The sequence below is a fragment of the Paenibacillus jepli genome (assembly GCF_047238105.1).
Lineage (GTDB): Bacteria > Bacillota > Bacilli > Paenibacillales > Paenibacillaceae > Paenibacillus_D.
Genome location: NZ_JBDFMD010000001.1, coordinates 3,726,030 through 3,841,372, shown reverse-complemented (window position 1 = coordinate 3,841,372; position 115,343 = coordinate 3,726,030). Strand labels below are relative to the sequence as shown.

The window sequence follows — 115,343 nt, the reverse complement described above, 5'->3', positions numbered from 1 at the left end:
ATGGATAATTTTATGGGCCGCAGCATCCGCTGCGGCCCCGCACGGAGCACCAGCCCCGCCGACCTATAGTTTCTTCTCCTCCGTCTGAAAATCGTCCATTTTTTTGTCCGCTTTGTTCTTTACCAGCTTCGGCGCCATGCCGAACCGCTTGCGGAAGAGGCGGTTGAAGTAGAACGGGTCGGGGATGCCGACGGAGATCGCCACCTGCTTGATCAGATATTGGCCAGATGCCAGCATCTCATAGGCCTTGGCCATCCGGATCTCATTCAGTCTGGTGATGATGCTGCTCCCCGTCTCCGCCTTGAACAGCTGGCACAGATACGGCTCCGAGAGCCCGACATGATGGGCAATATCGGATATGGCGATCCGCTCGCCGTAGCGCTCCTCCAGGTAAGCTGCCGCCCGCTTGATCTCCTCGCGGAGGGGTGCGTCGGGAGTACTGGTCTCCAGGACGCCGACCATCTCTTCGGTCATCTCGCGGATCAGCAGCAGCAGCTCCGTGTCCGTGTCCGCCTGCTCCATCCTGTCGATCCAGGGCTTCTCGTTCCACGAGGTCTCGGTATCGACCATCGCCGTGCCCGCCATGCCCCAGACCGTATGGGCAATCGCCCGCTTGAGCACGGCAGGATGCATGCCGATGCCGGCGGCCTTCTCGACCAGCTGCACAGCCCGCTCCATCCACAGCTCGACCGATGTCTCTCCCGAAGTGCGGAGACTCTCGCGCAGCCCTTGCTCGATCTGCCGGAAAGCTTCGTGCGCCTGTACAGCGGTCAAGCTGTTGGGGAAGCATCCGTCCCGGAAGGCTGTATAAAACCGCAGCACCTCCGTCAACCGGCAGCGCCGGATCTGCTCGGCGAGCTCAGGAGCGGAGGGGACCGGCTCCCCGTAGATTGCGCCGATCGCGGTATTGTAGTACATCTGCGCCAGCTTTATGATCCGCCGCGCCAGCTCCTCCGCCTCTCCCGGCCGTGCGTCTGCCGGACAGGCGGCGATCAGCAGGTAACGGCCGTCCGGGCCTGGCAGTAGGAACAAGCCGCGATGCCCAGGGAAGACGCCGTCAGCCAGTTTGTTCAAAGGCTCTGCGAAGTCGGGCATCTGCGTCTGCTCTTCTTCGGCAGGCTGGGTGTAGAACAGGAAGGCATAGCTGCGGAGCGCTTCGAACTCGTCAGGAACCGGCAGCCCGTCCGCCTCCGCTGCCGGCCCTTCCGTATCCACCGCCTGCAGCCACGCACGCATCCGCTCCCTGGCGTCCGCCGCCCCGCCGGTGGCGTACAGCTTGTGCGGCCGGGCCGCTCGCCGCTCATCCAGCTTGTCCGCCACCTCGCGCAGCGTCTCTGCAAACTGCTCCGACTTCAGCGTCAGCTTGAGCACATAATCGTGTGCTCCGCACTTCAGCGCTTCCCGCACCAGCTCGAAATCGTTATAGTTGCTCAGGACGATGACCTCGCCTTCGAAGTCTGCCGCCTTGAGCTCCTTGATCAGCGCCAGGCCGTCCATGCCCGGCATCTTCATATCGGTGATGACGATATCCGCATCGGTCCGCCGCACCAGCTCCAAGGCAGCCCCTCCGCCGGCGGCGGAACCTGCCCATTCGAATGCCTCCCAGTTGATCATCGACTTGACGGCGTGCCTGACGATCATCTCATCATCCACAATGACGATCTTGTACATCGATGTCCTCCTCCTCCCGCTTTACAGGCAGCCGGATCAGCGTCTCCGTGCCTCTCCCGGGCTCGCTGCGCGTCACCATGCCATAAGGATAGCCGACATACAGCCGGATCCGTTCCCTGACATTGCCGATGCCGATCCCGGACAGCTTCTCGTGCGAATGCTTCTTCTCCTCCGCTTCCTTTACATCAAAGCCCCTGCCGTCGTCTGCGATCCGGATCTGCAGGACATCCTCGGCAGCTGTGACCTCCACGGTTATCGTCACCCGGCTGCCATCCTCGCTGCCGCCGTGCAGGATCGAGTTCTCCACGATGGGCTGCAGGATGAAACGCGGCACCAGACACTCATGCAGCTCGTCCGATTGGAATTCGCAGAGCAGCTTGAACGAGTCGCCATAGCGGATCTGCTGGATCACTGCGTAGTGGAACAGGTTGCCGATCTCCTTCTCCAGCGGGATTAGCTCCTCCTGGTCCAGGATCGTCTGCCGCAGCAGCTCGCTGAGCGACTCGATCCCTTTCTCTACCGGGACATTGCCGCTCATCATGGCGCTCCACTTCAAGGAGCCTAGCGTGTTGAAGAGGAAGTGCGGGTTGATCTGCGCCTGCAGCATCTTGAGCTCCGCCTCCCGCTTGCCCTGCTGTTCCTGCTCCACTTGGCCGATCAGCTGCTTGAGCCGCCGGACCATCTGATCGATCGTATCGGTGAGCTTGCCCATCTCATCGGGATAACGGACCGACAGCGGCCGGTCGGCATTGCCCGTCTTCACCCGGGAAGCATATTGCAGCAGCTCGATCATCGGCGTGCTGATGCTGCGGTAGATCCACATCGCCGCACCCGCCGATACGATGACGACCATCACCCAGATGTAAGGCAGATTGCCTCTCACCTCCGCCATCTCGGAGATAATATAGCTGTGCGGGATCAGCCCGATCATGTACCATCCCGCCGTACGGATATAGATACCGGAGACGAGCACGCGCTCCCCGTCAATCCGGGTATAGAAGGACTGGCCGGTCTCGCCGGGCAGGAGCTGCCGGAATATCCCTTCCTGTTTGTACGTGACACCATGCCGGATGTCCGGGGACGCCGAGGAGATGACCAGCCCCTGCTTGTCTGTGATGTAGATGCGCCCGCCGTCGCCCAGACTGACATGATCATACGTGTTGCGAAGGAATACCTTTTCGTCGATCACGATAATGAGATAGCCGATCCGCTCGCTCAGATTGTCCTCGGAGTAGATCACGCGGCTCAAGGCAATTTTGTTGGCGCCGCGATTGGAGAGCAGATAGCTCCACTTCAGATTGCCGGCCGATTCCTCCAGTCCTTGCAGCGACTGTGAGATCCGGTTGTCCTTGTACCACTCGTACCCCAGATCGTAGAACGGCTCGCCCTCCCTGGTCAGGACGATGATGTTGGAGAGATTGCTCAGCCGGAAGGCATGTTCGCCCAGCTCGTTATTAATCGTCTCCGTCAGTGCATTTTTCTCATAATAGGACATGCTGTCCGCCCTGCGCAGCCCGGTCTGGATCGAGCGGTTAATGATGATCGATTCGCTCAGCACCTCGTACTGCTCCAGTTCGCGCGAAGCATTGATAGCCGACTCGGACAGGATCTGCAGGGAGAAGGCGCTGAGCTTGTCCGAGATGGACGCCTCGTAGAAGTGGTTGGCATAATAGGCAACCAGGATTACAGGCAGGATCGAGGTAACGATCAGCGCGGTCACCAGCCGCTGCTTGATCGAGAATCTCCGCAGAAACGAAATATGCCGACGCTCGGCCGAGGATGCGCTGCCCACATGTTGACCTCCTTCATCCAAAAGTAGTCCCATTCTACCATACCGAAGCCAGACCGGCGGGAGCATGGCGCGATTTCGCACTTCTTCCGCTGCAGCTCCGCAGAACCCGCAGAACCTCACAACCGGCACAACGAACATGAACAATTGCATTCATTTTCTATCGCTACGCATGAAGGCTGTTCCCGGGATACCTTCGCTTCCCGGGAACAGCCTGTACGTTGTGTCTGCACTCACTTGTGAGCTTGCTCTGCCGTGCCGCAGCTGCGGCACGTTATCACACGCCTCGCATCGGGCCAACCGCCTGCAACGTCATACATTGCGACGGGTGGCGGCGGGTGGCGACATGCGCTGCGTGCGAGGTCATACTCGCTTATACAGCCCTTCCCCTACAGCTCCAGCAAACGCTGCAGCATGACCGCCGCTTCAGCCCGCGTGATCTGCGCCTGCGGCGCAAGCGTCGTCTGGGTGCGTCCCTGGACGAGACTGCTCCGCAAGCTGTCCGCCACCGCCGGGAGCGCCCAGATTGCGACATCCTCGCGGTCGGTGAAGGCACGCAACAGCGCTTCCGCTTCCGACGGCTCCAGCGGCTCCCGGAGACCGCTCAGTTCCAGTGCCTGGGCGAGCAGCACCATGGCCTCCTGGCGGGTGACCGGCTGCGACGGCCGGAAGGTGCCGTCTCCCATGCCATTCACCAGACCGCTCGCGTGCGCAGCATGGATCACGTCACTGTACCAGGCGGCGGGCGGCACATCGGCAAAGCTGCCGCTGCTCGCACCCCCAGTTTGGAGACCAAGCGCACGTACCAGCATGGCTGTGAATTGTGCCCGGGTCGTCGTCAGCCCCGGATGGAACTGGCCGTCCCCCATGCCGTTGACGATCCCGCGCTCGCGCAGGCTGCGGACGGCCCCCTCCGCCCAATGGCCATCCATATCTGCGAATGCCGGCAGCTCAGGCTCATTCGGGGCCGGCTCTGCCGTGACCGGCGGCGTGCCCTCGGAAGGCTCCTCATCCTCAGTCGCCTCCGGCGTCTCTGACTCCTCAGGTTCCTGCGGCACAGGCGGCTGCGGCGGGTAATAGATCCAGCCATTGCCCGGTGGCCGGATCGCCTCGCGATAACGGTCGATCGCCTGCCGCAGCGCTTGCGCCTGCGTCTGCAGGTCGGTATGCGTCACAGCGTCGTTGCCCGAACCGCTCACCGTACGGTTCGCCAGATCCAGCACCTCCTGTGCGCTGCCGATCGCTTCCGCCAAGGCCGCATAAGCCGAGGTACTGCCCGGCGTGATCGCCCGGGCTTCCGCCAGGACGCCCGCCAGCCCCGTCGAATCGACGATGTGCAGTGCTACCGTCCGCCTGGCCCCCGAGGCAAATTCGAACTGCAGCCCCGACTCCCCAAGCGCCCGCTCCCGCAGGAACGACGGCAGGATGACATAGGCAGCTCCAGCTGTCTCGTAGTCCTCACCCTCGGTCAGACTGGAGAGCACATTGCCCTCGGTGCCGATGTAGCGGATCGAGGTCAGCGTGTCGCCGTCCGGTTCAACCTCGATGCGGACAACGTTGTTCTCATGCTCGGCCATCGCTTCGTTCACATCATAGACGGCTGACGCGATGGACAGGACCGGATCGGTCTCCGTCTCCTCGCCGCCCGAGTAATAGACCTGGATCTCCGTCATCGTCGGCGACCAGTACTCGGTCGCGATCTGCTCCGTGATCAGCAGCCGCAGCTTGCCGGACGTGATCGTGCCGAAGTCGTCCAGCGTGACGTCATGGCCCATCCCGTCATCGACGGCTTTGAACGTATGCCAGACCTCGTCTTCCTCATCATACTGCTGCAGCTCATACGATTGAATCCGAAGATTGGTGCCGCTGTCGGTGTATTCATCCAGATAGATCTCGTCGAAGGTGACCATCTCTTCAAAATCAATCGTAATGATGATCGGATACCCTTCCGTCATATCGTCCGGATCGGCGCTTGCCCAGCGGGTAGCAGTGCTGCCGTCGACGAGCTTGTCCGCCTGCAGATCGGGACGCGGATGCGAGTAGTTGGCGGTAATTGGTTTGCCCAGCGCCAGATTCGGACGCGTCTCCTGGCCCTCTTCCTCGATCGGGTTGGTATCCACCGGGTTGTCTACCCGCTCGCCCGTCGGATATTCATGGATGCCGATATCGATGCTGTCGCCATAGTACAGATGCGTGCCGAAGAAATCCTCGTCGCCCACGCGCGGATTGTAGCGTCCCGCATCGATCAGCGGAGAGTCGCTGACCACTTTATAGTTGGCCGCCGAATCGACGATGTTCAGTACGCCGTTATCGACCTTGTAGTCCATCGGATCCGCCACGAACCCCGGGTCCTCCAGCACGGCATGCGGATCGTGCGGCTGCTGCGGCGACTGGACGCCGCCCGCCTCGTAGAACGCATTGTTGGAGAACACCGCTCTGTCGAGCGCGCCCGGCTTGCGGTACCATTTGGTCGGCGTCGTCTCCGAGACGTTGTAGAACACATTGTTCAGGAAGTACACCGTATCGATGAACACTTCGTCGTGGAACCAGTCCATCTGCTCCGCGTCGTAGACAAACACGTTGTTCAGGAAGTATGTCGGCGAATAATTGGTGGAGAGCATGTTCTTCACCAGGACGCCGTTGTCGTTGACGCTCAGGTTGTATCTGGCAATGGAGTTGGAACTGTTGCCCATGTAAGCCATCCAGCCGGCGGCATTGTCATGGGAGTAATTGTACTGATACGTTACATTGAAATTGGTATACTCCAGATCCCACGGTGTCCCGTCATATTCGCCCCACGGACCGCCATAGACCTCGTTGAACTGCATCACCGTGTCGGCGCCCGCCCACAGGTACAGTCCGCAGGAGACGGCGTCGTAACGCTGCAGATAGCCGTTGATCTCGTTGTATTCGACCAGCATATCCTTCGTATTGGCCAGCTGGATCGCGCCTTGACCGATGTCCTCGGCGTAGTTGTGCCCGATGTAGACGTCGCGGCTGTAGAGATCGCGGTTTCTCACCCACAGCTGTTCCCAGCCTTCGTGGAATTTGCCTGTCTCGTCATATTCACCCGAGGCCTGATCACGGTCGTAGAACCAGTTGAAGGCAAACTGAATCGCATGCAGCTCGGTTTTGTAGAAGTGGTTGTTCTCGATCCGGACATCCTGGAAGTAGTAGGCCCCCTCCTCGTAATCCTTGTAGCTCTTCTCGCCGAACACCTGGAAGATGATGCCGCCGTAATGGATCTTCTGCCAGTCGCTCGGTCCGTCGATGTTATGGATATAGTTGTTGGTGATGCGGAAATAGTTCATGATCTTGTCGTCGCCATCCTCCAGCAGATCGGCGTTGATCGTGATGGAGATCCCATCCCGCACATACGAATTGCCGGTCTGCCGGGCGGAACCGCTGATGTCGGTATCGAAGTCGTCATCGTTGGAGATCTCCATATTGTGAATCTCCCAATACTGCTGGTTGCGCAGCACGATGGCGCCGGTCAGTCCGACCTTCTCCTTGTCCTTGCGGAAGTCGCCGTTCTGCCAGGTCACCGGATTCTCCACATTGCCGTTCAGGGCGATATAAGGCTTGCGCGCCTCGGGATCGCCGTAGCGGTCGATCGTGATCGGCTGACCCGGCGCTCCCGAGCCTTTGGGCCAGAGCTGCTGGTCCTCCCACACCTCGCCGGCCTTCAGCAGGATGCGGTCACCCGGCTCGAACACCTTGGCGTTGGCGTTAGCGAAGCTCTGCCATGCCGTCTCCGGCGATGTGCCGTCCTGCGCATCGTCCCCGCCGCTAGCGTCGATGTAATAGTCGGTACCGTCATACGGATTGGGCAGATTGCCCTGATCCTCCGGCAGGTCAGCCAGAGCTGCCTGCAGCGGCCCGGCAGCCTGTACTGTACCCGGCGGTACGAGCGGGACCAGTGCGAGGAGCATCGCCAGTACGAGGATAAATGCGTTTTTACTGCGTGTTTTCAATGGATTGTCCTCCTTTTATACGGGAAGTCAGACTTCCCGTGAATAAGTTCGCAGTATGGATCGTTCTTCCGGACCGTGCCGGAATTCCAGTCAAATGGCATGCAAGCTATGCGTCATATGCAACTTGCTCCAGTCTATCGGTATGCACCTCCACTACTGCAGACGCCAAGACCTCCCGTATGTACGCCTGCAGCCGTTCCTCCAGCATATGCTCCCGGATCTGCACCCTGTAGGCTTGCAGAGCCTGCTCCTTGTCGAAGATGACCTCGTCCAGCCGATAGACGCTCACGCCTTCCCGCGTCTCTACGGGAGCCGACAATTCGCCGGGAGAGAGCCGGCTGACCCGGGCAGCAGCTTCGTTGCCGTAGGTATTGAGATTGGCGACCTGGCCCGGCTCGATCGTCTCCTCCGTCAGCTCCGTATGCTCGTAGCGCTCGCGGAGCTCCGCCAGACCGGCCTGCCGCTCCACCAGGCTCCCTACAGCGAGCAGTGTATCGGCTTTGTCCTCCTGGGCTGCCGGGATGAGCAGCCGCGACACCTTATAGCTGGTCCCGTTTACCGCCCATTCCGACTGATGCGCATCAAAATACGCTTCCACCTCCTCCCGGTTCAGGTACAAGGGATCGCCCTCGTGTTTGCTGAGCGCCTGCTTCAACCCCGTCTTCAGCGCCGTCAGCAGATGAGGGTAGTACGACTCCGGCGAGAAGCGCTGCAGGCCGTAGACGATATCTCCCCTGGCGACGGCAGCTGCCCGGCTCCGGTTCTCCTGCTCCATCCGCTGCAGGATCGCCGAGAAGTCAGCCGAGTCGATGAGCCGCTGCTCCTGGGCCAGCAGCAGGAGCGCCTTGTCCTCCAGGCTGGCTTCGAGCGCCCGCTGGCGCAGCTGCTGCAGCGGCTGGACGCCGTCATAACTGCGCGTCCAGTCCGCCTTGCCGAGCGACACCTGATGCTTGCTGCGGAACTCGCTGCGCACGGACTGTTCCAGCTGCGACATGTGGAAGGCCAGCTCCGCCTCGGTAATGTCATGGCCGCTCAGCGATGCGACTGCCGGCTCGCTGCGGTCCGGCAGGACAATGGCCAGCAGCAGGGCGCTTGCTGCCAGCAGCAGAACGCCTGCCAGCCAGGCGGGGCTGCGCCGGTTTCTCCAGGCAGGCGCAGCCGACTGGCGCCCAGCCGCATTGGCGTGGCTGCGCCGGGCATCCCCGGCCGGCTTCTGGGAACGCGAGTTGGTTTTTTTAGCGTTGTTCATGTGATCCCTCCGTTCTGTGAGGGTGATCAGTCACGAGGACAGCTCCCCTATTGCTATCATTATAGAATTGGAAAGGGTTACATCAAATGAATAATCGACTTAAGTTCATGGATGATTTTACGAAAAGACCCGCCGTCTGAAGACGGCGGGCCTGGAGGCTGCGCGGCAAAACTATACCATTTTAAACGGAGTGCTTAAGATCGTCCAGCTTGTCTAGACGCTGCTAGTCACGGATTCACATGGGCATCAGGAAACTGGTCGGCTACAAGATTCAAGACCACCCCATGCTCCAGCAGGGCTTTCAAGCCGCATACCACGATCATAAATCCACCCTTGGAGTCGATCGCCTGCTTGACGATCTCCTCCGCCGTGCCTTGAAATCCGGCATGGACGATCGTGACATAGGTTTCGTCGCCCGCCCGTTCGGCAAACGTCCATTCGACCGTCGTCCCGTCGTTAAAACGAACGAAGATTCGTTGATTCTCTACAATGTCGATCACGTCTACGTCGTCGCCTACCCCGTAGCACTCCCAGTCCCAACGTACCCGCTTCCCCTTCTCCAAACGCCCGCTGCTCTTGGTGAACCAGAACTTGGTGGTGACTGCCGGGTCGATGAACGCTTCGAATACCTCGTTTGCCGGTTTGCGGATCAACATCTCTACGCTCGCAACTACTTCTTCCTGCCCCTTCTCTTCCATCATCAATCAACCTCCTAGCTATCATTTGACTTTGAATGCGTTTTCTATGCTTCTATTATATTCGCCCGCCCGGCTGCATGTAAAATCTAACAAACCTCTCAGGATACTCCGGGTTACGGAGGATTCTGAGAGGTTTGCCTGAGATGATCAGATCTTATACGCTCGTGATGGCCGGCCAGGCCAGCTCGACGCCCTCCTGGACAAGCCGCTGCTGGAAAGCAGTCAGCTCCTTCCCGGTGTTGCGGACGTCAGATGGCGTCAGGTCGCGGTCCAGACAGTAGCTCACGCAGTAGCCCGCCGCTTCGCCGATGTTCCATTCCACCGGATGAAGCCGGTAGCAGCCGTTGGTGATGTGAGTGACGCCGAGGTTCTTGCAGCCAGCCATCACATTGGTCACGCGCCTCGGGATCAGGCTGCCGAGCGGGATCTGGAACGGCAGCGAAGAAATATCGATGTAGGTCCGGTTGGCGGTACTCGGATGCAGATCGATCCGGTAGCAGCCGATCCCCACGGTATCGGCGAAGCTCTCCGCCACGCCGCTCGGCCGACAGTCGGTCGCGACATGCTGTTCGAGCACGCGGAACTCCGCCTCGATCCGGCGCGATTCGCGGATATACGGGTACATCGCCAGCCCGTCCTGCGTGCCGACCACGTCGGGACGCAGCCGCAGACCAGGATACCCCCGCTTGCCGTCTGGCCGCGGCGCCTCCGTCTGCAGCCAATAGAGCCAGGACAGACTGAGCTGACGGGCCTGCTCCAGATGACGCCTCCGCTCCTCGTCGCTCACATCGATGATCGAGCCCAGCCAATAGTCGTTTTGCGGCCAGTTGACCAGGGTCAGGGAACTGGCGAAGATCCCCGGCGCAAACTGTCGGTGATCGATCAGTTGCCGGTAAAGGTACAGCGAGAAACGATCGGAATCCGGAAACAGCCCGTACTCGATCGGCTCCAGCGTCATTGGCCGGACACCCGCCATGCTGAGCAGCCGGTCCGGCCAAAAATCAGGCTTGTAATCGCGCCAGAAATCGTACATTGCCGGACGGTCGATCGTATGATCCTCCTCCGCGAGATAATCCATCGCGAAGCAGTGGGTGAAGCCCTGCATCTCCATCGGATCGGCCGGGCCGTCCACAGCGTGAGGCTCGCCCGTATCCTGTACAGACTCTGCCCCTGTCACATACTCGATGCCTGCGAGCGGCAGCAGGTCTCCGCACTCGGTCGCATCGATATAATAAGGCGCCAGCAGCGTCCGCCGTTCCCCCGTCTCCAGGTCTCTGATCCTAACAGCGCTAACTGCATCACCCGCTGTCTCGGCTCCTTCCAGGACATGACGGTAGAGGATCCGCAGGCGGCCGCTATGCACATAGGGGGCCAGCATCTCCTGAAGCACGGCCACGGCGGTGCGGGGCTCGTGGGCGACGCGGCTGACGATGGCGTTGCCGGGATTCAGATGCGGCAGCGCCCGGGCCTCCGCCGTCAGCGGGAAGTGCCGCCGGTAATAATCCCGCACACCTTCCCTGAACTGGCGGTAGCTGCGCGTGCAGCCAAACGACTCGATCCACCGGTGCTCATCCGGCGGTACGGCTTGGCTGGTCAATTGCCCGCCGAGCCAAGTCGTCTCTTCCGTCAGGATGACGGTCTTGCCGCTCTTGGCGGCAGCCAGCGCGGCCGCCGTCCCCCCTGTCCCCCCGCCCAGGATGACGATATCTGCCTTCAGTTCCTGATTCATTGATTCAACTCTCCCTTGCCGTTATGAGTAGCTCATCCCGTGGACGAGCGCAGCGCAAGTCCGTTCTCTCTCATTGTAGACGGCAAGGGCGGGCGGGTGTAGGGTAGAGGGATATCTATTTATGGTAATCTGATGTTCAGTTTCCGGGGGGGTTATACTTCCGTAATATCCACCAGCTTCACCGCCAGCTGCAGCTGCAGCCGGGTCTCCGGGTCGTCCAGTCTTAGACCCAGCTCCGTGCGGATGCGTTCCAGACGGTACGTGACGGTGTTGTAGTGAATGAACAGACGCTCGGCCGTCTCCCGGGCGTTGCCGTTGCACTGAAAATACACCCGCAGCGTGTGCAGCAACGAGCCCTGATGCTTGGCATCGTAGCGGAGCAGCGGCTCCAGATAGGCACGCTTGAACTCCTCGAGCTCCAGCGTGCCCTGCAGCCGGTAGAGCAGCAGGTACACGCCTAGCTGCCCATAATGCACCAGCGGCTCGGTCATACCGCAGACGGCAGCGACCTCCCCGGCCCGCTTCGCCTCGCGACAGCTCACCGGCACCTCGCCCTGTCCGCCGGCCGGACGCCCCAGACATAGCTGCGGCGAGCCGTCAGGAAGCAGCTGCTGGAGCCGCAAGAGCTGGGCGGATGCCAGCTGCCGGAGGCGTCCGGCCTGCGCCGACGAGAGCGAGGCGGATGCTGCAGCGGGCTCCTCATCAGATGCTGAAGCATCTCCGGGCGGTACCTTGCCTTGTGTCTCGCCTTGCGTCTCACCTGGCATCTCGCCGCCCCTTCTCATCGCCACCGTCCTCGAAGAGGATTCATCGCCGTCAGCAGCGCCATGTTCCTCGGAAGAGATCGCGAAGAGCACTGTGAGCTCCTCCTCCAGCACGGTCCATCGTACCGGCGGCTCGCCTGCTAGGCCTGGCGCCTCCCAGTTGAGGCGTCTGGCCAGCTCCTGCAGCTGACCGATGCCGGGCCGATGCGCAATGAACCGCACGATCCCCGCTGCGTAGACCGAATCCGCCGCCAGCGGACTGCCGCAGGCCTCCGCACGCAGGCGCAGATCCACGGGGGAGATGATCCGTCCGGCCAGCCAGTCCTGGACGAACTGGTCGATATATTTGGCCTCGATGCGGCTGCGCGCCTGGGCATTGCTGATCTCGAAGCCGACCAGCTCGCCGGCCCAGTTCATCGTCAGCGTATCGACGATGCTGTACTCCTGCTGTACCTCCAGCATCACCAGCTGGAAGGACTGGCCACGGGCATCCTCGATGCCTGTCGTATGCGTACGCACATAGGTATCCCCGATCCGGATGAAGCCGGTCTCCAGCGTCCTCTCCCGCCTCAGCTTGTCCCATTCATCAGCCTCGACTTGCCTGTACAGCAGCTCTGCCGCCGGGGAGGCTGACCAGCGGCCGCCGGGCTCCAGCAGCAGGACGGGATTGCGCACCAGATGCTCCAGATGCTCCAGAAACGCCGCCAGTCCGCCCCCGTGCAGCAGCACCTGGGACAGGCGCTGGACACGACCCTGCAGCATCGACAGATGACGGGACTCCGCCACCAGCACCCGCTCCATGACACTCCGCACGACATCGGAGAAGGCCATGTCCGCAGGCAGCTCGATCAGCGGCAGCCCGTGGCGGTCCGCCGCCTCGATGGCAGCAGGGGGCATCTCGCCGATGAAGCGCGACGTCTTGACGCCGAGTGCAACCACGCCCCGCTCCGCAAGCTGGGCGATCAGCGGCGGCAGCATCTCCACGCGATTGCGGAACGGATAACCGGTCGTGATCAGGAACTCCCCCGGACGGACCCAATCGATGACATCAGGCACCTCCATAACGTTGATCCTGCTGATCAGCCGCTCCATCCCTTCCCGGCCGCCCAGGATGACCGCTTCTTTGAAATGAGTCATCCTCAGCAGCTCACTTACCGTCAGACCCAGCTCTTCTTCCATGCCGCTCCTCCTCTTCCGTCCGACTTCCGCGTCAATCTCGGATGCACGCATGAAGCAAGCCCAACTTTTCTACTGTTAAGTGTACCAAATCTCAACGAAAATCGCCCCATCGCCCCGTAAAACGGGGTGGGGCGACAGGGCGATGGTTTATGTTGGGAAGGGCCGCCTTGCACCCAGCCCGATGTGTGTACGACTCGCTAACCAACTCGATTTTTCGTGTTCATTTCTACGATTATGCAGGCCGCCTGGTCAAACGAATGCGAAAAATCGCGTTCGATTGGCGTGTAGCATGCTGATTATGCGTATTGAACACGATATTTCATACTCGATGCGCCGATTGCGGGCAATTTCGCCAAACGAATGCGAAAAATCGCGTTCGATTGGCGTGTAGCATGCTGATTATGCGAAACGAACACGATATTTCATACTCGATGCACTGATTGCGGGCAATTAGCGCACACGCGGACCTACACTTCTGCCCCCGCCACTCTGGCACCGCGCTCCAGCGCCGACTGAAACGCAGCCGCTGGCGCCGTCCAGCCGAAGATTCCGCCCTGCTGCCACACCATCCGAACTGCGGCCTCGTGGTCCTGGACATCGAAAGCCGCCGCCGCATCCTCCAGCAGCAGGCATTCGTAGCCCCGGTCATTGGCTTCGCGGATCGTCGTGTGCACACATACATGGGTCGTGACGCCGCAGACGACCAGCGAGGTGATGTCCCGGACCCTCAGCTCCTCCTGCAGCGGCGTCTCATAGAACGCGCCTTTGCCGGGTTTGTCGATGACCAGCTCCCCCGGGAGCGGCGCCAGCTCGGGCACGATCGCATGGCCGCGCTCGCCGCGGATCAGGATGCGCCCCATCGGGCCTTCATCGCCGATCCCCGCTCCTTGCGCCCGGCTGCGGCGCAGCTTGGACGGCGGGCAGTCGGAGAGGTCCGGCAGATGGCCTTCGCGGGTATGGACAACCGTAAGACCGGCTGCCCGCGCGGCCGCCAGCACATCCCCGATCACCGGGATGACAGCGCGGGTCGGCGTGATGTCATTGCCCAGCAGCTCGCCGAAGCCGCCCGGCATGCAGAAGTCGTTCTGCATGTCGATGATGACCAGTGCCGTACGCTCCGGCTGAAATAAAAACGGGTACGGCAGCGCACCCGTTACTTCAAGCTTTTCCATCACCATGATCCCCCCTTGCTCATCGTCACACCCTGACCGGGCAGCGGCCGGGACTGCAACGGCAGCGACAGCAGTACACGGATCAATTGGTCCGAGGTAGTCACTGCACCAAAGACGCCGCCCTGCATCGTCACCATATTCAATGCCGCTACATGATTGCCGATATCGGTAGCGCCCGTGCAATCCTCCAGGATCAGGCACTCGTAGCCCCGGTCGTTGGCCTCCCGCATCGTCGACTGCACGCCGACATCAGTCGTCATGCCGGTCAGGATGAGATGCGTGATGCCGCGCGAGCGGAGGATAAGGTCGAGATCCGTGGCGTAGAAGCTGCCTTTGCCCGGCTTGTCCACGACGATCTCGCCCGGCAGTGGCGTGAGCTGCGGCACGATCTGCCAGCCGGGCTCCCCTCTCACCAGGATGCGTCCCGCCGGACCCTCTGTGCCGATCTCCGCGCCGATCTGCCTGCTGCGCCACCGTTTGTTGGGCGCGAGATCGGACAGGTCGGGCCGATGACCTTCTCTTGTATAGATGACTGTGAAATCCGGGATAGAACGGACGACCTCCAGCAGACGGCGGGTCGGGTCGATCGCCCGCGCTGTCGTGAAGACATCATATCCCATCCGGTCCACATAACCGCTTTTGCCGCAAAAATCCGTCTGCATATCGAGGACAAGCAGCGCTGTGCGGGACGGCTCCAGCCTGCCATCATAAGGCCAGGAGTAAGGGCTCGCCTGTACTTCGCCGTCTCCCGCATGCCGCTGCCGGTTGTTATAGTCGGCCAATACCTTTACCGCCCCCTCTCTTCACCATCGCACTGCATCACTGATCGCAGATGTCCTGCCACCGCCAGCTGCCATTTCCGCTCACACCCCGGCTTTGTACACGCGCTCCGGCTTGGGGTAGCCCTCTCCCGTGCCGTCCTTGACGGCCACTTCATCCTCCCACGGCAGCCTGTACCTGCCCTTCACCATGTCCTGCATGTACGTGTACGGACAATCCGTCGCGCCGCCATCCACGGCGACATAGCCACGGTGTCCGAACTGATAGATATTGTTCTCCACGCCCCAGAGCCGTCTGGCCTCCCGGGCCAGCGCCGGCCTCACCTCACCCGAGACGATCTCGTCCGGCCGTCCGCCGCCCGTCACGAGAGGCACGCCGTCGAAGCCGACGATCATCGCCTCGCCCATCGAGTCGAACGTGCCGTCGCTGCCGCTCATGCAGACCGATACGGTATACATCAGATTGCAGAAGGCGTTGGCCTGGTTGGTGATCTGCCAGGAGTGGCGGATCGGCGCCGTATACCCGGCGGTGCGGATCATGATGTCCGCGCCCAGGTAGGCGCACTCTCTGGCCATCTCGGGGAACATGCCGTCATGGCAGATGATGAGCGCCAGCTTGCTGCCGTTCGGGCCGTCGCAGACCGGGATCCCGAGATCCCCCGGCTCCCAGGGCTCAACAGGCACCCAGGGGTGCAGCTTGCGGTAATTCAACCGGATCTCGCCCTGGTCATCGATGATCAGGCCGGTATTGTAGGGATTGCCATCCGGGTTCGCCTCCATGATGGAGAAGCAGCCCCAGATCCGGTTATCGATACAAGCCTGGCGGAAGGCCCCAACCTCCGGCCCATCCACCTTACACATAATAGCCGGGTCCATATTCATCGATAAGCCATGCAGCGAGTATTCCGGAAATACGATCAGATCCATGGTGCCCAGACCGCGCCGGGCTTTGGCCGTCATTTCGACAATGCGGGCCGTCTGCTCCGCCAGCTGCTGCGGCGTCTCCACCACAGGCAGCTTCATCTGGGCCAGCCCGATGACGACGCCGTCCGGCGATTTGTTCAATCCTCCCAATCCACTCATGTATCGCACCTCCACCAGGTTATTTTGGAATATTGCCGATGACGCCCTTCACCAGGAAATCGGCAGCTTCCAGCTCATCAAGCGACGGCTCCTCGCCTTCCGCGATGCGCACCTCTCCCGCCTGGTCCAGCACCGGTCCGGCGAATGGTTTCACCGTGCCTTCCAGCAGACCTGCCTTCGTCTCTTCCACGTACTGCTTCACCTCATCCGGCACTTCCGCCCCCATCTCGGTCAGGAGCACGACATTGTCGCTGAGGCGTCCGCGGTATTTGCCGTCATACTGGCTGCCTTTGAATTCGCCTTTGAGCGCTGTATCCACCATATCCACGAACAGATCCGGCCAATTCCATACGGAGCCGGTGATCCAGCCCTTCGGAGCCAGTGTCGCTGCATTGGCATGATAGCCGATCGTCATCGCGCCGCGGCGCTCCGACGTCTCGATGATCGTCTTGGTGCAGTCCTGGTGTTGGCTCAGCACATCCACGCCGCTGTCGATCAGGGAGTTGGCGGCGTTCGCCTGCTGCCCCGGGTCACACCAGCTGCCTGTGAAAACGACCGAGGTCGTGGCATCCGGATTCACCGATTGGGCGCCCAGTTGGAACGCGTTGACGTTGAGCAAAACTTGGGGAATCGGCACGGATACGATATAGCCAAGCTTGCCGCTTTCGGACATTTTGCCCGCTGCTACGCCCGCCAGATAGACCGGCTCCCAGATCGTACCGAAGTACGTGCCGAGGTTCTCGGCGGTTTTCAGTCCGCCTTGGTGGAAGAACGCGACGTCAGGGTGACGCTTGGCCACGTTCAGGGCCGGATCAAGGTGACCATAGGAGGTCGGGAAAATAATTTTGGCGCCGTCCTTGATCATCTGCTCCATGACACGCTCCGCTTCCGCCGTCTCCGGCACATTCTCGGAGCGCAGCACCTTCAAATCGGGATACGCCTTCTCGACAGCCATACTGCCCAGATAGGCCGCTTGGTTGTAGCCATAATCGTCTCTTGCGCCAACTAAGATGAAGCCGACCGCGGGACTCTCCGCCCCTGGAGCTGCAGCGGTCTCGCCACCCTCTGACGGGGCCCCCGATGCCGGATTTTGCACGACTCCCGGCTGACTGCAGCCGGTAATGAGCAGGATGAATGCCAGGACGAATCCGAACAGCTTGCTGGATGTTTTCATAGACATGAGATTTCCCTCCACTTTTTTGATATCTGTCTTTGTATGATCAGCCGGACGAATACAGGGACCTTCACGATCCCGTGCCGCGTCCGGCGCGTCAACCTACCGAAGTGCCGGTGAATACTTTGCGCAGCGCCTCCGGCGTCTGGCTTCGTTTCTTGCGCTCTACGAGATACAGCGCCGCCAAGGTCAGGATATACGGCACCATGAACAGGAAGAATGGCGAGATGCCCAGTCCCGTCTGTTGCACGGTCAGCTGCAGTGCTTGTGCTGCGCCGAACAGGTACGCACCCAGCATGGCGCGGAACGGCAGCCAGGAGGCAAAGATGACGAGCGCGACCGCGACGACGCCGCGACCCTGCACCATGTTCTCTACCCAGCTGTGTGTAAAGGCAACGGAAAGCTGTACGCCGCCTACGCCGGCCAGGAATCCTCCGGCTAATACCGCCGCATAGCGGACCAGCTGAGGGTTGATGCCGCTGGCAAACAGCACATCCTCCCGCTCGCCGGTCGCTCTGAGGATCACCCCGAGGCGGGTGCGGAACAGCAGGTACCAGAGCAAGGGCACGAGGATAAAGGACAGGTACGTCAGGGGATCGTGGTTGAACAGCACCTTGCCCAGAAACGGGATCTCCGAGAGCAGCGGGATCGGCACCGGGTTGAAGCCGACGATCTGCTCGCTGACGAATCCGCGGCCGAAGAAGGAAGTGATCCCCATCCCGAAGAACATGATGGTCAGACCGGTTGCCAACTGATTGGCCCCGCAGGTCAACACCAGAAATGCATGAATCATGGAGATCAGCAGACCGCACAAGCCGCCAGCGAGTGTTCCCAGCCAGGGATTGCCGGTCCAGACCGTAACAGCAAAGCCGCCCAGCGCCCCACAGAGCATGGAGCCCTCCGTACCCAGGTTGATAACCCCTGCACGCTCGGAGATGAGCTCGCCCTGACTCGCATACATAACGGATGTGCCGGAGCGGATCGCTCCTGTCAGAATATCTGTAATCATCTGCTAAACCTCCTTCCACTGCCGAGCAAGAAGAACAGGACCAGGCCCATCAGAATGTGAACCGAGGAAGAAGGCAAGCCGGAAGTAATCTCCAGCGAGTTGCCCGCTACCGTGATCATGCCCAGTACAAATGCGGTGAGGACGAGCCGGATCGGATTGTTCCAGGCCATCCAAGCCGCTAGAAACCCTAAGTAGCCATAATTCGCGCCTGTTGATGGTCTTAACCGACCTTCAATGCCTGCAATTTCGATCATGCCAGCCACGCCTGCGAGCGCACCTGCTGCCAGCAAGACGCCGACTTGCATCCAGCTTACCTTGAAGCCCGCACGCTCTGCTGCCAGGCTATTGCTGCCGAGCACCCGGATCCGGAAGCCCAGACGGGTATGCCTCAGGATGTACCAGACTACCGCGACCAGCGCCAGCGCGATCACGATACCGACATGCAGGCGGGTGCCATTGACGATCGGCAGCCGCAGCGTAGCGGCAATCTCCGGCGAGAACGGCCAGTTGAACGATTCGGGATCCTTCAACAACCCGTGGACGAAGAATCCGACCGTGAACACAGCGACATAGTTGAGCAGCAGACTCGATATGGTCTCGTTCAGATTGCCTTTGACTTTCAAAAAGGCTACAATGCCCGCCCACGAGGCGCCGCCGATCGCTCCGGCGATCAGCATCAGCGGGATACCGAGCCAGAACGGCATGCTGTGGAGATAAAAGACGGCGAACCAGGTGGCGAATAAAGCGCCGAGCGCCAGCTGCCCTTCGCCGCCGACATTGATCATGCCGGCTCTGGCCGGCAAGGCCGCCGCCAGTCCGGTGAGGATGATCGGCGTCGCCTTGATGAGCACCTCGCCGAAGCCATAGAGATCGCCAAATGTCGAAGCGATCATCGAGCCGTACAGGCTCATGGGATTGACGTCATAGAACGTCAGGAAGAGGCCGAACAGGAGAAAGGGCGCCGCGACCAAGCCTGCCTGGATGCCCAGGGGCTTCCAACGTTTGCGGCCCAGAGGCCTGGCGGCCAGCGTGGACGATGCTGCTGCTTGCTGCTTCATGCCGATTCTCCTTTCAACATAAGATAGCCGATATCCGATGGCGTCGTCTCTGACGGCCGGTAACCGCCGGACAGCCGTTTGCCGGAGAGGACGACCAGCCGGTCGGACAGCTTGAACAACTCGTCCAGATCCTCGGAGAACAGAAGGACCGCCGTGCCCTGTTCAGCAAGGGTGATCAATTGCTGCTGAATCGTGCGCGTCGTGCCGATGTCCAGGCCTCGGCTGGGATAGCTGATGATGAGAATATCCGGTTTTCGGATCAACGCCCGCGAGAGCACCATTCGCTGCACGTTGCCACCCGAGAGCTCGTCGGCTCTACGGTCGGGATCAGCCAGTGACAATGCCCGCGCATCCTCATTTGCCGCGAGCTCGCTGCGGATCTTCTTCCAATCCATCCCGGTGCCTTTGCTCTGCGCGGGGAGGCCGTCGAGCACCATGTGCTCCAGAATCGTGAAGCCGGGGATGACGGACTCCTTGAGCGGATCCTCCGAGACGAAGCTGACGCCCGCCGCCATGAAATCCGCCGGACCGCCCGAGACCGCCTTTCCTTTGATCGCCAGCGATCCCGCAGCCAGGGGACGCAGGCCGAACATCACTTCGGCCAGCTCCCGCTGCCCGCTGCCGGAGATGCCGGCGACGCCTGTGATCTCGCCAGCGCGCAGCGCCAGTCCCAGCTCCTCAATCACGGTCTCGCCATGATTGCCTGTGATGACGCCGCCCCGCACCTCCATGACCACCTCGCCTGTGGCAGCATCCGCAGCCGTCTGCTTGGTGACGGTCTTCAGCGGCTTGACGCCCATCATGGCTTGGATGAGCGTGTCGCCGTCCAACCCGTCGCTGCGGCTTGCCTGGTACGTGATCTGTCCGGCGCGCAGCACCGTCACCTGATCGGCGCAGGCCAGCACTTCATTAATCTTGTGCGTGATCAGGACGATGCCATAACCGTCCTTACGCAACAGATCGAGCATTTTCAGGAACGATTCGACCTCCTGCGGTACCAACACGCTGGTCGGTTCGTCGAAGATGATGATCCGGGTGCCCGGTACCAGCAGCACCTTGACGATCTCCAGCCGCTGCCGCTGACCGAGGTCAAGCTGCCAGACGTCGGCATCCGGATTGACCGCCAGCCCATACTTGGCCGATACCTCCAGGATCTGCTCGCGCAGCTGCTTGCGCTTCAGCCGCCAGCCCCCGGTCGACACCGCCAGCGCGATGTTGTCCAGTACGGACAGCGCCGGGACCAGACGGAAATCCTGGAACACCATGCCGATCCCCTTCGCCCGGGCCTTAATCGGCGGATGCAGCGCGGTCCGCTCGCCATCCATAACAACCTCTCCGTCATTGGGCTCGTATACGCCGTACAGCATCTTCATCAGCGTGCTCTTGCCCGCTCCATTCTCTCCGAGCACGGCATGGATGGAGCCTGCGTTGATATCCAGATCAATATTATTGTTCGCCACCAGGGAGCCGAATCGTTTCGTCAGACCCCGGGCTTGCAGCAGCGCGCGTCTTTGGTCCGTTCACTACGGAAGCTGGTTTATCCACTGTTCGTTCGCCCCTTTATTTTGGTGTTAGTTTTTCATGTCAGTTTAATTAACGTAAATTGATTATATTACGGATGAGGAAGATTATCTTTGTGATGAAAACATAGTCATTTTCTTTTCAATTTGTAGTTTGTCTATATATATGACATATACATTACGCAAATTAGTCAAAAAAATATTGATTTTCTTGTGCGGAAACGACCTTCCTTACCTCTGTAGCACCGAAGCCCTGCTCACAGGCAGCTGAACTGCAACAGTTCCTTGCGCAGGGGAGGCGCAAGCAAGCGCCATTTCGGCGCTTCGAGCGGCCAGGCGGCGCAGGGCGGGGCTGCGTTCACGTGTTGTCCGTCGCGCCCCTCCTCTCTGAACACGAATTTTCATATTCATTCGACGCAAATGACGCAAATGACGCCAATAAGCTCGAAATATCAAGCTCATTCCGAGATATTTTTGATTTTCCTTGAAATAAGGTTGATATTTCATGTTCATCAGCATGTTACGCCGGTCCAACAAAAAAAACGGAACAAGCGAGCCGGCAGCCGACTCGCTTCTCGTATCGCTATTGTTCCGTGAGGGCCGAGAGCACGAATAGATCTCTTGGCCGAGGCGACCTGGGCGCGGACAGGACCTAGCTCGGCCGCGGCGACCGGGTGGCGGGCAATGCCATTGCCGGCTGCGGCCACCTGGGCGCGGGCCGTGCTCGCCGCCGGCGCTCAGCGCAATCTCCAGCCTGTCAGCTAAGACGCAATGACTCCCTTGCCGACTGCCACGCGACCGGGCTCGGCGTTCTCCCTTTACGGATGTCAAGCGCCGAGCCCGCCTTCAGGATCAGACTCGAGCTTGTTCGCTGGCACCACATCGCGGAAGTCGTCCATGGAATAATGGTGCTGATACACCAGGTCGCGCACATCCAGGATCAGATCCTCATGAACTGTGCGGCTCAATGCTCTCAGTCCCTCATATAGCCGATCGACATGCGCTTGCGGATACGCCTGAGGCTTGAAGTAGGCCAGTGTAATGTGCGGCGTGTAGCGCTTGCCGAGCGGGCAGACCCGCTCGATACGACGGAACAGCTCCACCAACAGGCTCTCATCCGGCGTATCGGCGGGAGCGAGCTTCAGACTGACCACATCGTTGCCTGCGGTGCTTGCGCCGAGCATGCGCAGACGCAGTCGCTTGTCGCCATGCAGCGCCCGGATCTCCCGCAGCTCTGCAATCACCGCTTCCTCGCGTGCTATGATGTCCCGCTGGATAGCCGAGTTGGTGCCGCCCGGCACATTGTAAGGGTTGCTGAGCGCATGGATCGTGAAGTGAAACGTATCCGGACCTACCGGCACCAGCATCCCCGGCACCAGAGCCAGTACCTCCTGCTGCATCGCGCGACAGCGCGCCTTGTCCCGCTCCGACAGCTTGATGACCGTGGTTGCGCCATAGAAGTCATTCATCGTGCCGTCCGGGTTGATCTTCTTGTGCAGCCCTTCCGATATGAGCCACCCCTCCTGCCTGCGGCCCAGTTCCGCTGCATAGTTGGCGGCGCAATCCGCCATGACATTTGTTTGATGCATCCTTGGTCATCCTTTCTAAGATGGGTATCGCTTCTTCAACCTTTGACGGCTCCGTCGGAGAGCCCGGCGACAAAATACTTCTGCAGCAGCAGAAACGCCGCCGTCACCGGCACGACTGCCAGCAGCGCCGCCGCCGACGCCGCATTGATATCGGAGGAGAACTCCGAGAAAAATCGGGCGATCGTCAGCGTCACGGTATGCTTCTCTGTACGCTGCAGGAAATATAATGCGAATTCGTAATCATTCCATACCTTAAGCCCTTTGACGATCAGTACCGCCGCCGTCACCGGCTTGAGCTGCGGCAGGATGATGCGGTAGAACACGCTGTAAATGCTGTAGCCGTCGATCATCGCCGCCTCGTCCAGCTCGCGCGGGATCGTCCGGATAAAGTTGGCGTACAGGAAGATGGCAAGCGGCACGTTGTAGGTGGTCAGCACCAGGATCATGCCCCAATACGTATTGATGGCATCCAGCCCGACCATGACACTGTACAGCGGCACGATAATGCTGAGCGAAGGAATCATCATGACCGCCAGCACCAGGTTGGTGATCCAGCGGCTCGCCCGTGAACGGACGCGCGCCAGCGGATAGGCCGACATGGCGCCGACGATGACGATCAGTGCCGCCGTGCAGGCGGTGAGCAGCAGCGAGTTGCCCGCCGCCCGCAGCAATCCCGACTCGTGCAGCGCTTTGGTGTAATGCTCCAGATGCAGGTATCCCGGCAGCAGCCAGCGCGAGCTGAGGTCGGAGGTCCGCTTGAGCGAGACGGTCAGCGCGATGTAGAGCGGGACCAGCGAGACTGCGGCAGCTCCCCAGCCGAGCAGGGCAAAGACGAGTTTTCTCATAGCTTAGTACTCCACTTCTCTCTTGATGAGGATCCGGTTTACCGCGATGGTGGCTAAGAGGATCAGCAGGAACAGCATGACGCCCAGGGCGGCGCTGTAGCCCGCGTTTTGATTGTCGAAGTACAGGTAGTTGATCATCGTCGAGAGGGAGTGCGAACGATAGCCGGGACCGCCTCCGGTCAGCGCAATGACAACATCGAAAATCTGCAGCCCGCCGATCAGCTTCAGGGTGACATTGGTAATGATCGCCGGCGCCAGCAGCGGCAGCGTCACCCGGCCGAAGGTCTGCATCCGGGAAGCGCCGTCGATCGACGCCGCCTCCGTATACATCCGCGGGATCGACTGCAAGCCGGCAAGATAGATAATCATCGCCTGACCGACGTACTGCAGCGAAGTCACGAACAGGATGATGTAGACCGCGCGGGTGCCGCTGGCCAGCCAGTCGACCGGCTCGCGGCCCATGGCCAGCAGTACATCGTTGAGCGCGCCGCCGTCATACTGCAGCATGAAGTACCACAGGTAGCCCATGATCAATCCTGATATCATGACCGGCAGATAGATGGCAGCCCGTGCCGCGTGGCGGCCGGCAAAGGCTGTGTTCAGCAGCACAGCAAGTCCGAGGCCCCATATATTTTGGAGAATGGTCGACCCCACGCCGTAGATCAGCGTGTTGACGAAGGCGGTATGGATCCGGCCGTCCGTCAAGAGCCGGCCATAATTGCGCCAGCCGACCTCATTGTATTGCTGGGAATAGCCGTTCCAGTCGGTCATCGAGATGCGAACACCCTGTATTAATGGGTAGATGATAAATACCGCGAACAGCAGCAGCACCGGAAGCAGCAGCAGGAAGGGGTGATGCCGCAGCCTTTGTCGCATGCCCGTCACTTAAGCTCCACTCTCCGCCTGGCGCAGCCGGTCGTAATCTTCTTTCATCGCCTGCGAGGCTTGCTGAGGATTCAGATCGCCGGAGAGCAGGCCGGGGCCAACCGCTTTGAGCGTATTCCACATGCCGCCCGGCAGATACTGCCGGTCAAAATGGTTCATCACCCGCGCCGACTCGAACTGAGCGAAAACGTCCTTCAGTTCACCTAATTCTACATCCACATCCTGAATCGCCGCCGGCAGCGAATAGGTCTCGGCTATGGCGCTCACATGCTCGGGGCGCGACAGAAACTCCAGGAACAGCAGTGCTTCTTCCTCATGCTGCGTATCTTTCCAGACGCCCACGGCGTCGCGTTCACCGCTGATCAGGAACGGCTCGCCGCTGCCTTCGCCGACGGGAATCCGCATCATCGATACGCGGGCATCCGGATTCAGCTTCAGTATCTCGTAGATCGACTGGTTGGACTGGAAGGCAAACGCCGCTTTGTTCTCCGCAAAGGCCTGATAGGTCGCTGCCTTGTCAGCTGTGATATAGTCCTTGTTCAGATAGCCGTTATCCCGCAGGTCCAGCAGGAACGAAGAAACCTTGTCAAACGCGCTCCACTCAAACGTGCCGTCGGTCAACTGTCCGGCAAAGCCCGCCTGCTCGTCGGCGATCAGCAGCGAAGCGGACAGCCGCCCCAGCAAGCCTGCCACGTCGGAGGTATCCTTGCCGCCGATATGGATCGGCGTATAGCCCGCTTGCTTGATCGTCTCGGCTGTCTCCAGAAACTGCGGCCAGGTGTGCGGCACGTCCAACTGCAGCTCCTCTAGCAGCGCGGCGTTGTAGATCATCCCGCTCAGATCGACGTCGAGCGGCAGCACGAACAGATTGCCCTGCTCATCGGAGATGATCGGCACGATCTCCTCTACCAGCGAGCCTGTCCAGCTCTGGTCGTTCAGCGGCCGGAGATATTCGCTGTACTTGCGCACCGACCAGCCGTGCGTCGTCCATAGATCAGGCAGATCGCCCGCCGCCATCTTGGCATTCATCAGCGCTTCGAAGTCCTTGGGCACTCCCGTTACTTCAACGGTGATATGCGGATACTCCTGATTGAACTGCTCGGCAATCGATTTGTAAGCTTCATTCGTACTGTCTTTGGCATTGGAAGAGAACGCAAGCTTCACCGGCTCTTGCGCTGCGGCAGGCGTCTCCGGTTGCTCGTCTGCGGTCGGAGCCGCTTCCGTCTGAGCGCTGCTGCTGGCGGGGGAGACAGTCTCCGGCTGCGCGCAGGCGGCAAGCATCGCCATCATGAACATGAGACAAGCAAGGATAGGGCCGACTCTGGTTTTCATTTCCTTTCACCATTCCCTTTTGTTTGTTATGGAGTGCATTCATCTATTTTGACACCGGTGTCAAAATGAACGGGATAAACGCCCTTGCGAACGCTTATCTTTGCCGGTGCTATTGTATGCTTTGGCGTATAATGAGCTCTGGATCGACCTCAATCGAAAGAATCGGCTCGTCCGTGCCTGCGACCAGATGATCGACCACAGTCAGCATCTCTGCGGCGAGCTGTCCGAAGTTCTGCCCCATCGTCGTAAGGGGCGGGTAGTAATAGGCCGAGCTCGGGATGTTGTCGAAGCCGATGACACCGACGTCACCCGGGATCGAGCGGCCGCTGCTGTAGACGGCATGATAGATCGCCAGCGCCTTCTCGTCGCCTGAGACGAAGAACACCTCCGGCAGCCGATCCTCGCGGATCCGCTCCTCCGCATACTGCTTGATGCGCTCGAAGTTGTTCATGCCGTAGACGATCTCCAGTCCTTCCTCCGGAATGCCATGCAGCCGGTAGGCTGCCTTGAGCGCCTCCTCGCGCTCGCGGTTGACCGCAAGCTGCCCGCCGAGCAGCAGACAGATCCGCGTGACGCCCCTCCCGAACAGGAACGCAGCCGCATCCAGCATACCTTTGCGGTTGTTGTTGGATACGGACAAGGGCACCGTCGGATGCTTCTCGAACGATACGAACGGAATCCCGCTCCTGCGTGCCATCTCGATCCGCTTGTCCTCGTCCTGGACGTAGAACAGCACCAGCACGTCGATATAGCCGCCGGACTGCTCCAGCATGGACTGGCTCAGCTCGCTGTCGTCATAGATCACCTCCTGGATGATCGTGTAAGGCCGGCCTTGCGCGGAACCGATCAGCTGCGCCATGAACATGTCGAACCATTGCGTAGTGTTTTGACCGCGGGCTTTGCGGATGGAGACGAGAATGTTGAACAGCTTCTTGCCGTTCAAGTTGCGGGCGTACATATTAGGTTTATAATTCGTCTCTGCGATCGCTTTTTCGATAGCCGCTTTAGTCGCCGGCTTCACATTGGGCTCCTGATTGATGACCCGGGACACCGTCTTGAACGAATACCCTGTCATAGTGGCGATATCGCGAATCGTCGGTTTCTTCTCCATACTGCTCCTTCCCTTATTGCCTGCAATGTTGATCACGCTGCTCCAGTCTGTCTGGCAGGTATGTCATCACACGATGACACCGTTGTCAGCAACTTCATTATAGCCAACCCGCTGAGTAAAGGCACGTGAAGCTTTTGTAAAAAGCATAATGACCCATGATGGCGACCCTGACAGTCAATATTGAAACAAAATAACCCCACAAATTTCATGACCTGGCTTCGATGCGTATTCAGGTACTGGGGGCCCCAGACAAAAACAAGCGAGCCGCTGATCGGCTCGCTCTTCTTATCGCGTATCAACTCACTGACTAACATAGAACAGCTCGACCTCAATATTGTCCCGGGTAGCCCGGGAATACGGACAGATCTCATCGGCTGCGGCGATCAGGTCGCGGGCGGTGCTCTCGTCGACACCGCTCAGGGCAATCTCCAACTTGACCGAGAGCACATAGTTGTCATCCTCGTCCTTGCCGATCGTCACATGGCCCGTGACGCGCGTGGCGTCGTACTTCACCTCGCGTTGCCTGCAGGCGACGTTGAGCGCGCTCTCGAAGCACGCCGCATAGCCCGCCGCGAACAGCTGCTCCGGGTTGGTCGCCTTCCCGCCTTGGCCGCCCAGCTCCTTGGGCATGCTCAGCGGAAGCTCCAGCACGCCGTCGCTGGAAGCCAGCCTGCCGTCGCGGCCGCCTTCTACCGTTACGGTTGCGGTATACATGGGATGCATGAACAGATTCCTCCTGCACTTTCAGGATCGGAGGCTGCAGACGTGCAGCTTCCATAATCAGACACTTCTGATTATGCCACATTCCCCAGCGATTCATACGTCCCTTGCTGCTTAGTCCGGCCGCGGCAGCGAGATGACCTCTCCAAGCCGGGCATAATCCGATCCCGCGAGCCGACTAACCGGATCCAACCGCGCGATATCGATACGCCCCTCATGATAGAGCTCGGCATCGATGTGGAAGCGGACGATCCGGCCGAGCAGCAGATCCGTCGTCGGCGTCTCACCCGCCACGCCGAGTGCAAGCGACTGCTCCAGCACACATTCCATCCGGATGCGCGCCTCGGCCAGCCCGGGTACGGCGACGACCTCGCTCGGGACGCTCGTCAGCCCGGCAAGCTCCACCTCACTGGCCTCCGGAGGCAGATTGGCCGCCGTCTGATTCATCTTCTCCAGATAGGAAGTGTCCGTCACATGGACGACGAATTCGCCGGCTGCCATCGCATGCCGCGCCGTATCCTTCGGCTCGCCCTGCCTGCGCTGGACAGACACGGACAGCATCGGCGGACGGCTGCTGACGATATTGAAATAACTGAACGGCGCCGCATTAAGCACACCTACCGGCGACAGGGTCGTGACCAGGGCGATCGGACGCGGGACGATGCTGCCGATCAGCAGTTTGTAATTGTCCCGGTCGCTCTGCCCGGCAGGATCTATAGATAACATGCGCTTCATAGGGTTGCCTCGCTTTCCGATAATTGGACTTCTTAGCCTCCACTATACCGCTGCGCCGTTCATCCTGCAACGACTCCCGCCGAACCTGCACCGTGCCGCAACATGAGCTGACATCCATCCATATCGCCGCGGCTTTAGCGTCTTGCAATCCATAAGGGAGTCGGCTAGCATCATAACTGTTCGGATATTACGTTAATGGCAAAGGAGTTGACCCATATGATTCGCCTGTTTCAGACCAACCGGATCCGGCAGATCGAAGAACTCGAAGGGTTGTGGGAGTTTGCAACGCTGGGAGAGCACGAAGATCCGGCCTCTGCAGACTACCGCTATCGCCTCCATGTCCCCGGCTGTTGGGAGGTCCATCCTGACCTCCTGACCTGCCAGGGCCGCGGCGTCTACCGCAGGAGGGTCGCCGTCAGCCACGGAGGCCCTGTGCGGTTCCTGTTCAAAGGCGTCAGCCATACGGCTGATGTCTACTGGAACGGACAGCACATCGCCCATCATTATAACGCCTACACTGCTTTCGAGGCGTTGATCGAACACGCTCCGCCCGGAGAGCACGAGCTAACGGTCGTCGCCGATAACAGCTTCCACGAAGACTCCGCCCTGCATATCGCCAATGACTACCACTCGTACGGCGGCATCATCCGGCCCGTGGTGATGGAGCAGCTGCATGATGTGCTGATCGAGCGGATCCACTTCACGCCAGTCGAACGCAACGGCCAGTGGCACGGCGATATCCGCGTAGTCGTCCGCAGTCTCTCTGAGGAGCCGCAGCCGATCCGGCTGGCAGGACAGCTTGCCGGCGAGCAGTTGATTTTTGACCACGCGACGCTCGCTCCACGAGAGATCCGCACCCTGCAGTGCCGCACCCGCTTCCATCAGGTGGACGCCTGGGACTGCGACTCGCCGGCACTCTATCTGCTTGCTGTACAGCTGTACAACGACGGCGACGAACCGACCGATGACCTGATCGAACGGGTCGGCTTCCGCACCGTGACGACAGCGCGCGAGCGCATCCAGGTGAATGGGCGGGATGTCGTGCTCAAGGGCTTCAACCGGCATGAAGACCACCCTATGGTCGGCCCCTCCCTGCCTGTCCCGCTGATGATAAGCGATCTGGAGCTGATCCGCGACATGGGCGGCAATACCGTACGGACAAGCCACTACCCCAACGATGAGCGATTCCTCGATCTGTGCGACGAGCTGGGCTTCTATGTGTGGGAGGAGAATCACGCCCGGGGGCTCACCCTTGCACAGATGCAGCATCCCCGGTTTGACGCCCAGTGCGAGCAGGTCAACCGGGAGATGGTCGAGCAGCATGTCAATCACCCGTCGATCATCATCTGGGGCATCCTTAACGAGTGTGCCAGCGATACGGAGGAAGGCAGAGTGAAATACAAGCAGCAGCTGGAGCAGATTCGCGCTATGGATGCCAGCCGTCCGCTGACCTTCGCGAGCCATCACCGGAGCAGAGAGCTCTGCTTTGATCTGGTGGATATCGTCTCGTTCAATCTCTACCCCGGCTGGTATGGCGACGAGGATCCCGGCGAGCTGTGCGATCAGGCGCGGGGCTGGGCGGATGCCGCAGGGGGCGCGGGCAAGCCGATGATCATGAGCGAATTTGGCGGCGATGGCTACTACGGCCACCGCGACCCCGGACGCGCCCGCGGCACCGAGGAACGGCATGCCGACATCATCGCAGCCAACCTGAAGGCATATACGGAGCGCCCCTATCTCTCCGGCATGCTGATCTGGCAGTTCTGCGACTGCAGAGTGACCGAGTCGACCGGCTGGCTGTTGAACCGGGCGATGACGCAGAACAGCAAGGGCATCGTCGACCGCTACCGGAGACCGAAGCTGGCGTATCACGAGGTCAAGAAATACTTCACCGGGGTAGATCAGACCTGATGCTTCCTGCAGTCGTCCGCTAGATTGTAGCTGGCTTCACCTTCCGCTGCCGGGAGGTGAAGCTTCTTGACGTTCGTCCGGACCGCGAACTCAGCCCAGCCGCCGGCCCGTGGCTGCAGCAACCGCCAGCCGCTGCCACAGGCTGTTCGCATAGGCCGGATAGATCCATCCAGAGGAGCGGATGCTGGCACTCGACTGCAAGAGATGACGGTAGGCCGTCTGCGGCCTGGAGGCCAGCCAGGCGCCCAGCGCCTCCGTTCGGGCTGCCAGCCAGGTGCGCGGCGTCGGCTCGCGCCTACCGATCGCCAGCACCGCGCCTGCGTCATCGGCGTCATAGCTGACCACTGTCCAGCCCAGCAGCCCGGCTGCTGCCCGCAAGGGCACGTACATGGCCCCTTGCCTCATGTGGAGCTCTTCCCACACCCGCATCTCAGTGGTGCCGTCCGGACGTTCCAACGTGACGCTGCGTGTCTCGGGGTTCATCACATAGGTGATCCCTTCGTAATCCAGATAAGCCAGCCGCCGCTTGTCATCCCACCGCACACCCGCTCCCAGCTGCGCGGCCAGGAAGCGCAGCGGCACCGTCACCCGCCCCTGCTCCACAGTGTAATCGCCAGGCTGCAGCACCGCTTGCTGCTCGCCGATCCTTACGGTCAGCGTCTGGGCCGGACGATGGCGCGCTGCCGCCGCTTCCGTCCGGGCCGACTTCACCTGGGCGGCGAATCGCTCCTCCGCGCTGCCAGTCCGGGTGCCGCTCGCCCCTGCCCCCGATCCGCCGTGATCGCCGCCCGCACCCGCCAGCGTCTCGGTCGCCTGCCGCTGCAATGCTCCGCCGATCAGCGCCAGCGCAGCCTGGTGGGAGGTTGCGCTGTAGCTGCGTGCATGGCGAGGCGGGGCCAGCCGATACTGAACCGGCTTCACGGTGCCGTCATAAGCGGCAAAGCGGTAGCCTTTGGCCTTGTAGTAGCCGATGATCTCGGGGAGCGCCTTGACCGTCTCGCCATGCCCGCTACTATCATGCATCAGGACGTGGACCTCATGCTGGAGCGCACTCTCCTTGACGCTGCGTATGATATCGGCCGCCGGCACATTGCGTTTGCGGGAGTCGCCGCTGTCGACATTCCAGTCATGGACGAGATAGCCGGCCCGTTCCAGATAATAATAATAGAAGGCGTCGAAGTGGCCATGCGTCCCGCCAGGCGCACGCAGCAGCTTCGGCTCGCTGCCAGTCAGCGAAGCCAGGATGCTGCCCGTGCGTTCAACTTGCTCCCAGAATCCTTGGAAGCTGCCGTACAACTCCTCATATTTATGATTATAGGTATGATTGCCCAAAGCATGTCCTTCGCGTACGATCCGCTGCACGACCTCTCCCCGCTTCTCGGCCTGAGCGCCAAGCACGAAGAAGGTGGCCGGCACTTGCTCCTGCTGGAGGATATCCAGCACCTGCGGCGTCCACTCGCTGGGCCCATCGTCGAAGGAGAGGTAGACCGTCGGCTGGTCAGGCCGGGCAAAAGCCGAATCCGGAAAAACGGGTACGCGCTCCCCTCGCTGCAAGGCCGCGAACGTCCCTGCCTGCTCGCTCGAAACGGCCTGTCCGGCAGCAGAAGCAGCGGACGCAGCAGCCGCGAGTCCGCACCACAGGACCAGGAGCAGTACGGCGATCATCATGATCATCGCGGCAACGGGAGCGCCAGACAACGGGAGTCCGGCCGAGCCGGGAGCCGCGATGCGCAGCCTGCCTCTTTCCATTGCCTGTCCATCCACAGACCCTTCCACCAGATGCAGGCGATTCCACCTGCTGTTACCGCTAGCTTCTCTCATCCAGGCAGCACGCATCACGAACAACCTCCCATATCGTCTCTAGTATTCATAATTAATAGAGGATATGAGAGGCTGCGAGAAAGTATGACAAGCCACTCTATTATACGTCCGCATGTTTTTTGATATGGTAGAATGATTCCAAGGGGGTGCGCCTCGTGGCATGCAAACTGATCGATGTCCGCAACCGCGGCAAGGCAATATGCGAACCCGGCTGGAACTGGCAGCCCGGAGCGCTGCAGGATTATGATCTGTGGTACGCCATGCAGGGAAGCGGCGTGATGAGGATCAACAGCGACGTCTTCCCTATCCGCAAGGGAGCTTGTTTTCTCGTGCATCCTGGCGACACGCCAACAGCGGAGCAGGATCCGGATGACCGGCTGACGGTCATCTATATCCATTTCCAACTCTCGCCCTGCACCGGAGACTCCGAAGATGACTCGATGGGGAAGCTGATGCGGGAGCGTGTGGTGTATTTCAACGAGGTATACGAACCTGAACGGCTGCTGCACCAGCTCCTGGACACCTCGCAGCATCCCGACGAATGGTCATCGGCGGAGTTTGATTGTATCGGCAAACAACTGCTCATCCACAGACAGCGCTGCCTGGAGCAGCAGCTCGCATCGCCGGGCAGCACGCTTACCACGAAGCAGCGCCAGGCGGTCAGGCAGGTCATGCGCACGATTCAGGAAGAGGGGTGGCATGGCCGGCCCTATGACGAGCTTGCCGATATGGTAGGCCTGTCTCATGCCTATCTGGCCAAGCTGTTCAAGGGGTATACGGGCCGTTCGATGAAAGAGTACATGACCGAGATGCGGCTGGAGCGGGCCAAGCATCTGCTCAGCGAGTCCTCCATGAACGTATCGCAGGTCGCCGATGCGCTGGGCTATTCGTCGGTCTATTTGTTCAGCAAACAATTCAAGCGCTACACCGGAATGCCGCCGTCTGCCTTTCAGATGCATCACGCCAAAGCGCGGCCGCATTAATCTGAGCTTCCGGAATACATTATCCGTTTGAGTATAAATAATCGCGCGTAACGGTCATGTCATCGTCACCCGGCAGGTGGTACGCTGGATACAGATTCATTAACTTCTGATCTGGAGCGTGATGCCGCATGACCGCAGATGACAAGACCTTGTATGCTTACAAAAATGAAGAAGAGCTGAGTCTGGCAAACCGAATCGCAACGGAGCTGTACCGGTATGATCAGATCGAGCAGAACCGGATCGCTAGTCTGAAGGATATTACAGAGGAGCATGTCCAGCAATTCTGGTCGCAGGGATATCTGGTCGTCGAGGAAGCGATCTCCCCCGAAGAAGTAAAGCAGGCGTTGGATGCGATTATGGATATCCTGTCGGGTGTCTCCACAGGCTCCAAGATCCAATTCGTCAAACCGCGAAGCGAGCTCCACACGCTGGAAGAAATCGAATATGCGGCGCGCAAAATTCACGGTTACCTCGATCACGAACCGCGGCTGCGGGCCATCGCCCACCGCCCTTGCGTGCTGCAGACGATGCGCATGCTGTTCGGTGAGGATGCCAAGGTAGCGCAGGACCAGGCGATTTTGAAACCGCCAACAGGCGGCGCCGAGAAGCCGTGGCACCAGGATATGGCCTACGGCCCGCTGGCCTACGACAAAGCGGTGATCGGCATGTGGTTTGCGCTGGATGCCGCCGAGCTCGACAACGGCTGTATGCATATCATCCCTTATTCTCACCGTGAAGGCGGCTCCCCCCACTTCGCCGAGCGGGACTGGCAGTTATGCGACCGATCGGTCCTTGTCGAGCGCGACGTCGCCGTTCCGCTGAAGCCCGGCGGCGTGCTGATCTTCCACGGCCTGCTGCACCACGGGACCCCGCCGAACTTCTCGGCGAAGCGCCGCCGTTCCATCCAGCTCCACTACGCGCCGGAGTCGGCCAGCAAGCTGACGCCGGGGGAGTACAAGCGGATGTTCACGAGCGAGCTGACCAACGCGGAATGCTAAGCAAAAACGACTTCGTCTTGTATTTTGAATGCAAAAGAGGCGTCCCCATCTTCGGTTGATGATGGGGACGCCTCTTCTTTCATGCGGGCCTGCGCTTGCGCAGCAGGAGCAGCAGACCGGTCAGAGCTACCACGATCAGCGCCCCGGCAGCCAGTACGATATTGCGCAGATCAGGCACATGCACCGTCAGCTCGATCGGCGTCGGCCGGTCCAGCGGCAGCTTCCAGATCAAGGTGTTGCCTTCGATCCGGTCGGCGTTATTGTCGCCGTACAGCTTGTACGGGAAGGTCACCCGGATGTCCAGGTCGACCTGGCGGAGCAGCAGCTTGACCATCGGCGCAGGAAGCAGACTGCCTGCCAGCAGCGCAGCATCAGACATCTGACGGTCGAGATCGAGCCGGCCCTGGATATCATACGTCGTGAAGAGCAGCCTGTCCTTGGCCGTCACGTCCAGCATCGGCTCCCGCTGATCCGTATCCAGCCATCCCAGATCCTCGCGCATTGCCTCGAAGGAGGTATAGTGACGGGATATCCGATAGACGGCGGCGGAGTCTGCAGACTCCGCCTCAAGCGCCAGACCGCGCTCGGCCAACGTCTGCTGCAGCCGCTCCAGTGCCCGGTCGCCCAGCAGGCCCTGGACACGCTCGCTGATCGCCATCTCGCCCTGGAGATCGATGCTTCCATCCTTGTGAATGACGATATGGCCCGTCCCCTGGGCACACCCTGCGGTGAAGATCAGCAGCGTGATCAGGCAGCCGAGTCTCAGCCATCTGGCTCTCATCGCTTCGCTCCTCTTCTGCTTTATTGCGGCGTATCCGGCGGCCGCTTGCCCCGTTTGAGCTCCGCAATGCTGTAGCCAAAGTCCATCTGCAGATGCGGATAGTCCTTGAAGCCTTCCCAGTCGCCGCCCCAGGTAAAGCCCAGCTCCTTGGCGATCGCTACGACCTCCATCCAGTCGGACTGACCGTTGCCGTTGCCGTCGTGCTCCAGATCCCAGAGCACGCGGCCATCCTGCGTGCGCAGGGCAAAGTCGATCGCCAGACCGTAGTTATGATAGGAGCCGCCGCCCTGTACATGAGTGACGATCTGCCCTTCCTCGCTGCGGCCCTGACGGTACAGCGCATCCTGTTCCTCTACACTGCGGTGCCCGTCTGTGATGAGGATCTCGATGCCGATCTGCTCCGTGCGGGCGATCAGCTCCTGCTTTTTCTGCTCGACGACCGGATGCAGCCCCGTCACGGGGGGCGGCGGTTCGATATGGACGACCTCCGGCAGCGTCCGCTCCAGCATCTGACTTTCTTCGAGATACAGATAGAGCAGGACAATCGCCAGCAGATAGAATAAAAACCGTCCGAACCGGCTCTTCTTGCGGCGCGGCGCCCGGCTCTGGGGCCGCCGGACCGGCTGTCGGTGCCGGGCAGGGACGGTAGGTTGTCTCATAGACTTGTAGACATCGTTAGTTTCATTCGTATAAGTGCGCATAGTTATATTATAAAGAATCTCGCAGCATCTTGCACTGGCCCCGGGTCGGGGCATCGCCCCGCTACAGGTCGGGCCAGCCTGCTATCAGGCCTCGTCGCCCTGGTAGTCCTCGACGATCACTTCGAGCTCGCCGGTCTCCGGGTGAATGATCAGTCCGTGCACCCGGACATCCTTCGGCATCAGCGGATGATTACGGATCATTCTGACGCTGTGCATCACACCTTCTTCCGGGCTCTTGAAGCCGCGCAGGAACTTGTCCAGACGGATGCCAGAGTTCTCCAGCGTCTGAACGGCCAGCTCCGGGATGCCGCGCTCGGCGAACTTGGACATCAGCCCTTTGGTATCGAGGTTGGTCATGCCGCAGCCGTGGTGGCCGATGACCAGAATATCCTGGATACCCATCTCATAGACAGCCACCAGCAGGGAGCGCATCGCACTGCCGAACGGCTGGGTCAGAATGGCGCCGGCATTTTTAATGATCTTGGCGTCGCCGTTGCGCATGTTGAGCGCCTTGGGCAGCAGCTCGACCAGCCGGGTATCCATACAAGTGAGGATCGCCATCTTTTTTGTGGGCAGCTTATCCGTCAAGTAGGATTCATACTGTTTTTCATCGACAAACGTACGGTTATATTCCATCAAATTATGGATAAGGGACATCGGCTTCTCTCCTTGTATGTGCATAATTTTCTTATCAGTATACCATGTCCGTCACATCTCGTCGTCCTTAGTGAGACGGCACCCGATGCGATGGCGCATCGACGATGACACGGCGGATGAACAGAGCCATAATCAAGCCGCACACCGTTACCGCCAGCGAGAACAACAGCGCATGCTGCGTACCGACTGTTGTCGCTTGCAGCACTGTTGCCGGATCGGTCGGGTCCGCTGCTCCTGCCAGCTGGCGGGCAACCCCGTTGGAGAGGATGCTGACAGCTACCGCTGTACCTATGGCGCCAGCCACCTGCTGCAGGGTGTTCATAACGGCCGTGCCATCCGGATAGAGCTCGGGCGGCAGCTGATTGAGGCCGTTGGTCTGGGACGGCATCCACACCATGGAGATGCCGACCATGATGCTGGAATGGAGCACGATGATGAGTGCGATCGGGGTCTCGGGCGTGATTCCCGAGAGGAACCACATCGCCGCCGAGACGATGATCAGTCCCGGGATCACCAGTCCCCTTGGGCCGAAGCGGTCGAACAGGCGGCCCATCACTGGCGAGAGCAGACCGTTCATCAGACCGCCCGGCAGCAGCATCAGACCGGCGGACAATGCCGAGAGCATCATCGCCCCCTGAAGATACAACGGCAGGATCAGCATCGACGAGAGAATGATCATCATACAGAATAATACCATCATCAATCCGATGACAAACATCGGATAGCGGAATACGCGCAGGTTGATCATCGGCTGAACCGTGCTCAGCTGTCGCAAGGTGAACAGCAGCAGCGCCAGGAAGCCGATAGCCATCGCTCCGATAACGAGCGGACTGCTCCAGCCCCCGCCGCCCTCACCGGCGCTGCTGAAGCCGAAGACGATGCCGCCGAAGCCGATGGAAGAGAGCACGATCGACATGATGTCAATATGCGGCTTGGTAATCGTCGTTACATTCTGCATAAAGCGCATGCCGAAGACCAGGGCGATCAGCAGAAACGGCAGAGACAGCCAGAAGATCCAGTGCCAGTCGAGTTTTTCGATAAGGAGACCGGCCACTGTCGGGCCGATTGCCGGCGCGAACATAATGACCAGACCGATCACGCCCATCGCCGCCCCCCGCTTCTCGATCGGGAAGATGATTAGAATGGTATTGAACATCAGCGGCAGCAGCAGTCCGGTGCCTGCCGCCTGCAGGACACGGGCCACCATCAGTACCGCAAAGCTTGGCGCCAGCGCGGCAATCAGCGTACCCACGATCGAGAACGCAAGGGAAGCCATGAACAGCTGCCTGGTCGTGAACCACTGCAGCAGCAGGCCCGATACAGGGACCAGGATGCCGAGCGTCAGCAGGTACCCCGTAGTCAACCACTGGGCCGTGGCTTTAGTAATATCAAAGACGGTCGTGAGCTCGTGAATGGCAATATTAAGGGCCGTCTCACTGAACAATCCGATGAAACCGCTGATGAGCAGCGAGATCATAATGGGCAGGACGCGAATGTCCTTTTGCTGCGGCGTTGTATAACGGTTAGGCACAGCTGCTTCCATGATTCATATCCTCCAATAACTATCTACTGCTTGTCAGGCAATTAGAAGCGCAGAATGACTTGCAAAGAAGTCAATTATATGGTATGTAAGCGTTTAGTGTCAACGCGAAAAAGTTAACACGGCCGGGCTCGCTCAAGCTGGAGAAATACGCTCGATTAAGATGTCCAGTGTAGCGCCTATTTCGAACCAAAACCTACCCGGAGCAGGCCTAACAGATGCTAACAGCGGCGCACCATTATAAGCTGATCTATATGTGAAACATACGCATATAATCCAAGGTGAAACGGCTATCGCCGTCCTCTGGCGGCGTCGCTAGTTTCATTCCGGAGAAATATAAGCCAAGTAGATGTGTAAAACATATACTTTCTTATATTTTAACAAAGCCCCGGCGCGCGCCAGGGCTTTGTTCTTTGCCTATCATGCATTCAACCGATGCTGTCATTCTCATAGAATGTGATGCGGTTGCCGAACGGATCCAGCACTGTGACCTCCCGGCTGTCCCATGGCGTGCTCTCGATTCCGGGGCGTGAGAACAAATAGTTTTTGCCCAGCAGCTCTGCGTGCAGCCGCTCAATCCCGTCCACCTCGATCCGGACCGCCGCTCCCGGACTGCAGTCCCCGTAATGCTCGGTCAGATGGATCGTGCAGCCCTCCAGCGAGATCTGCATGTACACGGGTTGTCCGTCTGAAGCCCCCTGTTCCCAATCCAGCTTGAAGCCCAGATAATCAAGGTAAAACGACTTGGCCTTGTCGACGTCGAATATGCGGAACAACGGTATGATGCCATGGTATACAGCCATTACAATCATCCTCTCCATGTAATGTGGGGGCGGACTACGTCTGATACTTCTCCTTATAGACGCGATAGGTCTCGGACACCAGTTCGTCCCGGTAGGCTGCCGGACGCTCGGCGATCATCCGGTAGAGCCGCATGAAGCGGTCCCGGGGCAGCTTGTGGGCGTAGCGCATGAGCAGATGCGGGTAGAGCTTGACGTACCGGGAGCGGCGGACAGCCGCCCCGGCGATGAGCGTCAGGATCTCCTCGCCGCCCTCCATCCGGCGGAACTCCGCCTCATAGACCATCACATAACGGAACGTCTTCTCCTTGATCAGCTCGCGTCGCAGCCGGGCAATCTCGCCAATATAGGCGGCCAGGTCGACATTGAAGTGATCCATCAACAGCGGCTCCAGCATCAGATCCATGTCCTTGCGCAGGATAAATGTCTGCAGCAGCAGCACCTGCTCCATCTTGATCGGATCGGTCCGCATCAGGTAGCCGATCTCCCGCAGCATCTCGTAGGTCCGGGGCTTGTCTCCGCTGCGGAACACCTCGATCGCATCCTTCCGGTCCTCCAGCAGCCCGTGCAGGATGCGGTCGGCCTCGCGTTCGAACAGCTGGGACAAGCGCCGCAGCTCCTGCTGCGGCAGCATCCGGCGCTGTACGCGCCACAGCACCGCCAGCGCCAGGATCCCGCCGCCGAGCGACAGCGCCAGCAGCGGCACGTCTTCTCCGGCGAAGTAGACCGCCACCGCGGACAGCACCATCACTACCAGTCGCTCGAACCACATCGACAGCCTCGCGCGAGCCGCCGCTTCCTGCTCTACCGGGACCAGCTTATCCTTGTGGCACGATGGACACTCGTCCTCCTGCAATACTGTGTACGTGCCGCAGCGCCTGCAGCGGCTGAGCTTCTCATAGATGTATTCCGGGCGCTCAAACGGCTTGAGCAGCACCGGCTGTTTGGCCGTCATCGGGGATCCCGCCTATCCTGCTTCAGAATGGCGAACAGCGTCTGCTCCAGCTCGCGAGGCTCGGGCGTTCGCTTGGCGTGCCCATAGTACAACGCAATGCGTATGCTTGCAAAAAGAAACACAATCCCCATACATACGTATGTAACCATAAGCGGGCGCCTCCTTCGCTTGGACTTTGGTCTAGGATTTCCTCTAGGATGTGAAATATCTACAATCATCAGTTATACTCTATAGTATATCACTACTTGGAAGTCTGGTGGAAACTGCCGGAGCGTTCCGCTTAATCTACCCAAAGGAGTAAACCTATGCTATTACGTATACGCGCAACTTCCCTATACATGCTGCTCGCTCTGACCCTGCTGTTCGCCATGGCGTCGCCCGCTTACGCCTCGCCTGCGGGTACGCAGGCGACAGCGAGCGCCAAGATGGATGCCGTGCTGGTGCTCGATGTGAGCAAATCGATGAACAGCAGCGACCCCGACAATCTCGGCAGCGAAGCGATGAAGATGTTTATCGACATGCTGTCGGTCCAGGGCGATCGCGTCGGGATCGTCGCCTTCACCGATCGGATCGAACGGGAGAAAGCGATGCTGTCGATCCAGACGCAAGCCGATAAGGATACACTCAAATCATTCATCGATCAGCTCGACCGGGGCACCTACACGGATACCTCGGTCGGCTTGACCGCAGCCATGCAGCAGCTGCGCGATGGCGCCGACCCGGACCATGAGCCGCTCATCATCCTGTTCACCGACGGCAACAACGACTACGACCCGAGCACCGGACGGACGGCTGCCGACTCCGACCAGGAGAAGGCAGCCGCGCTGCAGCAGGCACAGGACCACGGGATTCCCGTGTATGCGATCGGACTCAACGCCAATGGCGCGCTGAACAGCGATGTGCTTGCCGAGATCTCGGAGCAGACGGGCGGCAAGTCGTTCGCTACCGATACCGCCGATGATCTGCCGCGCATCCTGAGCGAGATCTTCGCCAGTCATCAGGAGCTCAATATCGTACCCGTGGATTCTTTTACGGCTGACGGCAACGTGCGGGACATCCCGATACAAGTTCCCAACGCCAATGTGCTGGAGGCCAACATCTCTGTCATGTCGTCCCAGCCCGTAGAGGCGCGGCTGCTTGATCCGGGAGGCGCCGAGGTGGCCATCCCGTCGGACGAGGTGCTGCTCACCCGCTCCTCCAGCTACTCCCTGATCAAGCTGCTCCGGCCCGCCGAGGGCGAGTGGACGCTGCAGATCAAGGGCGTGCCGCAGGACCGGATCGATATCAACCTGATCTTCACCTATGATCTCGAGCTCGCCATCGACCCGCCGGCGCAGACCAATTACGCGCCCGGGGATGAGGTGACGATCACCGCCTCCCTCGTCAGCGGCGGCCAGCCGCTGCAGGATGCAGGCCAATATAGCAACATGACCGCCGTCATGTACGTCAAAGATATAGACACCGGACAGACCGAAGAGGCAGCGATGACAGCCAGCGGCCCTCATTTCGAGGGCGTGTACACCCTTCCCGAGGCGCATGATTATGAGATTGTCGTGCGTGCCGAGGAAGCAAGCTTCTACCGCGAGAGCCCGCCGGTCACGATCAGCGCCAAGGCAGGGGCTGCCGGGGAGACGCCGCCGCCGCTGGCTGGCGAGGAGGACAAGCCGTTCCCCGTGGTACCGCTCATTTTGGGCATACTCGGGGCAGCGATAGCAGGGGCAGCCATCTTCTTCTTGGCGAGATACCTCAAGCAGGCGAACCGCGGCTTCGTCGGCCAGCTCGTGCTGGAGATCCGCGACGAGAACACCGGCGATAAGTCGCACCCGCAGTACAAGAAGCTGAATCTGTTCAAAGGCAAGTTCCATCTCCACCAGCTGCTGCAGCTGGCGCCGGAGCTCAAGGAAACCGAACGCATCGTCTTCCGTCCGGGCAGCAACGACCGGCTCGTGCTGCAGAACGGCTCAGGCAGCACCATCGAGCGCTCCGGCCGCGCCGTCGACGCCGCCAAAGGCGTCGAGCTCAAGAATGGCGACCGCGTCACGGTCGTTTTAAGCCAGACAGACAAGACAATCAGCATTGAATATATTGTTTGAAGCAAGTAATTTAAATAAGTGTTCAAAAAGATCGGTTTTCAGCACCGAGAAGGTTGGAGGCAGGATGAGATGAGGAGCGGAGCGTAGCCAAAGCTACGTGAGCACCTCAGGGTTTCCAAAGGAAACCGGCATCGGAAGCATACGCTAAGATCATCATGCATTCAAGATTCGATGTCGAATCCGCTTCTCTGAAATGACTTCGTGATCAAAAGCGGACTTTTTGAACCACCACTAGGGGGTAAACCTATGAAACCAGTCGTTAGAGAGCACATCCAGCAATTGGACGTCTCGCTCGGCGGAGGCATCGTCAGTGAGAAGATCCGCGTCGATACGATCGACAATCCCATCCTGATCATCGGTCTGGGCGGGACGGGCATCGATGCCCTGCTCAGACTCAAATACCAGATCAACCGCCGCTTCAAGCTGCCGGAGGACCCGGTGTCCCGCCGCAAGATGGAGAAGCCCGACAACGTCGAGTTTCTCGCATTCGAGACCAATGAGCAGGACCGCAACAAACGCTACAAAGGGATCGGTCTCGACCCGATCAATGAATTCGTGCTGCTCTCCAACGCCGAAGTCGGCGGCCTGCTGCAAAACCGCAGCATCCTCGAGCCCTACATCACCGATTGGCTGTCGCCCGAGCTGAGCATCACTGATGGGATGAACGGTGCCGCCGGCGTGCGTCAGGCCGGACGTCTGCTGCTGTTCACCAAGATCAACCAGGTCGTGCAGAGCATCGACAAGAAGATCAAGACGCTTTCGGTCGGCACCAACAAGAAACTGATGGTGTTCCTGCTGACGGGTCTGTCCGGCGGCACCGGCAGCGGCTGCTTCCTGGACATCTCCTACATCGTGCGCGGCATCATCGAGCGCGATCACGGCTCGGCCGGCATCGACCGGGTCAACACGCTGGGTTATTTGTTCACGCCAGATATCAATCTGTCCAACAAGAGCTTAAGCGAACATACCCGCGAGTACATCAAGAAAAATGGCTACGCCGCGCTCAAGGAGCTCGACTACTGGATGAACGTGGACAGCCGGGGCGATCGTTTCCGTCAACAGTATGGCAACATTCTGACGGTCAACTCCCCGCTGCCGCCTTTTAACCTGTGTCATCTGATCTCGGCGACCAATGCGGAAGGCAAGCTGCTGGAGAACGCCTATGATTACTGCATGAACGTAACGGCCGAGAACATCACCAACTTCATGGCCAGCGAAGAAAAGCAATCCGGCGAAGAGTTCGCCATCCATGACTATATCAGCAACATCCGGACCAATATCGCACAGATGAACAAGCTGTATCCGGCCAACTACGACTACAACATCATCGGCGCCTCGTCCGCCGTTCTGCCGATCGAAGAGATGACGACGTACCTGGCCTATCGTCTGTTCGACAAAATGGACAAGATGTTCGACAAGGCGCCAAGCCAGGAAGAAGTGGAGAAGTTTGCCCGCAAGCTCGGCATCGACCTTGACTCAGTCATCAAAGCATTCGAATCGCGCGTCCCGGACCCGCTGCCCGGATTTGAGAACAGCGAGCGGCTCAGCTACAACAACGTCATCAAGATGCAGTCGGTCAGCATGGACACCGAGCTCGAGATGACCTTCCTGACGCGCGCCCGCGAGGAGTATATCAAGTCCAAGAAACAGATGCCCGGCGAGATCGTCGGTCAATTCACCGATCAGATCCGCCGCAGCTTCCTGCATCCCGAGCAAGGGCCGTTCTACGTCTCCCGCCTGCTCTACACGGAGAAAGGCTTCTGTATCCTGAAAATGCTGCTCTCTTACATTGAGACGCTCAAAGAGAACCTGACGCGTATTCCCCGGGAAATCGAGGAGGCGCAGGATCAGGCGGACGAGCGGATGGGCGACGCCAAGAGCGCTTTTGTATCCAAGGACAAAAAGAAAAACAGCTATATCGAGGCCAAAATTCACGAGTACTGGCTGCGGGCGGATATCGAGCGCAACGAGCAGATGATCGAGTTCTATGAGGACCTCTACCAGCTGCTGAACCAGGAGAATAACCGCATCTATAATGTGTTCACAGAGACGCTCAATGTACTCAACGGCATCTTTTCCAAAAACAGCGAGCTGCTGACCGGCGGCGAGGAACAAGTCGATCACAAGGGCAACAAGACGTACTACTGGAATCTGGTAAGCGTGCCGGATATCTCGGAGATGATCACCCGGATGATGGACAAGCGCGACGGCGACGACTTGATCCGCGATTTCACCCAAGCCTTGCTGGATCACTCCGACCTGTGGCTCAAAGAGCAGGAGATCGACATCATCGGCTCTATCTCGGCTTTCCTGACGGACAAGTTCGGCGATCTGATCACCCAGTCGATGGAAGAGTTCCTCGTACTGAAATACGGCAACGATGAGTCGATCGAGAAATTCGTCGAGCGCCACATCGCCAGCAAGCTGGATGAGGAAGCGATCCCGGTCTTCCATCTGAGCAACAGCTCGGGCAATCTGCATGTGCCGTCCTGGGGCTTCGTCTCCGTGCCGGTGAAGGCGCCGAGCATCCTGAAGGGGATCCGCAACTACCAGAACAATGCGCTGGGCAAATCCCACTTCACGATCAAGGAAAGCGAAGTGAAGAACCGCATCTTCTGGCTCAATACGCGCAACGGCGTGCCGCTGTTCGTCTATACGCCGCTCAAGGTGTACGAGGAAAGCTACGAGCGGACGATCCTGGACAAGGAAGGCATCGGCCGCCATCTCGTGCAGACGGACAAGGTCAATTGGACTTACCTGCCTTCGCCGATTCCCGAGAAATCGTGGGGCGACACGTATGCCAACCCGCGGGTCAAGGCATACAATGCTCGGGTGCGCGACGAGTTCGACAAGGCCATGGGTTACGGCATCATCATCCCCAAGGATGTTGATAACACAACGAGCAGCCGGTATACGGTGCGGATGACCAAGTACTTCGATCTGGCCGCCATGCTGGAGGAGTATCAGCTTCAACTGGGCGCAGCCAAGCCGAATCTCGGCGAAGTGAAACGGGCCTACCGCGAGCTGCGCCGCCTGCAGACCGACGGTCTGGAATCGGAGTCGACCAAGGACATTTTCGGCAGCTACAACGAAGAGCTGGCCAAGGAGAACCTGATCCGCTCGCCGGAGCTGCTGCGCCGGGTGCGCGAGGAGCTGGCCAAGTACGAGTCGATCGAGCGCAAGGCGGCCGAGCTGGAGCAGGTGCTCGCCCAGCATGAGGACGAGGACAAATGGTACGACCAGTATATCGAAGCCCTCTACACCGGCACCATCCATAAGAAAGGCGCGCTCTACGTCTATGACCGCGACCCCGAGGAGGAAGCCTGGAGCCCGTTTGCCAATCTGGTGAAGAGCGGCAGCTATGTGGAGTATGAGATCTTCGACAACTTCCGCAAGCTGGACGACCGCAGCCGCAGCACGCTGCTGCGCAAAAGCTCCCGCCGGGTGAACGATATGACGTCTGCGGAGGATACCACCCCGCTTCTGGAGAAGCTGGATGCACTATTCAACAGCTTCCTGGAAGCCCGCGAACGGCTGGAATACGAGAAGCTGGAGCTCGCCGGCGGCGAGGAGCTCTATCAGTTCTATAAGAATATGACGACCAAGCTCCACGAGATCCGCAGGAAGCTGAAGTAATGACTCGGGAGATGCTACAGTCGTACGCCGCCGAGTATGAGGCCGCGCAGCGCAAGCTGAGCGGCCGGCAGGACGATCAGAGCAGCATTCACTACCCTACCGTCTTCCTGTTCATCGGGGATGCGGCAGAGGATGCTGTCGCCCCGATGATGCAGGCCAACAGCGTCCGCTGGGACAACCATGCGGGCGTCATCTATTATCAGATCGCCAGCCGCGGCGAGGAGACGTCGGTGTTGCCGCCCGCAGACGCCACCGCCCAGGCGCTCCCGGAGTCAGGCGGCTCCCGGGAGACTGCCGCCGGCAGGATGCGCACCGTGCTGGACGGTCTGGCGGATGTCGCTGCAGGCGACAAGAAAAAGGTGCGCCAGGCGATCTGGCAGGCCTTTCGCGAGAACAGCCGCTGTCTGCAGCAGCTGAACCGGGCGCTCCGCCAGATCAGCGACCGGATCGCCGACTACGGCAGACTGTACCACTCCTTTGACCGGCTCCACATGGCAGTTGTCACACGCGTCGACGATCCGATGAATGTGCTGGTGCCGGAGATTACGCTGCTGGCCCGGACGATCTTCCAGCAGCTGTTCAAGTCGGTGCAATTGGATCTGTACACCTTGATCCAGGAGCAGGATCAGGATGACGGCTACGGCTATGCTGGTGCTGCCGGGATCGGCTTCTTGCGCGAGCTGACAGGCATGCAACAGCCCGATTATCGCCTGACCGCGGAGCTGCTGGTGACCGGGGACGGACTGTCGATCCCCGTCTCGCACGGTCCTGCTCCCCTCTTCGATCTCGTCTACGTGCTCTCCGACCGCGATGAGCGCGGACTAAGCATCCCCGGTGGTCTGGAGGACAACGCGGCGCTGATCGGGACGATCCTGCTGCTGAAGAACCGCAAGCGTCGGCAGGACGACGAGGGTGGCGGAGGACCGGCAACCGACGACTACAACAACGCGTCCTTCCGCAGCAGCCTGAAGGCCGACTCCGGCAGGCAGGGTTATGTGTCCGCCGGTCTGGCGGCCGTCCGCCGTCCCAATCACGCCATCGCACTGGCGGTGCTGTATCACAGCACACGCGAGCTGCGCCGCCGGCTGGAGGCCGATCCCGGGCTCAGCGATCAGGAGATCCTCGCAGTGTTCGGGCTGGACGAACCGGCGATGACTGCCCGGATGACAGGCCTGCTGCCCGATCCGGCACGCCTGGAGGATATGAACGGCATGCTGACACATGCCGTCTCGTTCGAGCAGCTGCGCCGCATGACACTGGCCGAAGCCGAGAACGCGCTGCTCGGTGAGGGCGGCGAACGGTTCTTCCGCAGCCAGTTCGCGGACGTGATGCAGGAGCGGCTCGCCGAGCTGCGCGTCGAAGTCGAGCTGCGGCAGGCATTGACCCGGGGTGCGGATCGCTTCCCCGGCGTCAGCTTCCCGCAGCTGGCCGCGTGGACGCAGGAGCAGCCCGAACCCGGCGAGGCGATCCGGCTGCTGCAGGCGCGCAGCCGCGAGCTGACGACCGCGATCCAGGTCGCCGAGCAGGAGCTGGAGCAGACGCTGAGCCTGCGGGTGGACGAGCTCAAGTTCCAGCGGCTGCCGCTGCTCGGCAAGCACAATACCCGGGCGTTCCTGCGGGTCTTCTTCGAGCTGGTCTACGGTCAGAAGTGGGACCTGCTGCAGCTGCACCTCGAACGCGAGCTGTGCCGGCGTTTTGCCGTCGCGCTGGCCCGTCTCCATCCTTCGGCGCAGCGCAAGGCTGCGCGGCTGGCGGAGCTGGAGGAGTCGATCCGCCAGGAAGCGCTGGCCAGCATCAGACGGACCGACGATTATACCGGCCAGAATATCCTGGCCTACTACGAGCGGGTGACAGCGGAGATCTTCCTAGAGCTCGAGGAACGCCGGGGACCGGGCTTCCTCCAGGATCCCAGAGCGATCGGCAATGCAGATGAGCTGCTGGAGGACGGGACCCGCCCGCTTGCGGAGCGGCTGATCGCCTTCTGCCGGGAGCAGATCCTGCCTGCAGAGCCTTTTGCCCTCTCCTTCGAGGAAGAGCTGCTGCGCCGTGCCAACGTTTCTGTCGACTACAGCAACCGCGAGGCGCTCTCGCGCGAGGATCTGTTCCTGCGTCTGTACCGTACGCTTCAGGAGCAGGCGATGATCCGCATCCGGCTGCTCGATTATACGCATGAGCACCGCCATGAAGAGAGCTACCTGTTCGGCGACGGCGAGAGCGCTTTTGTCCGCTATGCGCTGGGCGCAGATGCCTCGTCGCGGCTGCACAAGCTCGGCGTCGTTCACGAGAGGCGCAGCAGCAGCGTCGACAAGCTGAGCCTGATGGGCGGCTTCCATCTGGAGGATCTGATCTACTATCGCAACAACAAAGTGTATTATGAGACGTATCTGCGGAGCGGGTACCTGATCCACGGCCAGGATCCCGAGACGCTCCCGGAGCTGCTCTAGCCCGGACGCGAAAGGAGATTGTCCATGCAAAGAAAAGTAAATCTGCTGCTCCTGGTGCTCGGCTTGGCAGGTGCGGGAGCGGGCTTCGTCCTGGGCGAGCTGCTGCTTGGTGTATTCGGGGAGGAATGGCCGCGCTCCATCCTGATCGGAGCATACTTCGGGGTAGTTGCCTTAACCATCGGGCTCGGCTGTCTGATCGCCGAGCTGATCCAGCCCCAGCTGAGCGGCTCCTCCTGGCGGCAGCGATATACTGACCTGTCCTGGAAGCTGCTGTTGCCAGCGACGCTGGTGCTGCTGTTCCTTGGCGGCAGCCTGTTCCAGCTCCTATATGGACTGCATCTGGGCGGCGAGCGGCAAGTCAAGGACTATGTCCTGATGATCGACAACTCCGGCAGCATGCTGGAGACCGATCCTACGGATGAGCGGTTCGCCGCCGCCCGCGATCTGGTCGAACGGATGCGGGACGACAGCCGGGTCGCCGTCGTCGTCTTCACCGACCAGGCGCAGGTGATCCAGCCGTTTACCCGGGTGGACCGGCAGGTCGAGAAGGATGAGATCTACGCCGCTATCGACGGGCTGCAGACGGCTGACGGCGGCACCGACTTCGCGGCGGCGCTCGATGAGACGCTGCGGCTGATCGATACACGCTCCAATCCGGGGAACGGCACGATGGCGATCCTGCTCTCCGACGGGCAGAGCGACGCGGATATCCAGAGCCAGCTGGACCGTCTCGTGAGCCAGGAGATCGTCCTCCATACGATCGGACTTGGACTCGATGACGACGACGGCGCGGCGGCGCTCGCCTCGATCGCAGAGGTTACCGGCGGCTCCTATCATGATGTGCGGGAAACGGACGAGCTCTCATTGATCTATCAGAGTCTGTATGATGAGTCGGTCGAGGACCGGACGCTCGTCACCGATCGACATGGACCATCGGCAGACAGCGCCTTCTACCAATGGTTCCGCATCCTGGCTATCGCGGCACTCGCGGCGTTGATCGGCGTGGGGATGGGCATCTTTTTCGACAACCGTTACCTGGCCCGCAGCTTCGGCATCGGCGGCGCGGTCGGCGGGCTGATCGCAGGCTGGCTGCTGGAGGCCAACCTCTCCGGCACCGGCTTCACCGACGGCCTGACTCGACTCGCAGCGCTGCTGGTGATCGCCTTCTTCATCGGCCTCTTCCCGCTGGTCGTGCCGGTGCGCGAGAACAATCGCGGCCAGAGCTCCGGCAGCAAGGCCAGACGGGCGGCTTACACCGGTCGCGCACCGGATGACGAGGACCGCCCGGTGCGCGACCGCAGGCACCGGGGATTCTAATTCGTCCCCGTAAAGTAGAGTTTATGTCCGAAGCGTCATCTGATACTTTGCGGAGATCCTAGCAACATGAAATATAACGATGGACGCACCTAAACGGAGGGACGACGCATGCGATTCGAGCAGGCACAGCCGGACTCACCCATCATCACCCAGCTTACCCGCACGATCCAGGACGACCGCTGTACGCTGCGATGGCTATGGCCGACAGGCATAGACGCCGTCTATATCGGCCGCTCCCCGGAGCTGCTGCGCGGCGCGGCGCCTGAGCGCAGCGGACTCAAGCTGTATACACGCTCGGAGTATAAAGCCAACCATGGCTACACTTTCCGCTTAGAGGGCGTCGGCTCCTCCGTCTATACCGTCTATGCCTGTCCGGAGAGCGGCAGCGATCCGCTGCTGCTCCTGCAGCCAGGCGGAGAGAATAGTATCGCCGTCAGCGCCGGACGGGCTAGGATCCGCTATGGGATCCGTTACAAGAACAGCTGGCTGGGCAAGCACAAGACTGTCCAGATTACAGTTGCGCCCGAGGTGCCGATCGGCGAGGATGTATTGTGTTATGTGAAGAAACAGGGCGGCCCCCCAACCAGCATCGAAGACGGCATCCGCTACCCGTTTATCACGCCGTTCGCCGCCGGCAGGAATGTGCTGCCGCCGATCGAGATCGGCAAGCAGGAGCACATCCGGCTCTTCTTCACGGACCGCCAGACGTACGGCACGCTTTACGAGCTGATCGCGGAGTAGGGACCGGCTGTCTACAGCCGCCGCCACCGCGATCGACCATGCCGAGCAGTCACACGGGCTTACTGAACCATTGCCAGCGTCGCCCATCCCCCTCTAACTCTAGTGGATGACGCCGCGGCGTAAATAACTGCCAAACGGCAGTTGTTACGAGCCTCGGTGGGCGTTACTCTACCAGTATGGGGCCCAAGTAACTTTTTGCACCTGGATGCGCTCGTCAGCCCAACTTGGCAGGATTCAAGTAACATTTTGCACCTGGATGGGCTCGCCGACCCGTTTGGGTTCATCGGCCCGGGCCTGATACGGCTCGTGACAACACTTAAAGGAGGAGAGCGACGTGGGATTTTTCGACCTGTTTAAGCGAAAACCGGAGCCTGAGCCGGAACCGCCCTTTTACGATATCGTCTGCCCGTTTTGCTTTGGCAAATTCTCGCCGGACGATGTCGTATTCCGGGCGACCCACTACCGTGAGGATGACGAAGACTACGCCCTGGGCGAGGATGAGGAGTTGAACCGGTACCGCGAGCGGTTCGGTCTGGACTCGGTCCACGATATCGAAGCGGTGCTGCATCCCCATGAGGTGCCGGAGGAGCGCCGTATCTATTCGGATGAGGTGCTGATCGGCCTAAATGACCGCTACGGCGAAGTGACGCGGCGGCGTCTCTGTCCGAAGTGCCACAACGAGCTGCCCGTCACGGCCGGCAAGGTGCCCAGCAACATCATCTCGATCATCGGCGCTTCCCAGGTAGGCAAGTCCGTCTACATGACCTCCCTCATCCATACGCTGCAGCATACGACGGCCGACCACTTCAACGCCGCCTGCATGCCGCTGACGACCGAGATCAGCCGCAAGTTCCGGACGTTCTATGAAGAGCCGCTCTTCGAGCGGGGCGATCTGCTCGCCTCCACGCAGAAGGAGAAGATGCAGGAGCCGTTCATCTTCCAGTTCGTCTTCCGCGACGAGCGCAAGCCGCCGCTGACGCTGGTCTTCTTCGATGTCGCCGGCGAGGGCATGGTGGAGCAGGATTACCTGAGCCTGCATGGCCAGCATATCAAAAACTCCGCCGGCATCCTGCTGCTCGTCGACCCGCTGCAGATCCGCTCGATCCGCGACCGCATCCGCATCCAACTGGGCGATACGCCAGGCGAGATGGCGCCGCAGTACGATGAGCCGCGCGATGTCGTCCTGAGTCTGTTTGGCGACTTTATCGCCTATCAGGACAATAGCAAGACGGACATTCCGACCGCGGTCGTCCTGACCAAGAGCGATATGCTGCATGCACTCAAAGACGAAGAGGGCGAGTATATCAAGTCCAACAGCAACATTTTCAACAATATGGTGCACCGGGACTACTTTAACCTCAATGAATTCGAGAACATCGACGGCGAGATCCGCCGATTCATCGAGAAGGTCGACCGGCCGTTCAAGGGAACCATGGATGTGTATTTTAAGGATACCGCCTATTACGCAGTCTCCGCGCTTGGCAGCAATCCGGTCGACCAGAAGATGCAGACGGTAGTCCAGCCGATCCGGGTCGATGAGCCGTTCATCTGGCTGCTCTACAAGCTGAACTACATCGAGGGGAGACGAGTCTAGTGCCACTACCTACCCCCGCCAGAATCCAGCAGCAGATGTATACCCGGGAACGCCGCGGCGTGTTCCGCTCTACTGAGGGCTATGACACGATCGCGCTATCGGCTGGTCTGGACAGTCAACTGGTCAAAAAACAACTCCATCCGTACTGTGTCTACGATGCTCCAGCTGAGCTGGCGGGACGCGGCGAGAAGGATCAGGCCGCCTATCCCGAGACGATGCACGCCTTGCGTCTGGAGGGCGGCGATCTGCTGCTGGGACGCAGCGTCTACCAACCGACGGATTTTACCGGTCTGCGCAGCACCTTCTTCACGCATAACTACGTCATTCCCGGCGAGCAGTTGGAGGATCACGCGGTGCAGGCGCCGAGCTGGCTGCATGCCGACTTCCAAGACAGCTACGCCATCGAGCAAGGCACCGAACTGCCGGTGCTGGAGCAGCTGCCCTTGCGGGCGCCGGCGCTCCCGGATGCGCCGGGTGCCAGCAAGGCGGCCCTTCAGCAGATGGGCATCGACGAGAAGCGTTTCAAGCAGTTGCTCTTCGCGGTGATGACAGCCGTCGGCGGCGGCAAAAAGAAAGTGTACGCGGCCCTGGATGTGCCCATCCAGGAGCTGCCCCTGCGCGCCCGCCAACTGCTGCAGCTCATCTACGCAGCCCTGCCGGCGGCATTCCAGCGGCAGCTCGGCTTCATCACTTACGCCAAGGAGCCGCAGAGCCGCAAGTCTGTGCATCTGACCTTCGTTGAGAAGGGCAGTCTGCGCCCGGGAGATCGCGCGCTGGAGCGCGAGTTCGTGTTTGACCTGCCGCATGACCGGATCGTCAATGTGAACTACGAAGGCAAGGACCAGGCGTTTCTGGACCTCGCCTGGGAGCATCTCGAGCAGCCGGAGCTGGCGCGAAGCTTCGCCGAATTCTGTGAGCGGATGCTGGCGGATATGGAGCCTGAGCATCATCTGTCGATGGCCGATTACCATCAGCTGGCCCTGCTGTTCAGCGTCAGCGAAGGCGACCAGGCCGTCTACCAGGCCAATCGTCTGGCGGTGCTGCGCAGCGCCCTCAGCTATCTGAAGCCGGCGGAAGCGATGCCGCGAAAGCCGCAGCTGGTCCAGCTCATGGGCGCGCGCTTCCAGGAGGAGCTCAGTGCGCTGCAGGCCGGCCGTCTGCCGGAGCCGGCAGTGGTCCAGGTGTTTGGCGATTTCTATGCAGCGGGCGGCACTGCCATCGAGGCTCAGCTCGTCCGCTACTTCCTGCTCGCCATCCAGGCCTCGTCCAGAGAGAAGAAGCTGGAGGAGGCGGCCGCTTATTATCGGGCGCTCGAGCAGCAACCCAAGCTTGCGGAGGCTTTCTTCCATAAGGTGCTGTCCGATGAACGTCTGGCAGAGCAGCTATTCGAGCCCTATCTGCAGGGCAAGCTCAAGGAAGCGGGGCAGATCCGCGAGATTACCCAGCTTACGCTGCTCTGGCTGACTCGGCACACCCAACTGCTCTCCTCTGCCGTATTCTCAATGCTGGTGCGGACGAGGCTCGCCGAGCTATTGGCCAAAGACCGGCAGCCGCTGACAGCGGCCGCCAAAGCCTTCGAAGCACTGGCCAAGTTTGCCGACGAGGCAAAGGTGTCTCTGCCGCAGGTCGAAGAAGCGGAGCTGTCAGAGCTGGTTCAACAGTTCGAGATGACCGTCTATCGCACGATGCTGACCGAGCTGTCCTGGGAGACCCTGACACGGGAGCAGCTCGCTCAGGCGGAGTTCCTCAAAGATACCGACCGAGTCGAGCGTTGGAACGAGCGGCTGGACAGACGGCAGCAATCGTCTGCTGCCGTTCTGCTAGCCGCACAACGCTGGTTTGTCCGGCCCAAGGCGGATTATCGCGTATTTGACGGACTGGAGCCGGCTGAGATCGACCGTGTCCAACAGCTGGGACGGCGCTGGCTCGCCGGCCAGGTAGAACCTTCGCAGTTCGGCCGGATTACGCTGGCCTTCTGCAACAGCTCCGATGTCGAAGTGATCGACTATCCTGCGCTGATCGAATTCCTGCGTCAGCACGCCAAGAATCCGGAGACCTTATACGAGTTCTTCCAATGGTCCGAGGAGCATCCTGCCTACATGCGCCCGCGCGGCTTCGTGCCTGCTTATGCCGCTGCCGTGCTGGCTTACTTCCGGGCGCATGACCGGGACGCCTTCAAGAGCCGGGCCCGCAGGCGCAGCTATTACGACGGAGCTGGCCCGGCCCTGAAGGCCATCTATGCACAGGCCAGGGCCGAGCAGTCCTCGCCCTTGGGCAAGTTGCTGCGCGGCAAGCGCGGCATGCTGCTGCTCTCCTCGCTCGTGACGATCGGGGCGGTGCTCGTGGTGCTAAGCTTCGTCAATCCGTTCTCGGACAAACCTGAGGTGGCGGAAACTCCGGGCACTGGCGGACCGCAGGATGAATCGCCGCTGCCGGGAGATACCGGATCATCAGATGCGGAATGGCCAGCGACGCTGGTGTACGCCGACCAGCCTGGAGACGATCAGCCTGTCGCCATGACCGAGCTGAAGCTTTTCTTTAGCGTACCTGCAGCCTGTGCGGAGCTTGAAGCGGAGGACCCCGGCACCTTCGTCATTGAGACGCCGGACGGTGAGGAGCATGCCTTTCGCAACATGAGCTTTGACGCCGCATGCGGAGGAAGCTCAGCTCCAGATCGTTCTGGCATGGAGGAGGGCAGCGCGCCCAGCTTCGACCCAGAAGCGTCCACTGACGATGCTCCGGACCGTCCAGTCTCGACTGATAACGCCACGGATGGCGGTGCCTTGGTCGATGCTGAGACACCCGATGCCGCCGGGACGGGAGCGGGAAGCACATCCGATAACAGCACGATCTCGACCGAGACCAATGGTGGAGGCGTAAGCGGCAGCACGGGCACGGAAGGTACGAACAGTACGCTTCCAGAGGCGGAAGACGCGACACTGGATCAGATCTATCCTGCCCGCATCGTCATCAGTCTGGGCGAACGGCTCGACCTTCCCGAGGGCAGTATCGTCCGCTTTGATACCCTGTCTTACGAGCTATCTGCGGCACCTGAGCAGGAGGGACCGGCTTCAGTCGAGCCCTAGAACGATTCCGCACCTCTCCGGCACTTTTTCACCACACTTCTAGACACCTGTATATTCAATCCACCCTATTTCCATCCTTGCATCTTTGATGGTGAAGGGTGGTTTTTTTCAAATAAAAGTGGATATGATTGTCTTACCTACAATTGCCGCTCACTCCTTCACCAAAAGTCCGATAATCCCCCTGACCGGCGCTTGCGGCCTGCCTAGCTTCTCGGTCGACGTGTCGTCGATTGCAAGCGCGAGCTTCACAAAAGTCGTTATCTGCTCATACATGAAGTCGGGATTCAGCTTGTCCAGACCGCCAGCCTCGCCTGTTGCACACAGATAATCCGGCGCCGGAATCAGGGAGACCGTCGGGATACCTGCCCTATACAGCGGCTGCCCTTCGCCAAAATAAATGGTGCTCTTCGGCCGCAGCGTGATGCTTCTGACCTTCGTCCGTCTCTCAAGCGACTGCATATACAGCTCGTCCATCACTTTGTTCCCAGTATAGACCAGTTCCATCTCCAGCTGTCCTGTAGCGCCATATGCCCGATCTGACCCCTCCTCGCGATCCTTCCACTCCAGACAGCCCAGGTGCTCCAACGTCAGTCCGGCCACCGCCTTGGCATGCCCATCCTTGCCGTCCCACAGCTCGGGGTGATCGTGAAGCCAGCGGGTTGTCGCTTGGCCGTGAATACCGAATTGCGGAATTTGGAAATGTCCGGTCACAAATACAAACACCATGGTGCGTCTCCGCTCCCCAAGCGGCAGCGCAGTGAAATATCGGGCCATCGCCAGCATGCCGACAGCCCCATTCTCCTCGCAGGCATTGGGACCGTCCGTATGGGTGTTGATGATGACGCTCTCCTGCTCATTAGTTCCGGGCAGCACTGCAAAAAGTGTATCGCTCTCTGCCCCCTCCTCCCTGTCTGCCGTCAGCAGCAACCTCGCCCGCGCACCTTGCTTGGCCAGATCCTTCAGCCTGCTGCCTGCCGTCTTGCCTACCCACAGCGCCGGGCATTGCTGAGGCCCTGTCGTAAAGGGCAAGTACTGCCCCCGAGCATTGGCCTCTGACAGACCGCTCCAGACGCAAATGACGCCCAGCACACCGGCCGCAGCTGCCTGCTCCAGCTTGGGCCCCCGCAATACGGAGCTGACAACCGCGTTGCTCAGCAGACGGGGAATGCGCACGTCCGGGGGACTGGAGCTTCGCCGTTTGCAAAACAGGGCCGATGGCAACTGCGGGCCCTGAATCTCGACGACGGCTATTTTGCCCGCTGCCTCGCGGAACTTCCCCGGTCCCTTCCCGCAGTACACCAACTCAGCGGTGACCCCCTCCTTAGGCGTGCTCCCCGAATAGGGATAATAGAACGACATCGGCAGCTCCTCTTCCCTGCCGTCCTCGCCGACCACTGTCAGCGCCCATTGCTTCGCTTCCCATTTCGTGAAGGAGTGACGATCTCTGTGCGTCTGCAATCCCATCTGACGCAGCTCGGCTTCGAGCTCGTCGATCATCTGCCGATGCGCAGCACTTCCGGTCAAGCGCGGCCCATAGCTGTCGAGCTTCTGCTGCCACCTCCACACTTCATCCTGGCTAGGCAGGTTGTCCAGATCAAGCCTTCTGTTCACTTTTCGCCACATCCCCTTCCCTATTCTCCACAACAGACAACACTACTCTTTATACTTATTAACGGAACTCACGGTCATTTAATAAATAAAAAAAACGGCAACACCAAGTACCACTCGGTATTACCGTCCATCTTATACCTAAATCCAAGACTCGATATCCTCGTCGTCGATCTCATCCTCGACCACCGGCTCCGGCTCCGCAGCTGCAACTTCTGCAGCTCCGGCCGCCTGCTCGGCCATCGCCAGCGAGATGTTGCGCTCGCTCGGGATGACCGTCTGCAGGTTGCGGATACGGTTTTGGATGATCTCATTTTCAATGAGGTAACGGATCGAATCCATAAGATTAGTCTGGGCATTGATCCATTCCATGACCGCCGGGTCCTCCGACTTTTTGGTCTTGAGGCTGATATTCTCCCCGGGCAGTTTTTGCTTTTTCATGCTTCCACTCACCTACCGGTCGTCCAGATTAGCGCCAGGCTGGTCCTGCCGGATCACGCCGGCTGTACCGCCTTGTTCTTGAGCGCCTCATAGATCTTGCCCCGCACGAATGCATCCAGGCCCATCGCATTGAGCTGTACCGCATACTCGGCCGGTATGTACAGCAGCTGCATCTCCCGCTCAGCCACCAGCTCAGTCAGCTGCTGATGCAGGACCGAACGCATCAGGATGCTGCCGCCGCCATATACGCAGATGAGATCGATCTCATTGCGCGCCTTGGCCAGCTGACGCTTGACGTTCTGGACGATCTGGCGAACCTGTGTCTCCATCGGGCGCTTCAGCGTCTTGATGGCGCGGGCATGATACTTGTGCTTCGGATTCTTGAGAACGTCGCTGAAGAACTGGCGAGGGCTGTCCGGCAGATGGATCAGACGGTTGAACTCGTCGAGCGCTTCCTCGATCGCATAGCCTGCCCCGTGATGCGTGCCGTAGACGAACTGGCGGAGGAACTTGTTGCCCTCGGTGATCGGATATTCCGTCGAGCCGTCGCCGATATCCACATGGAGGATCCGCTTGTCCTTAAAGTAGCTGCCGTTGAACTTCTTGTCGATCTTATAGGTTTCCGTGAATTCTTTGAAAATATCGCCTTCGCGCCAATTGCCCTCCGCATCCTTCTGGAGCGTGAAGATGACCGGTGTCGCCTCCGGGACGACCTTGGTGAACGGGAACACGATCTTCACCGCTACACGCTGCAAACCGAGATGTACGGTCACATGATGCGTGCCAGAAGTGAAACGCTTCTCGAACTTCGCTGCCGTCTCATCCGAATGCTGGGTCACGGGCAGCGCCGTCGCCATATCGACCTCGACGTCGAGCTGGGCCGGAATCTTTTTCTCCTGCTCATAGCCCTTCTGGACAGCTGCCGCCGCGATCTGGGCCAGCGTGTTGATGACCGGCAGGTCCATGTCGCTCTTCAGATCGATACCGATCTGCAGGTTGTCCAGCACTTCGCCGCTCTCCAGGGCAAACTTGCCGACATAGTACATCCCCGGACGCGCCGACGGCGAGTCGATCGTGACGACCAGCTGCTCGTGAAGATTTTTGATAAAGCTCTCCGGCGGCTGCTCATCGCTCCATGGGATCTCGTCTACCGTGCAGTTGACATTGGGCTGTTGGATCAATTTACCGTCGATGATGAGGTCGTGTTCGCTGTTGCCGTTATCATTACCTACATAGAAATGCAGATTCATCTTGATTCTTCCTCCCGATATCCATAGTAGAAAAAATAGCTTTGGCAATACTTTGCCATATAAAGTGGTGCAGGACAAGCCACTACGGTCCCAAAGCAGATTAATGTTTTCTAACTAATAGTACAACAGTCGACAGGTTCGCACAAATCAAAAGTCGAATCCCCGCAAATCCCGTAAGATAGCTCTGGATCGGCGATCCCGAAGATGATCAAACGCAGCAAAGCGGGGAACATCACCATCGCTGCAAAGTCCTTAAAATGCAAACGATACAGAGTAAGGTGAAACGGCTGGCGGCGTCCTTAAAGGACTGGGAACAGCTTGCTCTCCGAACTGAAAGCTGAGGGAAAAGGTGCGTTGCAGCTCAGCGAACGACCGACTCCGACGCTCTAAGGGAAGAAAAGTGCGTTACAGCTCTGCGGACGGTCGATTCCGACGCTCTAAGGGAAAAAAGGTGCGTTGCAGCTCTGCGGACGGTCGTTTCCGACGCTCTAAGGGAAGAAAAGTGCGTTGCAGCTCTGCGGGCGGCCGATTCCGACGCTCTAAGGGAAAAAAGGTGCGTTGCAGCTCTGCGGACTATTAAGCCCCCTAATCAAGTTGGTAGAGCTGACAGGTACGATTCAATCGCTTAGCGGCAATGCGGGGGCATCTTCAACCCCAGTTCCGTCCCGCAATTTGAAAGAGACCGTCGCAGCCAGCCAAGCGGCAGCGGACGGTCTCCAGTCATGGGAATTTCCTTTAGTTATCAGATCGCGTATCGCGTATCAAATAGAAGCCTGCAAAACGCGGCAGCGTTAACCGCCAATTTCCTGTCGGAACTCATCCATCTGCCGCTGCAGCTCGGCCAGTACCTTGTCATAGCCCGCTGTCTTCAACTTGGCGCGGAACTCCTCGACCGCCTTGCCCGGATCCCCAGCCTTGCCAAAGGCAATCGCTGGACCGAGCTGACCGGTCACCTGTGTGATTGCCGTCAACTCAGCGTCTACCGGTGTCTTGTCAAAGACAAACCGGCCATACGGGTACGGCTTGCTGATCTGGTCATATTCATCATACAGCGTGTCGATTCGGTCCCAGTTTGCATCGCTTGGAATCTCGAACTTGTCGACGCGGCCGCCCCAGAAGTTGGAATAGAACTCGTCTCTCGATTGATTGTAGCCCTCGGGCAAGGTGCGCTTGCCGTCTACGATATTGTATTGCACGCCTTCAATGCCGTAGTTGATCAAGTGATAGATCTGCTCGTCGTTGCGGATCAGATCATAAGCCATGAGCGCGCGCTCCGGATTTTTGCTGTGCGCCCCAATGGAAGTGCCCCCATGCGTGATCGCCAGATCCAGCAGGTTGCCGCGTGTGCGCGAGAACGGGAACATCTGCAGTTCGGATCCTGGCAGCTCCCGGTCCATCGTCACGCGCAGACCGGAGAAGGTCTGGGTATGATGCTGGTCTATGGCCGTCAGGCCGGCGCGCAGCGCGACGCGGGTATCATTTTTATTATTCAGCACATCTTCCCGCCAGAAGCCGCGGTCTGCCCAATCCTTCATCATCGTCGCATAGTCTACGTACGTGTCATCGAAGACCGGGCTGACGACGGTGAATTTCTCGTCATACGACTTCGTATTGAATACTGGCAGATAGCCTGTGGAGATGGGGAGCTCCAGATAATCTGTATAGGAGGAGACATAGCCGCCAAAGGTGCTCACTTGCGCTTGGACATCCCAAGGAATGACATCCGGCTTATTGTCTTTCACATACTGCAGATAGTCTTCAATGCCCTTCCAGTCCTTGATCGGCTCGGTGATCCCGGCCTCCTGCGCCCAATCGCCGCGATAGAAGAAGCCGTGGTTCACCCACTGGGTATAATCGTTCTCCGGAATCAGCACAATCTGTCCCTTATACTTGCTTTCTTCCCAATCCTCTGCGGGAATCGATTCGTAGGTCATCGGAGCATACGTGGGGAGCAGGTCGTCCAGGGGCAGGAATGCGCCGCGCTGGGCGTTGCCCCAGGTATCCAGCCAAGTGGTGGCAATCGTGATCAGATCGAGCGACTCACCCGAAGCCAGCAGCAGATTATACTTGGTCTGCCAGTCCGCCCACTCGACCCATTTCCACTCCAGTTCAGCATTGATTTTCTCTTTCATGATTTTGTTCACTTCAGCGAGTGCATTATCGAAGTGGCCGTTGGTCGGCTTGTTGCCCAGGATAACGTAATTGATCTTAACAAACTTGGATGTGTCTACGCCCTGCTCGCCTTCGGATGTACTCGTATTGCCGCCGGTCGACCCGGTGTTGCCTCCCGTGCCGGTGCCGGTACCGCCGCTGCCTGCATTGTTGCCTGAACAGGCCGCGATGGTGAAGGTCATGGCAATCGTCGTCAGCAAGGCAAGCGTCTTTTTGAATGTGGACATGTGCACTCTCCCCTTTGATCTCATTATGATCGGGCGTTGCCCGTGTATGTGGACGGACCCTCGTCGGGCCCAGGCACATCAGCCTTTGACCGCGCCTACCGTAATGCCGCGGATGAAGTAACGCTGGACGAACGGATAGAACAGGATGACCGGACCGGTAGCGATGACGGCGGTCGCCATCTTCATCGACTCGAGCGGCACATCGCTCAACTGAACATTGGAGGCTGCTGCAGAGTTGCGGACATAATCGGCTGACGTAATCGTGTTATACAGGAACAGCTGCAGCGGACGATACTCCATGTTCGCGGAGAGAAACAATATGGCATGATACCATTCGTTCCAGTAGCCCAGGGCGATGAACAGCCCGATCGTCGCCAGCGCCGGCGTGGACATGGGCAGGATTAATTTGATAAAAATCGTGAAGTCTCCGGCGCCGTCGATCTTCGCCGACTCTGTAATCGCATGCGGGATCGAGCGGATGAAGCTCTTCATCATAATGATCAGAAACGGCGTCAGCAGTCCCGGCAGCAGCACAGCCAGATAGTTATCCTGCAAGCTCAGATAACGGGTGATGAGCAGGTAGAACGGCACCAATCCGCCGGAGAACAGCGTCGTGAAATAGATGAAGAACGAGATGCTGTTGCGCAGTCCGAAGTCGGGACGCTGCAGCGCGTAGCCGGTCATCGCGACGATGAAGAGGCCAGCAACCGTGCCTGCGACCGTAAGGCCCATCGTTACCAGATACGCACCGATGATCTGATCCGGGTTCTGAAACACGATGCTGTAGGCGAACGTACTGAATTCACGCGGCCAAATATTGAAGCCGAATCTCTTGATCATCCCCTCCGCTGTAAATGAGGTGCCGATGATCAGGAGGAACGGCAATAGACAGCTCAAAGCGAAGAAACTGATAAAAATGTAGCCGAATGTCCGAACAGCGAGTTCGCTGGCGTCCGCACGTATGCTTCTGCTGTTGTCTGAATGCTGCACTTCCGCCACCTCCTAGAATAGTGCGTTCTCGGGCGAGACCTTGCGTACGATCCAGTTCGCCGTCAGGATGATGACGAGACCGAATACCGACTGGTAGAGACTCACGGCGCTGCCGATCGAGAAATTAAAATTGGTCATCAGTGCGCGAAACACATACGTCTCGATAATATCGGTCGTGGGGTACAAGGCCGTGTTATTGGCACCGACAAGGTTGTAGAACAAACCGAAGTTGCCCTTGAGAATGCCGCCCAGCGAGAACAGCAGCAGGATAATGAACGTCGGCTTCAACCACGGCAGCACGATGTAGAGAATTCGCTGAAAGGCGTTGGCGCCGTCGATCTCCGAGGCTTCCACAATTTCGTTGTCCAATCCCATAATCGCAGCGAAGTAGATGATCGATCCGTAGCCTGTCGTCTGCCACAGATACGCAAGTACGATAATGAAGGGCCAGATCGCAGCATTGGAATACGTCTTGACCGGTTCCATGCCGACCATCTGCAGCATCTGGTTCAGCAAGCCGTACTCATAGCTCAGGATGTTGTAGGCGATCAGGCCGATCAGAACCGCCGAGATGAAATGCGGCAGGAACATAATGGTCTGACTTACTTTCTTGAACCATTTCTTGCGAATCTCATTGAGCAGGACAGCCACCATAATCTGGAGCACGTTGCCCAGCAGGATAAAAGCCAGGTTATAGGCGACCGTGTTGAACGTAAGCCGCCACAAGTCGCCGTTCATCACCAGGAAGCGGAAGTTGTCGAACGCGACAAACGGGCTTCGGAAAATGCCGTCGGAATAGTTGAATTGGATGAACGCCAGGTACAAGCCCGGCATCGGCAAGTAAGCAAACACGATGAAGAATGCAATCGCCGGCAAACACATCAGTATGAGCGTCCGGTTGTTCATCCATCGTCTGAGTCTGCCGCTCTCGGTGCGTACCCGCTTGCGCCGAGGCGCCGTTTCGACATTGGCTGCCATATGAGTTCCTCCCTGAGGTCAGATGTTAAACGGCCGAGAACTGAACGGATGTCAGCTGCCCCGGCATCTCGGTATCGATGGCTTCGAGCAGGATCGACAACTGGCCGCTCTCCGCTGCATACCATGCCCCCGGCATGTAGAAGGAAGCTGGGTCGCCTCCTCGGAGAGCAGGACCGCCGCTCGCACCTGGCAGCCACAGGCGTCCCACGATACGTCCGGCAAAGCATACCGTCAGCTTGATCGCCGAGCCTTGCACCGCAACACGCCAGCCCTTGCCCTGCCCCGAATTGACTGCCGAGCCATACAGCCACGCCGCTGCTCCCGGTTCGAGTGTGAGCGGCAGCGAGGCTGCTGTCGTCCGCGACATCTGAGATACTGCGTGGGCCAGCCACTGCGTCTCTTCGGCGGCGCTGATCGACCATCCCTCCGCCTCGATGCCTTCGTATAGCCATACGTCTCCCGTCGGCAGCCCTCGCGACCGTTCCATGACGACCGTCAGCTCGATCGTCTGCCCCGGCGACAGCACCCCCGTCAGATCGATATACGGATCAAACGGGCTGATCTCGCCGAGATCATGGCCGTCCGCATACAGTCTCGCCTGGACTTGCAGGCCGGGAAAATGCAGCGTCCATGAATCCGTGCCTTCGGAAGCGGTGAAGGAGCGGCGGTAGCACTCCTGCGCAGGCTGATCGGGCGACGTCCAGCTGCCGAAGGCAAGAAGCGGCCAATGGGAGCTGTCCCGCTCGGCCGGGGGCTCGGTCAGCGCGCCGCAATATGGCGTGCGATCCAGGCTCCAGTTGCCGCCGAGCGCATGGCGCTTCGTAATGGCCGTCAGCCCCCGCAGCCCCTTCATCGCTTGCAGACCAAGCGAAGGCAACAGCACATCGTCAAAATTGGAGTGGCCCCAGATCTCCACCCGGGCCTGCAACTTCTGCAAGGGCTGGGGCTGCTTCAACGCCAGATAGGCATCTGATCCGCCGGGAATCGCTGTTCCCGCATAGTGACCATCCGCATACACCGATACGATATCACTGCCCTTGCGGACCAGTACACCCTCGACTGCCCGTCCATGGTCAGTGGGGACAGTCGCCTCGTACCATGCGTAACCCCGATAGATGCCCTCACGCTCCAGATACTCCGCCCGGGCAGCGGGTCTGGGCCCCGCTGCAGGAGCGATCGGTCCGGCGGCATCGAACACAGAGAGCCCCCACTCTCTCACCGCCTGCACCGCAGGAGCGGGCGGTGACGCATGAGACCCAGTGACCAACGCCCCATTTTCATCTATACGTTCCATATGAAGCGCTTTATCTAGAGAATGTATCATCAGCAACAAAACGCGTCCGTCGCCGAACTGTATCCGGCAGCTGGCGTCTTCCCCGCCGCCCGCCTTCATCACCAGCCTGCCGTCCCGGTACGTCGCGGAGGCACCAACCGCATCCCACTGCTGCGGCTCCTCGAGCTGCAGCGTCACCTCTGTCCCCGCTCCGCCGTGGAACGCCAGTGCAACGCCGGAGGCGATCGGAGCGGCCAGATAGAGCTCGGCTGAGGCGCTCTCCAGCACCCCCTCCGCGCCGAATCGGGCCAGCGGCACACCGAACGGCAGGATGACGGAACGACCGCCCGGCAACGTGCATCCGATGCGGCTGAGTGCCGCCCCTGGTCCACCAGGCGGCAATACGGCCAGCCGCTTCTCCCTGTCCTCCAGGTTCGTCACGAATATCAGATGACCGCCGCCTTTGAGGCGCAACGCCTGCGGCTTGGCGACGCCCGCCTCGTCACCTTCCAGCAGCCAAGCCCCTTGCCCCGCATCGGGCACCTCGGCCTCGCTAAGGGCTTCGCCGTAGGTGCCGATCAATCGGCTCAGCAATCTGCCCTCGTAGGCCTCCTCCCGGATATGGCCCTCTGGCGAGATCATGCCGCCAAAGTCATAATCCGACGTGAGGAAAGCGAGCGGACGCCCCCAGTTGTTCGTCGCGTTGGTGAATCCAAAGTCCGTCCCCGACCCTTGCAGATAAGGCCCCAGCAGCTTGGCGCCGCAAGCGAGCAGCCTGCGCAGGAAGTAATGCGAGCGGTTCGTCTCGGTCACCAGCAGCGGGTAGCCGCGTTCCCGGACAGAGCGCTGGTAATGCAGCACCTTCGCTTCGAGCTCGGGAGCACGATCGTCAGAATAGACATTGCAGGCCGGTGCCACGCCGTCAGCCCAGCCGGTCGCCTGCTCCAGCCCCCCTTGCCCGGCACAGGCGAATAGCGGCACCGTGATTCCCCGTGCGAGCGCCATATCCCGGAGTGCACCGATATATCCCTTGGGGTCGGCACAGTTGTAAAAATCAAGTTCATTATCCAGCTGCACTGCGATGACCGTACCTCCCCCGCCCTCCTGAAAGCTCGCCAGAATCGGCATAATCCGGTCGAACCACGCCGCCACATGGCTCAGAAACGGCGGATGGTTATCGCGCAGCCTCATGTCTTCCTTGGTCAGCAGGTAGGCCGGCAAGGCGCCGCCATCCCATTCGGAGCATATATAGGGTCCAGGTCTGGCGATGACCCACAGGCCTGCCTCGGCAGCGGCATCCAAGAATGCGCTTACATCCCGCTCGCCATCAAAGTCCCATTCTCCTTCACGCTGCTCATGGTGATTCCACGGGAAGTATACATCAATGCTGTTATAGCCCAGCATCTTCAGTTGTGCCATTCTTTCCTTCCAGTACGCTCGCGGGATCCGAAAGTAAAATAAAGACGCGCACAACAGAATCCGCGACTGCCCACGGATCCGTACCGACTCCCCATGCAATTGGACAACCGGCTCCGCGCTTATTGCCTTGGTCATATACCGTTCCTCCTGAGTCCGTAATCATCATCTGACTTGCAAGAGCTTCTCATGTAACCCGTTACATTTTAGGTTAAAAAACAAGCACGCGAAGCGGGCGGCGTGCTTCCTAAAGTCATTAAAGACAGATCCTTCCCCTATGTAACGGGTTACATTGAAGACGAGAGAAAATTGATAACTCCATTTTATTCAAGTGTGTAAGCGTTGTCAACTGATTTCTTTGTCATCCTGTACAGGTGCTGCCGATTCCCTTATCGCCAACTCAGGCATGATCCTGATCTCTCGGGATACCTTGCCGCCATTCATCATCCCGTAGATCTGATCCGCAACGACGCGCCCCACCTCATAGCACTTCAAGGAGACCGACGTCAGCTCGGGGATGCTGTTAGCTGCATACGGAATGTCATCAAAGCCAACCAGCGAAAGATCCTCCGGCACCCTGATTCCTGCTTTGTGGGCGGCTTTCATGACGCCGACGGCAACCAAATCATTGGCGCAAAAGACCGCTGTCGGAAGCTCGGGCAGACTAAGCAGCCGGTTAAAGTACTGCTTGCCGCTCTCAACTGAGAAATCGCCGTCCAGCATCCATTCCTTCCGCGGCGTTAATCCGTTGTTCCGCATCGCTTGCTGGAAGCCCTCCAGACGCTGCAACGTATTGGACATGTAGCCGAAGCCTCCGACAAAGGCAATGTCGCGATGCCCCAGATGGATCAAATATTGCGTGGCCAGCTGCGCGCCTTCCCGTTCGTCAACGTACACGCGGTGGATGTCCGCTCCCGGGATGTCGCCATTCACCAGGACAAGCGGCACACGCTTGCTGACATCGACGACCTCCTGGACGAGCGTTTCACTTGGAGCGGTCAGATTGATGCGGCCTCCGATCCATACGATGCCGTCCACCTGCTTCTCCATTAACAGGTTCAAATATTCGGACTCGCGCTCGTATTGCTCGGCATAGTCGCCTTCAGTCGATACGGTATCGCACAAAAAAATGGTGTAGCCGTGATGTCGCGCCTGCTGATCGAGCCCGGCAAGCAGGGTCGGAAAAAAAGGGTTGGTAATATCGGGGATAATGACGCCCAGCATCCCCGTTTCTTTCTTGAATAAGCTTCGAGCCAGCGCATTGGGCTGAAACTGATGCTTCTCAATCAGCGCCATGACCCGATCCTTAGTCGTCTGTTTAACGGGCGCAGTATTATTCAGCACGCGGGATACCGTCGCCACGGACACTTTTGCTTCCCTGGCTATGTCGTACACTGTGACTCTCTTCATCGCTACTCGCTCCTAGACAGTAAGATAGGCTATGAGTAGAATACCAGAATTCGGTCGCTTTGAATATCATTAGAGAAACCCTCGGCAGCTTGCCGAGGGTTGGTATGCACCTGATATGCGATTAGTCGTCCTTTCTCCACCACTGCTGCGACGGATCTCTCCATCCCTGCTCTTCTACTACGCTGCCCGCGACGGCCCAGCTGACACCATGCTCGGAGAACAGCCGGCCTTGCTCCGCGCACGCATCCATGATCGCCTCGATATCATGCACATAGGTCGCGGTCGACCCTTCTTCCGGAAAGCGATCCATCGCCTCGGCCGGGATCGTATGCACCGTTCCGGTAGACGTAAATGCGCCGTTGGTTACCGCCAGGTAATTGAGCGATCCGTCGATCGAGGCAAACAGCCGCTCAGCAGGGTCGTCGATGGCGGCCATCAGGTTGCGGTAGATGCGGGACATCAGCTCATTGGGATGAAAATCCGCACTGTAGTCGGCCGAGTGGCTCGAACCGTCCGCCAGCGTCCATTGCACGATATCGTTATAATGCCACGTGATGGTCCCCTTGCTGCCCTCTACGCGAATATATGGCTCGGGTCGCTGGTCTCCGGCACACAGCGTCGTGTACAGCAGCATCTCTACGCCATTGGTCATCCTGGCGCGCAGGCAGGCCGTATCCTCGGATTCAATCGCGTGTGCGTGGTAGAGCTCGGCTTGGACCGATACCGGTACCGCTGCGAGCGCATCGCCCAGACCGGCGGCCGTTAACGTATTGTAGAACAGATGGGAGAACGGATTGTGCAGTGTGCCGTCCAGGACGTATGAGCCTCTATGCTTCAGCTTGCCTGCCCAGCCGGTACGCTCGTAGTAACTGTCGGCCCGTTTCCACTTGCCCACGCCTGTGACGCGCTTCACCTCGCCCACATCGCCGCTGCGGATTAGCTCCAGCGCTTGGTTGAAGGCCTGGCCCGTCGTGTTCTGATACTGTACCGCCAAGCGCCGGCCTTGCTCCTTGCTCACTGCAGCCATCTCAACCGCGTCCTCGAGCAGCACAGCGGCGGGCTTCTCCGTCAGCACGTGGATCCCCCGCCGCATCGCCGAGATCGCCATCGGCTTGTGCAGGGCGATCGGCGTAGCGAGCGCCACGAAGTCAAGATCCGGATGGGCATCAAGCATCTCTTCATAATCCGCGTAACAGGCTGCCCCCAGGCCGCGCAGCACGTCGGCATTGTCCCGGCACGCTTCCAGGTTAGGGTCGACGCAGGCGACACATTCCAGTATCCCTTGCTCCGCCAACTTGGCGATGACCCGGACGTGAGATCCGCCGAAGCCGCCGACGCCGGCAAGCGCCATTCGTTTTTTTGCCATCATGATCTCCTCCGTCTGTCGGTTACACATGCTCCAGATAGCGCTGTTTCATGAGCTCCATGACGTCGTCGCCCTGCATGTCCCAGATCGCCTGGTTGAAGATCTCGACCTCGATCGGCCCGGTGTAGCCGGCCTTTTCTACGGCCTCGCGGATCTTGCGCAGCTCGATCACGCCGTCGCCCATCATGCCGCGGCCCAGCAGCAGATCCGGCACGGGTACGATCCAGTCGGATACATGGTAGCCGAGGATACGGCCGGCCGCACGTTCGATCTGCGGGTACAGATCCGGGTCCCACCAGACGTGGAAGACGTCGACAACGACGCCGACCTGCTCCGGCGTGTACTGCTCGGCGATCGTGTTGGCCTGCGCCAGCGAGACGACAACGGAACGCTCTGCGGCATACATCGGGTGCAGCGGCTCGATGCCCAGCTTGACGCCGTGCGACTGGGCGTGGTCGACCAGCTTGGCGATGCCCTCTTCTACGTACTGGCGCGCCGTTGCGAGATCCTTGTCCGCCGCCGGTCCGCAGACCAGGACGAGCGTATCGGTGCCGAGCTCAGCAGCTTCCTCTACAGCACGGAAGTTATCTTCCAGATTGGCCTGACGCTGCGCCGCCGTATCGCCGGGGAAGTAGCCGCCCCGGCAGAGGCTCGATACTTGCAGTCCGGACTCGCGGATGATCCGTTTGCTCTCGGCCAGTCCCAGCTCCGCTACCTTGTTGCGCCATGGTGCAATCCAAGGCACGCCTGCCCGCAGGCTGCCTTCGACCGCTTCCTTCAGCGTCCATTGATTCGTCGTGATCTGATTCAGACTGAGCCGGTCATAAGATTGCAATGGTTGCATTGTCGAATTCCCTCCTTACTCTACGCCCGAGAGCGCCAGTACCTTCTTCATCCGTTCCACAGCCAGGTCCGGTTTGCTGAGCAGACCGGCCTGATCGGCCAGCACGAACAGCTCGGACAGATGCGTGATCGACCGCATGCCCTCAGCGCCGCCGATCATCCGGAAGTGTGACTGATGGCCGTTCAGATACGCCATGAACACGATACCCGTCTTGTACGCATACGTCGGCTTCTGGAAAATATGGCGCGACAGCGGCACCGTCGGCTCCAGAATCGCATGGAATTTCTGCGCGTCCCCTGCATCCAGTGCATGCAGCGCGGCCGCGGCGGCCGGTGCGATCGCGTCGAAGATGCCCAGCAGCGCGTGGCTGTAGCCCTGCTCATCGCCATGGATCAGCTCGGCGTAGTTGAAGTCATCGCCGGTGTACATCTTCACGCCCGCTGGCAGACGGCGGCGCATATTGATCTCCTTGTCGGCATCGAGCAGCGAGATCTTGATACCGTCGACCTTGTCCGCGTTGGCCTCGATGACGCGCAGGCAGACATCCATCGCCTGATCGAGGTCCTGATGGCCCCAGTATCCGCTGAGCGCCGGGTCGAACATATCGCCCAGCCAGTGCAGGACGACCGGCTCTTTGACTTGACTCAGGATCTTGCCGTACACATATTCATAATCCTCCGGCCCTTTGGCGCAGGCGGCGAGCGCCCGGCTCGCCATCAGGATGATGCGGCCGCCTACGCTCTCGACGAAGCTGCACTGCTCCTCATAGGCACGCAGGACATCGTCGATGGTATTGCCAGGCTTCGGTAGCAGATGATCTGTCCCGGCGCCGCTGGCGACCCGGCCGCCGACGGCCTTGGCTTCCTGGACCGAGCGGCTGATCAACTCCTGCGACCGTTCCCAGTTCAGGCCCATACCGCGCTGCGCGGTATCCATCGCCTCGGCGACGGCCAGGCCGAGCGACCAGAGGTGACGCCGGTACGCCAGCGTCCCCTCCCAGTCGATCTGGCCGTTGCTGCCCGGATCTGTGCCTGCGAATGGATCGCAGACCACGTGAGCGGCCGAGTACGCGATCCGGCTCTCGAACGGCTTGCCTTGCGGTACATCAAAGGCGCCAGGGCCGCTCAGGCTGTAGTCCTTGAGCGCTCCCCCAACCTGCGGCAATCTGATAATGCTGCTCATCGGATCATCCCTCCTACAGTTTCAGTTCCGGTACGTCGATCCAGCGGCGCTCTTTCCAGGATTGCATCCCCAGATCGGAGAGCTGCGTGCCTTTGGCGCCCTCGAGCAGATCCCACGGGAACGGGCTGTCGGTGACGATGTGCTTCAGGAACAATTCCCACTGTACCTTGAAGCCATTGTCGAACAATTGGTTGTCCGGTACTTCTTCCCACTGCTCGCGGAAGTTGAACGGATTCTCGATGTCCGGGTTCCAGACCGGCTTGCACGTGTTGACGCGGTGCTGGGTTTTGCAATCACGCAGACCAGCCACGGCGCTGCCCTCGGTGCCGTCGACTTGAATCGTCAGCAGGTCCTCGCGGTTGACGCGGACGGCCCAGGAGGAGTTCGCCTGAACGACGATGCCGCCTTCCAGCTCAAAGGTTGCGTATGCCGCATCGTCAGCCGTACATTTGTAGGCTTCACCGTTCTCGTCAATACGCTCCGGAATGTGCGTCACGCCAAGGCAAGAGACCGAGCGGACTTCGCCGAACAGATTGTCCAGGACATAACGCCAGTGCGCGAACATATCGACGATGATGCCGCCGCCGTCCTCGGCGCGGTAGTTCCAGGAAGGACGCTGTCCCGGCTGCCAGTCGCCTTCGAATACCCAGTAGCCAAACTCCATGCGGACCGAGAGAATTTTGCCGAAGAAGCCCGAATCGACCAGACGCTTCATCTTGATCAGGCCCGGCAGGAACAATTTGTCCTGAACGACGCCGTTCTTTACACCTGCTGCCTTGGCGATCTTGGCCAGCTCCAGCGATTCTTCCAGTCCGGCTGCGGTCGGCTTCTCGCAATAGATATGCTTGCCGGCTTTGATCGCTTTGCGGATACTCTCCGCACGGAAGTTGGTCATCTGCGAGTCAAAATAGATTACGTTGTGATCATCAGCCAGCGTCGCGTCCAGATCGGTGCTCCAACGCTCGAGGCCAAAACGCTCGGCCAACGCTTTGACCTTGTGCTCCTGACGGCCGACGAGAATCGGGTCAGGCATGATGATGTCGCCGTTCGGCAGCTTGACGCCACCCTCTTCGCGGATCGCGATAATGGAGCGGATCAAGTGCTGGTTCGTGCCCATTCTTCCGGTAACGCCGTTCATGATGATGCCAATCTGATGTGTCGTCATTTGACAATCTCCTCTCATGATTCCTGTAGTGGTATGCTCCTCTTCGGAGTGATTGCCCTTATCATAACGCTGGCGCCAAGCTTCTGTCTTACGAGTTTAGGAAGCGTATTCTTAATTTCGGAAACGATTGCAGCTTTCTTGCCGCTAGATACATTGACTAAACCAGCTTCATTCCCCTCGGACGAGGTAAAAGCCAACCCGGCGTCCGGGCTGGCTTGTCTTGTGCTACAACTATAACGTCCATGCGTATAGAAAGAAGTCATGGATCAGACGCCGTGATAGCCACTTTATTCCGTAGAAGATTGGCAGGAAGTAGCGAGCTTACGGAGCACTTTCCCCTTTAAATTGGCCAATGACTTTACCTGCAATATTTTCTCTAGCTATGGCTTTTTCATGAAAGCCAATCCTGCTCCAGACGTCGCCCGCAACAAAATAGTGACCCTCTGGAACTTCGATTTCAGTTTCTAATGAGAATGTGCCCAAGCCTTCCACATATTCCCCATTATAATACTCTTGCCCGTAAAACGTATCCAGCTTCTCGCCGTCAATGTAAACCTGACCTTCCTTAACCGTGACAACTTCATAAGGCAGAGCGATCACGCGAGCAATATCGAAAGGCAGGGCCTCTTTACGATTGATTCGCTCATCGGACTCATGGGTTGCATAGTACACTACGTCACCTCTCGATATCTCTTGATCATTATAATACTCCGTATCAACGACGACTTCTGCATTTGCTGCATATTGACTTGAACGATACATCCCATCATGACCGATTTGGTGTGTGAGTTGACCTTCTTCAATGTCTTCAATGATCGGCAACTCATAATCATTCGTTTCCTTATTGCCTCCGCTAGTTCCGTTTCCATTTGAACATCCTATAAGAGTTATTAAGGAAATGAAGAAAATTATCCGCAGTATATGTCTCAATTTCATCACCTCTGAAAAATTCATAATTTATTGCAACCGGGCACACTTCCAGGTCAGCTTGCAAACCATTCCACTACGGTAAAGATTTCAACTGCTCCATTAGACAGTCCTGATGCTAAAAAGGTGCCATATGTAAAACAGCAACAGTCCAGCTACTACAGCGACATGAAAAAAGAATAGCCATTTTACGCTTACGCTGTTTCTCATACACATATCTTAAATAAAGAGCATCATACCCGCCGGTGATGTCATCCGGAGAGGTAACAAACGATCAATTGCCTGAGCGGGTACAACGATAGTATCACTTTTTCCCTTAATTACTCAAATTTTACTCCAACCCCCTACCTGCTGCATACCTTTTATAGAGGCCGGTTTCACCGCAGATATAGTTTCTATACTTACCAGGGCCGAGGCTCGCTCCATGCGCCTCTACAGATCTAGATTCTATACTTACAGGACCGAGATCCGTCCAACGTACCTCTCTAGATATAGTTTCTATACTTACAGCACCGAAAAACAGCCTGCGCACCACTCCAGATATAGAAACTATACTTACAACGCCGCGACCAGCGCCAAACGCCAGCTAGTCCCTACGCCTACCCGTTCTCCCACTTTCAGCCAACGCAAAGATGCCCTCGACCCGTATCCAGGTCAAGGGCATCTCTCATCCTCGTCGCTACTCTCTCCCGCCTACCCCTTAATCGCCCCGATCATGACGCCCTTTACAAAATACTTCTGCAAAAACGGATAGACGCACAGGATCGGCACCGTCGCCACGATGATCGTCGCATACTTGATCGTCTGGCCCACGGGCATCTGGTCTCCTGAGCTGACACTCGTGAGCATGCTTGAGGTGTCATTGACGATCAGGATCTCGCGCAGGATCAGCTGCAGCGGGAACAGCCCGCGGTCCTGCAGATAGATCATCGCCGGGAACCACGAGTTCCAGTGATAGACCCCGTAGAACAGCACCATCACCGCTATAACCGGCAGGGAGAGCGGGAACACGATGGACCAGCAGATCTTGAAATCATTGGCCCCGTCCAGCTTGGCCGACTCCTCCAGCTCGACAGGCACCGCCTGGAAGGCGGTTCGCATGATGATCAGGTTGAAGGCGCTGAGCGCGCTCGGGATGATCAGCGCCCACCTCGTATCCAGCAGGCCGAGATTGCCGACCAGCAGATACGTCGGGATCAAGCCGCCTTCGAAAAACATCGTGAACACGATCATGAACATAATCGCATGCTTCCACATGACATCCCGCCTGGACAGCCCGTAAGCGGCCATCGAGGTGAGGAAAATATTGACGGCCGTGCCAACCACGACGAAGAAAATCGTATTGAAATAGGCCGAACCGATGGCCGGATTCATAAAGACCATACGGTACGCCTCCGTCGTGAACCCCTTGGGCAGCAGCAGCAGCCCGCGGTTCTGGGACAGTAGACCCGGATCACTGAAGGAGGCGAACAGGACGAAGACCAGGGGATACAGCGCAGCAAGCGACAGCAGCACCAAAAACACGATATTGATAACTTCGAATACACGTTCTCCATAAGTCAGCTTCATCTTCAGCCCTCCTCACCACAATCGGGTCTCGCTCATCCGCCGGGACAAGCTGTTGGCTGCGATCAGCAGCGTAAAGCTGATGACCGCATTGAACATGCCTACCGCAGCTGCGTAACTATAGTTGGTCTCCAGGATCCCCTTGCGGTACGTGTAGGTGCCGATAACATCGGCGGTCTCGTACGTGATCGGATTGTACATGAGCAGGATCTTCTCGTTGCCGACCGTCATCAGCTGGCCGATGTTCAGGATCAGCAGGATGATGATCGTCGGCGCCATGCCTGGCAACGTCACATGCCAGGTCTGTCGCCACCGGTTCGCACCGTCGATCTTGGCCGCTTCATACAGCGCCGGGTTGATCGTCGCGATCGAGGCCAGGAAGATGATCGAGCTCCAGCCGATATTTTGCCAGATGCCCGAGCCGATATACAGGCTGCGGAACCACCCCGACTCCCGCATGAAGGCTACGGGATCGGTGCCGAATACGGCGCCCAGCACATTGTTGACCAGGCCGTCCCGGGCCAGGAAGTCGAACATGATGCCGACCACGACGACTAGCGAGATGAAATGCGGCATGTAGGTGATCGTCTGGACCGTCTTCTTGAACCAGCTGCTGCGGATCTCGTTAAGCAGCAGCGCCAGGATGATCCCGGCCGGGAAGGCGAACACCAGACTGTACAGACTCAGCAGAATCGTGTTGCGGATAATCCGGAAGAAATAGAAGTTCGTCAGGAAGTCCTTGAAATTGTCCAATCCGACCCACGGACTGCCCCAGAATCCGAGATGAATGGCATAATCCTTAAAGGCGATCTGCATCCCGTACATCGGCCCGTAATGAAAGATCAGATAATACAGCACAGCCGGACTGAGCATGAGATAGATGAGCTTGTTGCGTCTGAAATCCTTGGCCGCTCGCCGCCAGAAGCCGTCCGGGCGGCGGACAGCGCCGGGCGGCACGGCTGCAGTGCCGGTCTCTCTCCTCGTCCCTGCCACGGATCATCCCTCCTGACGCTGCAGGTAGCGCGCCAAGGCGTCCTGTCTGATCTGGGTCACCTCTTCGATCCCCATCGCTTTCAACGTCTCCACATACTCGTCGAACTCGCTGAGCGGCTTGGAGCCCATGATGAAACGCAGCATCATCTCTTCATGATAGACATTGAGATCGGTCATGATGGAGGCGATCCGCCTGCTCTCTTCCGCCGTCGGCCTGACCATCGGCATCACCATCTCGTTGCTGGCCTTCTCCCAGTTGACCAAAGCTTCCTGCTGGGACGGCAGCACCAGATATTGCTCGATGTAGCCGAGATCCTGTACGAACGGTCCGTTGTAGACGGCCCGGATGTACTGCGCCATCGCCTGGGTCACAGGCAAGCCATCGGGATTGTCCAGGATCGTATCGGTATAGATCGGCATGCCGTCCACCAGCTCGTAGCTTTCCCCTTCGATGCCGAAGTTGAACAGATGATGGCCTTCCGGACTGTACGCATAATCCAGCCACTTGACGATCTGCTCCGGATTTTTGGCCGCTGTGGTAATCGCTGCACCGATCCCGGTATAAGGGAAGTCCCGCTGGCCCCACGCCGCCGTATCGCCTTTGTTCAGCGTAGGATAAGGAGCAGACACGAGCTCGAACTCCGGATCGGATTCCATAAGTCCCATATACTTGCCGATCCCGCTGCCGGTATAGCCGACGAAGGACAAGGACTTGCCCGTCGTAATCTTGGAATCCATCAGCTGCGTATCCATCGCCGCAAATTCCGGATCCAGCAGCCCCATCTCATACCAGCGGTTCATCAGTGTAAGGAATTCCTTGTATTCCGGCTGCATGGAGCCGTATTTGACCACGCCGTTATCATTGTAGAACTCCAGCGGAATGCCGTAAGCCCCGATAAAGGCGTGACCGATCTTCATATGCGAGATCGTCTGGACAAAGGGCGGCTCGCCGTTGTTCATGTCCCGGAAGGCGGTGAGCACCGCTTCCCATTCCTCGATCGTCGTCGGCACATCCATCTGTACCTTATCCAGCCAGTCCTTGCGGATGATCGGTCCGAAGAATACATTCAGCTTCTCATGCCCCCGGATGAAGGGGAAGGAATAGATATTGCCCTCGTCCGTCATGACCATGTTCTTGACGTCGGGATGCTCATCCAGATACTGCTTCAGATTGGGCGCATGCTCATCGATCAATTCATTGAGCCGCAGGATCGTGCCCGTGTTGATGGCATCGTCCGGACCGCGCGTCACCGAGAACCAGTTGCGCTCGATGACGTCCGGCAGATTTTTGGAGGCGATCATCAGGTTGAACTGCTCTTCGATCTGCGCCCCGTCTCCGGCAGGATGACGCCATTCCACGTGCGTGCCCGTCACCCGCTCCAGCTCCTGGTACAGCTTGCTCTCGCCCAGGTCTGCCATCGTCGCCGCCGCATTTGCATTGAGGCCCACCCAATACGACAGGGATTCCGGATAGTCGACCGGCCCGGACTCGGCTGTATTCTGCTCCACCGGCTGCTCCGTCCCCTCCGTCTCCTGGACCTTCCCGCCGTTATTGCCCGTACATCCTGCGAGCAGTGCGGACACGACCAGCGTCGTGACCAGACTGCTCAACCACCTGTTTGACCTTTTCATTCACCCGTCTCCTCTCAATTCTGCGTTCCTCTGCAGCAGCCTGTTGGCTGTTCCCAGAGTAAGCGAGCCAGCGAGTCGCTGCCTACTGCCACCCTTCCAGATCCGCTGTACGAATCATTGATCCCGGGCTATCCGTATTCCATCACGACCCTCTGACGTCCAGATTGCCTTAGACGGGGTCCGTCAACCGTGCCTGGAGCTCCTTGTATTTGCCCGGTGTAATCCCCTCTATCTTCTTGAATACACGGATCAATCCGATATCGTTGGTGTATCCCACCTTCTGGGCGATCTGCGTCACGGTCCATTCCCCTTCCTCGAGGTAGGTTTTGGCCAGCTTGATGCGCAGGGCAATGATATAATCCGTAATGTTCTGGCCGCTCTGTTTCTTGAAGAAGGACGACAGGTACGAGGGATTCAAGCCGCAATGGTCGGCGATGCTCGTCAGGCTGATCGCATTGCTCGTGTAATGCGCCATCACATAGTCCTGGATCTTGCGGTACAGCCGTTCGCTATGATCCGTCTTCTCGCTTTCCACTTTGCTGCAGACCGCGGCATACATCTGTTTCAGCTTGGCCTGGATGCTCTCTGCCGTCCCCAGGCGGGCCATATATTTCATCAGATCGGGCTCCCCCTCCAGAAAGGGCTTCTCATCCACATTCAACGCCTGGAACAGCTTCAATACCGTACTGGTCAGATCGAAGAGCAAGTGCCTCCTCATCTCCGACGACATCGACCGCTTCTGCATATTCACTTCGAAGATATGGTCCAGCAGCTTCGCCACACTGTCATAATCGCCGCTTTTGGCATAATTGATCAATTGGGACTCGGTCTCCAGCGGATAATAAAAATACGCCGGCTCTGCCTGCTCCATCTCCTCATAGTAAATGACTGCTCCCTCGTCCTGCAGCAGCTTGCCATCCAGCGCCATGAGAGCTTCACCGTACGCTTCCGCGATCTCGTGCAGTCCGTGCCGCAAGCCGCTTAGCGCGATCGTAATCCGGGTTCGGAACCGCTGCTCGACCTGGGTCTTCAATGCAGCTACAAACGCTTGAATCCCCCCCTCGCCGGTGTCCAGAAAGGCGGCCGGGTGGTTCAGCAGGATGCCGATCCGGTCGCGCTCCATCTCGATGGCATAGCCGCAGTCCCCCAGCAACTCCTTGCTCAGATTAATCAGGATGAACCGGATCAGTGTCCACTCCCGCTCCGTATCCTCCTCGATGAATCGATGACAGTCGTCAATCTGGATCAGCATCACCCCGTGATACTCATGCTTCAGACAGACGCCCATAAAGTCGAAATCCCTGCCGGTCAGAGACTTGGTATCGACATATCCCTTGATCAGGCGAGCGATAAAGTCGGAGCGGATGAGCGGCGATTGCCGGGCAAGCTGGCGTCTCATCTTGTGCTCTTCGTCGATCGAGTGGATCAGCTCGTGGCGGATGAAGGCAAATTCATTGGCAAAGTTCCGTCCCGCCGTGTTCTTGCTGGCGGTTATGGCCTGGATCAGCTGCCGTATCGGATGATAATTCTTGGTGGCCAGGTAGTAGGAGCCGGCCAGACCGGCGATCAGGCAGACCAGGATCAGGAGCAGGGCAAGGGCTTGCGTCTCTCTGACCTGGGACAACACGATCTCCTTGGGGATGACAGAGATATAGGTCCACCCGTTGGGCAGCGAGCGTGTATACGACACCATCATCCGCCGGCCATCGATATCCGTCTCCACATTTCCTTGGCCGCCGCCCAGCCTCGGCACGATTCCTTGCAGTGCACCGGGGTCCGGGGCTGTGGCGCTAAGCAGCTCCTGATGCTCATTCAAAATATAAAAGTCCGTGCTGCCGTGCTCTCCATTGTTGAGAAGCCCCAGCACATCGGACTCGTCGATCATGACTACCAATGCGCCTCTGACATTGTCCTGTTCTCCCATCGGCAAAGACTGGACAAAGGTAATCATGTTCCGCTGCTTCTGACTGTACTGCACGGGTTCGACCGGCAAATACGTCTTCATATGGAACCGGGTCAGGAGCGAGGTCATATTCTTCTCGTCCCGGTACTGATAGTTATGGATCGAATGGTAGAACGTCCGGGAATCTGTCTTCACGCTGGGTGTGATGATCGTGCCTGTCTCTTGCAGGTAGACATAATAGTCATCGATGATCGGACTGACATTGCGGTACCGCCTGAACCCGTTGATCAGCTCAATATAGTTGTACTCGTCAAAGCTCTCCTTCCTCTCCTCCCCGTAGAGAAGCAGCTGCAGCGTGGGGTTCAGCGCCACCTGAACCGCTAATTGATCGACTTCATTGATCCGGCTGTCGATGGACAGACGGGCTTGCTCCAGCAGCGCCTGATTGGACTCATTGGCATGATCGATCAGCGCCTGCTCCATCTTGCTGTACAACAAGCTGCCGACCGCCACCGGAATCATCAGGATACACAGGAATGACAAGAGCAGCTTAAAAAACACCGACCGCCGGAATGTCTTTCCTGCCGCGGGATTCATCTTCCGCCGATTCATCGGACTCCCCCTCCGTAACGTAATCCTGCATGCCGACCGGTTTCGTATGCGCTTACAAAAGAGGGTTGGGCGGCATCCGCAAGGTTCTCACGTAAATCTTACTACGATCTCCCTTATATCTTTGTTGTTTTTTTTAGGTGGTCTTGTGTATTTTGCATCTCTCCCGGGGACAAGAAAGCGCAGGTCCTGAACCCTTGAACGGTATCAAGACCTGCGGCTATAAGAGAGGTAAGTCGCTGGCTAGCGCTTCAGCATTCTGTATAAGAGGACCGCCGCTTCGGCACGGGTGATGGTGTCTGCCGGCCGGAGCTGTCCTTCATGCCCCTGGATCAGGCCCATGGCAGTGAGTGCTGCGGTCGCGTCTGCGGCGTATGGGGCCACGTCGCTCCAGTCGGTGAAAGGCGTGGAGGACGTCTGCCGACCAAGCTCCAGTCTGCCGGCCGCCTGCATCGCTCTGGCCATCATGACGAACATCTCTTGACGGGTGATGCTCGCCGCAGGGTCGAAACGCCCGTCATCTCTGCCGGTGATGATGCCCAGACGGGCAGCCGCCGTTACCCGGTCGGTGTAGTATGCGTCATCGGCCACATCCGGGAAGCCCGCTCCCGCCGCCGTCGCCGAGAAGCCAAGCGCATCCATGAGCAGCATCGCGAGGTCTGCCCTGCGGATCGGCAGGGCGGGAGCATAGCTGACCTCTGACATGCCGTTGATGACACCGCGTGCAGCCAGCACCTCGACTGCCGCTATCGCCCAGTGATGCTCTGTGATGTCCTGGAAAGACTTCTCTTGCAGCGCAATGGCGAAATGGCCCAGAGTCGTCGTACGGAAGATCATGCTGCCTGCATCCTGGTCATAGACGGCATTCGGAATCGGCCGGATCGTCCCGTCCTCGGCGATCTGCCAGACGGTGAGCTTCTCCAGCAGCAGCGGCTCAGCGAGCTCCGATGCCGTGGGCTCGTATGGCAGACTCACCGTAACCGCTGCATCCCGATTGCTCCAGTCCAGCGGCTCGCCACCCGTCGTCGCGACGATGGAGACGACCTCCCGGGCACCGATGGCCCGGCGCGCTAGGGGCTGCAGCCCCGCGATATCGTCTGGCGGCAGCACGGACACGATAAAGGTCACCGCGCTGCCCTCCGCCAGCTCATAACCGTCAAACATATGGCCCGGCGCCTCGATCACCGCCCGCTCCGTCGTGATCAGGCGGGCTGGGCCGGTGAAGGCTGCGGTGATGCGGCCAGGCTGATCCGAAGCTCCATCTACCGGGGGCACAGACGGCGGCACAGGAGGAGCCGGTATATAACCACCGCCACCGCCGCCACCACTGTCGCCGCTGCCCGGAGGATCAATGGCCGGCTCCGGATGTATACGCAGCTCCGTGATGCTGTTCCACGCATTGGCGCTGTTGCCGTATCCGACGTACCTTACATATCTCGCCTCTTGCGGGGCTGCGAATACGAACCGTTCGAATACCGATGTCGTTCCGCTCGAATTGCCCTCATCAACCTTCTCCACCACGCGGATCCATGTCTCGCCATCTCGGGACACATCGAGCTCGAAGATCGAGCGGCGCGTATGCCCGTTGTAGAAAGCAATGCTGGCCGAGCCGATGCGCCGGATCTCGCCCAGGTCAGCGATCATCCACTGACCTTCGCCGCTGGCAGACCAACGGGTATCGTAATCGTCATCGATGACGTTCTCCACGATGTTCCCGTCATCCCCGCTGGAGGTGACTGCCACGATAGGCAGGCTCTCAAGCTCGGTATGCACAGGCACGGATGCTGTCACCGCCAGTGTCCGGCTCAGCTCGGTGCCATCCAGGACCACCCGGACCTGGATGTTGGCCGTCCCCGCAGCAACCGCTGTGACTTGCCCTTCCCCGCTGACCGTCAGCAGCTCTTCTTGATCAGAGCCATAATGGATCTCAGCCCTGCTCAGATCGGCTTCCGTGCCGTCAGACATCATGCCGGTAATATAGAGCCAGGCGGTGCTGCCCTCATCCAGCTTGAGGCCGGACTTCCATCCCGGCTTCGTCCTGTCCGGCAGTACCGCGATCTGCTCCAATACCGCCGGCTCGGATGCAGCCGACAGGTGCAGCCTGTATTCGGCCGACTGCGCACCATCTTGCGAGGTGACGCGGATGAGCGCGACACCTGGCAAAGAGGAGGCGTCGATCACCTCAACTGCAGCACCGGGAGCAGCAGTCGCCACTGTGATGTCAGGATGCGCTTCGGTGCCGTAAGGCAGCATCACCGCATACTCGCGCCTGCCGGACTGGAAGCCAGCCACCGGATTGCCGTTGAGCTGGATCGACTGCAGAGCTACCGGCTCTCTTGCCTGCCGCTGCTGCCATTGATCCCCGTACAGCGATTGCGGCAGCAGCTCGGCTCCTTGGCCGATCCCCTCTGTGAAATCGACCGGCGCTGTATTCCGTCCGGCATGCAAGACTGGTGTCACTCGAACCTCGGTATCCTGACCTTGCGTGCCGATGACGTAGCCGTGGCCATGCTGTCTGGAATCGACCGCGATCCCGCCGAGATTCGGATGCGCGCGCACACCAGTCGTGTTCCAGATCACTGTCTGCGAGGTCGTCTGTCCGTGCTTGTACGTGGGACTGCTGGACGGATAAGGCCGGACGCTCGCCTCGATCGTATCCCCGTCCAGTATCATGCCTTCGAGCAAGTTGGACATGCTGAGATATTGATGGAAGTCGATGACATGCGTCGGGTTCACGGAGACCGAGTCCCGGATCACATTGCCGCTGGTTCGCATATGCGAAAATGTATAATTGTGCCGTCCTTCCTCCGCACGCGAATTCACGATCAGATTGTCATTGCCGACCAGCTCATACAGATACCCGTTGCCGCCGGCGCCGCGATAGAGCGGCTTCCTCATATCGCTGTCCGCAATCGTGACATTGCGCGAGTTAGACGTCACGATCCCGCTCGAGAGGATATGATAGTCATATCCCGCGGAGTTGGACGGCGGGCGGTAGGAATGGACATTGCGGGCCCAGGCATCCACGACCCGGACGAACCGGACCGCCTTGGTGCCCGCCACCTGATAGCCGGCCGTGCCCTCTACCGTGTTGTCCGCTTCGCCGATCCCCGGCGTCAGGTTCTCCGCATTGCCGATGGACAGATGCTCTACCCCTACCTCGCGTACAGGCGGATTCAGCTTATATACGCTGGCATGATCCCGCGTATTGAGCGGATAACGGGTCGGGATATCGATCGCAATCGTACGTGAGTCATGGTCGACCGCCACCACCTGCCTGTAGAAGGTTACCCCTTCATTGCCTTCATAGATATTCCACCAGCCTGTCATATCATGCTCTTCGATGAACGCTGCCGTATACCTGTTGCTGATCGCGATCCAGTCCCCGGCTGCCAGTCCGGCCGTATCTTGTACGGGGATCAGCATCGTCGGCTCATGCAGATCCTGGCGGAGCAGCGTTTCCGTCCCCTGGATGCCGAGAAACTGATTGCCCTCCGAGGTGACCGTGATGATGTCTTTGCCTCGCATGACAGGCTCGTCGTTGAACAGGAAGGTGGCCTCCGGGCCTGCCCCGCGCAGCACGACGCCGTTCTGGTTGATCTTCAGCGCCTGGTTGTTCACCCCTTGCGGCTTCACCCGATAGGTGCCCGGCGGCAGATAGACGACGCCCCCGCCTGCGTCACCCACATCATCGATCGCTTGCTGGATCGCCGCCGTTGCATCCTCCGCGCCGGTGTTGTCCGCATGGTAGGGAGCCTGTGTCACATGGATGATGTCCCCTGGCACGGTGTCCGGGATCGGCACTTCGCCCATCCGGTAGCCGGCGTAGGAGAAATCATGAAGGAAACGGCCTTCGTCATCGCCGTAGCCGGGATACCAGTCCTCGGGATACAGCACGCTGCGTCCGTCCGGCTCCAGCAGCTTGTGGGACTCCTCCTCAGGCTCTTCCGGCTCCTCTGTACTGAGGGTGAGGAGCGGCGGAAACTCGCCGTTCTGGTATTCCTTGCTGGCAAACGCCGTGAACCCGTTGCTGCGGATAACGATCGATAGCAGCCCGTCTTCGCCTGCCTCTTGCAGATAACTGTAAACATCAAGCGAGTAGTAGGAGGCGCCCTCAAGCCGGGTCTCCGGACTGGTGCCGATCTGCAGGATCTGGGCCGAGGCCGGCGTACCGTCACTACCGAGGATGATCTCCCCCGCCGCCGGGGCGTTGTTGGCCGTCAGCGTCAGCTCATCCCAGTTCGTGGCATTGCCTGCTGTCTTGTGAGCCGTGACCGTCCGGTTGTACCTGGTGTCGATGTTGTACAATTGCAGGGCCGCCGACCGGATGTCCGTCAGATCAACGGCGCTCAAGTCGAATTTCAGGTAGACGGTGCGCGGGTTGGCATGACCGTCATGAGCCAGCTGCAGCTCCCCGCTCGAACCATTCGTGTTGTCCTGCCGGCCGGCCTGTCCCTCGACGAAAGCATCGTCTGTCGGCAGAAGTGTGATCGGCTGGTCAGCCGCGAGACTGTCAGCCGCCTGCTCCCCCGCTTCTGCAGCAGCCAGCAGCGGCAGCGCGTGCCCCACTGTCAGTATCCATACCAGCAGCAGGATCCAGAGCTTGTTTTTGCTACCCATTGCTCAACCTCCCTGATTAGATGTCGCTTTACAATCGTCAACATCGTAACGGAAATGGGGCAAGAGGGATACCGCCGGCCTTCCACATAGCCTAGCCGATCATGGGATCCGGGACTATCCAATCTTTGGATCGGCAATCCGGATTGCATAAAATGGGCTATAAACAAAGACAACTTCGTCGTCCTAAGCGCTTGCTTACGAAGCTGGTTTTGCTCCGCAAAACTCGTAGGACGTGTGAAGCGCTTTGTCGGAGAATTCTAAACTGGTTTATAGGTGAAAACATATACGCTTAGAACTGAACACCCCCTGCTAACGCAGATTGGCTTGGAGTGCGGACACAATGCCGCTATCGGGACACCCCCCGGCAGGAGCCAACTGATCGGACCAACCATTCGAACGGACTCAAGTAACCTTTTACCCCTGGTTGGGCGAATTTTCACAATCTCGGCCATAGAGCGGCCATAAACCGGAATTTAGGAAATATTTGCAACAAAATGGGACTTAACATCGTCAAGAAAATTATCAGTTCTTTTACACACAAGAATAAAAATCTAATGACCCTAAAGTGGTCAGGAAACATCTTCCTCCCTTCTTTCAACCCACATTTGTCTTACACATTATCGGAAATAAAACCAATATGTAATAACATCACAACATACCAGTATACTTCTATATTACTTTTTTTTGATTCTAGGAGGATAAATGGAATTTATGGATAATTAATTTTATGCAGGATAAAAATTATTGGGAGTGATTAAATGATGAAGACAAAGAAAATCGCTGTTTATTTAGCCACGCTTGTAGCACTAATTTCTGTATCTTCTGTTGCATATGCAGACATTTGGGGGGGAACTAAGAACTGGGCAGGAATACAAGTCTACACTTATGACTCATCAGTAGCTATTTATGGTTATACTGGCACCTATGATTCTGCCAGAGCTAACTGGACGGGTATAACACCAAAAGTTGCATTTTCAAATGGAAATCACCCAAGAATGGATAAATACTATGTAGGCGTGACTTCTGATCCAACGCTATTGGGTCAAGTTATGCCATACAACAGTACAGGTGGTTCTGTGTCAATTCACGCCAATTGGCATCATGCCAATATCGCTATATATGATAACACAATGAACAATTATAATATGACACCTGGACAAAGGGTAGGAAATGCAACACATGAAGTTGGTCATGCTTTGAAGTTAGGTCATCCAGGGAGTGTTAATCCACCTGCCACCACAAGTCCCTCAATTATGCATACAGGTATACAGTCAATCGGTCCGACAGCTTACGATAGACAAGAGTTAATCGCAAAATGGGGAAACTAAAAGAGAGGAATGATATCTATGATTAAGACTTTTTTAACAAAAAAAAATATATTCATCATAGGATTGATAGTAGTTACCATAGGACTAAGCTTCACGGTTTATAGTGGTAAGGATCAAGATTTAAGACGTGTTACTATTGAATCAAACTATGTAACTTTTGAAACTCTCGAACGTTTGGAAGAAGCTGCTGACTTAATCGTTGTTGCTTCACCTGTAAATGATTTTCGAGATAGAAAGCACGTAACCACAAAATTCAATGATGGCGCAATTCAAGATTTTTACACAGAAACAACAATAGAAATTAAAAAGGTTATTAAAGGCACCTCAATAACTGATGGACAAAAAATAGATATAGGTGAACCAATTTCTATAGCTAAAGAAAAAGGATCAGACGTTGTTTTAAGCAGAAACGGATATAGTGAAGTTGAAGTCACTAAGAATTATATTCTTTTTCTTATGAAAAATGATGCCGGACTTTATTTTGTTATTGGCAATGGCGGAAAGTATGAAGATGAGAGTACACATGCACAAGAACACGAACACGATCATGTGCATGGGAATGATTTTACTCAAGAAGTAATGGAAAAATACGGTTCACTACTACAATCGGCTAAATAAAGTGAATAATCATCTAACTACACACTATTAGGAAAAATGGTCAATACATCCTATTCTTCCTTCAACTCCTACTGTTGAAATACAGACATTTGATTTTTTAGTTGGGAGGTCTGGCTTGTAGTGAGCTTTATCGTGACTGGAGGAACAAAATCACCTAACGGTGACATAGCGTACTTGCCGGCGACTACTCTGTCGCCGGCTTTTCTTTTCTCACCAAGTTTCCATTACATTCCGGACAAACAAATACCGGGCTCTCCCCGGGCTTCAATCCATACGAACATTCGCCAACGATAAAGTCTGGGACGGGATCCAAGCAACCACAGGCTTCGCACACGTAATCGATAAATACTTCTTCTTCGTCATCTTCAAAGGGATACCACACGTCGTCATGCTCCTGTGCCTTGTTTTTTCTTCCATCCATTCCTTCGAATCCCCCATCTCTTTTGATTGGCTCGTTCACTTTCCTCATCATAATAATAAATTCGGCCGTAGTCTGCATGCCAAATAATAACAAGCAACATCGCATGCTTGCAGCAAGGACAGGCTATGGGGTCTCGCTCATACGTTTCCAGCATCCGCTGACGATAAGTCTTTTTTCTCGTCTCTTTCGGGGGAAACGTCATTTCGATTTGCTTATGCACCATGTATCGCCACAAATTAATGATCTTCTGCGACTCTTTATTCATACTCCTACTGTACAAACCGTACCTACCTACCATGCGAAAATGTTTGGGCGGGATGTACTGGACCAGATCGTAAATAACTTTCATGACCGGAGCGACGACATCGATTCGCTTCCCGGCCTGATGATCCTCATATCAATAATGCACCTGATGATAGTCGTATTTCATGATACTCCGCGATCGCCGGACGTGCCAAATAACGCCCAATGTATTTTGCTGCTCCACGGGCATCCTTCATCCGTTGTTCTGCATTCATGTAAAATCCGTGCGGGTATCTTTGATACAACTGATTCACCAGCATTTTGACCTCCTCATCCTCCGGGAACCATTCCAGCGTTTTGACGATGCGGCAGGATTCACTTCATGTTACGGCCTTGCATGTCGCTCGCCCTGTCTCCGACAGGTACTTTAGTCGATTCGCTTTTACGCACAGATTTCGCCATGCGCAAGAATCCAAGCTACGCGGGGGCTCCCGCGACTGGTCTTTCACCAGCTAGAGAATGCATGCCTTCTGGGCACGCTAAACAACAAAAAAGCTCTCCCCGTCGCGTGCACGGGAAGAGCGTGGTAAACGCCGCCATCTCACATCAGTTCATCTGCTTCGTCGGCTGGCGCCATATGCTGCTCGGCGTGGAACTGCTCGTTGTACGTCTGCCGGTATTTGTTGGGGGATAAGCCGGTCGCATTTTTGAACGTCCGGTAGAACGTCGACAGGTTCTCGTACCCCGCCTCGAAGCAGATCGTGACGATATCCTTGTCGGTCTCTGCCAGCTGCTTGCGGGAGTGCTCGATGCGCACCTCGGTCAGATACTTGCGGGGCGTCACATGATAATACTCCTTGAAGATGTTGTCGGCGTGGCGGGAGCTGATGTTCAGCTTGCTGCCGATATCGCTCGTCAGGTTGCTAATATCGTAGAAGTACATATCGATGTAGTCGCGGATGCTCTCGGCGCGCACATAGTTGAGATCGACGCCCTGGTCTTCCGTCTGGAGCGTCCGGTGGAAGATCAGGCAGATCTCGGTCAAGTGGCAGCTGAGGGCGATCGTATAGAAGTCAGAACGCCGCGCCTGCTCGAACAGCATCGTCCGCAGCAAGCGGCGGATCTCGTTGTCCAGATGGGCGGACAGCGAGATCACCCGGGCATGCCGGAGCACGCGGCTGGCGAGCTCGCCCTGCAGGAACGTCTGATCCGACAGCGCCACCACCAGCAGCGTCAGCCGCGAATCCGAGCGGATCGAATGCACCGTGCCCGGCGTGATAATCGCTGCCTTGCCAGGGCTGATCGTATGCTGACGGCCCTCAAACGCCACCGTGCCGGTACCCTCCAGCGCATAGACGATCTGATGAATATTATGATAATGATCCGCAAACTCGTACTTCTGCGAATGCTTCTTCTCGTACAGGTATATATCGTGTCCTTCCGTGTCGATCTCCAACAGCATACGTCCACCCCACTTCGGCCTTCGGAGGAGGAACCAGCGCAGCGCACCTTCGCTTCGCGGCAGTTCTCCGTTACTTCCATCGTACACTATTCCAGGCGCGCTGAACATGGCTTGGCAGGGAGTAGTAGAGAGATTGCGACCGCGGATTGAGAGAGCAAATGGAGACTGCGGCCGGCAGCAGCGACCCTCTCTGCCGCTGGAGCGACGCTAGCGCTGACCCGGCCCCTTCCAGCAACTTTTTCTGCCGCTACTGTGGCGCATTCGCAGGCTCGGGCGGCTGCAGCAACCCTTTCTGCCGCTACTGCGGCGCAATCTTCGGCTGGTGCTGCTGCAACGACCTTTCCTGCCGCTGCCGACTCAACGCAAAAAGGGAGGCTCAGCCTCCCCTCCACACTAGATGCGCATCGTGTCCTCCCGCCAGTTGCCGATCTGCTCACGGATCGCTGACGGCTCCAGGCGTTCGTCCACGGCCTGCCGGCAGAGCGCCGGGAACTCGTCGTCGCCGGCATTGCGCAGAGCGATGATCTGCTGGATCGTGAGCCGATCATCCAACGGCTGGCCCGTCAGACGGTAATGGCGGAACTGCTCCTCGATGCGGACGATCCGATCCTGCGTCTTGGTCGCATAGCGGCGCATCCGCATCAGTGCGAATACAAGCGCCAGGGCAAATCCGGCGATCAGCAGCGCCAGGCCGTTGTCGCCACCCTGCCGCGCTGTCCGAATGAGCAGCAGCACGGAGCAGACCAACAGTACGAGCGCCAGCGGCAAGGTGACGAAGTGATACGGCCAGTCAAACCTCAGAAACGTGGATGTCTTCGGTTGCTTCATGCTCATGGGACGACCCCCTTGTCAGATGGCTTGCCTCTACTACTAGCAGACACACATTTCCTTTGATTACCCCAATCACGGAGGCGTGCACCATCGCAGAGCGACGGCATGAACAGGCCATCCAACTGCCGTTCGGCAGTTATTTCGGCGCACTGTCCGGCTACCGGGCCATACTACTGCCGTTTGGCAGTTTAATACCAGCGCACCTAGTTCCCGTGCTCCTTCCTGTACTGCCCCGGCGTCATGCCCGTCTTGCGCTTGAAGAGGGCATGGAAGTGCTTCAGATCCTGGAAGCCGGCGGCCCGGGCGATCTCGGGAATCGCATCGTCCGAATCCCGCAGCCGCGCGCAGCAGGCATGAATTTTACTATTGTGCACATAGGTTTTGAACGACACGCCCGTCTGCGCCTTCACCTGACGCTGCGTATGCCGCACGCTCCAGCCGAGATAGTCCGCCGCCCAGGCCAATGTATAGCTCCGTTCCGGATACAAGGTGACCTGATCGAGCAGCTCCTGCAGTACCCGTGAAGAACGGGCTGCAGGCTCAGGATCGGATAAGTGGCGATGCAGCAGGATCATCAGCCTGCACCAGTCGCTCTGCACCCACAGCCGATAGCCCGGCTGCCGCCCGAGGAACTCCCGCAGCATCGGCTCGAACAGCTGGGCGAACTCCGCCCCCCGCTCCTGCAGGTGCTGCCAGTCCGTTATCTGGCGCATCCCTTGCAGCTGTCCCTCCTCATCGGTCACCCGCAGGAACGCTTCCTCTTTGAAAAGACAGTTGTAGACAATCAGCGGATCGCGTCCTCTGGCATCCGACGGCCGAAAGACGTGCGAGGTGCCGATCGGGATCCAGAACAGGTCGCCGCGCCGCACGGGCAGGATCTGGTCGCTGATATGATGGTAGCCGCGGCCTTCTGCCACGTAGCAGACCTCATAGAAATCGTGCGTATGCTCCATCAGATGGAACGACTCCTGAATCCGGTTCAAATAGAAGGGAAAGTCCGGCTGAAAAAACAACGTCCCCGGCGTCTGCTCGATTCTGCGGCTGACTTTCATGGAGAGGCCCCCTCTTCGGAAAAAACTCTTTCTCCTAGTGATAGACCATTTCCACCTGTCCGTCAAGTGCACCATCAGGTCCAGAGCGATCCCCTGTGAGGTGCCAGGTTCTCAAGCGCCCTCCTTCACGCCTGATACTCGTGCGGATAGACTTTCCGCTGGTCGGCGGTGAGCGGCTCGGCAGACTCGATGACCGGCTCCGCCTCGCCCGCCTCGACCATGCGCCGGATCAGTGTTTCGCGCAGCGTATTCGCTACCCCGCAGTGCGATGCATACCCGACGAGGTTAGTCAGCTCATAAGGATCCGCGTACAGATCGTATAGGAATTCTTCGCGGTAACGCGGTGCAGACGCATCCCGCAGCGGGTCGGCATCAGGCGCGCTGACACTGTACTTCCAACGGTGCGTGCGGATGGAACGAGCGACCTGCGACTCGCTGATCTGCACGAACACCTCCTGCGGCCAGTCCGCACGCGCCCCGCGCAGCAGCGGCATAATCGAGCGGCCTTGCATGCGGGTCGGCACCTCGATGCCCGAGGCCTCCAGCAAGGTCGGGACGAGATCGACAATACTGACCAGCTCACCGACGCGCCCGCCGCCGGTGAAGCCTGGGCCATAGAGCGCCGTCGGCACGCGGATCGAGCTCTCATGGCATGAGCGCTTGTACTCGCTGTTACGCGTCTTGAAGTGCGAGCCATGATCCGAGGTGAACAGGATGATCGTCTTCTCCGTCAAGCACAGGCTGCGCAGCGCGTCCATGATGCGGCCGAGCGCTTCGTCGAGCCGCTTCACCATGCCGTAGTAGCCGCCCAGATGCTGCGGCGCCGTACCTGTGAGCGCCGCCAGATCAGGCGGCGTCCATCGGGACGTATAGGCATCGCGGTAGACATCAGGAGCAGGGTAGTCGTCGCGGTGGTTCTGGTGATGTGGCTCCAGGTACGAGAGGAAGAGGAAGAACGGATGGTCCTCCCGGCTCCGCTGATCGATGAAGCGGATCGCTGCGTCGGTCAACGCATCCACCCGGTAGCCGGGCAGCCGCACCGGGTCGCCAGCCTCGTTATAAAGCATGGTCTCATAGGCATCTGACGTATGCTCGAGCGCATCAGCGGCCAGCCAGTGCTTGTATCCGCCACGCAGCTGCTTCGGCACCGGCTGGTCGCGAGTGCAGGCCAAGTGCCACTTGCCGATGTAGCCGGTCTCGTATCCAGCCGCATTGTAGTAGCTCGCGAGGGTCGGCATATCCTCAGGCAGCGGGATGCCATTGGTATAGCAGCCGGTCTCTGTCGCATACAGCCCCGTCTGCAGACAGGAGCGGGCCGGCCCGCATACCGGCTGACAGGTGAAGGCATAATCCAGATGAGTGCCACGGACAGCCATGCTGTCGAAATTCGGTGTCAAGCCGAGCGGATTGCCGTGGATGCCCGTGGTGTCCCAACGCTGCTGATCGGTGAAAAATACGATGACATTCGGTTGTTTGCCTGCATTCATGCTGCATCACTCCTTCTCTCTTGTCCTCTGACGCGGATAACGTGCAGGAGTCCGCCTGCATGCGCGGCTTTGCTGCGCATGTAGGCGGACTGTTTTTTTCCCACGCTCCCAGAGATTACCCTTTTAGTCCGGTGGTTGAAATCCCTTCTACAAAATAGCGCTGTGCCAAGAAGAATACGATAATGCAAGGCACGATCGTCACGACTGACATCGCCATCACCTGGTTCCAGTTTACGGCACCTTCATTGTCCAGCACCATGCGCAATCCGAGTGCAACCGTATACTTGGAGACGCTGTTGATGTAGATCAGCGCATTGAAAAACTCATTCCACGTCCAGATAAACTGGAAGATACATACCGAGATAAGTGCTGGCACTGACAGCGGCAGCAGGACACGCACCAAGGTACTGAACGAGTTGCACCCATCGATGACGGCCGCCTCATCGAGATCGCGGGGGATGCCCCGCAGGAACTGCACGATCAGGAAGATGAAGAAGGCGTTGACGGCGAAGATCGCCGGCACATAGAACGGCAGGTAGGTGTTCAGCCAGCCGAAGTTGCGGAACAGGATATATCGCGGGATGATAATGACGGCATCCGGCAGCATCAGCGTGGAGATCATCAGGGCAAAGAACAGTTTTTTGAACGGGAACCTGAACCGGGCAAAGCCGTAAGCGACGACCAGGCTCGATATCATCGTGAAGAGCACGACCGGGATAACGAGCAGGAACGTATTGCCGAAAAACCGGCTGAAGCTCGTCCGTCCCACACCCTCCCAGCCTCGCTCATAGGCGCCCCAGACGATCTCCGAGGGGATCAGTCCGATGGTCGAGAAAATCTCGCTATTGGGCTTGACCGAAGCCGATACCAGCCAGAGCAGCGGATACAGAAACAGGATGCTAAGCAGCGACAGCAGCAGTACGAAACCAACGTTTCTCCACCTCACCTCTCCATCCCCCCGTCCTCGTAATGCGTCCAGCGGTTACTGCTCTTGAAGAGGACGAACGTAAACGCCATGATGATGATGAACAGCACCCACGATTGCGCCGAAGCGTAGCCCATCCTGAAGAACTGGAACGCATTGTCGTATAGCATTAATCCGTACAGATAGGTCGCCTTCATAGGGCCCCCGTCCGTAATAACGAAGGCGGAGGTGAACTGCTGAAAGGCATTGATCGTCTGCATGATCAGATTGAACAGGACGATCGGCGTCAGCATCGGCAAGGTGATGGAAAAAAAGGTTCGCACCTTGCCCGCTCCGTCGACCTTGGACGCTTCATACAGCTCCTTGGGCACCTGCTTCAGCCCCGCCAGGAACAGCACCATCGATGAACCGAACTCCCATACGGGCAACAGGGCAATGGTGAACAGCGCCAGATCGGGATCGCCAAGCCAGTTCACCGGCGGCAGCGACAGATAGGACAGCAGCTCGTTGACAAGTCCCTCTCGCATGAACAGAAAACGCCACAACACGGATACCGCGACGCTGCCGCCCAGGATCGAGGGCAGATAGTAGATCGTCCGGTAAATGCCCATACCCCGCATCTGGCGGTTCAGCAGCATCGCCACGAGCAGAGCGACGACGAGCTTGGCCGGCACGGCAAACAGCACGTAGAGCAGCGTGACCCGAAGCGATTGGTAGAACACCGGATCCTTGGTAAACATCTCGATGTAGTTGGCCAGTCCGATGAACTGCTGCTCCCTCACCATACTGTAGTCCGTGAAGGAATAGACGAGCGAAGCGATAAACGGCACCAGGGTCAGCACGATGAAACCGACGATCCAGGGACTGATATACAGAAGACCGATGCGCTCTCCTCTGGCACGGCGCTTCCGCGGGACTTGCAGCTGTGGCGTCTCGGAGGTGCCTGCAGGCGGCGGTTGGTTACTCATCCTTCTCACACCTTGTCTGTTACGGGGCGGACGCATGGGCGCCCAGCCCCTTCATTATGTCCGACGGCGGGCCGCCTCCCCGGGGGCTGCCGTCATCATGAGGTTTGACTGCGTGACTGCCTTGCAGCGATTTACGGCATAGTGCCGAGCTTCTCATCCAGACGGGCCATCAGATCTGCAGCGGCCTGGCCTGGCGTCAGCTGCTTGAAGGCGACACGATCCAGGATGTCCTGGGCGATCTGGTTGAGCTCTTGGTTATTGCTTAAGCCGTTGACCGGATCGCCAGGATTCTCAAGGGCAACCTGCACCGCTTCGGCAACGGTCGGGTCGATCGCGCCATCCGCGACTAGCTGCTCTGCATTGGCAGTTACCATCGGCACGCTGTATACATCCTTCAGGATGGCAGCTGCCTCGGAGGAGGTAAGCAGCCAGCTGGCGAATTTGGCAGCCTCTTCAGGATGCTTGGACGCCTTGCTGATCGCCAGCGGGTTGCTCGGATTGACGAGCACCGCCGAGGTGAGGGCGTCTGCCGGCACCGGGTACATGCTCACTCCCAGATTGGGCGTATAGGTCTTGACCTTGGCGATCGTCGAGGCCAGCGTGAACATCATGCCGATGTTCCCTTCCTGCCACTGCAGGTTCTCCGCCAGATCCTTGTAGAGACTGCTCTCTGCAACTGGCTGCATCACCCCGTCGTCCAGCAGCTGCTGATAATAGGCGAAGGCCGCTTCCAGCGCCTCGGCTTCAAAACCCAGCGTCTTGTCGTCCTGGATCCATTGGTTGCCCGTCTGTTGGTTCACGAATGGCTGCAGGAACGTGCGGTAATCGAACATGCCGAGCAGATAAGCACTTGGGTCCTCCTCATGGATGCGCTTGCCGATCGCATGGATCGTCTCCCAGTCCCACTGCGTATCCTCCGGGATGTCGAAGCGCTCGAAGAAGTCCTTGTTGTACAGATTGACCATGCCGTTGACTCCCATCGGCAGTCCTGCCAGCTTGCCGTCGAATACGGCGTAGCGTTCCAGGAACTCGGCGTCGAAGGCATCCAGATCGATGTGCTCGTCCAGCGTGTACAGATCGAGGACCAGGTCACTCTTCACGGCAAGCTCGTCGATCCAGTCGATCGACAGCGGCGTCAGATCCGGGGCAGTCCCGCCGGCAAACTGCGTCACCAGCTTCTGATAGTACCCGTCAAAGCCGCTATATTCCGGTTCGATGGTCACATGCGGATTTCCTTCCATATACAGGTCGATAGCTTCCAGCAGCGCTTTGTGCCTTACCTCCGAGCCCCACCAGGAGAACCGCAGCGTCACATCCTGCTGGGCTTCGCCTGGAACCCCGCTGCCACTGTTCGTGCTGTCAGGACTGTTGCTGCCGCCGGCGCACCCGGCCATTACGGCGGTCAGCAGAATCGCGCTAAGCGCGGAAGACCATAGTTTTTTGCGTGTCATGTTATGCCCCCTCATCTGTGGTTGACTCTTACTATAATTGTGGACGCCGGTTATGAAAAGGCATACAAAATGACGAAAGGTATCATTTGTTCATCCTTTTTGCACAAAGGTATCCGAACTTGACATGGATGTCAAAAGTGGAGTCCTATTGGCAGTATTGGAGACATGTGGCGCCTGTACAAACCCCGGGGGATCGATTATGCTGGTGAAAACGATTGCAATGCAACAGTGGCAGAGAACGAACTGGAGGTGCGCATCATGTATACCCTGCTGCTCGTCGATGACGAACAAGAGATCCGCAGCGGTCTCTCCCAGTATTTCCCCTGGCATGAGGTCGGCTTTGAGCTGGTCGGCCAATGCGCCGACGGCCGGGAAGCGCTGCAGTTTCTGGAGACGCGCACAGTCGACGTGGTGCTCTGCGATATCCGCATGCCGATCCTCTCCGGGCTGGATGTGGCGCAGCAGCTTCACGAACGCAGGAGCAGCATCAAGATCGTCTTCTTGAGCGGCTATAAGGATTTTGAGTACGCGAAGCAAGCGATGGCTTACGGCATCAAGCACTACATCGTCAAGCCGACCAAGTATAGTGAGCTGTTCGACGTCTTCTCCTCCCTCAAGCTCGAACTGGACGAAGCGCTGACACAGACCACAAGTCCTGCCGCGGCCGCCCAATCGACCAGCTTCAACGCGCAAGTCATTGCTGCAATCCAGGGCTATGTCGAGAACAACTATGCCAAAGCGACACTGGAAGAAGCAGCGAGCATCGTCCACATGAATCCTCATTATGTAAGCAAGTACTACAAGGAAAAGACCGGTGAGAATTTCTCCGATTATGTGACGGCCGTCAAGATGGCCAGAGCCGCCGAGCTGCTGAAGGATATCCGCTACAAGACGTATGAGGTCAGTGAGATGGTCGGCTATAGCTACGCCAAGAACTTCACCCGCACCTTCAAACGCGTACACGGCATCAGCCCCCGCGAGTACCGCAATAACTATGCCGGGACAAGGGGTTAGGATGCGCAAAAAATTTTTCATGAAAAACCTGGCCCTTTTCCTGATCCCGCTCCTGATTCCCACGATCGTGCTGGGCACGCTGTCGATCGTCGTCACGAAGCGCTACAACGAGGCCGAGATCAACCGCAATCAGATGCAGCTGTTTGGCCAAATGGATCGCAATATCGAGCTGATCTTCAATGAAATCGACTCGCTTGGCCTGAATTTCGGTCATGTGGAGGTGCTCTACCGCCTGGAGGACATCCTGCGCACGCAGCAGGTGACGTTGGAGAACAAGCGGCTCGTGCAGGCGACCCAGAATTTCATCGATGCGCCGGCCAATGCCAGGCCCTACATCGAATCCATCTATGTGTATGTCCGCAACCCCTACGACCAGTTGCTTGCCAGCGGTACCGGGCTGACCAATTTCCGGGAGTTCTACGACATGACCTGGTTGGACAGCTTCCTGGACCATCAGGAGGCGGAGACCGGCATCTGGACTGAGGCACGGCAAGTTCAGCGCTATTCGTTTGAGCAGCCGATCTCGGTTACAACGATCTTCAAGCCGCTATATTCCAGCGTGCTGCGAGAGCCGTTTGGTGTCATCGTACTGAACATCTACACCGAATATATCGAGCGGCTGCTGCGCTCGTACGAGACGTATCCCGGACAGCTGCTGCTCGTGCTGGATGAAGACGGCGAGGTGATGTTCCAGAACCGGCCGCTTGGCGAGCTGACAGATGACGAGCTGCGGGACATCGCCGGGGGCGGCTCATCGTTCGCGCTTCGTCAATCAGATACGTTGTATGCCGGCGCACAGCTCGCCTCGGGTCGTTACGACGACTGGCGTTATGTGTCGCTGGTGCCTGAGCAGGCGATGCACCCGGTAGCCTTCCGGCTTAGTGAATTCACCGTCTACGTCGTGCTCCTGTCATTTCTGCTGGGATTGGCATTGACTTACTATCTGACCGGCAGATCGTTGCGCCATATCCGGCGCATGATCGCCATCATCAAATCGGCGGAGAAGGGACTGCCGCTGCCACAGCTCCCTAGCGCGCCGCGCAGCACCGATGACGAGACCAATTACATCATCCAGACGATGACGCGCAACTTCATCGAGCATCATTACTTAAGCGTGCAGCTCTCGGAGAAGAAGTACCGACTGCAGGCGGCCGAGCTGCTCGCGCTGCAATCGCAGATGAACCCCCACTTCCTGTTCAACACGCTGGAGACCATCAACTGGAAAGTGATGGGGCTGACGCGCCGGCCCAACGAGGCCAATCAGATGCTGGAAAATCTGTCAGATCTGCTGCGCTACTCGCTCGATATACCGGGACGAATCGTCACGCTCGAGCAGGAGATCGCCATTACCCACAGCTATATCGCGCTGCAAAAAATGCGTTATCAGGACAAGTTTGAGGTCATCTGGGATTATGACGAGGAGGCGGCGAAGGTCTACAGCATGGTCAAACTCGTGCTGCAGCCGCTCATCGAAAACAGCCTCTACCACGGCATCAAGGAAAAGGAAGGCAGCGGGTGCATCAAGGTCAAGATCGACATCGAGGACAACACTACCCGCATCGCGGTTATCGACAACGGGATCGGCATAACGCCTCAGCGGCTAGAGGAGATCCGGGCCCGGCTCGCCCAGGACCGCGAAGCCGAGGAACACATCGGACTGACCAATACGAACCGGCGGCTTAAGCTGACCTATGAACTGACCCAGGGTATCCATATCTGGAGCAAAGCTCGCTGGGGCACGGTGGTGTGGTTCCGGATTCCCAACAAGAATTATGTGGATGAAAAATATTTTTTTTACAAATGTTGAAGTGAAATGGTCGTCTGCGTCGAATTACTTTACGAATGTATCCATCGTAATTAGGAGGAACGCAGATGTTTAACAAGAATTCCGGAGAAATACAAGCCAAGTAGATAGGAGAATCATAAACTTTCTTATATTTCGGGGAAGACAGACTTCCCTCTCAGCAGCCGCTACTTATGAAGGGGGTTGGCGATAAGCGCCAACCCCCTTGTTTTTTGGGCCGCCCGCGCCTACCAGACGGGGAAGCTATTTTTCTTTGCCGGACTTGGACAGCATGATGTCCAGGATCGTCGAGTCGGTGTCGGCGAGCCCCTCCTGCACCAGCCGCTCCATGTTGCGGATCGTGTCCTCTACCTCGTCGAAGATGACGCCGTCGCTCGGCGACGGGGAGATGTCGTTCATCGCTAGAGTAGCTGCCTGGATCGCGGCATTGGTGCCGGTAGAGATCTTGAGGGCACAGGTCGCCTTGGCGCCGTCGCAGATCATGCCGCTGAGCGAAGCGATCGTGCTCTGCACCCCGCGCTTGATCTGGTCCAGGCTCCCGCCCATCAGGTAGACGATGCCGCCGCTTGCGCCGACGCCGCCTGCGATGCCGGATCCGCAGAGCGGCGACAGACGCCCGATGTATTGCTTGATGTGTATGGTCACGAGATTGCTCAGCGCCAGAGCCCGGGCGAGCTGCTCCTCATCCGCACCGATCCGGTCCGCTAGTGCGATCACAGGCAGGGTGCAAGCGATGCCCTGGTTGCCGCTGCCGGCGGTCGTCATGACCGGCATCGCGCTGCCAGCCATCCGCGCATCGGAGGCGGCCGCCGCAGCTGCCATGATGCCCGTGGCTACATCCTGGCCGAACAGGTTTACAGCCGAGCGCTGGGCCATCTTCCGGCCGACCTGCAGCCCATACTCGCCGCGCAGCCCTTCCTCGGAGATCGCCCGGTTCATGGCCGCGCCTTCGAGCAGGAATCGCAGGTCTTCAAAAGGCGCCTCCGTGACAAAGGCATAGATCTCATCCAGCGACAGATGCTGTGCGCCGTCATCGGCTGCCTCTGCATCGCAATCTGCTTTCTCCGGTCCATGTTCTACCGACGTTCCGTTCCGCAGCAGCTGCGTCACCCGGGTATGCTCCCGTTCGATGACGACCAGGCTGTCCGCCGTCCGTCCCTTGACGTACGCTTCGATATACAGCTTTTCCGGCGTCTCCTTGAGCTCCACCTCGAGTACATTCTGCGCCAGCAGCCGATTGGCCGCCTGCACCTCTTCCGGCGACACGCCGGAGAGGACCTCCAGCTTGCGGTTCGAGCGCCGCACTACGGCCCCAAGCGCAGCCGCGATCGGCAGGCCGGACTGTCCCGTCCCGGGAATGCCGACGCCCAGCGCATTTTTGATAATATTGCCGCTCAGTCTGAGCCGCACATGTTCGATCTCCTCGTCCAGGATCTCGGCCGCCAGCGACACCGCATAGGCGACTGCGATCGGCTCCGTACAGCCCTCAGCCGGGGCCACCTCTTTGTGTAACAGCTTCAGCAGCGGGTCCATCTCGTCACTCTCCCATCCTGTTGAATCCGCCCCTGCGGTCTTGATGTCGTTCTATTATAGCAGATTCGGCGGCGGGAGATTCGTATTCACGGGTTAATAATACCTGCTTGGCGAGTCGGCCGTATCCTAGACTGGCGGCTGAGCCTTAGCCGGCTCTCGCCTCACCGAGCCGAAGTACATGGCGATGAACAGGCCCGCGAAGAACGTCGCCAGGCAGACGACAAAAGCGCCGGCGCCGCTGACGAAGCCCGGGAAGATGACGAACACCGAGCCTGTGATGAGTCCGATCATGACGGCATACGTCATGTGCGGGTAAGTGGCCAGCAGATAACGGATGCCTTTGCTGCTGAAGAAGAAGCCCGCCAGCACACCGAAGCCGATGGCGAAGATAATCGGGAAGTTGAAGGTCGACAGCGCATTAATCGCCGTCGGATAGGCGCCGATCAAGAGCAGCACGAACGATCCGCTGACACCCGGCAGCAGCATCGCCAGACTGGCAAGCCACCCGGAGAAGAAGAGGCGGATGGTCGACCACAAGGTTAGTGTGGTTTGCGGATCGGCATCCTTATCACCGGACAAGAAAGCCATCGAAGCCATCAGCAGCAGTCCGGCTATCAACACGATCACATGCTTGCCCGAGAAATTGCGTCTGACATCCGCCTGCCGGATCAGCATCGGCAATACGCCGAGGATAAGGCCCATGAAGAAAAACTGGGTCGCCGCATAATGATGCTCCAGCAAATATTCGATCAACCGGCTCAAGGAGACGATTGCTGCAAGCATGCCGATGCCAAGCGGCACAACAAAGCCCCAGTGACGTTTCCAATCCTTGCTGAACAAACCGCTGATCGCCTCCAGCAGCCGATAATAGATGCCGAGTATAACCGCCAGCGTCCCGCCGCTTACACCGGGGATGAGATCCGTCGTACCCATGGCGAATCCCCGCAACAGATTTTTCCACTCCATTAATTCCTGCTCCTTATCTCTCGCATAGTAGGATTTCTCTTCTCTAGCAATTAAGTGTACCATATACGTCTAAGAGATTCCTAGCGCGCGGATAGGAGGGGGGCTTGTTCATCCAGTATGGTGTTTTATCGCCGCATGGTCGCCCGGACTCAGCGTGAACCGGACGCCGTGAGACGGCTTTCCCTTGCCGTTCATTCCTTGCTGATCTCCACCATATGCAACGTTGCATCGCCCGCAATACGAATATGAGCGCCTGCTCCGTCCTCCACAAAGTCTGATGTTACAGTCCACGATTTCGTCACCCAACCGCCGGTATTCTTGAGCTTGACCGTCTCGCTCCTCATCCCGAACTGGGCTGTGAAAGTCCCGCATCCCTCGTCTAAATAAGTTACCGCTATCCTGGGCGCTGCGGCTGCATTCACGCTCACCGTGAAATCGGGATCCAGCCGCAGCAGCATCTCTTTCTGCGGGGTCGTCGCTCGGGCCCAGGCGCCGAAGCGCTGGTGGAACGGTCCGATGGACCGCTGCCCCTCGATCGTCCGATTCGGCACAAGAGGAACGTCAGCGCCGTCGATGCGTGCATCCAGCGCTGCCGTGTCTTCAGGATTGAGAAGCGTCATATGCATCGAATAATCCTGTACCCGGCTTTGGTACGTCGAAGGGGACAAGTCCAACGCGCTTGATCGGAAGGCAATCCATGCCCCTGGGGACGCCACGGGATCAGCATGAAATCCTGCGTAACGAGCGGCAAATCGGAACGCCTTGTCGAATTCCTGCTTGTAGTTCCCGCCTACATTCGTCCCCTTGTACGTACCCTGCGCCGCAACTTCCAGGTCAGGCGAGTATACCGCCAGATAAGAAATGCCCATGTGCAGATCCCCCAGCAACCGCCAATAGTTTTTCTGCGGTGGCGTCGCCCAGGACACGGTCTGCTGCTGGCCGTGATCGCCCCAGGCCGACGAGTGTGACTCCGCGAAGCCTTGCGTATCGCCTGGCCTCACAAATGTATGAAAGAAGTCAAAACGGTTCGCGATCGCGGCCGTTCTGGGCTCGATATCGCTAGACGTGTGGAATAGCGACAGCACACCGTCCCGGAAATAGTCGGCATACGTATAGCCAGCGGGTTTGCCGTTCGCTTGCGCATCCAAGACAACGTCGGGAAGATTGTTCCGGACGAATAGCCGGATGGGATCGGTCCGTCCTTCTTGAAAGGCTGCGATGAATGCGTCCAGGATCACCTTCTGATAATTGTACAGACGTGCCGCTGTCCAATTCGGTCCGTTTGTCGCGCCGGTCGGCACCGTCCAGGTTGAAGCGTCCCGATGCTCCACCGGCACGTTCAAGATTTCAGTGCCCACAGCGTTATAGTTCTGCCGAACCCCCAGGATATTGCTCCGATAAGGAGACTCCGCCAGATGGTCGCCCAACGCCAGGAGAAACGCCGAGTAGTGCTGGACATAATCCGGGTGCCAATACATTAAAATACCCTCGGGATCCCGGACCTGCACTTCTCCCCAGTTCGACTTGTAGGGAATTTTTTCGAAAAGGAAGTCTGGCTTACGGTTTCCGTTCACCTGCAGCGTGACGGGATACGTCAGCTCCGAGAGCAGTTCATCCAGCGGCGTCCAGTCATATTCGTCATCGTCAATGTGTATGTCCCTCCACTGAAGGACGACTTGGCCGCCTTGCACATAAGGAAGCTCGGTTGGTTGCTCGGAATACCATATTTCGTAGATTCCTGGAGTTGCATGCGCGACAGTCGTGCCAAGAAACAGGAAGAGTAACGTACAGATCCATGATTTTTTACCCATTGATATTCGCTCCTTTACGCGTTCGTTGTTTGGCCGCGACGATACGCTCTCTTGGTATAACCCCGCAACGGGAGGCCCACGCCTCATATCGTTCGCTTAGACGAGCCACGATGTCCGGATGCTCTGCCAAGCAATCGCGCAATTCCGCTCGATCCTCGTTTAGATTATACAGCTCCCAATCGCCCGGAAAGTTACGCACCAGCTTCCATTCTGCCTCTCTTATTCCTGCATTGCCTTCGTGCTCCCAGTAGAGGGGGACGGGATCCAGCGCATCATCACACTCCAATACCGGCGACAGATCCCGCCCCTCCAGCGGAAGCGGGCAGCGATGCGGAACGTCCTCCGGATAGCTGGACTCAGTCAGCTCAAGCACCGTCGGCAGCACGTCCGTCAATTGGCACGGCGTATGACGGAGCTCGCCGCCCGCACTGATTCCTGCCGGCCAATGCACGATCAGCGGAGTCGCGATGCCTCCCTCGTGAATCCAGTGCTTGTACATACGAAATGGCGTATTGGATAAGTTCGCCCAGCCGACTCCGTAGCTTTGGTAAGACGATTCATCGCCTGGCCACACGGAGGGATCATTGCCGAATTGCACCGGCGATCCCGAGCGAGTCAAAGCCGTGCCGATCCCCTTCGCCATGGCTGTCTCACGTATTTGATCGGTTATCACCTCCGCACAGCCCCCGTTGTCGGAGAGGAACAAGAGGATCGTATGCTCCAGTTGCCCGGATCGCTCCAGTGTCTGCACGATACGTCCGATCCCGCGATCCATCGCTTCGATCTGCGCGGCATACACTTCCATACAGCGAAGAAGATAATCGCGGTGCCTGACCGATTCCCACGGAGGCATCGCCGGGTCCCGTTCGCTTAGCATGCAGTTGTCCTTGATGATTCCGATGCGCCGCATGCGTACAAGACGCTCCTGCCGCAGCCGATCCCATCCCGCGTCGAATCGCCCGCGATACTTAGCGATATCCTTCTCATTTGCATGCAGGGGCCAGTGTGGAGCAGTATAAGCCACGTATTCAAAAAACGGCACTTCGCTCCCGTATGCGTCGCTATGCGCTTCGATGAAGCTAACCGCTTCATCGGTGAGCGCATCGGTATAATAGAAATCCTCTGGCAACGCCTCGCCATCTATATTGTCGTTGTCCCGCGTCAGTGTTAGCGGCCGGTAATAGCTCGAAGCCCCCACAAGAGTACCGTAAAATCGATCGAAGCCCCGCTGACACGGCCAAGTATGCTTCTCCCGCCGGACGTCATGAGCGAGGTGCCATTTGCCGCTCATATAGGTTCGGTAGCCATTCTGCTTCAGTACTTCCGCCATCGTCAGGCAGTTGTGGTTCAGATTGCCCGGGTAACCCGCTGGCCCGTCGTCCTCGGTCAAGACGCCGATACCCGTCTGATGGGGGTGCAGTCCGGTCAGCAGCGAGGCGCGGCTCGGGGAACAACGCGCGGTGTTGTAAAAGTTAGTAAACCGAAGGCCGTTCGCTGCAAGCCGATCCAGATTCGGTGTGTCGATCTCCCCGCCGTAACACCCGAGGTCGGAATATCCCATATCGTCGTTGACAATCAATATGACATTTGGCCGTCTCTTCATCGGATGACTCCTTCCCGTCCGTCAATCTTCCGATCCTCCTGGAGCAGTTGGTTCCGCATCCAGCTGCTGTTCACCAGGCCATCTCCGTCCTGATGAAGTACAGCATACATTCGTTCGCGCATATGACGTACGATTGGCCGGAGCTCATGATTCGAAATCTGATTCGTCAGCTCATGCGGGTCTTCCCGCAAGTCGTACAGTTCGTCGAGGTCCGTCGGGTTCCAGACATACTTCCACCGTTCGTCTCGGATCATCCGTTGCGAATAGAGGCCGAATTGCTGTCCATTATAGGTCGACACGATCTCCTGTCGCCACCCCGCCGTCTTCGACGCTCTCCCGTTCGAGAGCAGCGGCAGCAAGGATCGTCCATGACTCCCGGGCGGCGCCTCCGCACCGAGACATTCCAGTATCGTAGGCGGTACGTCCAGCAGATTATATACGAACTCACTAACCCGCAGACCCTGGGCAATGCGACCGGGCCAACGGATGATCAGCGGCACCTTCACGACATCCTCATACATCACATAGTGCTTATCCATCATGCGATGACCACCGCATAGATCGCCATGATCCGTAGTATATACGACTATTGTGTTTTCAGCGTCTCCCGTCTGCTCCAGCCGCTCCAGCACCTTCCCGATCGCATCATCCGTCTGGCTGACCGCACCGTAATATCTCGCTACGATCGGCGCCCAATCTTCCCATCTATACTGCTCTATGCCCCAGTTGTACAACTGCTGCTTTTGGATATACGGCTTGTGATCGAAACGCTCATCGAAACTGCCCCATCTCGGAATCTTCCCTGCCGGATACATATCGGCGAACTTGCCGGCTGGCCGGCACGGCAAGTGCGGCTCCGACAGATCCAGTCGCAGATGCCAGGGCTGACTGGATCCCGCATAGTTGTCGAGCAATCCGATCGCCCGATCAGCCAGCCAGTGTGTACGCGCGTCCTCCAACGGGATCGGGTCTGCTTCTCCCAGCCAACCGTTTTCATATCGGACATCTGGATACTGGCGCATGCGAAAAGCCGCATAATCCTGTTCGGACACATAGTCGTCGTAACCGTATCTGGTCGGATCGTGCTCTGGATGCACATGCCACTTCCCTACATAGCCCATGCGATAACCCCGAGCCTGCAGTTCTCTCGGCCATGCATACTCTGTCGGCTCTAGCGCCGGCACGGGCAGCGTAATACCGTAATTCCACAGCCCGCCGATCGCCTCGGGCCTCCTGCCATTAAGAAACGCTTGTCTCGCTGGGCAGCAAAGCGGGATGGGGGTGTAAGCATTATCAAACCACGCCCCTTCTCCAGCTAATCGATCAATGTTCGGCGTATGCACCGGCCGGGCTCCACTATATCCCAAGCAGTCGTATCGCTGTTGATCTACCATGATCAGTAAAACGTTAGACATCTTCGCCGTCATCCGCCTCATCCTCTCCGCATGACGACTCTTGCATGAAATGCCACGCTGTGAAGCGTGAATCGTCGCTCCACGTATTCCCTGCAGATGCAAAGTCGCACAGCCGCATCTTCTCGCCCGACGAGGCCTCTAGCTCGAATGTTTTCCATATCCCCTCCGTATCCTCCACTCTCTGCAGCGTCACACCCTCCCCTCGGCCGTCGATGGGGAGAGGATGCGACAGCGGCGGCCCGCCGAGCCGAGCATCCCGCGCCAAAGCTACGGGGCCGCGGAACAGCATCACTGCAGTCTGATGCGGCAAGGCGTCCTCTACAGAGAGCGGCAGCCCGGCCTCATAGCCGGTCTCCACGCCATCCTCGCCGATGTAGCCCATCGACGCCCAAACGCTATTGTGCCAGACGACTAGCGGATCGTCGGCGGTATATTGAGAGGAGTCAAATCGTTCGATTCGCACGGAGACATCGAATCGGATGACGACGATATCGCCGCTGCTCCATTCCCGCTCGACGACGATCCATCCCTCTTCAGAAGACGATGGCACCCACGCACCGTTCACTTGCAGTTCCATATCCGGAGACCACCTCGGCCTTCGCAGGCGCAGGGCGAATCGGACAGGAGCCTGAGGATCGACCGCGATCCGGACAACTCCGTCGTCCAGGAAGTCTCCCCGGATGGCGAGCTCGATGTTCGGGCTTGAAGGCAAGGAGATGCGGCCGTGCCCTTCGTTGTATAATGCCACCCATATCCCTGTCTCGTCGAAGTACATCGCCGACTCCGCCGCCTGGAACAATCCCCGCGGCATATTGTCGACGCAGCACTGGTGGTGTTTGAGGAAATGAGGATGGGCCGGAATATGTCGGTGCGATACCCGCAGCCTCCTCAATGCCCAGGAGCCGTCCGTCTTCAGGCCGCAGAGCATCGCGTTATAGAGCGACAACTCGAGCTCGTCGATAAATCGCGTCCCCTTTGTCAATAGAAATAAATCGAACGCGAGACGATTCCAATAGACAACATCGCACAGCTCGGCTACGGCGTTAATCAAGAAACGAGAGCCTACGAACTTGTCGTTGAAGCTGATGCTGCCGACCGGGGACCGCTCCCATGCTGCTATCGCGTCAAAGATGCCGCGCGCGGCCTGGAAGTACAGCTCGTTGCCGCAAACCCGATACAGCTCCAGCAGCCCCTCCACACAGGAGACAAGCTCGTAGCTCTTCGCCCACTCCTCCGGACGCGGAAACCATGTATGCACCGGAGCCCCTCCTGCACCTTTATTTACCAGATCCGGGATGCCCTCCGGATGCCGACTCCATTGGTCTACGACGTATTCAGCAAATGTAAGATACTGCGTCTTGCTAGTCGCCCGGTAGAGCAGCAGCAGGGGCTTAAGGATGGAAGTGCTCGGCATGCCGTAGAACTGCCCGGTTCGCCCGATGCTCGTCCCGCCCGGTCCGACCTCCCGGATCAGATGATCCGCCATCCGGCAAGCCGCCCGCAATATACGCTCCTCGCCAATCAGCTCCCATGCTTCCATTAACGCCCACAACGTGTATTTGCGTCCCCAGACATTCCAGGTTCTCTCGCCTACAAAGGCAGAATCCGAATAGGTGCCTATATACCCGCTCTCGTCCTGCGTCGCCAGCAGCCCGGCAACCGCGTGAGAGATCCGGGTCTTCAACTGGTCATCTCCGTAATACCGGCAGCAGGCTATGGCCGAGAGCACATACTTGCCCCAGAATTCTCCTCTCCATACCCCGCGTCCCGGGTGCGAGCGATCATCCTCCCGCAGCCGGAACGCTTCTTCCGTCTCCGGATAGATCTCTTGCCACGCTCGCTCCGACCGCAATCTCGCTTCAGACATCGAGTCGATCCTCTCGCCCAAAAAACCGCCGAATGACCATGCCCCCAGCGGAACCGGTTCCACAGCGTTCCTTACCGTGCCATCCTTCGCACGTATCATCGCACCGCCTCCTTGACCTCCATAAAGTATGACATGCAAGCGATTATGGTATGCGCTTACATCCATTCTCGCTTCAATGTATCGAACGGAGATCACTGCGGCAATATGTTATTCCCAGCAGGATGCTGTTCATCTTAACCTTGGTTAAGATTCGCACATGACGCTCAGATTCACATATTGCAGCGGCAAGATTGAGTTTGTACATTGAGGATGCAACTGCTGTAAGCGCATACTTCAAAATCGTTGGGAGGCCGACCGGATATGCTTAAAATGTAATATGCGAATCAAAGCTCGATATAATCGTCCGATTTAGTACTTATTGAAAGGGGGAAACTTCATTGCCTGTATCCACTGCCACTTGGAAGAAAATGAAGCGAAACTGGCAGCTGTATCTGCTCCTGCTTCCAACAATCGCTTACTTCATCGTCATGGAGTATTTGCCGATGTACGGTTTGCAGATTGCATTTAAGAATTACTATCCCAGCAAGGGCTTCGCCGGCAGCGAATGGGTCGGCTGGGAGCACTTCATTCGATTTTTCAATTCGTATCAATTCTGGGATATTCTCCTGAACACGGTGATTCTCAGCTTGTACGAGTTGCTGACCTTCCCGATCCCGGTAGCGATGGCTCTCCTGCTCAATCAATTGATCAGCAGTCGTTACAAGAGGATTGTGCAGACCGTCACTTACGCACCCCACTTCATCTCAACGGTCGTCTTGGCGGGTATGATGTATCTCTTCCTATCCCCTCAGACTGGATTGCTTAATCGGATCCTCTCGATGTTTACAGGCAACACGATTTATTTTCTCGGGGAAGCTGCGTGGTTCAAGTCGATCTTCGTCTGGTCTGGCGTCTGGCAGAATATGGGCTGGGGTATGATTATCTATCTCGCTGCCCTCACGGCCATCAACCCAGAGCTTCATGAGGCCGCTGTTATGGATGGCGCGAACAAATTCCGGAGAATCTGGCACATTGATCTGCCAGGCATCATGCCCACGGTTATGATTCTGTTCATTCTGAACATCGGCAACCTCATGACGCTCGGCTTCGAGAAAGCCTACTTGCTGCAAAACCCGTTGAATATCGCATCGTCAGAGATTATTCAAACCTATGTATACAAGCGAGGACTCGCTGGTGGGGACTTCAGCTACGCCTCCGCGATCGGCCTGTTCAATTCCGTTATCAACTTTCTTCTCCTGGTCCTGGTGAACTCCTTGGCCCGGCGGATGAAGCAAACTTCTTTATGGTAGGGGGATAACCATGAACCGAAAAACGCCTGCGGACCGACTGTTCGACTCTATTAATTCTGCCTTCTTTTTTCTCATTCTCTGCGTGGTCATGTATCCGCTCTACTTTATTCTCATCTCTTCGGTTAGCGATCCGGAAGCAATCAACGCCGGCCGTGTATGGCTATGGCCCGTGGATTGGTCATGGTCCGGCTACCAGGCAATCTTCAACGACCAGTCCATCTGGACAGGGTACAAAAATTCACTCCTTTATGCCGCACTGGGCTCTGCGATCAGCACGGCGATGACGATATGCGGCGGGTACGCCTTATCCCGCAAGGATTTGGTCGGGCGCACACCCATCATGCTGCTGATCCTGTTTACGATGTTTTTCCAAGGCGGGTTAATTCCGACTTACCTCCTGGTCAAAGAACTCGGCATGCTGAACAGCGTCTGGGCGATGGTCGTGCCGGGGGCCATTCAGGTATTCCAGCTCATCATCGTCCGTACCTTCTTCCAGTCGACCATACCGGATGAGCTGCTGGAAGCGGCGATGATGGATGGCTGCAGCAATCTTACCTTCTTCTTCCGAATCGTACTGCAGCTCTCTCTGCCGATTGTCGCCGTCATTATTCTGTTCAACGCAGTCTCGCAGTGGAATTCGTACTTCAAAGCGCTCGTCTACTTATCCAGCGAGCATTTGCAGCCCCTTCAAATCATCCTGAGACGTATCCTCGTGCAGAACGAGATGAACCAATTGATGACAGACATCAGCTCCATGCAGGAGATGCAGAAGCGAGCGGAGCTGGTAAAGTACGGTGTCATCGTAGTCGCCAGTCTGCCGATGCTGCTCCTGTATCCGTTTTTGCAAAAATACTTCGTTCAGGGCGTTATGATCGGTTCCGTCAAGGGATAGCAAGCTATGCTCTTCGAGAGCCGACATGGTATAATACAACAATCAAAGGGAGAGATTTCTATGAAAAATCGAGGCTCGATGAGTCTGTATCTGATGCTTGCGGCTGCGCTCTTCATGACCGCCTGCACCGCTAACTCGCCTTCTACGGACACGTCTGCACATGATCCCGGCGAGAGGCTTGAGGAATCCCCTTCTAATGCACCCGTCATCGAGTTTCCCTTAGCAGAGAAGCTTACGCTGAGGTTCTTCGCGCTGAAGGCCGTGGCGAATAAAGTAACCGATTACAACCAGTACGAATTGTTCCAGCAGCTGGAGGAAGAAACAAATGTCCATATCGAATGGTCGATTGCGGACGAAACGGCGCGACTGGAGCGATTGAATCTGATGGTCGCCAGCGGCGACTACCCGGATGCCGTTTACGGCTCGAGCATTACTGGTTCGATGTTAAGCACATGGGCCAAGCAAGGCATCGCCATCCCGTTGAATGATCTGATAACGGCGTATGCCCCTAATATTCAAAAGGCTTTCGCCGAAAACCCCGCCTATAAGGAAGCCATTACACATGCGGATGGAAATATCTACTCCTTGCCGACTATACAAGACCGCCCCTTCCAGCAGGCTCCAGACACGATGTGGATTAACAAGAACTGGCTGGATCAGGTAGGTCTCGACGTCCCAGAGACGACTGAGGAGCTGTATGCTGCGCTGCAGGCGTTCAAAGGCAAGGACCTCAACGGAAACGGCAAAGATGATGAAATCCCGATGAGCTTCATGTACCGGACACACTGGAAAGGCGGTAATTCGCTCGCGATGTCCTTTGGCATCATGGACCCTGCATACGATCATACGTATATCAATGACGGACAGATCTATTTCGCCCCCCAACAGGACCAATACAGGGATTATGTCGATTACATCGGCAAGCTGTATGCCGAGGATCTTATCGATCAGGAGATGTTCACACAGACAAATCCGATCTACGAGGCCAAGCTAAGGGGAGAAACCGCGGTACTGGGCGTGCTTAGCTACCCGATCAACAGCTATGTCACCGACGGAGATCAGTATGTGCCGCTGCTCGGTCTGAAGGGACCAAACGGCGATTGGGGCTGGACGAAGCAGACACCGGGCATCAACGTGGGCGGCTTCGTCATCACCTCTTCGAATCGCCATCCTGAAATTACAATGAAATGGATCGACTCCCACTTCGATTTTGAGAAAAGTCTCGAGCTGTTGAAAGGACCTCTCGGGCAAGGGCTCATCCGACTGGATAACGGAAAGTACGAGGCTGTCGCTCCGCCGCAGGGCATGTCGGAGAACGACTTCGCTTGGACGATGGCTCCGGGCTTCCAATCACCGAAGATCATTCCGGCCTCCAACTACGCGGACGGCACTTTCATCTCGCCTCGCGAAGCCGAAGAGCTCGCCGCTTATCAGCTGAAGGAGCCGCTCCTCAAGTTCGAACCGCTCAACAATATCCTCGTATACGAAGAAGAGGATTATGAAGCGCTTGAGCATGTCGACACGGACCTGAACAATCCGAATGGCTACATTGATACGATCTTTGCGGAATTTGTCATGAATGGCACGACCGACGAGAAATGGGCGAAGCACCTGGATCAACTGGAGAAGCTGGGTATCCGCACCTATCTGGAGGTTCATGGAAAATACCAAGTAAAGTAATAAGACTACAAGCAGCGCAATATCCATAAGATGGGGATGCCTTCGATTATCGAAAGCATTCCTGTCTTTTTCAGGAAAACGCAGTTACGGCCCAAAAGGGGGAGCGGGAATGACACTGACGGTACGAATACCTATCTATGTGCAGTATCTTGTCTCATATGCGATCATGCTGTTCATTCCTCTCTTGATTACCGGTATGCTAGTTTATAACAAAGTCGTAGACACAGTGACGGAGCAAGCGCTACTCGCCAACGAGTCGATCTTGAACCAGGCTGGAGATCTGGTCGATACCAAATTTTTCGAAATGGCAAATATCGCAGCCGATCTATCCTGGAATCCCCTCATCTCATTGACCCAGTTCAGGGACGATTTCTATTACTTTTCGACGCGCAATGCCATGAATTACAACTTGACCAACTCGTTCCTGCACGATGTGCTGCTTTATGACCGACACGAGAGACTCTTCTACTCCTCTGAGAGTACATATTCCCTTGACTTGTTCTCTAAAGTATACGCTTACAAAGAGTGGCCGCTCTCTCTGCTGGAAGAAACGCTTCACACCTTGGACCGTCCGATGCTGCGTGCGGCAGAACCGGTCAATAATGGATCTTATGTTACATATCTGCGGCCGATTCCGGTTCAATCGTACAACCCTAGAGGAACCGCGTTGTTCTTGATTCGCGAAGATGTCCTGAAGGACATTTTACAGTCCGCGATGCAGTTTGATGGCAATGAGGTCTTCATCATCGATACCAACGGCAAGGTCGTGACGGGGATCTTCCAAAGGGAGGAGGACGCTTACTTCTTCCCTTTGGAATTGCAGACCGCGGAGTCCGATCGGGGAACGATCCAGTGGAATCGGCCTTCCGGATCCACCTATTTGTCCTATCTCAGATCAAAGGATAGCGGATTCACTTACGTTATCTTAACACCCGAGCGCGAGCTCCTCCTCGACGTTATTGAGATCAAGAACTCCACACTAGCATCGCTGATTCTGATTTTGCTGGTTGGAGGGTTCATGATCTATCTCAGCATGCAATTCAATTACAACCCGATCCGCCGTCTGATCGCCACTGTAGAGCAGACATGGGGGCACATCAAGGGCAGCAATGGCTTCCACCGTATCGAATCCGCATTGTCTGCCGCACGTGCAGCAGACTTGCAGCTTCAATCCAGCGCCCCTTTTATCCGCGACTCCTTGCTTCTAAGCTTGTTGCAAGGCAAGTTTACGGATGCACAACAATTCAACGCCAAAGGGGAGGCGGCCGGAATGCACCTCGAGGGCGATGATGTGTTAGTCGCGGTTGTTCAATCCGCGAACGCTGAGGAACTCCCCGCCGACCGTTCACAAGCCTACGCCCCATTCGCCCTTCGCGGACTGCACGTGTTGGACCTTATGACCGAATCCGGCCTGACGCTCATCTTGACCAGTCAACGGCAAGAAGAAATTCCTGTCAAAGAATTCGCCTCGTTACTGGAATGGCTGTCTTCGCGGTCCGGCAACCCTATTACGATTGGCGTAGGTACGCGCTGCTCCGAGCTTAGAGCGGTGACCCAATCGTATCTTGAGGCATCGACCGCCGCGCAGCATCAATTCATCTACGGCAGCGGTTGCGTTATCTACTTCCACGAACTCGATCCAGCCTTGTCTCGCATCTCCTGGAACTCAAAGGACGCGATTCAACACTTCCTGCACCTCTTGGAACGCGGCTCGGCGGACGAAGCAATGGAAGCCGCCGATCATCTTTTGCTGTGCATCCGAGAGAAGAGCCACTCACTTTTCCAGGCGAAGTCGATCTGTCTTGAGACCATGAACTCTGCGCTGCTTTACCTGCGTGAACGACGGGCGCCGAATAGCAGCCCTGCTGATGTTTCGGATCCAGATATTCTGTCATTCGCGAACTTTCATTCCATCGAACGACTGCTCCGTGCAACGGCTGATGTCTGCCATGCGGCTTGTCTCGCTGCCGGCCAGTCACCCCCAAGCCTCCCTAGCTCTACGATCGGCCGAATACGCGATTACATCGCCGAACATTACGAAAGCTATCACTTCAGTCTTCAGAGCGCAGCAGAGCAACTAGGATTATCGGCACCCTATGTCAGCCGCCTCTTCAAAGAAGAGACCGGAGAGACCGTTATGGAATACGTAAACCGCCTGCGTATCGAAAAGGCCAAAGAACTGCTGCGTACGACGGATCTGCCTGTGAAAGAAATCGTCGAACGGATCGGGTATAAGGACGTATCAAATTTCATTCGGAAGTTCAAGCACTCGGTCCGACTAACCCCCATCGAGTATCGAACCTATTGCCGTTCAAAGTCATGAATGGCTGATCGGACTGTCAGGCTTCGCTGACAAGTCCGGACAATACCAAATATTGCTCGCGGTAAATACGATCTACCTGCTCTAGTACCGCGTCCTTGCGCCAGGAAGGGAAGCTCTTTGACCTGTCCCTTGGCCAGCAGGCTGCCGGCCGGACTGGTGCTCATCGCCCCTTCGTAGAGAAAGGATGCGCCGCGTGTCGGGGGCGGGAAGAAGAGCTTCATGAGTGGCCGCACGTAGAAAGGCAATCCCGAGCTCTTGCCCTTGCGCAGGGTGTTGTTGGGGCCCGGATCGACACTCCGGAGGCGAATGCCGTACTCCTGCTCCAGCTGCGGCGCGACCGCCCGGCCCCACAGGGACATCGCCAGCTTGGCGGTCGCATAGGGCCCCGTGAGCTTCTTGAAGACTTTAGGACGTTCCAGCTCAGCCGGGTCAAACTGCTTCACAAAGTCAAACGCGTTGGAGGACGTATTGACGATGCGCTTCAGTTCACCCTGCCCCAGCAGCTCAGCCAGCTCCATCGTGATGATATAGGGCGCCACCGTCTGTACTTCATAGTGCAGCTCTCGACCCTGAGGCGAGAACAGCAGCTTCTCAAAGCTGCCGCCGGCATTGTTGAACAGCACATCGAGCTTAGCCTCCGTGGCCTTGATCTGCTCCAGCCCCTTGCGCAAGCTGCCGTAGTCCGAGACATCCGCCTTGTAGACCCGCAGCTGGCTGCGCTGCCTGCTCGCTTGCAGTTGCGGATCATCCGCCGGGAAGTCTGAGCGGATCAGTGCCGCCACCTGCCAGCCTTCCGAGAGCAATTTGCGTGTCAGCTCCAGTCCGATCCCGCTGCTTGCTCCGGTTACAAGTGCAACATAATTCGAGTTGTCTTTCTGCATGATCGTACCCTCCATTGTTGACAGATCGGGATCTCGCTCCCGCCGTTACGACCAGCTTATAACTTGGAGCCGACTCCAAGTCAAGCGCGATGATCACCTCTTGACTTGGAGCTGGCTCCAAGCTTTATACTAAGAATAAAATGAGACGAACTAGAAGGGTTACGGAGGAGGATCTGCTATGAGTAGGAGTGTCCACATGATGGAGAAAACGAGCACCGAACCAGCCTATACAATCAAAGAGGCGGCGCAGCAGTCGGGATTGCCTGCGGACACCATTCGTTACTACGAGAAAATCGGCCTGCTCCCGCGAGCTGACCGTAAGGAAAGCGGTCACCGGGCCTATCGCAAGGAGAGTATCGATACGATGAAGCTGATCGTCTGTCTGAAGAAAACGGGGATGCCGCTGGAGGAGATGAAGCCCTTCCTGGAAGCAGACCTGGGCCCTGACGCGGACTACCCGGAGCTCTACGAGCTGATGCTGGATCACCGCGAGCGCATCATGCAGCAGATCGCCTCCCTGCAGCAGGTCGTAGCTGTCATCGACGACAGGCTGGCGGCCGGGGTCGCGGGTCGTGGCGTGTGCTCGACAGCAGCGGTGCCGAAGCGGACCGTGGCTTTTGGCAGCCTGCCAGAGCCGGGCTCGTAGTCTTGACTCTGGCAACTCCGAAGCAATTATACAGCGCTCGGCAGTGTCACTCGCCAGTCCATGAGCTGGTGCAGCGGGGGATAAGGATCCAGAATGTGCGGACACCGGATACGTTAATGGGACGATTAACGGCTTCGGGAGCCCCTGGCGGACAGACGATCCGCTATTTGCCGCAGAACGCGCCTTAAAGGCTCTAAAGTTGGCGAATAACGGAACGACTGCGATTGTGCTAATATAGGCGCAACTGTGTCCGCGAACGAACCGAGCCTACTGCCCTACTGCCTCCGAACGTGTTAGGAGGGTTATGGACAAGTTTGCGATACACAGGGTGCTCCGACTTTACTGCCCCTTGCTCCACTCCTCCACTCGGCGGTAGCTCTCTTCCTCAGACAGATCTTCGACGCGAGTCATGATCGACCACCGAACACCGAACGGATCCAGAATACTGCAATAGCGGTCGCCCGAGACGAAATTGGCCAGCGGCTCTCGTACGGTCGCTCCCTGAGCCACGGCCAGTTCGAACGCCTCGTCCGCATCAGGCACGTAGATCGCCAAGGAGTAACAGGCATTGCCTTCCCCCGGCGGCGGCACCAGACCGTAGGATGGATTGGCGGCCCCGAGCTGCAAGAACCCGTCTCCAAAATCGATATCCGCATGGACGATCATCCGGCCATCTCCCTCGCCCATCTCTGTTACATTCTTAGCCTTGGCCTGGAATACCGTCTCGTAGAAGGCGATCGCTTCGCCCGGATTGCTAACGACGACGAACGGCGTCAGCGCCGTGTAGCCGTGCGGCTTTCCCTGCTCCGTGTGCTTGCCTGTGACACCTTTTGTATGCGTGTGACTATCCATCCTCATTCCCCTCCCAGAGTTATATTATATCGACTCCATTATAGAGATCTCGGCAGCATGCTGTATTGGAAAAAGGCGACACCCCGACAGTGATGCGCAGTGCGACTGAGCCGCTGCAAAAAGTGCGCTACTGCTCGCCGATCACCCCACCGCGACGCTGTAAGGGAAAAAAGGTTCGTTGCAGCACGCCGATCCCCCCGCCGCGACGCTGTAAGGGAAAAAAAGTGCGTTGCAGCACGCCGATCACCCCACCGCGACGCTGTAAGGGAAAAAAAGTGCGTTGCAGCACGCCGATCACCCCACCGCGACGCTGTAAGGGAAGAAAAGTGCGTTGCAGCACGCCGATCACCCCACCGCGACGCTGTAAGGGAAGAAAAGTGCGCTACTGCTCGCCGATCACCCCGCCGCGACGCTGTAAGGGAAAAAAAGTGCGTTGCAGCACGCCGATCGCCTCACCGCGACGCTGTAAGGGAAGAAAAGTGCGCTACTGCTCGCCGATTCCCCCGCCGCGACGCTGTAAGGGAAAAAAGGTTCGTTGCAGCAGGCGGCGAGGCGGGTGCGGACGCTGTAAGGGAAAAAAGGTTCGTTGCAGCGCGCAGCACACACGTGACCACGCTCCGGCAGCTGCCGGACCTGTTCCTTCCCGGAGACACGCCCGATCTTTCGCAACGCAAAAAAAGAACGTCCCAGGTCCATCAGACCCTGGGACGTCCCCGCATGCTCGCAAAACTTAACCCTGCTGCAGCTTCTTCAAAAACTGAACCGCCTTGGAGATATCCGCCTCCGGGCTGGTGCCGACCTCGCGCTCGATGGTCAGGTACCCTTTGTAGCCGATGTCCGTCAGCGCAGCCAGATAGGCCGGCCAATCGACGGAGCCTTCGCCGAGCGGCACCTCGCGGAATGCCTCGCCTTCCTCCACCATGGTCGCCATCGTCTCGTGGTTCATGCCGGAGTTCTTATCGTAGCCCAGCATACCATAGACGTCGCGCGGCTCGATCGGACGCAGCTGGACGCCGTCCTTGGCATGCGTATGGACGATGTAGTCGCGCAGGTTGTAGACGCCCTCGACCGGGTCGTCGCCCGTCACCATGACCATATTGGCCGGGTCGAAGTTGACCGACAGCCCGTTGGAGCTGAGCTGGTCGAGGAAATGCTTGAGATGGGCCGAGCGCTCCGGGCCGGTCTCGATCGCGAAGTAGGCGCCCATCGACGTCGCATAGCTGCTC

At 58.1% G+C, this 115,343-nt stretch carries 87 protein-coding genes (1 of these 87 only partly in view); 20 read left to right on the top strand and 67 right to left on the bottom strand.

What is annotated here, in order from left to right; genetic code table 11:
- Positions 1-63: 63 nt before the first annotated feature.
- The 22 genes from ABC336_RS16810 to ABC336_RS16705 form a co-directional block, all read right to left on the bottom strand.
- Positions 64-1,671: a response regulator gene (locus tag ABC336_RS16810; RefSeq protein ID WP_413239728.1), complete on the bottom strand. Its 1,608-nt coding sequence runs from the start codon at positions 1,669-1,671 to the stop codon at positions 64-66.
- Complete coding sequence (locus tag ABC336_RS16805) at positions 1,646-3,463, bottom strand: sensor histidine kinase (RefSeq protein WP_413239727.1); 1,818 nt, start codon at positions 3,461-3,463, stop codon at positions 1,646-1,648. The genes ABC336_RS16810 and ABC336_RS16805 overlap by 26 nt, the downstream gene beginning before the upstream one ends.
- Positions 3,464-3,849: 386 nt before the next feature.
- Positions 3,850-7,434 (bottom strand): S-layer homology domain-containing protein, encoded by a 3,585-nt coding sequence (locus ABC336_RS16800; protein WP_413239726.1) that lies wholly within the window; start codon positions 7,432-7,434, stop codon positions 3,850-3,852.
- A 106-nt stretch (positions 7,435-7,540) separates the two neighbouring features.
- Positions 7,541-8,683 (bottom strand): peptidylprolyl isomerase, encoded by a 1,143-nt coding sequence (locus tag ABC336_RS16795; RefSeq protein ID WP_413239725.1) that lies wholly within the window; start codon positions 8,681-8,683, stop codon positions 7,541-7,543.
- 227 nt (positions 8,684-8,910) lie between these two features.
- On the bottom strand, positions 8,911-9,384 hold the full coding sequence (locus tag ABC336_RS16790; RefSeq protein ID WP_413239724.1) for an SRPBCC family protein: 474 nt from the start codon (positions 9,382-9,384) through the stop codon (positions 8,911-8,913).
- Between the two features lie 151 nt (positions 9,385-9,535).
- Positions 9,536-11,110, bottom strand: coding sequence for an FAD-dependent oxidoreductase (locus ABC336_RS16785; protein ID WP_413239723.1), 1,575 nt, complete (start codon positions 11,108-11,110; stop codon positions 9,536-9,538).
- A 152-nt stretch (positions 11,111-11,262) separates the two neighbouring features.
- Positions 11,263-13,053, bottom strand: a complete 1,791-nt coding sequence (locus ABC336_RS16780; RefSeq protein ID WP_413239722.1) for a PucR family transcriptional regulator — start codon at positions 13,051-13,053, stop codon at positions 11,263-11,265.
- Between the two features lie 467 nt (positions 13,054-13,520).
- Complete coding sequence (locus ABC336_RS16775; protein WP_413239721.1) at positions 13,521-14,225, bottom strand: cysteine hydrolase family protein; 705 nt, start codon at positions 14,223-14,225, stop codon at positions 13,521-13,523.
- Positions 14,225-15,007: a biuret amidohydrolase gene (gene biuH, locus ABC336_RS16770; RefSeq protein ID WP_413239720.1), complete on the bottom strand. Its 783-nt coding sequence runs from the start codon at positions 15,005-15,007 to the stop codon at positions 14,225-14,227. Before biuH ends, ABC336_RS16775 begins: the two co-directional genes overlap by 1 nt.
- Before the next feature lie 81 nt (positions 15,008-15,088).
- Positions 15,089-16,087 (bottom strand): formamidase, encoded by a 999-nt coding sequence (locus ABC336_RS16765; RefSeq protein ID WP_413239719.1) that lies wholly within the window; start codon positions 16,085-16,087, stop codon positions 15,089-15,091.
- Positions 16,088-16,106: 19 nt separating this feature from the next.
- The gene (locus ABC336_RS16760) at positions 16,107-17,267 is read right to left on the bottom strand and encodes a BMP family ABC transporter substrate-binding protein (RefSeq protein ID WP_413239718.1); all 1,161 of its coding nucleotides are present in this window, start codon (positions 17,265-17,267) and stop codon (positions 16,107-16,109) included.
- A 91-nt stretch (positions 17,268-17,358) separates the two neighbouring features.
- The gene (locus ABC336_RS16755; protein WP_413239717.1) at positions 17,359-18,270 is read right to left on the bottom strand and encodes an ABC transporter permease; all 912 of its coding nucleotides are present in this window, start codon (positions 18,268-18,270) and stop codon (positions 17,359-17,361) included.
- Positions 18,267-19,328: an ABC transporter permease gene (locus ABC336_RS16750; protein WP_413239716.1), complete on the bottom strand. Its 1,062-nt coding sequence runs from the start codon at positions 19,326-19,328 to the stop codon at positions 18,267-18,269. Before ABC336_RS16750 ends, ABC336_RS16755 begins: the two co-directional genes overlap by 4 nt.
- Positions 19,325-20,788, bottom strand: a complete 1,464-nt coding sequence (locus tag ABC336_RS16745; RefSeq protein WP_413239715.1) for an ABC transporter ATP-binding protein — start codon at positions 20,786-20,788, stop codon at positions 19,325-19,327. Before ABC336_RS16745 ends, ABC336_RS16750 begins: the two co-directional genes overlap by 4 nt.
- 291 nt (positions 20,789-21,079) lie before the next feature.
- Positions 21,080-21,367, bottom strand: a complete 288-nt coding sequence (locus ABC336_RS16740; RefSeq protein ID WP_413239714.1) for a hypothetical protein — start codon at positions 21,365-21,367, stop codon at positions 21,080-21,082.
- 308 nt (positions 21,368-21,675) lie between these two features.
- A complete protein-coding gene (locus ABC336_RS16735) occupies positions 21,676-22,437 on the bottom strand; it encodes a hypothetical protein (protein WP_413239713.1) in 762 nt (253 codons plus the stop codon).
- A gap of 35 nt (positions 22,438-22,472) precedes the next feature.
- Positions 22,473-23,282 carry a carbohydrate ABC transporter permease gene (locus ABC336_RS16730; RefSeq protein ID WP_413239712.1) on the bottom strand — a complete coding sequence of 270 codons (810 nt, stop codon included), beginning with the start codon at positions 23,280-23,282 and terminating at the stop codon, positions 22,473-22,475.
- 3 nt (positions 23,283-23,285) lie between these two features.
- Complete coding sequence (locus ABC336_RS16725; protein ID WP_413239711.1) at positions 23,286-24,158, bottom strand: carbohydrate ABC transporter permease; 873 nt, start codon at positions 24,156-24,158, stop codon at positions 23,286-23,288.
- Positions 24,159-24,167: 9 nt separating this feature from the next.
- A complete protein-coding gene (locus ABC336_RS16720; RefSeq protein ID WP_413239710.1) occupies positions 24,168-25,499 on the bottom strand; it encodes an ABC transporter substrate-binding protein in 1,332 nt (443 codons plus the stop codon).
- Positions 25,500-25,608: 109 nt separating this feature from the next.
- Positions 25,609-26,610, bottom strand: coding sequence for a LacI family DNA-binding transcriptional regulator (locus ABC336_RS16715; protein ID WP_413239709.1), 1,002 nt, complete (start codon positions 26,608-26,610; stop codon positions 25,609-25,611).
- 300 nt (positions 26,611-26,910) lie between these two features.
- Entirely contained in the window at positions 26,911-27,333 is a 423-nt protein-coding gene (locus tag ABC336_RS16710; RefSeq protein WP_413239708.1) for an organic hydroperoxide resistance protein, read from the bottom strand.
- A 111-nt stretch (positions 27,334-27,444) separates the two neighbouring features.
- Positions 27,445-28,056 (bottom strand): flavin reductase family protein, encoded by a 612-nt coding sequence (locus ABC336_RS16705; protein ID WP_413242540.1) that lies wholly within the window; start codon positions 28,054-28,056, stop codon positions 27,445-27,447.
- 225 nt (positions 28,057-28,281) lie between these two features.
- On the opposite strand from ABC336_RS16705, the gene ABC336_RS16700 reads away from it, so the two are divergent.
- Entirely contained in the window at positions 28,282-29,976 is a 1,695-nt protein-coding gene (locus tag ABC336_RS16700; protein WP_413239707.1) for a glycoside hydrolase family 2 protein, read from the top strand.
- Between the two features lie 90 nt (positions 29,977-30,066).
- Here ABC336_RS16700 and ABC336_RS16695 read toward each other — a convergent pair whose 3' ends face one another.
- Entirely contained in the window at positions 30,067-31,812 is a 1,746-nt protein-coding gene (locus ABC336_RS16695; protein WP_413239706.1) for a polysaccharide deacetylase family protein, read from the bottom strand.
- Between the two features lie 140 nt (positions 31,813-31,952).
- Here ABC336_RS16695 and ABC336_RS16690 point away from each other — a divergent pair, with 140 nt between their 5' ends.
- Both ABC336_RS16690 and ABC336_RS16685 read left to right on the top strand, forming a co-directional pair.
- Positions 31,953-32,780: an AraC family transcriptional regulator gene (locus ABC336_RS16690; protein WP_413239705.1), complete on the top strand. Its 828-nt coding sequence runs from the start codon at positions 31,953-31,955 to the stop codon at positions 32,778-32,780.
- Positions 32,781-32,908: 128 nt separating this feature from the next.
- Positions 32,909-33,778: a phytanoyl-CoA dioxygenase family protein gene (locus tag ABC336_RS16685; protein ID WP_413239704.1), complete on the top strand. Its 870-nt coding sequence runs from the start codon at positions 32,909-32,911 to the stop codon at positions 33,776-33,778.
- 79 nt (positions 33,779-33,857) lie between these two features.
- Here ABC336_RS16685 and ABC336_RS16680 read toward each other — a convergent pair whose 3' ends face one another.
- From ABC336_RS16680 to ABC336_RS16650, 7 genes are all read right to left on the bottom strand, one after another.
- Positions 33,858-34,559 (bottom strand): hypothetical protein, encoded by a 702-nt coding sequence (locus ABC336_RS16680; protein ID WP_413239703.1) that lies wholly within the window; start codon positions 34,557-34,559, stop codon positions 33,858-33,860.
- Between the two features lie 20 nt (positions 34,560-34,579).
- Positions 34,580-35,218 (bottom strand): M15 family metallopeptidase, encoded by a 639-nt coding sequence (locus ABC336_RS16675; protein ID WP_413239702.1) that lies wholly within the window; start codon positions 35,216-35,218, stop codon positions 34,580-34,582.
- A 126-nt stretch (positions 35,219-35,344) separates the two neighbouring features.
- Positions 35,345-35,917 carry a beta-class carbonic anhydrase gene (locus ABC336_RS16670; protein WP_413239701.1) on the bottom strand — a complete coding sequence of 191 codons (573 nt, stop codon included), beginning with the start codon at positions 35,915-35,917 and terminating at the stop codon, positions 35,345-35,347.
- A gap of 67 nt (positions 35,918-35,984) precedes the next feature.
- Entirely contained in the window at positions 35,985-37,460 is a 1,476-nt protein-coding gene (locus ABC336_RS16665) for a DHA2 family efflux MFS transporter permease subunit (RefSeq protein ID WP_413239700.1), read from the bottom strand.
- A gap of 425 nt (positions 37,461-37,885) precedes the next feature.
- Entirely contained in the window at positions 37,886-38,260 is a 375-nt protein-coding gene (locus ABC336_RS16660) for a glyoxalase superfamily protein (RefSeq protein WP_413239699.1), read from the bottom strand.
- A gap of 34 nt (positions 38,261-38,294) precedes the next feature.
- The gene (locus tag ABC336_RS16655) at positions 38,295-39,212 is read right to left on the bottom strand and encodes a hypothetical protein (protein ID WP_413239698.1); all 918 of its coding nucleotides are present in this window, start codon (positions 39,210-39,212) and stop codon (positions 38,295-38,297) included.
- Entirely contained in the window at positions 39,209-39,361 is a 153-nt protein-coding gene (locus ABC336_RS16650) for a hypothetical protein (protein WP_413239697.1), read from the bottom strand. Before ABC336_RS16650 ends, ABC336_RS16655 begins: the two co-directional genes overlap by 4 nt.
- A gap of 156 nt (positions 39,362-39,517) precedes the next feature.
- Between ABC336_RS16650 and ABC336_RS16645 the strand changes: the two genes are divergently transcribed.
- The 7 genes from ABC336_RS16645 (at position 39,518) to ABC336_RS16615 (ending at position 54,123) form a co-directional block, all read left to right on the top strand.
- Positions 39,518-41,305 carry a vWA domain-containing protein gene (locus tag ABC336_RS16645; protein WP_413239696.1) on the top strand — a complete coding sequence of 596 codons (1,788 nt, stop codon included), beginning with the start codon at positions 39,518-39,520 and terminating at the stop codon, positions 41,303-41,305.
- 246 nt (positions 41,306-41,551) lie between these two features.
- Positions 41,552-44,941: a tubulin-like doman-containing protein gene (locus ABC336_RS16640; protein ID WP_413239695.1), complete on the top strand. Its 3,390-nt coding sequence runs from the start codon at positions 41,552-41,554 to the stop codon at positions 44,939-44,941.
- Positions 44,941-47,385: a transcription initiation factor TFIID gene (locus ABC336_RS16635; RefSeq protein ID WP_413239694.1), complete on the top strand. Its 2,445-nt coding sequence runs from the start codon at positions 44,941-44,943 to the stop codon at positions 47,383-47,385. Before ABC336_RS16640 ends, ABC336_RS16635 begins: the two co-directional genes overlap by 1 nt.
- A 24-nt stretch (positions 47,386-47,409) precedes the next feature.
- Entirely contained in the window at positions 47,410-48,702 is a 1,293-nt protein-coding gene (locus ABC336_RS16630; RefSeq protein WP_413239693.1) for a vWA domain-containing protein, read from the top strand.
- Positions 48,703-48,810: 108 nt separating this feature from the next.
- Positions 48,811-49,443 (top strand): beta-mannanase, encoded by a 633-nt coding sequence (locus ABC336_RS16625; RefSeq protein ID WP_413239692.1) that lies wholly within the window; start codon positions 48,811-48,813, stop codon positions 49,441-49,443.
- Positions 49,444-49,777: 334 nt separating this feature from the next.
- On the top strand, positions 49,778-51,037 hold the full coding sequence (locus tag ABC336_RS16620) for a TRAFAC clade GTPase domain-containing protein (protein ID WP_413239691.1): 1,260 nt from the start codon (positions 49,778-49,780) through the stop codon (positions 51,035-51,037).
- Complete coding sequence (locus tag ABC336_RS16615; protein ID WP_413239690.1) at positions 51,037-54,123, top strand: GAP1-N2 domain-containing protein; 3,087 nt, start codon at positions 51,037-51,039, stop codon at positions 54,121-54,123. The genes ABC336_RS16620 and ABC336_RS16615 overlap by 1 nt, the downstream gene beginning before the upstream one ends.
- Before the next feature lie 150 nt (positions 54,124-54,273).
- Here ABC336_RS16615 and ABC336_RS16610 read toward each other — a convergent pair whose 3' ends face one another.
- From ABC336_RS16610 to ABC336_RS16525, 18 genes are all read right to left on the bottom strand, one after another.
- Entirely contained in the window at positions 54,274-55,734 is a 1,461-nt protein-coding gene (locus tag ABC336_RS16610) for a hypothetical protein (protein ID WP_413239689.1), read from the bottom strand.
- Between the two features lie 138 nt (positions 55,735-55,872).
- The gene (locus tag ABC336_RS16605; RefSeq protein ID WP_413239688.1) at positions 55,873-56,172 is read right to left on the bottom strand and encodes a hypothetical protein; all 300 of its coding nucleotides are present in this window, start codon (positions 56,170-56,172) and stop codon (positions 55,873-55,875) included.
- Between the two features lie 53 nt (positions 56,173-56,225).
- Complete coding sequence (locus ABC336_RS16600) at positions 56,226-57,422, bottom strand: hypothetical protein (protein WP_413239687.1); 1,197 nt, start codon at positions 57,420-57,422, stop codon at positions 56,226-56,228.
- A 791-nt stretch (positions 57,423-58,213) separates the two neighbouring features.
- Positions 58,214-59,821 (bottom strand): ABC transporter substrate-binding protein, encoded by a 1,608-nt coding sequence (locus tag ABC336_RS16595; protein WP_413239686.1) that lies wholly within the window; start codon positions 59,819-59,821, stop codon positions 58,214-58,216.
- 78 nt (positions 59,822-59,899) lie between these two features.
- Positions 59,900-60,811: a carbohydrate ABC transporter permease gene (locus tag ABC336_RS16590; protein ID WP_413239685.1), complete on the bottom strand. Its 912-nt coding sequence runs from the start codon at positions 60,809-60,811 to the stop codon at positions 59,900-59,902.
- Between the two features lie 12 nt (positions 60,812-60,823).
- Entirely contained in the window at positions 60,824-61,789 is a 966-nt protein-coding gene (locus tag ABC336_RS16585; protein WP_413239684.1) for an ABC transporter permease, read from the bottom strand.
- A gap of 25 nt (positions 61,790-61,814) precedes the next feature.
- The gene (locus ABC336_RS16580; protein ID WP_413239683.1) at positions 61,815-64,616 is read right to left on the bottom strand and encodes a beta-galactosidase; all 2,802 of its coding nucleotides are present in this window, start codon (positions 64,614-64,616) and stop codon (positions 61,815-61,817) included.
- 207 nt (positions 64,617-64,823) lie between these two features.
- A complete protein-coding gene (locus ABC336_RS16575) occupies positions 64,824-65,888 on the bottom strand; it encodes a LacI family DNA-binding transcriptional regulator (RefSeq protein WP_413239682.1) in 1,065 nt (354 codons plus the stop codon).
- A gap of 121 nt (positions 65,889-66,009) precedes the next feature.
- Positions 66,010-67,257: a Gfo/Idh/MocA family protein gene (locus tag ABC336_RS16570; protein WP_413239681.1), complete on the bottom strand. Its 1,248-nt coding sequence runs from the start codon at positions 67,255-67,257 to the stop codon at positions 66,010-66,012.
- Positions 67,258-67,276: 19 nt separating this feature from the next.
- Complete coding sequence (locus tag ABC336_RS16565) at positions 67,277-68,098, bottom strand: sugar phosphate isomerase/epimerase family protein (RefSeq protein WP_413239680.1); 822 nt, start codon at positions 68,096-68,098, stop codon at positions 67,277-67,279.
- A gap of 15 nt (positions 68,099-68,113) precedes the next feature.
- A complete protein-coding gene (locus ABC336_RS16560; protein ID WP_413239679.1) occupies positions 68,114-69,280 on the bottom strand; it encodes a dihydrodipicolinate synthase family protein in 1,167 nt (388 codons plus the stop codon).
- 13 nt (positions 69,281-69,293) lie between these two features.
- On the bottom strand, positions 69,294-70,445 hold the full coding sequence (locus ABC336_RS16555; protein WP_413239678.1) for a Gfo/Idh/MocA family protein: 1,152 nt from the start codon (positions 70,443-70,445) through the stop codon (positions 69,294-69,296).
- A gap of 321 nt (positions 70,446-70,766) precedes the next feature.
- Complete coding sequence (locus ABC336_RS16550) at positions 70,767-71,399, bottom strand: S26 family signal peptidase (protein ID WP_413239677.1); 633 nt, start codon at positions 71,397-71,399, stop codon at positions 70,767-70,769.
- A gap of 666 nt (positions 71,400-72,065) precedes the next feature.
- Positions 72,066-72,941, bottom strand: coding sequence for a carbohydrate ABC transporter permease (locus ABC336_RS16545; RefSeq protein WP_413239676.1), 876 nt, complete (start codon positions 72,939-72,941; stop codon positions 72,066-72,068).
- A 12-nt stretch (positions 72,942-72,953) separates the two neighbouring features.
- Positions 72,954-73,811: an ABC transporter permease gene (locus tag ABC336_RS16540; RefSeq protein WP_413242539.1), complete on the bottom strand. Its 858-nt coding sequence runs from the start codon at positions 73,809-73,811 to the stop codon at positions 72,954-72,956.
- Positions 73,812-73,934: 123 nt separating this feature from the next.
- Positions 73,935-75,563 carry an extracellular solute-binding protein gene (locus ABC336_RS16535; RefSeq protein WP_413239675.1) on the bottom strand — a complete coding sequence of 543 codons (1,629 nt, stop codon included), beginning with the start codon at positions 75,561-75,563 and terminating at the stop codon, positions 73,935-73,937.
- Between the two features lie 169 nt (positions 75,564-75,732).
- The gene (locus tag ABC336_RS16530) at positions 75,733-78,078 is read right to left on the bottom strand and encodes a helix-turn-helix domain-containing protein (protein WP_413239674.1); all 2,346 of its coding nucleotides are present in this window, start codon (positions 78,076-78,078) and stop codon (positions 75,733-75,735) included.
- Positions 78,079-78,318: 240 nt separating this feature from the next.
- On the bottom strand, positions 78,319-82,695 hold the full coding sequence (locus tag ABC336_RS16525) for an S-layer homology domain-containing protein (protein ID WP_413239673.1): 4,377 nt from the start codon (positions 82,693-82,695) through the stop codon (positions 78,319-78,321).
- 758 nt (positions 82,696-83,453) lie between these two features.
- Between ABC336_RS16525 and ABC336_RS16520 the strand changes: the two genes are divergently transcribed.
- Entirely contained in the window at positions 83,454-84,023 is a 570-nt protein-coding gene (locus tag ABC336_RS16520; RefSeq protein WP_413239672.1) for a hypothetical protein, read from the top strand.
- 18 nt (positions 84,024-84,041) lie between these two features.
- Positions 84,042-84,641 carry a hypothetical protein gene (locus tag ABC336_RS16515; RefSeq protein WP_413239671.1) on the top strand — a complete coding sequence of 200 codons (600 nt, stop codon included), beginning with the start codon at positions 84,042-84,044 and terminating at the stop codon, positions 84,639-84,641.
- 386 nt (positions 84,642-85,027) lie between these two features.
- Here ABC336_RS16515 and ABC336_RS16510 read toward each other — a convergent pair whose 3' ends face one another.
- From ABC336_RS16510 to ABC336_RS16470, 9 genes are all read right to left on the bottom strand, one after another.
- Positions 85,028-85,327 carry a hypothetical protein gene (locus tag ABC336_RS16510; RefSeq protein WP_413239670.1) on the bottom strand — a complete coding sequence of 100 codons (300 nt, stop codon included), beginning with the start codon at positions 85,325-85,327 and terminating at the stop codon, positions 85,028-85,030.
- Positions 85,328-85,454: 127 nt separating this feature from the next.
- Positions 85,455-85,658, bottom strand: a complete 204-nt coding sequence (locus ABC336_RS16505) for a transposase (protein WP_413242538.1) — start codon at positions 85,656-85,658, stop codon at positions 85,455-85,457.
- Positions 85,659-85,906: 248 nt separating this feature from the next.
- The gene (locus tag ABC336_RS16500; protein ID WP_413239669.1) at positions 85,907-86,767 is read right to left on the bottom strand and encodes a helix-turn-helix transcriptional regulator; all 861 of its coding nucleotides are present in this window, start codon (positions 86,765-86,767) and stop codon (positions 85,907-85,909) included.
- A 393-nt stretch (positions 86,768-87,160) separates the two neighbouring features.
- A complete protein-coding gene (locus tag ABC336_RS16495; protein ID WP_413239668.1) occupies positions 87,161-87,601 on the bottom strand; it encodes a DUF6526 family protein in 441 nt (146 codons plus the stop codon).
- Positions 87,602-87,801: 200 nt separating this feature from the next.
- Positions 87,802-88,650, bottom strand: a complete 849-nt coding sequence (locus ABC336_RS16490; RefSeq protein ID WP_413239667.1) for a helix-turn-helix domain-containing protein — start codon at positions 88,648-88,650, stop codon at positions 87,802-87,804.
- A 125-nt stretch (positions 88,651-88,775) separates the two neighbouring features.
- On the bottom strand, positions 88,776-90,137 hold the full coding sequence (locus ABC336_RS16485) for a sulfatase family protein (protein WP_413239666.1): 1,362 nt from the start codon (positions 90,135-90,137) through the stop codon (positions 88,776-88,778).
- 115 nt (positions 90,138-90,252) lie between these two features.
- Entirely contained in the window at positions 90,253-91,083 is an 831-nt protein-coding gene (locus ABC336_RS16480; protein WP_413239665.1) for a carbohydrate ABC transporter permease, read from the bottom strand.
- Positions 91,080-92,030: a carbohydrate ABC transporter permease gene (locus ABC336_RS16475; protein ID WP_413239664.1), complete on the bottom strand. Its 951-nt coding sequence runs from the start codon at positions 92,028-92,030 to the stop codon at positions 91,080-91,082. Before ABC336_RS16475 ends, ABC336_RS16480 begins: the two co-directional genes overlap by 4 nt.
- A gap of 131 nt (positions 92,031-92,161) precedes the next feature.
- Complete coding sequence (locus ABC336_RS16470; RefSeq protein ID WP_413239663.1) at positions 92,162-93,481, bottom strand: ABC transporter substrate-binding protein; 1,320 nt, start codon at positions 93,479-93,481, stop codon at positions 92,162-92,164.
- A 165-nt stretch (positions 93,482-93,646) separates the two neighbouring features.
- Here ABC336_RS16470 and ABC336_RS16465 point away from each other — a divergent pair, with 165 nt between their 5' ends.
- Positions 93,647-94,495, top strand: coding sequence for a response regulator transcription factor (locus ABC336_RS16465; protein WP_413239662.1), 849 nt, complete (start codon positions 93,647-93,649; stop codon positions 94,493-94,495).
- Position 94,496: 1 nt separating this feature from the next.
- Complete coding sequence (locus ABC336_RS16460) at positions 94,497-96,302, top strand: cache domain-containing sensor histidine kinase (RefSeq protein ID WP_413239661.1); 1,806 nt, start codon at positions 94,497-94,499, stop codon at positions 96,300-96,302.
- A 240-nt stretch (positions 96,303-96,542) separates the two neighbouring features.
- Here ABC336_RS16460 and ABC336_RS16455 read toward each other — a convergent pair whose 3' ends face one another.
- The 6 genes from ABC336_RS16455 to ABC336_RS16430 all read right to left on the bottom strand — a co-directional run bounded on the left by ABC336_RS16455 (position 96,543) and on the right by ABC336_RS16430 (position 105,593).
- Complete coding sequence (locus tag ABC336_RS16455; protein ID WP_413239660.1) at positions 96,543-97,832, bottom strand: L-cysteine desulfidase family protein; 1,290 nt, start codon at positions 97,830-97,832, stop codon at positions 96,543-96,545.
- 126 nt (positions 97,833-97,958) lie between these two features.
- On the bottom strand, positions 97,959-98,798 hold the full coding sequence (locus ABC336_RS16450) for a DUF368 domain-containing protein (RefSeq protein WP_413239659.1): 840 nt from the start codon (positions 98,796-98,798) through the stop codon (positions 97,959-97,961).
- A gap of 191 nt (positions 98,799-98,989) precedes the next feature.
- The gene (locus ABC336_RS16445; RefSeq protein WP_413239658.1) at positions 98,990-100,609 is read right to left on the bottom strand and encodes a hypothetical protein; all 1,620 of its coding nucleotides are present in this window, start codon (positions 100,607-100,609) and stop codon (positions 98,990-98,992) included.
- Positions 100,602-102,212 (bottom strand): arylsulfatase, encoded by a 1,611-nt coding sequence (locus tag ABC336_RS16440; protein ID WP_413239657.1) that lies wholly within the window; start codon positions 102,210-102,212, stop codon positions 100,602-100,604. Before ABC336_RS16440 ends, ABC336_RS16445 begins: the two co-directional genes overlap by 8 nt.
- Positions 102,209-103,627 carry a sulfatase family protein gene (locus ABC336_RS16435; RefSeq protein WP_413239656.1) on the bottom strand — a complete coding sequence of 473 codons (1,419 nt, stop codon included), beginning with the start codon at positions 103,625-103,627 and terminating at the stop codon, positions 102,209-102,211. Before ABC336_RS16435 ends, ABC336_RS16440 begins: the two co-directional genes overlap by 4 nt.
- Positions 103,620-105,593 (bottom strand): beta-L-arabinofuranosidase domain-containing protein, encoded by a 1,974-nt coding sequence (locus tag ABC336_RS16430; protein WP_413239655.1) that lies wholly within the window; start codon positions 105,591-105,593, stop codon positions 103,620-103,622. The genes ABC336_RS16435 and ABC336_RS16430 overlap by 8 nt, the downstream gene beginning before the upstream one ends.
- 338 nt (positions 105,594-105,931) lie before the next feature.
- On the opposite strand from ABC336_RS16430, the gene ABC336_RS16425 reads away from it, so the two are divergent.
- From ABC336_RS16425 to ABC336_RS16410, 4 genes are all read left to right on the top strand, one after another.
- Positions 105,932-106,843, top strand: coding sequence for an ABC transporter permease (locus ABC336_RS16425; protein ID WP_413239654.1), 912 nt, complete (start codon positions 105,932-105,934; stop codon positions 106,841-106,843).
- A gap of 10 nt (positions 106,844-106,853) precedes the next feature.
- Positions 106,854-107,735, top strand: coding sequence for a carbohydrate ABC transporter permease (locus ABC336_RS16420; protein ID WP_413239653.1), 882 nt, complete (start codon positions 106,854-106,856; stop codon positions 107,733-107,735).
- 60 nt (positions 107,736-107,795) lie between these two features.
- On the top strand, positions 107,796-109,415 hold the full coding sequence (locus ABC336_RS16415) for an extracellular solute-binding protein (protein ID WP_413239652.1): 1,620 nt from the start codon (positions 107,796-107,798) through the stop codon (positions 109,413-109,415).
- Positions 109,416-109,524: 109 nt separating this feature from the next.
- Positions 109,525-111,738 (top strand): helix-turn-helix domain-containing protein, encoded by a 2,214-nt coding sequence (locus tag ABC336_RS16410; RefSeq protein WP_413239651.1) that lies wholly within the window; start codon positions 109,525-109,527, stop codon positions 111,736-111,738.
- On the opposite strand, the gene ABC336_RS16405 is transcribed toward ABC336_RS16410, so the two are convergent.
- The gene (locus ABC336_RS16405) at positions 111,717-112,619 is read right to left on the bottom strand and encodes an SDR family NAD(P)-dependent oxidoreductase (protein ID WP_413239650.1); all 903 of its coding nucleotides are present in this window, start codon (positions 112,617-112,619) and stop codon (positions 111,717-111,719) included. The two genes, ABC336_RS16410 and ABC336_RS16405, sit on opposite strands and share 22 nt — an antisense overlap.
- Before the next feature lie 178 nt (positions 112,620-112,797).
- Here ABC336_RS16405 and ABC336_RS16400 point away from each other — a divergent pair, with 178 nt between their 5' ends.
- On the top strand, positions 112,798-113,265 hold the full coding sequence (locus ABC336_RS16400) for a MerR family transcriptional regulator (protein WP_413239649.1): 468 nt from the start codon (positions 112,798-112,800) through the stop codon (positions 113,263-113,265).
- Positions 113,266-113,267: 2 nt separating this feature from the next.
- Positions 113,268-113,453 (top strand): hypothetical protein, encoded by a 186-nt coding sequence (locus ABC336_RS16395; RefSeq protein WP_413239648.1) that lies wholly within the window; start codon positions 113,268-113,270, stop codon positions 113,451-113,453.
- Between the two features lie 151 nt (positions 113,454-113,604).
- Here ABC336_RS16395 and ABC336_RS16390 read toward each other — a convergent pair whose 3' ends face one another.
- From ABC336_RS16390 to ABC336_RS16380, 3 genes are all read right to left on the bottom strand, one after another.
- On the bottom strand, positions 113,605-114,117 hold the full coding sequence (locus ABC336_RS16390) for a VOC family protein (RefSeq protein WP_413239647.1): 513 nt from the start codon (positions 114,115-114,117) through the stop codon (positions 113,605-113,607).
- A gap of 127 nt (positions 114,118-114,244) precedes the next feature.
- Positions 114,245-114,457, bottom strand: coding sequence for a hypothetical protein (locus tag ABC336_RS16385; protein WP_413239646.1), 213 nt, complete (start codon positions 114,455-114,457; stop codon positions 114,245-114,247).
- Positions 114,458-114,847: 390 nt separating this feature from the next.
- Positions 114,848-115,343: the 3' portion of a sugar phosphate isomerase/epimerase family protein gene (locus ABC336_RS16380; protein ID WP_413239645.1), read on the bottom strand. 401 nt of this gene lie beyond the right edge of the window; only the last 496 of its 897 coding nucleotides appear in the window; the start codon falls outside the window, past its right edge; the stop codon is at positions 114,848-114,850.

Bases quoted from the DNA above. Each gene is read 5' to 3' on its own strand.
- ABC336_RS16810 (WP_413239728.1), bottom strand. From the start codon at position 1,671: ATGTACAAGATCGTCATTGTGGATGATGAGATGATCGTCAGGCACGCC.
- ABC336_RS16795 (WP_413239725.1), bottom strand. From the start codon at position 8,683: ATGAACAACGCTAAAAAAACCAACTCGCGTTCCCAGAAGCCGGCCGGG.
- ABC336_RS16790 (WP_413239724.1), bottom strand. From the start codon at position 9,384: ATGATGGAAGAGAAGGGGCAGGAAGAAGTAGTTGCGAGCGTAGAGATG.
- ABC336_RS16785 (WP_413239723.1), bottom strand. From the start codon at position 11,110: ATGAATCAGGAACTGAAGGCAGATATCGTCATCCTGGGCGGGGGGACA.
- ABC336_RS16780 (WP_413239722.1), bottom strand. From the start codon at position 13,053: ATGGAAGAAGAGCTGGGTCTGACGGTAAGTGAGCTGCTGAGGATGACT.
- ABC336_RS16775 (WP_413239721.1), bottom strand. From the start codon at position 14,225: ATGGAAAAGCTTGAAGTAACGGGTGCGCTGCCGTACCCGTTTTTATTT.
- ABC336_RS16765 (WP_413239719.1), bottom strand. From the start codon at position 16,087: ATGAGTGGATTGGGAGGATTGAACAAATCGCCGGACGGCGTCGTCATC.
- ABC336_RS16760 (WP_413239718.1), bottom strand. From the start codon at position 17,267: ATGTCTATGAAAACATCCAGCAAGCTGTTCGGATTCGTCCTGGCATTC.
- ABC336_RS16755 (WP_413239717.1), bottom strand. From the start codon at position 18,270: ATGATTACAGATATTCTGACAGGAGCGATCCGCTCCGGCACATCCGTT.
- ABC336_RS16750 (WP_413239716.1), bottom strand. From the start codon at position 19,328: ATGAAGCAGCAAGCAGCAGCATCGTCCACGCTGGCCGCCAGGCCTCTG.
- ABC336_RS16740 (WP_413239714.1), bottom strand. From the start codon at position 21,367: ATGCTGATGAACATGAAATATCAACCTTATTTCAAGGAAAATCAAAAA.
- ABC336_RS16735 (WP_413239713.1), bottom strand. From the start codon at position 22,437: ATGCATCAAACAAATGTCATGGCGGATTGCGCCGCCAACTATGCAGCG.
- ABC336_RS16730 (WP_413239712.1), bottom strand. From the start codon at position 23,282: ATGAGAAAACTCGTCTTTGCCCTGCTCGGCTGGGGAGCTGCCGCAGTC.
- ABC336_RS16725 (WP_413239711.1), bottom strand. From the start codon at position 24,158: ATGCGACAAAGGCTGCGGCATCACCCCTTCCTGCTGCTGCTTCCGGTG.
- ABC336_RS16720 (WP_413239710.1), bottom strand. From the start codon at position 25,499: ATGAAAACCAGAGTCGGCCCTATCCTTGCTTGTCTCATGTTCATGATG.
- ABC336_RS16715 (WP_413239709.1), bottom strand. From the start codon at position 26,610: ATGGAGAAGAAACCGACGATTCGCGATATCGCCACTATGACAGGGTAT.
- ABC336_RS16710 (WP_413239708.1), bottom strand. From the start codon at position 27,333: ATGCATCCCATGTATACCGCAACCGTAACGGTAGAAGGCGGCCGCGAC.
- ABC336_RS16705 (WP_413242540.1), bottom strand. From the start codon at position 28,056: ATGTTATCTATAGATCCTGCCGGGCAGAGCGACCGGGACAATTACAAA.
- ABC336_RS16700 (WP_413239707.1), top strand. From the start codon at position 28,282: ATGATTCGCCTGTTTCAGACCAACCGGATCCGGCAGATCGAAGAACTC.
- ABC336_RS16695 (WP_413239706.1), bottom strand. From the start codon at position 31,812: ATGCGTGCTGCCTGGATGAGAGAAGCTAGCGGTAACAGCAGGTGGAAT.
- ABC336_RS16685 (WP_413239704.1), top strand. From the start codon at position 32,909: ATGACCGCAGATGACAAGACCTTGTATGCTTACAAAAATGAAGAAGAG.
- ABC336_RS16680 (WP_413239703.1), bottom strand. From the start codon at position 34,559: ATGAGAGCCAGATGGCTGAGACTCGGCTGCCTGATCACGCTGCTGATC.
- ABC336_RS16675 (WP_413239702.1), bottom strand. From the start codon at position 35,218: ATGAGACAACCTACCGTCCCTGCCCGGCACCGACAGCCGGTCCGGCGG.
- ABC336_RS16670 (WP_413239701.1), bottom strand. From the start codon at position 35,917: ATGTCCCTTATCCATAATTTGATGGAATATAACCGTACGTTTGTCGAT.
- ABC336_RS16665 (WP_413239700.1), bottom strand. From the start codon at position 37,460: ATGGAAGCAGCTGTGCCTAACCGTTATACAACGCCGCAGCAAAAGGAC.
- ABC336_RS16660 (WP_413239699.1), bottom strand. From the start codon at position 38,260: ATGGCTGTATACCATGGCATCATACCGTTGTTCCGCATATTCGACGTC.
- ABC336_RS16655 (WP_413239698.1), bottom strand. From the start codon at position 39,212: ATGACGGCCAAACAGCCGGTGCTGCTCAAGCCGTTTGAGCGCCCGGAA.
- ABC336_RS16650 (WP_413239697.1), bottom strand. From the start codon at position 39,361: ATGGTTACATACGTATGTATGGGGATTGTGTTTCTTTTTGCAAGCATA.
- ABC336_RS16645 (WP_413239696.1), top strand. From the start codon at position 39,518: ATGCTATTACGTATACGCGCAACTTCCCTATACATGCTGCTCGCTCTG.
- ABC336_RS16640 (WP_413239695.1), top strand. From the start codon at position 41,552: ATGAAACCAGTCGTTAGAGAGCACATCCAGCAATTGGACGTCTCGCTC.
- ABC336_RS16635 (WP_413239694.1), top strand. From the start codon at position 44,941: ATGACTCGGGAGATGCTACAGTCGTACGCCGCCGAGTATGAGGCCGCG.
- ABC336_RS16630 (WP_413239693.1), top strand. From the start codon at position 47,410: ATGCAAAGAAAAGTAAATCTGCTGCTCCTGGTGCTCGGCTTGGCAGGT.
- ABC336_RS16625 (WP_413239692.1), top strand. From the start codon at position 48,811: ATGCGATTCGAGCAGGCACAGCCGGACTCACCCATCATCACCCAGCTT.
- ABC336_RS16605 (WP_413239688.1), bottom strand. From the start codon at position 56,172: ATGAAAAAGCAAAAACTGCCCGGGGAGAATATCAGCCTCAAGACCAAA.
- ABC336_RS16600 (WP_413239687.1), bottom strand. From the start codon at position 57,422: ATGAATCTGCATTTCTATGTAGGTAATGATAACGGCAACAGCGAACAC.
- ABC336_RS16595 (WP_413239686.1), bottom strand. From the start codon at position 59,821: ATGTCCACATTCAAAAAGACGCTTGCCTTGCTGACGACGATTGCCATG.
- ABC336_RS16585 (WP_413239684.1), bottom strand. From the start codon at position 61,789: ATGGCAGCCAATGTCGAAACGGCGCCTCGGCGCAAGCGGGTACGCACC.
- ABC336_RS16580 (WP_413239683.1), bottom strand. From the start codon at position 64,616: ATGACCAAGGCAATAAGCGCGGAGCCGGTTGTCCAATTGCATGGGGAG.
- ABC336_RS16575 (WP_413239682.1), bottom strand. From the start codon at position 65,888: ATGAAGAGAGTCACAGTGTACGACATAGCCAGGGAAGCAAAAGTGTCC.
- ABC336_RS16570 (WP_413239681.1), bottom strand. From the start codon at position 67,257: ATGATGGCAAAAAAACGAATGGCGCTTGCCGGCGTCGGCGGCTTCGGC.
- ABC336_RS16565 (WP_413239680.1), bottom strand. From the start codon at position 68,098: ATGCAACCATTGCAATCTTATGACCGGCTCAGTCTGAATCAGATCACG.
- ABC336_RS16560 (WP_413239679.1), bottom strand. From the start codon at position 69,280: ATGAGCAGCATTATCAGATTGCCGCAGGTTGGGGGAGCGCTCAAGGAC.
- ABC336_RS16555 (WP_413239678.1), bottom strand. From the start codon at position 70,445: ATGACGACACATCAGATTGGCATCATCATGAACGGCGTTACCGGAAGA.
- ABC336_RS16550 (WP_413239677.1), bottom strand. From the start codon at position 71,399: ATGAATTTTTCAGAGGTGATGAAATTGAGACATATACTGCGGATAATT.
- ABC336_RS16545 (WP_413239676.1), bottom strand. From the start codon at position 72,941: ATGAAGCTGACTTATGGAGAACGTGTATTCGAAGTTATCAATATCGTG.
- ABC336_RS16540 (WP_413242539.1), bottom strand. From the start codon at position 73,811: ATGCTCAGTCCGGCTGTGCTGTATTATCTGATCTTTCATTACGGGCCG.
- ABC336_RS16535 (WP_413239675.1), bottom strand. From the start codon at position 75,563: ATGAAAAGGTCAAACAGGTGGTTGAGCAGTCTGGTCACGACGCTGGTC.
- ABC336_RS16530 (WP_413239674.1), bottom strand. From the start codon at position 78,078: ATGAATCGGCGGAAGATGAATCCCGCGGCAGGAAAGACATTCCGGCGG.
- ABC336_RS16525 (WP_413239673.1), bottom strand. From the start codon at position 82,695: ATGGGTAGCAAAAACAAGCTCTGGATCCTGCTGCTGGTATGGATACTG.
- ABC336_RS16520 (WP_413239672.1), top strand. From the start codon at position 83,454: ATGATGAAGACAAAGAAAATCGCTGTTTATTTAGCCACGCTTGTAGCA.
- ABC336_RS16515 (WP_413239671.1), top strand. From the start codon at position 84,042: ATGATTAAGACTTTTTTAACAAAAAAAAATATATTCATCATAGGATTG.
- ABC336_RS16510 (WP_413239670.1), bottom strand. From the start codon at position 85,327: ATGAATAAAGAGTCGCAGAAGATCATTAATTTGTGGCGATACATGGTG.
- ABC336_RS16500 (WP_413239669.1), bottom strand. From the start codon at position 86,767: ATGCTGTTGGAGATCGACACGGAAGGACACGATATATACCTGTACGAG.
- ABC336_RS16495 (WP_413239668.1), bottom strand. From the start codon at position 87,601: ATGAGCATGAAGCAACCGAAGACATCCACGTTTCTGAGGTTTGACTGG.
- ABC336_RS16490 (WP_413239667.1), bottom strand. From the start codon at position 88,650: ATGAAAGTCAGCCGCAGAATCGAGCAGACGCCGGGGACGTTGTTTTTT.
- ABC336_RS16485 (WP_413239666.1), bottom strand. From the start codon at position 90,137: ATGAATGCAGGCAAACAACCGAATGTCATCGTATTTTTCACCGATCAG.
- ABC336_RS16475 (WP_413239664.1), bottom strand. From the start codon at position 92,030: ATGAGTAACCAACCGCCGCCTGCAGGCACCTCCGAGACGCCACAGCTG.
- ABC336_RS16470 (WP_413239663.1), bottom strand. From the start codon at position 93,481: ATGACACGCAAAAAACTATGGTCTTCCGCGCTTAGCGCGATTCTGCTG.
- ABC336_RS16465 (WP_413239662.1), top strand. From the start codon at position 93,647: ATGTGGCGCCTGTACAAACCCCGGGGGATCGATTATGCTGGTGAAAAC.
- ABC336_RS16460 (WP_413239661.1), top strand. From the start codon at position 94,497: ATGCGCAAAAAATTTTTCATGAAAAACCTGGCCCTTTTCCTGATCCCG.
- ABC336_RS16455 (WP_413239660.1), bottom strand. From the start codon at position 97,832: ATGGACCCGCTGCTGAAGCTGTTACACAAAGAGGTGGCCCCGGCTGAG.
- ABC336_RS16450 (WP_413239659.1), bottom strand. From the start codon at position 98,798: ATGGAGTGGAAAAATCTGTTGCGGGGATTCGCCATGGGTACGACGGAT.
- ABC336_RS16445 (WP_413239658.1), bottom strand. From the start codon at position 100,609: ATGGGTAAAAAATCATGGATCTGTACGTTACTCTTCCTGTTTCTTGGC.
- ABC336_RS16440 (WP_413239657.1), bottom strand. From the start codon at position 102,212: ATGAAGAGACGGCCAAATGTCATATTGATTGTCAACGACGATATGGGA.
- ABC336_RS16435 (WP_413239656.1), bottom strand. From the start codon at position 103,627: ATGTCTAACGTTTTACTGATCATGGTAGATCAACAGCGATACGACTGC.
- ABC336_RS16430 (WP_413239655.1), bottom strand. From the start codon at position 105,593: ATGATACGTGCGAAGGATGGCACGGTAAGGAACGCTGTGGAACCGGTT.
- ABC336_RS16420 (WP_413239653.1), top strand. From the start codon at position 106,854: ATGAACCGAAAAACGCCTGCGGACCGACTGTTCGACTCTATTAATTCT.
- ABC336_RS16415 (WP_413239652.1), top strand. From the start codon at position 107,796: ATGAAAAATCGAGGCTCGATGAGTCTGTATCTGATGCTTGCGGCTGCG.
- ABC336_RS16410 (WP_413239651.1), top strand. From the start codon at position 109,525: ATGACACTGACGGTACGAATACCTATCTATGTGCAGTATCTTGTCTCA.
- ABC336_RS16405 (WP_413239650.1), bottom strand. From the start codon at position 112,619: ATGCAGAAAGACAACTCGAATTATGTTGCACTTGTAACCGGAGCAAGC.
- ABC336_RS16400 (WP_413239649.1), top strand. From the start codon at position 112,798: ATGAGTAGGAGTGTCCACATGATGGAGAAAACGAGCACCGAACCAGCC.
- ABC336_RS16390 (WP_413239647.1), bottom strand. From the start codon at position 114,117: ATGGATAGTCACACGCATACAAAAGGTGTCACAGGCAAGCACACGGAG.